General features: G+C 60.1%; 99 protein-coding genes and 4 pseudogenes (1 of these 103 running past the window's edge). 46 read left to right on the forward strand and 57 right to left on the reverse strand.

Annotated elements, in window-relative coordinates:
• Window positions 1-135 precede the first annotated feature (135 nt).
• A pseudogene (locus tag C5J26_RS33195) lies at window positions 136-903 on the reverse strand (IS110 family transposase); the annotation flags it as partial.
• Between the two features lie 105 nt (window positions 904-1008).
• Window positions 1009-1401, reverse strand: a complete 393-nt coding sequence (locus C5J26_RS09020; protein WP_105401469.1) for a helix-turn-helix domain-containing protein — start codon at window positions 1399-1401, stop codon at window positions 1009-1011.
• Between the two features lie 81 nt (window positions 1402-1482).
• Between C5J26_RS09020 and C5J26_RS09025 the strand changes: the two genes are divergently transcribed.
• Window positions 1483-2214: an SDR family NAD(P)-dependent oxidoreductase gene (locus C5J26_RS09025; RefSeq protein WP_105401470.1), complete on the forward strand. Its 732-nt coding sequence runs from the start codon at window positions 1483-1485 to the stop codon at window positions 2212-2214.
• A gap of 235 nt (window positions 2215-2449) precedes the next feature.
• On the opposite strand, the pseudogene C5J26_RS33630 reads toward C5J26_RS09025, so the two are convergent.
• The 3 genes and pseudogenes from C5J26_RS33630 to C5J26_RS09045 all read right to left on the reverse strand — a co-directional run.
• A pseudogene (locus tag C5J26_RS33630) lies at window positions 2450-2635 on the reverse strand (DNA-binding protein); the annotation flags it as partial.
• A gap of 851 nt (window positions 2636-3486) precedes the next feature.
• The gene (locus tag C5J26_RS09040) at window positions 3487-5586 is read right to left on the reverse strand and encodes an ATP-binding protein (RefSeq protein ID WP_245441129.1); all 2100 of its coding nucleotides are present in this window, start codon (window positions 5584-5586) and stop codon (window positions 3487-3489) included.
• Window positions 5587-5655: 69 nt separating this feature from the next.
• A complete protein-coding gene (locus C5J26_RS09045) occupies window positions 5656-6867 on the reverse strand; it encodes a hypothetical protein (RefSeq protein ID WP_245441130.1) in 1212 nt (403 codons plus the stop codon).
• Between the two features lie 574 nt (window positions 6868-7441).
• Here C5J26_RS09045 and C5J26_RS09050 point away from each other — a divergent pair.
• The 6 genes and pseudogenes from C5J26_RS09050 to C5J26_RS09075 form a co-directional block, all read left to right on the forward strand.
• Window positions 7442-9755: pseudogene (locus C5J26_RS09050) on the forward strand (FdhF/YdeP family oxidoreductase).
• A gap of 145 nt (window positions 9756-9900) precedes the next feature.
• On the forward strand, window positions 9901-10320 hold the full coding sequence (locus C5J26_RS09055; RefSeq protein WP_105401471.1) for a tautomerase family protein: 420 nt from the start codon (window positions 9901-9903) through the stop codon (window positions 10318-10320).
• A 41-nt stretch (window positions 10321-10361) separates the two neighbouring features.
• Window positions 10362-11555, forward strand: coding sequence for an efflux RND transporter periplasmic adaptor subunit (locus C5J26_RS09060; RefSeq protein WP_245441131.1), 1194 nt, complete (start codon window positions 10362-10364; stop codon window positions 11553-11555).
• The gene (locus C5J26_RS09065; RefSeq protein WP_105401472.1) at window positions 11552-14737 is read left to right on the forward strand and encodes an efflux RND transporter permease subunit; all 3186 of its coding nucleotides are present in this window, start codon (window positions 11552-11554) and stop codon (window positions 14735-14737) included. The genes C5J26_RS09060 and C5J26_RS09065 overlap by 4 nt, the downstream gene beginning before the upstream one ends.
• Before the next feature lie 559 nt (window positions 14738-15296).
• Window positions 15297-16820, forward strand: coding sequence for an aldehyde dehydrogenase (NADP(+)) (locus tag C5J26_RS09070; RefSeq protein WP_105401473.1), 1524 nt, complete (start codon window positions 15297-15299; stop codon window positions 16818-16820).
• 683 nt (window positions 16821-17503) lie between these two features.
• Window positions 17504-17698, forward strand: a pseudogene (locus C5J26_RS09075) (transposase); the annotation flags it as partial.
• Window positions 17699-17815: 117 nt separating this feature from the next.
• Here C5J26_RS09075 and C5J26_RS09080 read toward each other — a convergent pair.
• Together C5J26_RS09080 and C5J26_RS09085 are read right to left on the reverse strand one after the other, a co-directional pair.
• Window positions 17816-18130 (reverse strand): antibiotic biosynthesis monooxygenase, encoded by a 315-nt coding sequence (locus C5J26_RS09080; protein WP_105401474.1) that lies wholly within the window; start codon window positions 18128-18130, stop codon window positions 17816-17818.
• A gap of 300 nt (window positions 18131-18430) precedes the next feature.
• Window positions 18431-19135 (reverse strand): type 1 glutamine amidotransferase domain-containing protein, encoded by a 705-nt coding sequence (locus C5J26_RS09085; RefSeq protein ID WP_105401475.1) that lies wholly within the window; start codon window positions 19133-19135, stop codon window positions 18431-18433.
• A 378-nt stretch (window positions 19136-19513) separates the two neighbouring features.
• Between C5J26_RS09085 and C5J26_RS09090 the strand changes: the two genes are divergently transcribed.
• Both C5J26_RS09090 and C5J26_RS09095 read left to right on the forward strand, forming a co-directional pair.
• Complete coding sequence (locus C5J26_RS09090; protein ID WP_105401476.1) at window positions 19514-20542, forward strand: alpha/beta fold hydrolase; 1029 nt, start codon at window positions 19514-19516, stop codon at window positions 20540-20542.
• A 183-nt stretch (window positions 20543-20725) separates the two neighbouring features.
• Window positions 20726-21772, forward strand: a complete 1047-nt coding sequence (locus tag C5J26_RS09095; protein WP_105401856.1) for an LLM class flavin-dependent oxidoreductase — start codon at window positions 20726-20728, stop codon at window positions 21770-21772.
• A 65-nt stretch (window positions 21773-21837) separates the two neighbouring features.
• Here C5J26_RS09095 and C5J26_RS09100 read toward each other — a convergent pair whose 3' ends face one another.
• A complete protein-coding gene (locus C5J26_RS09100; protein WP_105401477.1) occupies window positions 21838-22299 on the reverse strand; it encodes a nuclear transport factor 2 family protein in 462 nt (153 codons plus the stop codon).
• Between the two features lie 433 nt (window positions 22300-22732).
• Between C5J26_RS09100 and C5J26_RS09105 the strand changes: the two genes are divergently transcribed.
• Window positions 22733-23413 carry a response regulator transcription factor gene (locus C5J26_RS09105; protein WP_105401478.1) on the forward strand — a complete coding sequence of 227 codons (681 nt, stop codon included), beginning with the start codon at window positions 22733-22735 and terminating at the stop codon, window positions 23411-23413.
• On the opposite strand, the gene C5J26_RS09110 is transcribed toward C5J26_RS09105, so the two are convergent.
• A complete protein-coding gene (locus tag C5J26_RS09110; RefSeq protein WP_105401479.1) occupies window positions 23410-24624 on the reverse strand; it encodes a YbfB/YjiJ family MFS transporter in 1215 nt (404 codons plus the stop codon). The two genes, C5J26_RS09105 and C5J26_RS09110, sit on opposite strands and share 4 nt — an antisense overlap.
• Window positions 24625-24792: 168 nt before the next feature.
• A complete protein-coding gene (locus C5J26_RS09115; protein ID WP_105401480.1) occupies window positions 24793-25881 on the reverse strand; it encodes a nitronate monooxygenase family protein in 1089 nt (362 codons plus the stop codon).
• A gap of 282 nt (window positions 25882-26163) precedes the next feature.
• On the opposite strand from C5J26_RS09115, the gene C5J26_RS09120 reads away from it, so the two are divergent.
• The 5 genes from C5J26_RS09120 (at window position 26164) to C5J26_RS09140 (ending at window position 29736) form a co-directional block, all read left to right on the forward strand.
• Entirely contained in the window at window positions 26164-26889 is a 726-nt protein-coding gene (locus C5J26_RS09120; protein ID WP_105401481.1) for an SDR family NAD(P)-dependent oxidoreductase, read from the forward strand.
• Entirely contained in the window at window positions 26883-27353 is a 471-nt protein-coding gene (locus tag C5J26_RS09125) for a RidA family protein (protein WP_105401482.1), read from the forward strand. Before C5J26_RS09120 ends, C5J26_RS09125 begins: the two co-directional genes overlap by 7 nt.
• Window positions 27354-27389: 36 nt before the next feature.
• Entirely contained in the window at window positions 27390-28379 is a 990-nt protein-coding gene (locus C5J26_RS09130; protein WP_105401857.1) for an enoyl-CoA hydratase/isomerase family protein, read from the forward strand.
• A gap of 150 nt (window positions 28380-28529) precedes the next feature.
• On the forward strand, window positions 28530-29081 hold the full coding sequence (locus C5J26_RS09135; RefSeq protein ID WP_105401483.1) for a hypothetical protein: 552 nt from the start codon (window positions 28530-28532) through the stop codon (window positions 29079-29081).
• A gap of 19 nt (window positions 29082-29100) precedes the next feature.
• On the forward strand, window positions 29101-29736 hold the full coding sequence (locus C5J26_RS09140; protein ID WP_105401858.1) for an isochorismatase family cysteine hydrolase: 636 nt from the start codon (window positions 29101-29103) through the stop codon (window positions 29734-29736).
• Window positions 29737-29848: 112 nt separating this feature from the next.
• Here the strand turns inward: C5J26_RS09140 and C5J26_RS09145 are convergent, their stop codons facing one another.
• From C5J26_RS09145 to C5J26_RS09165, 5 genes are all read right to left on the reverse strand, one after another.
• Window positions 29849-35464: an AAA family ATPase gene (locus tag C5J26_RS09145; protein WP_105401484.1), complete on the reverse strand. Its 5616-nt coding sequence runs from the start codon at window positions 35462-35464 to the stop codon at window positions 29849-29851.
• 641 nt (window positions 35465-36105) lie between these two features.
• Window positions 36106-36699: an NADPH-dependent FMN reductase gene (locus C5J26_RS09150; RefSeq protein ID WP_105401485.1), complete on the reverse strand. Its 594-nt coding sequence runs from the start codon at window positions 36697-36699 to the stop codon at window positions 36106-36108.
• Between the two features lie 47 nt (window positions 36700-36746).
• On the reverse strand, window positions 36747-37775 hold the full coding sequence (locus C5J26_RS09155) for a D-cysteine desulfhydrase family protein (RefSeq protein WP_105401486.1): 1029 nt from the start codon (window positions 37773-37775) through the stop codon (window positions 36747-36749).
• 94 nt (window positions 37776-37869) lie between these two features.
• Window positions 37870-38676 (reverse strand): SDR family oxidoreductase, encoded by an 807-nt coding sequence (locus C5J26_RS09160; RefSeq protein WP_105401487.1) that lies wholly within the window; start codon window positions 38674-38676, stop codon window positions 37870-37872.
• Window positions 38677-38714: 38 nt separating this feature from the next.
• The gene (locus C5J26_RS09165; protein WP_105401488.1) at window positions 38715-40001 is read right to left on the reverse strand and encodes an epoxide hydrolase family protein; all 1287 of its coding nucleotides are present in this window, start codon (window positions 39999-40001) and stop codon (window positions 38715-38717) included.
• 215 nt (window positions 40002-40216) lie between these two features.
• Here C5J26_RS09165 and C5J26_RS09170 point away from each other — a divergent pair, with 215 nt between their 5' ends.
• Window positions 40217-40885, forward strand: a complete 669-nt coding sequence (locus C5J26_RS09170; RefSeq protein WP_105401489.1) for a VOC family protein — start codon at window positions 40217-40219, stop codon at window positions 40883-40885.
• A 5-nt stretch (window positions 40886-40890) separates the two neighbouring features.
• Here C5J26_RS09170 and C5J26_RS09175 read toward each other — a convergent pair whose 3' ends face one another.
• From C5J26_RS09175 to C5J26_RS09185, 3 genes are all read right to left on the reverse strand, one after another.
• Window positions 40891-41148 (reverse strand): 4-oxalocrotonate tautomerase family protein, encoded by a 258-nt coding sequence (locus C5J26_RS09175; RefSeq protein WP_105401490.1) that lies wholly within the window; start codon window positions 41146-41148, stop codon window positions 40891-40893.
• A 107-nt stretch (window positions 41149-41255) separates the two neighbouring features.
• Window positions 41256-41969 (reverse strand): SDR family NAD(P)-dependent oxidoreductase, encoded by a 714-nt coding sequence (locus C5J26_RS09180; protein WP_105401491.1) that lies wholly within the window; start codon window positions 41967-41969, stop codon window positions 41256-41258.
• A 138-nt stretch (window positions 41970-42107) separates the two neighbouring features.
• Window positions 42108-43040, reverse strand: coding sequence for a LysR family transcriptional regulator (locus C5J26_RS09185; RefSeq protein WP_105401492.1), 933 nt, complete (start codon window positions 43038-43040; stop codon window positions 42108-42110).
• A gap of 170 nt (window positions 43041-43210) precedes the next feature.
• Here C5J26_RS09185 and C5J26_RS09190 point away from each other — a divergent pair, with 170 nt between their 5' ends.
• The 5 genes from C5J26_RS09190 (at window position 43211) to C5J26_RS09210 (ending at window position 49008) form a co-directional block, all read left to right on the forward strand.
• Window positions 43211-44497, forward strand: coding sequence for an epoxide hydrolase family protein (locus tag C5J26_RS09190; RefSeq protein WP_105401493.1), 1287 nt, complete (start codon window positions 43211-43213; stop codon window positions 44495-44497).
• A 610-nt stretch (window positions 44498-45107) separates the two neighbouring features.
• Window positions 45108-47507, forward strand: a complete 2400-nt coding sequence (locus tag C5J26_RS09195) for a PAS domain-containing sensor histidine kinase (RefSeq protein WP_105401494.1) — start codon at window positions 45108-45110, stop codon at window positions 47505-47507.
• Window positions 47504-47866, forward strand: coding sequence for a response regulator (locus C5J26_RS09200; protein ID WP_105401495.1), 363 nt, complete (start codon window positions 47504-47506; stop codon window positions 47864-47866). Before C5J26_RS09195 ends, C5J26_RS09200 begins: the two co-directional genes overlap by 4 nt.
• 289 nt (window positions 47867-48155) lie before the next feature.
• Window positions 48156-48680: an AraC family transcriptional regulator gene (locus C5J26_RS09205; RefSeq protein WP_172745806.1), complete on the forward strand. Its 525-nt coding sequence runs from the start codon at window positions 48156-48158 to the stop codon at window positions 48678-48680.
• A gap of 70 nt (window positions 48681-48750) precedes the next feature.
• A complete protein-coding gene (locus tag C5J26_RS09210) occupies window positions 48751-49008 on the forward strand; it encodes a hypothetical protein (protein ID WP_105401497.1) in 258 nt (85 codons plus the stop codon).
• 140 nt (window positions 49009-49148) lie between these two features.
• Here C5J26_RS09210 and C5J26_RS32610 read toward each other — a convergent pair whose 3' ends face one another.
• On the reverse strand, window positions 49149-49577 hold the full coding sequence (locus C5J26_RS32610; protein WP_172745807.1) for a hypothetical protein: 429 nt from the start codon (window positions 49575-49577) through the stop codon (window positions 49149-49151).
• A 61-nt stretch (window positions 49578-49638) separates the two neighbouring features.
• On the opposite strand from C5J26_RS32610, the gene C5J26_RS09220 reads away from it, so the two are divergent.
• Entirely contained in the window at window positions 49639-49905 is a 267-nt protein-coding gene (locus tag C5J26_RS09220; RefSeq protein ID WP_172745808.1) for a hypothetical protein, read from the forward strand.
• A gap of 1216 nt (window positions 49906-51121) precedes the next feature.
• Here C5J26_RS09220 and C5J26_RS09235 read toward each other — a convergent pair.
• The 14 genes from C5J26_RS09235 to dctP all read right to left on the reverse strand — a co-directional run bounded on the left by C5J26_RS09235 (window position 51122) and on the right by dctP (window position 64683).
• Window positions 51122-51841, reverse strand: a complete 720-nt coding sequence (locus tag C5J26_RS09235; RefSeq protein ID WP_105401500.1) for an ABC transporter ATP-binding protein — start codon at window positions 51839-51841, stop codon at window positions 51122-51124.
• The gene (locus tag C5J26_RS09240; protein ID WP_105401501.1) at window positions 51838-52587 is read right to left on the reverse strand and encodes an ABC transporter ATP-binding protein; all 750 of its coding nucleotides are present in this window, start codon (window positions 52585-52587) and stop codon (window positions 51838-51840) included. The genes C5J26_RS09235 and C5J26_RS09240 overlap by 4 nt, the downstream gene beginning before the upstream one ends.
• The gene (locus C5J26_RS09245; RefSeq protein ID WP_105401502.1) at window positions 52587-53624 is read right to left on the reverse strand and encodes a branched-chain amino acid ABC transporter permease; all 1038 of its coding nucleotides are present in this window, start codon (window positions 53622-53624) and stop codon (window positions 52587-52589) included. The genes C5J26_RS09240 and C5J26_RS09245 overlap by 1 nt, the downstream gene beginning before the upstream one ends.
• The gene (locus C5J26_RS09250; protein WP_046605043.1) at window positions 53621-54478 is read right to left on the reverse strand and encodes a branched-chain amino acid ABC transporter permease; all 858 of its coding nucleotides are present in this window, start codon (window positions 54476-54478) and stop codon (window positions 53621-53623) included. Before C5J26_RS09250 ends, C5J26_RS09245 begins: the two co-directional genes overlap by 4 nt.
• 179 nt (window positions 54479-54657) lie before the next feature.
• Entirely contained in the window at window positions 54658-55836 is a 1179-nt protein-coding gene (locus C5J26_RS09255; protein WP_046665960.1) for an ABC transporter substrate-binding protein, read from the reverse strand.
• A 286-nt stretch (window positions 55837-56122) separates the two neighbouring features.
• Window positions 56123-57334, reverse strand: a complete 1212-nt coding sequence (locus C5J26_RS09260) for a LysR family transcriptional regulator (RefSeq protein ID WP_105401503.1) — start codon at window positions 57332-57334, stop codon at window positions 56123-56125.
• An 86-nt stretch (window positions 57335-57420) separates the two neighbouring features.
• Window positions 57421-58353, reverse strand: a complete 933-nt coding sequence (locus C5J26_RS09265) for an MYG1 family protein (protein ID WP_105401504.1) — start codon at window positions 58351-58353, stop codon at window positions 57421-57423.
• Window positions 58354-58478: 125 nt separating this feature from the next.
• Complete coding sequence (greA, locus tag C5J26_RS09270; protein WP_105401505.1) at window positions 58479-58961, reverse strand: transcription elongation factor GreA; 483 nt, start codon at window positions 58959-58961, stop codon at window positions 58479-58481.
• A 182-nt stretch (window positions 58962-59143) separates the two neighbouring features.
• Window positions 59144-59533 (reverse strand): hypothetical protein, encoded by a 390-nt coding sequence (locus C5J26_RS09275; protein WP_105401506.1) that lies wholly within the window; start codon window positions 59531-59533, stop codon window positions 59144-59146.
• 163 nt (window positions 59534-59696) lie between these two features.
• Window positions 59697-60866: an ABC transporter substrate-binding protein gene (locus C5J26_RS09280; RefSeq protein ID WP_105401507.1), complete on the reverse strand. Its 1170-nt coding sequence runs from the start codon at window positions 60864-60866 to the stop codon at window positions 59697-59699.
• Window positions 60867-61339: 473 nt separating this feature from the next.
• On the reverse strand, window positions 61340-61780 hold the full coding sequence (locus C5J26_RS09285; RefSeq protein ID WP_105401508.1) for a type II 3-dehydroquinate dehydratase: 441 nt from the start codon (window positions 61778-61780) through the stop codon (window positions 61340-61342).
• Window positions 61781-61784: 4 nt separating this feature from the next.
• Entirely contained in the window at window positions 61785-63086 is a 1302-nt protein-coding gene (locus tag C5J26_RS09290) for a TRAP transporter large permease (RefSeq protein ID WP_105401509.1), read from the reverse strand.
• Entirely contained in the window at window positions 63083-63601 is a 519-nt protein-coding gene (locus tag C5J26_RS09295) for a TRAP transporter small permease (RefSeq protein ID WP_105401510.1), read from the reverse strand. The genes C5J26_RS09290 and C5J26_RS09295 overlap by 4 nt, the downstream gene beginning before the upstream one ends.
• A 98-nt stretch (window positions 63602-63699) precedes the next feature.
• Window positions 63700-64683 (reverse strand): TRAP transporter substrate-binding protein DctP, encoded by a 984-nt coding sequence (gene dctP, locus C5J26_RS09300; RefSeq protein WP_105401511.1) that lies wholly within the window; start codon window positions 64681-64683, stop codon window positions 63700-63702.
• A 239-nt stretch (window positions 64684-64922) separates the two neighbouring features.
• Here dctP and C5J26_RS09305 point away from each other — a divergent pair, with 239 nt between their 5' ends.
• The gene (locus C5J26_RS09305) at window positions 64923-65597 is read left to right on the forward strand and encodes a GntR family transcriptional regulator (RefSeq protein WP_105401512.1); all 675 of its coding nucleotides are present in this window, start codon (window positions 64923-64925) and stop codon (window positions 65595-65597) included.
• An 83-nt stretch (window positions 65598-65680) separates the two neighbouring features.
• On the opposite strand, the gene C5J26_RS09310 is transcribed toward C5J26_RS09305, so the two are convergent.
• On the reverse strand, window positions 65681-66463 hold the full coding sequence (locus tag C5J26_RS09310; RefSeq protein ID WP_105401513.1) for a helix-turn-helix domain-containing protein: 783 nt from the start codon (window positions 66461-66463) through the stop codon (window positions 65681-65683).
• Between the two features lie 119 nt (window positions 66464-66582).
• Here C5J26_RS09310 and C5J26_RS09315 point away from each other — a divergent pair, with 119 nt between their 5' ends.
• Together C5J26_RS09315 and C5J26_RS09320 are read left to right on the forward strand one after the other, a co-directional pair.
• Window positions 66583-67530, forward strand: a complete 948-nt coding sequence (locus C5J26_RS09315; RefSeq protein ID WP_046631901.1) for a DUF6282 family protein — start codon at window positions 66583-66585, stop codon at window positions 67528-67530.
• Window positions 67531-67555: 25 nt separating this feature from the next.
• Complete coding sequence (locus C5J26_RS09320; protein WP_105401514.1) at window positions 67556-68560, forward strand: NAD(P)H-quinone oxidoreductase; 1005 nt, start codon at window positions 67556-67558, stop codon at window positions 68558-68560.
• Between the two features lie 48 nt (window positions 68561-68608).
• On the opposite strand, the gene C5J26_RS09325 is transcribed toward C5J26_RS09320, so the two are convergent.
• Together C5J26_RS09325 and C5J26_RS09330 are read right to left on the reverse strand one after the other, a co-directional pair.
• Window positions 68609-69520: a hypothetical protein gene (locus tag C5J26_RS09325; RefSeq protein WP_105401515.1), complete on the reverse strand. Its 912-nt coding sequence runs from the start codon at window positions 69518-69520 to the stop codon at window positions 68609-68611.
• A 143-nt stretch (window positions 69521-69663) separates the two neighbouring features.
• Window positions 69664-70557, reverse strand: a complete 894-nt coding sequence (locus C5J26_RS09330; RefSeq protein ID WP_105401516.1) for a 3-keto-5-aminohexanoate cleavage protein — start codon at window positions 70555-70557, stop codon at window positions 69664-69666.
• Window positions 70558-70778: 221 nt separating this feature from the next.
• On the opposite strand from C5J26_RS09330, the gene C5J26_RS09335 reads away from it, so the two are divergent.
• From C5J26_RS09335 to C5J26_RS09375, 9 genes are all read left to right on the forward strand, one after another.
• Complete coding sequence (locus C5J26_RS09335; protein WP_046631892.1) at window positions 70779-71552, forward strand: HpcH/HpaI aldolase/citrate lyase family protein; 774 nt, start codon at window positions 70779-70781, stop codon at window positions 71550-71552.
• A 33-nt stretch (window positions 71553-71585) separates the two neighbouring features.
• A complete protein-coding gene (locus C5J26_RS09340) occupies window positions 71586-72347 on the forward strand; it encodes an SDR family NAD(P)-dependent oxidoreductase (RefSeq protein ID WP_105401517.1) in 762 nt (253 codons plus the stop codon).
• Between the two features lie 240 nt (window positions 72348-72587).
• Window positions 72588-73049 carry a tripartite tricarboxylate transporter TctB family protein gene (locus C5J26_RS09345; protein ID WP_105401518.1) on the forward strand — a complete coding sequence of 154 codons (462 nt, stop codon included), beginning with the start codon at window positions 72588-72590 and terminating at the stop codon, window positions 73047-73049.
• Window positions 73050-73067: 18 nt separating this feature from the next.
• Complete coding sequence (locus C5J26_RS09350; RefSeq protein ID WP_105401519.1) at window positions 73068-74573, forward strand: tripartite tricarboxylate transporter permease; 1506 nt, start codon at window positions 73068-73070, stop codon at window positions 74571-74573.
• Window positions 74574-74618: 45 nt separating this feature from the next.
• The gene (locus C5J26_RS09355) at window positions 74619-75242 is read left to right on the forward strand and encodes a nuclear transport factor 2 family protein (protein WP_105401520.1); all 624 of its coding nucleotides are present in this window, start codon (window positions 74619-74621) and stop codon (window positions 75240-75242) included.
• 134 nt (window positions 75243-75376) lie between these two features.
• Window positions 75377-76351, forward strand: a complete 975-nt coding sequence (locus tag C5J26_RS09360) for a tripartite tricarboxylate transporter substrate binding protein (protein ID WP_105401521.1) — start codon at window positions 75377-75379, stop codon at window positions 76349-76351.
• A 113-nt stretch (window positions 76352-76464) separates the two neighbouring features.
• Window positions 76465-76944 carry a (2Fe-2S)-binding protein gene (locus tag C5J26_RS09365; protein WP_105401859.1) on the forward strand — a complete coding sequence of 160 codons (480 nt, stop codon included), beginning with the start codon at window positions 76465-76467 and terminating at the stop codon, window positions 76942-76944.
• Complete coding sequence (locus tag C5J26_RS09370; RefSeq protein WP_105401522.1) at window positions 76944-79049, forward strand: molybdopterin cofactor-binding domain-containing protein; 2106 nt, start codon at window positions 76944-76946, stop codon at window positions 79047-79049. The genes C5J26_RS09365 and C5J26_RS09370 overlap by 1 nt, the downstream gene beginning before the upstream one ends.
• A 136-nt stretch (window positions 79050-79185) precedes the next feature.
• Window positions 79186-79893: a glutathione S-transferase family protein gene (locus C5J26_RS09375; protein ID WP_105401523.1), complete on the forward strand. Its 708-nt coding sequence runs from the start codon at window positions 79186-79188 to the stop codon at window positions 79891-79893.
• 7 nt (window positions 79894-79900) lie between these two features.
• On the opposite strand, the gene C5J26_RS09380 is transcribed toward C5J26_RS09375, so the two are convergent.
• From C5J26_RS09380 to C5J26_RS09420, 9 genes are all read right to left on the reverse strand, one after another.
• Window positions 79901-80338, reverse strand: a complete 438-nt coding sequence (locus tag C5J26_RS09380) for a CoxG family protein (protein ID WP_105401524.1) — start codon at window positions 80336-80338, stop codon at window positions 79901-79903.
• A 73-nt stretch (window positions 80339-80411) separates the two neighbouring features.
• Window positions 80412-81116, reverse strand: a complete 705-nt coding sequence (locus C5J26_RS09385; RefSeq protein ID WP_046629602.1) for an ABC transporter ATP-binding protein — start codon at window positions 81114-81116, stop codon at window positions 80412-80414.
• Window positions 81109-81864: an ABC transporter ATP-binding protein gene (locus C5J26_RS09390; protein WP_105401526.1), complete on the reverse strand. Its 756-nt coding sequence runs from the start codon at window positions 81862-81864 to the stop codon at window positions 81109-81111. Before C5J26_RS09390 ends, C5J26_RS09385 begins: the two co-directional genes overlap by 8 nt.
• The gene (locus tag C5J26_RS09395) at window positions 81861-82859 is read right to left on the reverse strand and encodes a branched-chain amino acid ABC transporter permease (RefSeq protein ID WP_105401527.1); all 999 of its coding nucleotides are present in this window, start codon (window positions 82857-82859) and stop codon (window positions 81861-81863) included. The genes C5J26_RS09390 and C5J26_RS09395 overlap by 4 nt, the downstream gene beginning before the upstream one ends.
• A 10-nt stretch (window positions 82860-82869) precedes the next feature.
• The gene (locus tag C5J26_RS09400; RefSeq protein ID WP_105401528.1) at window positions 82870-83745 is read right to left on the reverse strand and encodes a branched-chain amino acid ABC transporter permease; all 876 of its coding nucleotides are present in this window, start codon (window positions 83743-83745) and stop codon (window positions 82870-82872) included.
• 21 nt (window positions 83746-83766) lie between these two features.
• Window positions 83767-85017 (reverse strand): ABC transporter substrate-binding protein, encoded by a 1251-nt coding sequence (locus C5J26_RS09405; protein ID WP_105401529.1) that lies wholly within the window; start codon window positions 85015-85017, stop codon window positions 83767-83769.
• Window positions 85018-85052: 35 nt separating this feature from the next.
• On the reverse strand, window positions 85053-87422 hold the full coding sequence (locus C5J26_RS09410; protein WP_105401530.1) for a xanthine dehydrogenase family protein molybdopterin-binding subunit: 2370 nt from the start codon (window positions 87420-87422) through the stop codon (window positions 85053-85055).
• Window positions 87419-87916, reverse strand: coding sequence for a (2Fe-2S)-binding protein (locus tag C5J26_RS09415; protein WP_046631867.1), 498 nt, complete (start codon window positions 87914-87916; stop codon window positions 87419-87421). The genes C5J26_RS09410 and C5J26_RS09415 overlap by 4 nt, the downstream gene beginning before the upstream one ends.
• Window positions 87913-88773 carry a xanthine dehydrogenase family protein subunit M gene (locus C5J26_RS09420; protein ID WP_105401531.1) on the reverse strand — a complete coding sequence of 287 codons (861 nt, stop codon included), beginning with the start codon at window positions 88771-88773 and terminating at the stop codon, window positions 87913-87915. Before C5J26_RS09420 ends, C5J26_RS09415 begins: the two co-directional genes overlap by 4 nt.
• Window positions 88774-89036: 263 nt before the next feature.
• On the opposite strand from C5J26_RS09420, the gene C5J26_RS09425 reads away from it, so the two are divergent.
• A complete protein-coding gene (locus C5J26_RS09425) occupies window positions 89037-89660 on the forward strand; it encodes a TetR/AcrR family transcriptional regulator (protein WP_105401860.1) in 624 nt (207 codons plus the stop codon).
• Window positions 89661-89718: 58 nt separating this feature from the next.
• Here C5J26_RS09425 and C5J26_RS09430 read toward each other — a convergent pair whose 3' ends face one another.
• From C5J26_RS09430 to C5J26_RS09450, 5 genes are read right to left on the reverse strand one after another with little or no spacing between them, the layout of a single operon-like run.
• Window positions 89719-90450: an ABC transporter ATP-binding protein gene (locus C5J26_RS09430; RefSeq protein ID WP_206051167.1), complete on the reverse strand. Its 732-nt coding sequence runs from the start codon at window positions 90448-90450 to the stop codon at window positions 89719-89721.
• Entirely contained in the window at window positions 90443-91156 is a 714-nt protein-coding gene (locus C5J26_RS09435) for an ABC transporter ATP-binding protein (protein ID WP_105401532.1), read from the reverse strand. The genes C5J26_RS09430 and C5J26_RS09435 overlap by 8 nt, the downstream gene beginning before the upstream one ends.
• Window positions 91153-92103 carry a branched-chain amino acid ABC transporter permease gene (locus C5J26_RS09440; protein WP_105401533.1) on the reverse strand — a complete coding sequence of 317 codons (951 nt, stop codon included), beginning with the start codon at window positions 92101-92103 and terminating at the stop codon, window positions 91153-91155. Before C5J26_RS09440 ends, C5J26_RS09435 begins: the two co-directional genes overlap by 4 nt.
• On the reverse strand, window positions 92100-92978 hold the full coding sequence (locus C5J26_RS09445; RefSeq protein WP_046631859.1) for a branched-chain amino acid ABC transporter permease: 879 nt from the start codon (window positions 92976-92978) through the stop codon (window positions 92100-92102). The genes C5J26_RS09440 and C5J26_RS09445 overlap by 4 nt, the downstream gene beginning before the upstream one ends.
• A 53-nt stretch (window positions 92979-93031) precedes the next feature.
• Entirely contained in the window at window positions 93032-94300 is a 1269-nt protein-coding gene (locus C5J26_RS09450) for an amino acid ABC transporter substrate-binding protein (protein ID WP_105401534.1), read from the reverse strand.
• Between the two features lie 120 nt (window positions 94301-94420).
• Here C5J26_RS09450 and C5J26_RS09455 point away from each other — a divergent pair, with 120 nt between their 5' ends.
• The 7 genes from C5J26_RS09455 to C5J26_RS09485 all read left to right on the forward strand — a co-directional run bounded on the left by C5J26_RS09455 (window position 94421) and on the right by C5J26_RS09485 (window position 100778).
• Window positions 94421-95236: an IclR family transcriptional regulator C-terminal domain-containing protein gene (locus C5J26_RS09455; protein WP_105401535.1), complete on the forward strand. Its 816-nt coding sequence runs from the start codon at window positions 94421-94423 to the stop codon at window positions 95234-95236.
• A 136-nt stretch (window positions 95237-95372) separates the two neighbouring features.
• Window positions 95373-95948, forward strand: a complete 576-nt coding sequence (locus tag C5J26_RS09460; RefSeq protein WP_046665947.1) for an NADPH-dependent FMN reductase — start codon at window positions 95373-95375, stop codon at window positions 95946-95948.
• A gap of 21 nt (window positions 95949-95969) precedes the next feature.
• Window positions 95970-96782, forward strand: coding sequence for a citryl-CoA lyase (locus C5J26_RS09465; protein WP_105401536.1), 813 nt, complete (start codon window positions 95970-95972; stop codon window positions 96780-96782).
• Window positions 96783-96791: 9 nt separating this feature from the next.
• Window positions 96792-97976 (forward strand): CaiB/BaiF CoA-transferase family protein, encoded by a 1185-nt coding sequence (locus C5J26_RS09470; protein ID WP_105401537.1) that lies wholly within the window; start codon window positions 96792-96794, stop codon window positions 97974-97976.
• 39 nt (window positions 97977-98015) lie between these two features.
• Window positions 98016-98876 (forward strand): extradiol ring-cleavage dioxygenase, encoded by an 861-nt coding sequence (locus C5J26_RS09475; RefSeq protein WP_105401538.1) that lies wholly within the window; start codon window positions 98016-98018, stop codon window positions 98874-98876.
• Window positions 98873-99256 carry a hypothetical protein gene (locus C5J26_RS09480; RefSeq protein WP_105401539.1) on the forward strand — a complete coding sequence of 128 codons (384 nt, stop codon included), beginning with the start codon at window positions 98873-98875 and terminating at the stop codon, window positions 99254-99256. Before C5J26_RS09475 ends, C5J26_RS09480 begins: the two co-directional genes overlap by 4 nt.
• Window positions 99257-99335: 79 nt before the next feature.
• Window positions 99336-100778 carry an amidohydrolase family protein gene (locus tag C5J26_RS09485; RefSeq protein WP_105401540.1) on the forward strand — a complete coding sequence of 481 codons (1443 nt, stop codon included), beginning with the start codon at window positions 99336-99338 and terminating at the stop codon, window positions 100776-100778.
• Window positions 100779-100795: 17 nt separating this feature from the next.
• On the opposite strand, the gene C5J26_RS09490 is transcribed toward C5J26_RS09485, so the two are convergent.
• Together C5J26_RS09490 and C5J26_RS09495 are read right to left on the reverse strand one after the other, a co-directional pair.
• Entirely contained in the window at window positions 100796-102025 is a 1230-nt protein-coding gene (locus C5J26_RS09490; protein WP_105401541.1) for a flavin-dependent oxidoreductase, read from the reverse strand.
• A gap of 53 nt (window positions 102026-102078) precedes the next feature.
• Window positions 102079-103230, reverse strand: coding sequence for a DJ-1/PfpI family protein (locus C5J26_RS09495; protein ID WP_105401542.1), 1152 nt, complete (start codon window positions 103228-103230; stop codon window positions 102079-102081).
• A gap of 95 nt (window positions 103231-103325) precedes the next feature.
• Between C5J26_RS09495 and C5J26_RS09500 the strand changes: the two genes are divergently transcribed.
• Window positions 103326-104258 (forward strand): GlxA family transcriptional regulator, encoded by a 933-nt coding sequence (locus C5J26_RS09500; protein ID WP_105401543.1) that lies wholly within the window; start codon window positions 103326-103328, stop codon window positions 104256-104258.
• A 33-nt stretch (window positions 104259-104291) separates the two neighbouring features.
• Here the strand turns inward: C5J26_RS09500 and C5J26_RS09505 are convergent, their stop codons facing one another.
• Window positions 104292-106214, reverse strand: a complete 1923-nt coding sequence (locus C5J26_RS09505; RefSeq protein ID WP_105401544.1) for a methyl-accepting chemotaxis protein — start codon at window positions 106212-106214, stop codon at window positions 104292-104294.
• A gap of 347 nt (window positions 106215-106561) precedes the next feature.
• Between C5J26_RS09505 and C5J26_RS09510 the strand changes: the two genes are divergently transcribed.
• A complete protein-coding gene (locus C5J26_RS09510; RefSeq protein ID WP_046631835.1) occupies window positions 106562-107602 on the forward strand; it encodes an SMP-30/gluconolactonase/LRE family protein in 1041 nt (346 codons plus the stop codon).
• Window positions 107603-107946: 344 nt separating this feature from the next.
• The gene (locus tag C5J26_RS09515; RefSeq protein ID WP_105401545.1) at window positions 107947-109506 is read left to right on the forward strand and encodes a Fic family protein; all 1560 of its coding nucleotides are present in this window, start codon (window positions 107947-107949) and stop codon (window positions 109504-109506) included.
• 396 nt (window positions 109507-109902) lie between these two features.
• Here the strand turns inward: C5J26_RS09515 and C5J26_RS09525 are convergent, their stop codons facing one another.
• Genes C5J26_RS09525 through C5J26_RS09535 form a run of 3 tightly spaced genes read right to left on the reverse strand, consistent with a single transcriptional unit; the run spans window position 109903 to window position 113277 of the window.
• On the reverse strand, window positions 109903-110724 hold the full coding sequence (locus tag C5J26_RS09525) for a hypothetical protein (protein WP_046631831.1): 822 nt from the start codon (window positions 110722-110724) through the stop codon (window positions 109903-109905).
• 31 nt (window positions 110725-110755) lie between these two features.
• Window positions 110756-111754: a polysaccharide pyruvyl transferase family protein gene (locus tag C5J26_RS09530; protein ID WP_105401546.1), complete on the reverse strand. Its 999-nt coding sequence runs from the start codon at window positions 111752-111754 to the stop codon at window positions 110756-110758.
• Between the two features lie 41 nt (window positions 111755-111795).
• Window positions 111796-113277, reverse strand: a complete 1482-nt coding sequence (locus tag C5J26_RS09535) for a lipopolysaccharide biosynthesis protein (RefSeq protein ID WP_105401547.1) — start codon at window positions 113275-113277, stop codon at window positions 111796-111798.
• 523 nt (window positions 113278-113800) lie between these two features.
• Here C5J26_RS09535 and C5J26_RS09540 point away from each other — a divergent pair.
• On the forward strand, window positions 113801-114754 hold the full coding sequence (locus tag C5J26_RS09540) for a formylglycine-generating enzyme family protein (protein ID WP_105401548.1): 954 nt from the start codon (window positions 113801-113803) through the stop codon (window positions 114752-114754).
• A gap of 74 nt (window positions 114755-114828) precedes the next feature.
• Here C5J26_RS09540 and C5J26_RS09545 read toward each other — a convergent pair whose 3' ends face one another.
• Window positions 114829-115343: the 3' portion of a glycoside hydrolase family 3 protein gene (locus C5J26_RS09545; protein ID WP_105401549.1), read on the reverse strand. The gene runs 1147 nt beyond the window's last position; only the last 515 of its 1662 coding nucleotides appear in the window; its start codon lies beyond the right edge, outside the window; the stop codon is at window positions 114829-114831.

Consider the following 115343-nt stretch of genomic DNA (forward strand, 5'->3'; position numbering starts at 1 on the left):
GACACAATTTTCGCCCACTGCCCATCGCTCAGTTCATAACGCTTAGCCGCCATAACGACCCCCGTGGTTCAACACGGTGTCCTATGAATCAGCGATCAGGTGATTTGGGAATCCTGAATGTCGATCCGACCTAGAGTTTTGTTTCGGGACTAAGCCAATCCAGGCACTCAGATCACGACCGGAACGAAAGACGCTGGGATCGGGAATACTGGCAGCCAGTGCTGTTGCCACCAATGGACCAACACCTGGAATTCCTTCGAGCTTACGACTGAGTTCGTGAGCGCGGTGCCACCTCATGATTTGCCGATCCATTTCCAGTATACGCTGCTTCAAGAGGTCGACTTGGTCCGCTAAAGCGGCAAGACATAAACATGCCTCCGCCGGTATCTCAGGTTTCTCGCCCTTCCGAATGAGATGGAGAAGCTCAAGCAGTCCATTGCGACCGATCCCCGCAACAATGCCGAACTCGGCGAGATGGGCGCGAACAGCATTGATGGTCATAGTCCGCTGGCGAATGAACAGCATGCGGGTCCGATGAAGCATCAGGATCGATTGCTAATCGGCTGTCTTGATCGGCACAAACCGCATGTTCGGCCGTGTCACCGCCTCGCATATTGCCTCTGCATCCGCCGCATCGTTCTTGTTGCGTTTGACGTAAGGCTTCACATAGCGCGGCGGCATCAGCCGGACCTCGTGCCCGACATTTGCCAGCTCTCGACCCCAATGATGCGCGGTTGCGCAGGCTTCTATGCCCACGAGGCAGGGTTTGAGGCTCGCGAAGAACTGAAGAACAAAGCGGCGCTTCAACTGTCGGCGGATGACGACCGTGCCGGTCGCGGAAATGGCGTGCACCTGGAACACCGACTTAGCAATGTCGAGTCCAATCGTGGTAATCTCTTCTATGGATGGCTCCTCCCATGCGGTTCCTGAACAACACCGCAAATATGGCACATCGCGATGCCGGCGGAGGAGCCGTCCACAGCATCAGAAGCGGACGCAGCGACGCCGTCAACGACGATTTCCCGTGTTGTCATAGCGTAGCGTGGCTGCCTCGACCTTATCGCCGTTAGCCGCTGCCCACGCGCACAATGCCTCAAACGGCTGCCGCAGAGAATGGCCCAGGGGAGTGATTGCATATTCGACGCCAATCGGCTGCGTCGGGAGTACGGTTCTCGTCACAAGGCCGTTCCGCTCAAGCCTCTTCAATGCGTCGGCCAGAGCCTTGTGCGTGATTCCGTCGAGACGCCGCTTGATTTCGTTGAAGCGCGCGGGTTGTGGACAGATGACCGTCAGTATCAGGATCGTCCATTTGTCAGCGATCTTGTCGAGCACCGGACGAACCTGCGCCATGTCGCAAAGCGCGCGATGAGAGAGGGCTTCCAGGTCGGTATACTCGTCCATATCTAGTCTATTCCAGGTGCGTAATTGATATCAGATATCCAACGTATATCATCTCGAGACCATTCAGTGAAAGGATTTACGATGGCTCGAATGATTAACAAGGTGGCTTTAGTCGTCGGTGGCGCGAAGGGTATCGGCCTGGCTATTGCGGAACGACTTTCTGCCGAAGGCGCACATGTCTTCATCACCAGTCGTAGAGGTGAAGATGCTGAAATCGCGGCCAAAGGCATCGGCAATGGCGCGGTCGCTATTACCGCTGACGCGAGCTCTCCGGAAGACATGGTAATTGCTGTCGAAAAAGTGCGCAAAGCATACGGTCGTATCGACGCGCTTGTTTTGAATGCAGGTCTTTCCGAGCCTTCGCAGATCGCCGAGATCACGCCGGAGCACTTCGACCGCCACTTCGACGTCAACGTTCGAGGGATGGTGTTCGGCCTCCAGGCAGTTCTTCCCGCAATGACAGAAGGCGGCTCGGTCGTCCTCGTCGGGTCCATAGCCGGGAACGCCGGCTACTCGGGTTACGGAACCTACTGCGCAACCAAAGCGGCCGTTCGATCCTACGCCAGAACCTGGACGGCAGAACTCGCACCCAAAGGTATTCGGGTCAATGTCGTTGCACCCGGCCCCACCGATACGGACATGATGGCAGCTGTCGCGGAAGACACTCGCGCGGCAATTGTTGCTCCCATTCCGATGGGTCGCATGGCACGGCCTTCAGAAATGGCTGCGGCCGCCTTGTTCTTATTGAGCGATGACGCGAGCTACATCGCCGGTGCTGAACTCTGCGTCGACGGCGGCTTGCGGCAAGTCTAGGGAGCCGCCGAAACGGTGTACCCGATCTCGAATGGTCGGGTACAGCAAAATGCGCTCGATGACAGAACGACTTCAAATTGAAACAGTTGACATCGAAAAAGGTCACTGAACACCGACCGTAATCATGTTAGCGCCTCGGTTCTTGGCGAGCCCGACCACCTGTCGTGAAACGTCCGCTTCGGGCCGAACCCGGTCTTCCGACGCATTCAAACTATGCCGAGCTTTCAATCCTGGATTACCGGAAATCTCGGGCTTTGGGGAATGGGCTCGGCATAGTATCCGGCTCGGGATAAGTGCCCTTATGCCGAACTCGGCATAACTGGATGAAGATGTCCCTCGCCTGCGGCACCGGCTTCGGCCTCTCGCGCCAGTCCGGACTTCCTGACGATCCGTGGGCGAATTCGTCTCCCCTGCCCGTCGGCAGTTTCAAGTCGACGTCGCCGATCCATGAGCTTAAGAAAAATAGCGTCCTCGCGGGCCTGGAGTTCGTTCGGATTCAGGTCTTTGAACATTCTAGTATCCTTCCTTGGAGTGCTAACCCATAAAGCAATGCTCCGCCGAAAGAACTCACGGCGTCAACTATACCCTCGACGAAGAGGTCATAGATAAGGAAGCGTTTCATACCGATCCGAGTTCCCGATGCGGCAGGTCAGCCGCGAAAACGAAGAACGAAGGGCGTCCACCAGAACCGAAGATGCGGACAAAGGTTGTCGCCTGCTGGGATCGTAGAGAGGGTAGCCCGCGAACGGAGGGCGCCACTCCTCCAAGACGCGCACGAGAGTTCCCACTGCGACATGATCGCCGACATGGTTCCATGACGAACCCCAGACCGAAGCCGTCAAGTGCGGCCCTGATGATCATGTGGTGTGGTTGAACGCGAGCTGACCGGTGACGCGGACACGGAGCTCGACCGCATCCTTCTCTAGCTCCCAGGGATAGGGGCGACCCCCGCCGAGCATCCGAAGGTTGATGCCTCGGTGAGCCGCAATATCCTGAGGCGTCGCCGGCGCAGGACGTGTGGCCAGATACTCGGGCGATCCTACGACCGCCATGCAGATCCCGACCGATCCGCATGGCAAACCATGCCCTTTGCCAGCGCCTCCCCGAGTCGCACTCCCGCGTCGATCCGCTCGGAGACTATCCTGTCAGGCTTGAATCCGTGACCAGCTCGACGTTGACCTCCGGATATTCCGGACTCTGGACGGCCGGCTTGATCAAGATGTTAATAACGCGAGGGCAACGAACGACCCATGATCCTATCGAACTAGAATCTCATTGGGATGAGCGCCGAAGAGGTATCGAAAACGAGACGGTCGCGCCCGGCCCGTCGTTCGGCTCTGCCCACATTATGCCACCGTGGTTTTCGATGATCGAGCGGCTGATAGCGAGACCGATTCCCATGCCGTCCTGCTTTGTGGTGAAGAAAGCTTCGAACATCCTGTCAGCATCCTCCAGCGGAAATCCAATGCCCACATCGGTAATCGACAAGACTGCCGAATCTTCGGTGTCCAGGTGGGTGCTCACGGTCAGGCTTCTTGGTCGGATTTCGATGTCGCCCATAGCGTCCCTTGCGTTCAACAGCATGTTTAAGATGACTTGCTGCAATTGGACGCGATCCCCCATGACCTGAAGTGGTTTGGTCTCTAGGTGAGCGATCACACTGATCGATTTCTGATGCAGGTCTCTCGCGCACAACACGATGACCTCGCGTGCAAGTTCGTTCAGGTCGGTATGCTCCATTGTAGATGGTTGGCGCGCGAACATTCCCCGGAGGCGCTTGATTACCTCCGTAGCGCGCAACGTATCACGAATGGTTCTTCGCGCAGTTTCGGAGACGGCTTCGATATTCGGGGGGCTGAGGGCTAGTAGGCGCAGACATGCATTGGCGTTGGTAAGAATGCCAGCCAGTGGCTGGCTGACCTCATGTGCAATCGATGCTGTTAGCGCGCTTATTGTCATGACGCGCGAGACGTAGGCCAAGTCTTCGCGGGCTCTAATTAGAGCTTCCTCTCCGCGCTGAAGTGCTTCCTGTGCGTTTTTGAAATCAGTGATGTCCTGAACGGTACCGACCAAAACCGGATTATCCCCGACATGATAGGAAACTTGTGCCAGCCCTCTTAGAAATTTGAGAGAGGCGTGTGAAGTCATGATCCTGAATGTGACATCAATGCTTTGCCCTGAAAGCGCGCGCTGAAATTCCGCGTCGAACTTTTCGAGATCGTCGCGATAGACTCGCTTCCGGAGGTCGTAGATGTCGGGTTCAAGGGACGGGTCGATATCGAATATCCGGTATAGTTCTTCAGAACACATGTATTCGTTGTTCCGGATGTCAAACGTGAAGCTTCCTGTCGAGCTGATGCGTTGGGCAGCAACAAGCTGAGCTTGGCTCCTGCGAACCTGTGTCTCCCGCCTCACCAGAGCTTCTTCGTGACGGGTTCTATCAATCGAGATACTGATGATGTTTATCGCTCGATCGACCACCTGTTGCTCAAATAGTGAGAAGGCGGCATGTCGCTGGCGGTAGATAGTGAAGACACCGGCCGTGTTTCCATACGGAGAAAGTATCGGGTTGGCCTGGCAGACATTGAAGCCGTTGAGAAGCATGAGCCTCCCCTCGGCCGTTCCTGCCAGCGCGTCAGAAGCACTGTCGAGAACTTCGACGGGACGCCGGCTGGTTGCAGCGAGGCCGCAAGGTCCGAGTCCGGCGGCGACCTCACTTCGGTCGAAAGCATCCTTGAATCCGCCCGGCAGCCTAGGTGCTGCACCAAAACGGAAGTGTCTGCGATCCAGAGACAACTCCAGAATACAGCAAAAGCAATCGTCGATTAGTTCCTCGACGAGACGGCAGACCTTGTCGAAAACCTCTGCTGTCGCCGTGCCTCTCGCGACCATTTCGAGTATTTCCGTCTCACGGTGAATGAGATGGCTGGCCTGCCATGAATCCGCAACTCTCTGAACGAAATTGGCGTCAGCACGCTTGTTGCGCTTGACAGCAACCCAACAGTATTCAATGGCGGCACCGTCGCCCCAGGGTGAGGACGACAATGCAAACCAGCAATACTCACCGCTCATCCGTCGAAGTCGCACATCGGCAATGAGGTCCAATCCTTCTCTACGAGCGTTCCGGATTTTAACAGGCAGTGTGATCGCATCATCTGGATGCAACGCGTTAAGCCCATCGGTTCCTTGACCTTCTAAGCCGAAATAGGCTCTGAAGCGGCTGTTGCCATAAATAGTTGAGCCCGCCTCGTCCGTTGTCCAAACGATCGCAGGAATTCGCTCGCATATCTCTGACAAGCTTAGCGTCGACAGAAATGCTGCCCCGTTGATGAAAATTACCGCCTTTAAGTTGCCTCGCCTGAATAAATGCACTCCACCATTCAAGATCCGGCAAAAGTACATATCATTCCGGCCACAAAGGCTGAAGAGTTTTTTGCTCTCTTAGTTCTCGTTGTGGTGACTACGAGGCATGTCCGGCGCGGCTGGATCAACGAGGAGTTTTGACCCGCGAACGCCACGAAAACCCGAGATCAAAAGCCGCGTCAAGAGGCCTAACACGGCAGATGCGAGAAGAGCGGTGGCGATGTTCAAAGTAATGGCGATCGATGTCCAACCGATTAGTGCAGAGATAAGTATCGTTGCAGCCGAGGTTGCAGTCTTAAGAAGCGAAAATACCTCAGGTCTCATCTCAGCTGTCACCCGATTTCCGATCTCGAACGAACAGTAAGCAACGAGCGGTACTCCGGCTGCTCCAACAATCGCGGAACCGAGCAATGATGCTGCCAAGGAGTGATTGACCGTAACCAGCGCTGCACCCGCGGTCGCCAAACTAAGCATAATGAGAACATGATACGCAGGATATTGCCGGTTGCGCATGCTCATCCAGGTGGATCCGACAAGAGATGCCACGCAAAGGGTACCCGTAATGACAGCGCCATGCTCTGGCCTCAAGCCTAACCCGAGCGCGATCGAAACAGCGCCGATTTCTATCGCACTAACAGCAGCGGCGTTGACACAGGCGCATGCAAGCCAGACCTCCACGCCCCGCGGGATCACCCCTTTGCCCGATAAAGCTATCGGTGGGGTCGCCTGATCTATGTAGGGCAGAACGATAGCCGGTGTAGAACCTATTATCGCTATCGCTCCTATGGCGAGAGCGGCGGATATGCTGCCAAGAGCCGCTGAGAATATGGGCGTGATAAGGAACGTGACTTCGGCGGCGATCACTCCAAACCCGAGGGTCTTAACCATCCGGGACGGTTCAACGAGTTGGTTGGCGGCGTCTCGTAGATAGCCAAAAGCGGCTCCCTGGACGAGACCTGCTACGGCGGCGGAACCAATCAATATATGAATGGACGCGTGCGCCGCGCAGGCTACGGCGCATGCGAGCATTGCAGCCATGCGAATTGCAATCAAGATTCTAAAGAATGAACTCTTGTCTATATGACGGCCCAGCCTTGCAATTGGAATTGCGCCGAGAAGTTGGGCGGTCGTCATGGCGGCAAGGACTTTTGCTCCGTCAGCGGCGTCTCCTGTCGAGGTCAATGCCGCCAATGCGAACGCAATCGGAGCACCTGCACGGGGCACAGAAAAGAGCCCATAACAAGCAGCCCAACGCAAGCTATTGCAATCTTTTGAAACGCCCCAATCCATTCTTGGCGCCAAAACCCATCGAGGCCTTCGTCAATGACGATAGCCAGGGAATCTCCCTCGCATGCTATGCAAATCCAACTTTTCATTTCTTAGTTTCCTCGCGAAGCTGCTCCAAGGCAACTATACCTAGGTATCGGTACCGTTGAACGGCTTGAAGTCAGGCTGCTCGTCCCGTGGAACTTTCGCGGTTCAATGGGGAAAGGGCATTCCAGCGGCACCACAGGCCTGGCCGCAGCCTACGCTTGCCTCGGCGACGCTTGCTGCTGCCGAGACTGACCGGTCCCTCACGCTCTTCTTCACGCTCGGGGGAGAGAGCGGCGATCGACTTGAAACACGGCGGCAGATTCGATCGCAAGGACTGGCGCAGATCAACAGCATTCTCCGCGACTCGCGGAATCTGGGAGGTCTATCTCGAATCCTTGTTGCGCCACGATTCAGGTGAGCTTTGCCCTCGAAGCCCAACAATTGCTCAGCATGACGACGTGTAGAGAGCAACAAGGCCGATACTCCAGTATAATGCCGCCAGCGAATTTCTGCTGATACCATCCTGCTGCTGCGATAGAAGGTGGACCAGATGCAAGAGAAGCGACCTGATGGCATCGGAATTTACACGAGTCCAGCCGGTGGGTGGGGTGCACTAAAGGCCGTGGCACTGACTTTGAAGCATCAGCAGATAGTCGCACAGGGGGCCGACCACCCTTCTCAAGGCGAACCAGCCAGAGGGTTTTGATTGTCCTGGATGCGCATGGCCGGACCCGAAACATACTTCGTCGTTCGAATTCTGCGAAAACGGTGCCAAGGCTATCACTTGGGAGTCAACCTCGAAGCGCGTAGAGTCGAGTTTCTTCGCCGAGTATCCCGTCTCGGAACTCTGGACCTGGACCGACCACAAGCTCGAGGACCAGGGCCGCCTCACCCACCCACTTATCTACGACCACGAAACCGATCGATACAAATCGATCGAGTGGCCCGAAGCCTTCTCCATCATTGGTGTCGAGCTGAATCGGATCGGGGATCCAAACCGTGCGGAATTTTACACGTCGGGGCGGGCGTCCAATGAAGCAGCGTTTCTCTTCCAACTTTTCGTCCGTGCCTACGGCACCAATAATTTTCCCGATTGCTCAAACATGTGCCACGAGGCCACAAGCGTTGGTCTGCCTAAGTCGATCGGCATCGGCAAGGGAACCGTTACCTTGGAAGACTTCGATCATTGCGACGCTATCTTCAGCTTCGGACACAATCCAGGCACCAATCATCCACGCATGATGACGACGCTGCATGAGGCTTCACGACGCGGTGTCCCGATCGTGGTCTTCAACCCGCTCAAGGAGCGCGCGCTCGAAAAGTTCGCAGCGCCACAAAACCCAATAGAGATGGCGACGCTTTCCTCGAGACCGATCGCTTCCGAGTACCACCAAGTCAGGATCGGCGGCGACATAGCGGCGTTGAAGGGACTGATGAAGCGGGTCTTCGAGCGCGACGCGGAGGATCTTGCCGGCGGCGGGGGCGGCTTTCTCGATAGAATATTCATTGCAGAGCACACCACCGGCATCGACGATCTCAGGAGGGATCTCGAAGCGACAAGCTGGAGTGAAATCGTCAAGAGTTCTGGCTTGTCCAAGGACGCCCTCTTTCAGGCGGCAGAAACGTATATCCGGGCAAAGAAGGTGATCCTCTGCTATGGCATGGGCATCACCCAACACAGCCGCGGAACGCTCGCCGTCCAGCAGATCGCCAACCTCCTTATGCTTCGAGGCAACATCGGCCGCGAGGGCGCCGGCATCTGCCCTCTCCGTGGACATTCAAACGTTCAGGGAGACCGCACGGTTGGCATCACTGAAGCTCCCGACAAAGCCCTGATCGACGGGATCGAGCGGGCCTTCGGGTTTCGGCCGCCGGAGGAAAAGGGGCACAACGCGATCGAGGCGATTGAGGCAATTAGGTCCGGACGGTCCAAGGCACTGGTGTGCCTCGGAGGAAATCTTGCCGTGGCCATCTCCGACCCCGAACTGGTATTTGACGGAATGAAGAAGCTCGACCTCGCGGTCCATATCGCCACCAAGCTGAACCGTTCCCATCTCTTAGTGGCGAGGACGTCAATCATCCTACCTTGCCTGGGACGCACGGATCTCGACGCTCAATCGTCGGGACCACAATCAGTTACCGTGGAGGATTCCATGTCGATGGTCCACGCCTCCCGCGGCTTCCTAAATCCGCCGAGCGCGCTCCTGAAATCGGAGCCCGCGATCATTGGAGAGATCGCGAAGGCAACGCTCAGGGGTAAATACCACATCGACTGGGACGGCATGGTCTCTGACTACGACCGCATCCGGGACAAGATCGAAGAAGTCTTTCCGATTTTTTATGACTTCAACAAGCGCGTCCGGGTGAAGGGTGGCTTCAGGCTCGATATTCCCCCCTCTTACAGAAGATGGAACACCGCCACAGGCAAAGCGACCTTTCTGGTTGCAGAGGGTCTCAACGAGGATCCGCTGTTCAACCACCCGGATATGCTGATGTTGACGACAATTCGTAGCCACGACCAATACAACACTACCATCTATGGACTCGACGACCGCTACCGGGGCGTCTGGGGTCGCCGCGACGTCATCTTCATGAACAAGGAGGACCTAGCCATGCGTGGCCTCTCCGACGGAGACAGGATCGACATTGCATCCAACGTCAAGGGGAAAGGTCCCACCCGGTCAGTGAGGGGGTTCACGGCTGTCGCCTACAACATTCCGGTGGGATCGGTTGCGGGATATTATCCAGAGATGAACGCTGTCATTCCGCTCGGACATTTCGATCCACTGTCGGGTACTCCCGCCTTCAAGGGGATACCAATCACCATCGCAGCGGCCGGGGCTGACATATCTCCCGCTCGATAACCGAGAATGCACGGTGACATCATGATGTCTCCCATCGGGGGCGCAGAAGAAAACGATCGTATCAAACAATAAGCCCGGATCAGCCAAAGTTACTGTCGACACTCAATCCATAGGCGCGTGAAGCGCGGCGGTTGGGAGTGAGACAATGCCGATCATAAGGCTGGATGTTGTCAGAGGGCGTTCTCCGGATGAGATCACCGAGCTTCTCGATACTGCGCATGCAGCGGTCGTGGAGTCGCTCGGTGTGCCAGTGTCCGACCGTTACCAGATCCTCAGCGAACACGGACAGGCCGAGATCGCGGCATTGGACACAGGCCTCGGCTTTCAACGGAGCCGGGAAATTGTCATCATCCAGATCACGACGCGCCCTAGATCCGACAGCGAAAAGAAGACCCTCTACAAACGACTTGCAGAGATGCTTGAGGAGCGCTGCGGCTTGCGGCCGTCAGACCTTGTCGTGTCCCTGGTCGAGAATACCGACGCCGACTGGTCCTTCGGCGGCGGCGAGGCCCAATTCCTGACCGGCGCCCTACCTGCGAAACCACCGTCCGATTCCGGAGGCTAGGTCACCCAATCCCACCGACGCGATGACACGAGGAAAACCTCATGCAATTCCACCGCATGCTATTGTACCGCCCCCTACTCTTGCTCGGCACTCTGTCAGCCTCCGTCGTCCATGGCCAGGATGGGTCATTGCCGCCGCAGGTTGCTGTGGCAAAGCCGCTGGTCAGAGAGGTCGTCGACAGGGACCACTTTATCGGCCGCTTCGAAGCGTCCGAATATGTCTCAATTCGCTCACGCGTCGGCGGCTACCTTAAAACCATTGGATTCAAGGACGGCCAGATGGTCAAGGAGGGCGATCAGCTTTTCGAAATTGACCCGCGGCCGTTCGTCGCGGCGCTGGATGAAGCGAACGCGAAGTTGGGCGTAGCTCAATCGAGCCTCACCTATGCGCAGGCCGACTTCGACCGTGTCCACGCGCTTGTAAAGTCGGGCAGCTCGACGGTTTCCACGCTCGACGACCGTCGCAAGGAGTTCGAGTCTGCGCAAGCAGATCTGCAGGGCGCGCAGGCAAGCGTCGACCGCGCCAAACTCGATCTCCTGTACAGCAAAATCACCGCACCACTTGGCGGCAGGATCGATCGTCATCTCATGTCGGTTGGAAATGTCGTGCAGGCTGATCAGACTGAGCTTACGACGATCGTCGCCACCGATCCAATCGACTTCTACTTCGATATTGATGAGCGACGCCTCCTCAATTATGCCGAAACGGCTCGCAGCATGGGTACTTTTTTGCAGGAAGGTGCCGGTGGGCTGAAGGTCGCCGTGCGGCTGGCAGACGATCGGCAGACCACCTATTCGGGGACAGTGGATTTCGCTGAGAACCGAATAGACTCAGCCACGGGAACGCTGCGATTGAGAGCACGGTTCGCTAACCCGAGCCAAACCCTCCAGCCGGGCTTGTTCGGTCATGTGGAAGTAGAAGGTTCGACCCCGTACACGGCGGTGCTCCTTCCCGACGACGCTATCGCGGCCGACCAGAACGAGCGCGTGGTCTATGCGCTCAATCCTGACAACACCGTCAGAACCGTGCCGATTCAACCGGGTCCAAAGGTTTACGGTTACCGGGTTGTGCGGACAGGCCTCAAGGGTGACGAACGCATCGTCGTCAAAGGCATCGTGCGCGTCCGGCCCGGAACCAAGGTCGATCCCGTCGAAACGGTGTTGAATACGGAGAACAAATCAGACGTTCCCGCAACGGCCCAGGAAGCGGCCGTCGCGACTGGAGCCGTCAGATGAGGTTCGCCCACTTCTTCGTCGACCGCCCGATCTTCGCTTCGGTCATCTCCCTGGTGCTGATCATCGTGGGAGCGGTTGCGTATTTCCTGCTTCCCGTCGCCCAGTATCCGGAGATCGCACCGCCCACGATCGTGATTCGGACCTCCTATCCAGGTGCGGATCCCCAGACGATCGCCGACTCGGTCTCGAATCCTATCGAACAGCAGGTCAACGGCGTCGAGGACATGCTCTACATGTCGTCGTACTCAAGCGCCGATGGCAACATGGCGCTTACGGTTACCTTCAAGCTAGGGACGGATCTCGATAAGGCTCAGGTGCTCGTTCAGAACAGGGTGGCGGTGGCCCTGCCTCGCCTGCCCCAGGAGGTCCAGCGTCTGGGAGTTACGACCGCCAAGAGTTCGCCCGACCTGATGATGGTCATCCACATCCTGTCTCCAAGGGGGCGCTATGACCAGCTCTATGCATCAAACTATGCTCGTAACCGCATCCGTGACGTCCTCGTCCGTTTGGAGGGGGTTGGCGACGTGCAGGTTTTCGGGGAGCGACAATATTCTATGCGCATCTGGCTCGACCCGCAGAGGCTCTCTGCTTACGGCATGACGGCTACCGACGTGGTAGGTGCTCTTCGCGACCAGAACGTTCAAGTTTCTGGCGGGTCGATCGGAGCGCCACCTGCAGAAACTGGCAACTCCTTCCAGTATGCGATACGCACCGAAGGCCGATTCGCAGATACAGAGCAGTTTCGCTCCGTCATCGTAAAGGCAACTTCCGAAGGTCGTCTGGTCAAGCTCGAAGACGTCGCACGCGTCGAACTTGGCGCCCAGGATTATGTGACGAACAGCTACCTCGACAACGATCCGGCGATCGGGCTTGGCATCTTCGCAAGGCCTGGAACGAACGCTCTCGATACGGCTAGCCAAGTCAAGGCCATCATGTCGGACCTATCGAAGGATTTTCCACCCGGACTCGAATACCGCGTCGTCTACGATACGACCGAGTTCGTTTCCGCGTCCATCGCCGACGTCTATCGGACGATCGGCGAAGCAGTGGTGCTGGTCGCGCTCGTCGTATTCGTGTTCCTGCAGTCGTGGCGCACCGCCATCATCCCGATCGTTGCCATCCCAGTGTCACTTATCGGCACCTTTGCCTTCCTTGCTACCTTCGGCATGTCACTCAATATGCTCACTCTGTTCGGCCTGGTGCTCGCGATCGGCATCGTGGTGGACGATGCGATCGTCGTCGTTGAGAACGTCGAGCGAAATCTGGCCAACGGCATGCCCCCGCGTCAAGCTGCACATGTTACGATGAATGAGGTCGGGTCGGCGGTCGTAGCAATCTCGCTTGTACTGATCGCGGTCTTCGCGCCGACAGCGTTCATCCCTGGCATCTCCGGGCAGTTCTACAAACAGTTTGCCGTCACCATATCGATCGCGACGGCGATATCTGCCCTGAACTCGCTCACCTTATCTCCGGCGCTCGCCGCCATCGTGCTGAAGAAGCATGAACACCTCAGGGAGCGGACGAACATCTTCGCGAAGATCGGGGATCGCGCGGCGGGCGGTTTCAACCGAAGCTTCGATGCTATCAGTCACGGCTATTCGTCCTCCATCCGCTCGATTGTCCGTTCCTGGATACGTGTCGGCTGCGCGATGATTGTCTTCGTCGGTCTGCTCGGCGCCACCTGGTTCATGAGCACCAAGGTACCCAGCGGGTTTATTCCGGTGTTGGATCAAGGCTATGCGATCGTGGTTGTACAGCTTCCGGAAGGTTCCTCGCTCGATAGGACCGACGCGGTAGTTCGGAAGGTCGCTGACATCGCGAAAAGGGTCCCAGGCGTCGGCAACGCTGTAGAGTTCGCCGGCTTTAGCGGCGCCACCTTCACGAACGCTTCGAACGCTGGTGTCGTCTTCACCCCATTCAAGCCATTCGAGGAAAGGCTAGATGCTGGAGATACAGCCGACAAGATCATAGGGACGCTTTATAGGAATCTTCAAAGTGTCGATGAAGCATTCATCATCGCCATACCTCCGCCGCCGGTCCAAGGCATTGGCAATTCCGGCGGCTTCAAGATGCAGGTCATGGACCAGGAGGGCTCCACCATGACCCGTGCGCTTGGCCTCGCACGCCAGCTTGCGGCGGCTGCTAACCAGACGTCGGAACTCGCTGGTGTTTTCACAACCTTTTCGGAATCGACCCCGGAATTCTTCATTGATGTTGACCGTGACAAAGCTGAATATCTCAACGTTTCGATCCCGAGCATCTTCGACACGCTTTCGACCAATCTTGGCATCTCCTACGTGAACGACTTCAACGCCTTCGGGCACGTCTATCAGGTGCGAGCGCAGGCGGGCGAGCAATTTCGGATGGAAAAGGAAGACATGCTGGACCTCAAGGTGAGGTCAGCGACAGGGGCGCTGGTTCCGCTCGGCACGCTGGCGAATATCCGCGAAACAAGTGGCCCATCTCTCGTGCAGCGTTACAACATGTACGTATCTGTGCCTTTGCAGGGCAACGCCGCGCCGGGCATTTCAACCGGCGAGGCCATCCAGAAGATGGAGGCGCTTGCAGTAAAGGTACTTCCACCTGGCACGACTTTCGAATGGACTGAACTTGCCTATCAGCAGACGCATGCCGGCGGCGGCAGTGTAACGTGGATTCTCGCTTTGTCCGTCGTCTTCGTCTTCCTGGCGCTCTCGGCTCAATACGAAAGCTGGGTGCTGCCGCTGGCGATCATCCTGATCGTGCCATTGGCGGTGCTCGGCGCCTTGATCGGCATTTATGTCCGCGGGATGGACAACAACGTGCTCACCCAAATCGGCTTCGTCGTGCTGATCGGTCTGGCGGCGAAGAACGCGATCCTGATCGTTGAATTTGCTCGTCAGGCCCAAGAAGAAGGCAAGACGGCGGTCGATGCCGCAATAGAGGCGAGCCGACTGCGCCTCCGGCCAATCCTGATGACCGCCTTCGCATTCATCTTTGGCGTCCTCCCGATGATGATCGCGGAAGGCCCCGGTGCTGAGATGCGCCAGTCTCTAGGCACTGCCGTCTTCAGCGGCATGCTGGGGGTAACGATCTTCGGCCTGTTTTTAACGCCGGTCTTCTACGTGCTCTTGCGAGCCAGCTATAAGCCGCGCGTACACGAGAGTGAAAGCAAAACGCCTCTCCCGCAGGCAGCGGATTGAATACGGGATGACAGGGCCCTAGGAGCTTGAATGGCTGAAGTGCGATCACCGCGGCCTTCGCGGATGATTACTGGGAGCGTTTGAACTTGCCGCTTCAGGCCCTCTGCAGTCAGCGGGACCGGTGGCTTCCGTCGCTCGCCTCAGCATACCCCATGCTCGCGGTGTCCGTCTCTCGTCACCGAGGACTGCCTCACTCATCGAGGGAGCAAGCCGCACGCACCGCCGATGCCGACCGATACCTATGTGCAATTATACAAATCCGCTCAACGATTTAAGCTCTGAATGTCGCCTCCTCCTCCACAGAGCGACAGCTCAAGTAGCGACAGCGCTCCCGCGTCCTCCCCTCCGCTGGAGCGCGCGGACCTCATGGTCCGCGAAGGCCGTTTCCATCCTCCTGGAGACGGCCTTCCTTTTTTGTGCTGCAGGTTATGCGAAAGCGATCGTTCCGCCAACGTCCTCAACCATCGGCGGGCACCGCTCGATGGAGAGTAGGCGGCAGTAGTGACACGAGCCGGCGGGCTTCCTATATCGAGGTCTGCGATCTGAAAGGAAATCTACCATGACCCTCAACGGAAACCTGCTAATCGCGGGATCGGAAAAACGCGGCTCGAATGGCGAATTCCACGGTATCGACGCGGCGACCGGAAACTCGCTTGCCGTTTCGTTCGGCGGAGCGTCTGTGGAGGACGTCGAGCGAGCCGCTGGGCACGCTTGGGAAGCCTTCAACTCCTACCGTGAAACTGATCTTGAGACCCGAGCTGGTTTCCTCGAAAGGATCGCCCAGGAGATCGAGGCGATCGGCGATGAACTCATCGTGCGCGCGATGGCGGAAACGGGCCTTGCTCGCGGAAGACTGGAAGGAGAACGTGCACGAACGACCGGGCAGCTCCGTCTATTCGCTCGGGAAGTTCGGGATGGGCGCTTCCAAGAGCTTCGTTTCGATCCGGGTGATCCTTCCCGCACGCCGGTCCCCAAACCGGATCTCAAGTTGAGAAACGTTCCGATCGGTCCGGTCGCGGTGTTTGGAGCATCCAACTTTCCCCTCGCCTTCTCGGTCGCAGGCGGCGATACGGCTTCGGCCCTCGCCGCCGGCTGTCCGGTGGTTGTGAAAGCACATTCTGCGCATCCCGGTACCTCCGAACTGGTCGGCCGAGCGGTGCAGCGCGCTGTATCCGGCGCAGGTCTTCATACGGGTGTTTTCGCGCTTCTGTTCGACGCCGGCTTTGAGGTCGGGCAGAAGCTCGTGGCCGACTCCAGGATACGGGCGGTGGGCTTCACTGGCTCCCGCAGAGGCGGCACCGCGCTGATGGAGATCGCATCCCGGCGCAAGCAGCCCATCCCGGTCTATGCCGAGATGAGCAGCATCAATCCCGTCATTCTGTTTCCCCACGCCCTGGAGACTCGGGCTACCGACATTGCCTCCTCATTCGTGGCATCTCTAGTCCTTGGCGCTGGTCAATTCTGCACGAATCCCGGCCTCATCCTTGCCGTAGACGGCAAGGGACTTGACGTCTTCATCGCGAAGGCGGGCGAGCTGCTGCCAGACGTCGATGCTCAGGCGATGCTGACGCCATCGATCGCGAAGGCTTACGGCGAAGGGATCGCCAGGCTCCGGCAGCATCCGGAGGTCCGCGTGGTGGCCTCAGGCAAGGCCGGAAGCACGTTCCAAGGTTCGGCCGCACTTTTCGAAACGTCGGCGCGGGCGTTTCTCGCTCACAACGAGCTTCAGGACGAAGTGTTCGGAGCTGCCGGACTGATTGTCCGTTGCGAGGACCTTTCTCAGCTCGAGAGCGTGATCGATAATCTCGAGGGGCAGCTCACGGTAGCGCTTCACGTCACGGATGAAGACGAAGTTGAAGCGCGCCGTCTGGTGCCAAAGCTTGAGATGCTTGCCGGCCGACTTCTGGTGAATGGTTTCGGAACCGGCGTCGAGGTGTCGCCTGCGATGGTTCATGGCGGCCCCTATCCGGCGACCGCAGACGGTAGGTCCACCTCGGTCGGAACACTTGCGATCTACAGGTTTTTGAGGCCCGTATCATACCAAGATTTTCCGAGCGCTCTTCTACCAGCAGCGCTCCGATAGCAGTCTGGATGTCGGTCGCTCCAATCGACCGAGCGAACCATTCTCGTTTTGCGGATGGAGACGTCGCACGAGTCTTGGCGAGCGCGGCCCGGCCGTGAATCCGTTGGACAAGGTACCGCCCCTGATCGTTGAGCTTAGCTCCTCGGCCTGGCATCCGAGACTTCTCGATCTCCAGAGATCGTGGAACCTCGGCGACCCAGTGATCGCTCGCCTTGACTAAACTGTAGCAGCATCGATTTTCGCCGGAATGCTTTTCTCAGACTGGCCCTACGAAATGGCAATCTACCCGGAGCAGAGCGCCTTTCGCCCGCGCCCTATGCTCCTCCGACCCGAATTCTCCTGGATCCGCGGGGAAACAGACGCGGGTTGCAGGCACAGGCCGCGTCCCTAGGACAAGTGCTATCAGCAGAACCGCGATTGCCAATATGATTGCGATGCTCGGAAACCCGGAACCTGATCGCCTGTCGTCATGGAACATCGTCTTCTTCTCCGGTTTCGGCCACGCCGGGACGGCGGGGGTGGAGACGAGTATGTCGATCGCCTGCTAGGATGGCAGTTGAACCTAGGTATCGGCCATACCTAAGTAGGACCGATATCACCTCATGTCGCGAGACAAGTTTGCGCGATGGGCGGAGGTATATGTCTCAGGGCACAGACGAAATCCGACGCTCGCCGATGGTGAAATAGTCCGAAAGCCGAAGGATCAGGTCGGCTTCGCTGTTCATCCAAAGCGGTGGGTCGTTGAACACTTCTTCGCTTGGATCAGTCGCAACCGCCGGCTCTGGAAGGATCTGGAATCGACCATCAAGTCAGCAAAGGCTTTCCTTTATGCCGCATCCATCATGACGCTTGTCCGACGCATCGCGCGCCACTCATGAATACCCGGCAGACTCTTCGGGATCAACTACGGTTCCGGCGAGTCGCACAGCCTCAGCCCAAGCCGACAATGGCGCTGCCGTCAGATAATCGTTTCATCGTGTGAAAAGATAGGACTGCTATACGGAAGGAGAGAACGCACGCTCGACACGGTACATACCGGGCTCAAATGTGGAGAAACCCAGTGCTTCCTTGAGGTAGGGCAACGGCCTAGGGTCGGCACGCATGGCCTCATAGTCGGCGGCGCTTCTCCACCTCGCATACATGGCGACTTTGGTACCGTCGACACTTTTGTGCAGTGCTGCTGAAATGAAGCCAGGCGCTTGATCCACCACGCCGCTCGTTGCGGATGTCAAAAGGTCCACAAGCCTATCTTGATCGTCCGGGCTGACGGTAAAGACGTTGATCATTACGATGCCTTGGTCGTCGGTCATTCGTATATCGCTTTCGTTTATTTTGTGATTATCGGCCGCTCGTTGACGGCTGATTCCGCACACATGGGGATAAATAGTTTCGAAGACAATCCACTAGAGGCCCGTAGAGCGTCAGTGAGCAGCGTCATGCCTCACCTGCTACGCTTGCCATGCCCAACACGATCACGCGTCCGTGACGCTCTGGCCGCAGACATCTTCGCGGAATCATTATCGACCCGATCGCTCAGCCCTATTCTGGGACAGACTCTTAGGCCGCAAATATGTCTTTGCGGCCCCACTCCACTCTGTTCTACTCCGGGGTCAGGCGGCGCTCGTGACGCTCGCCTTCATCTCGTTGAGCAACTTGATCAACGCCTGGGCGCCGGCGGTCGAAGATGCTGGATTCTGTCCGGTGATCAGCCTGCCGTCTGTAATGGCGAGGCTTTCCCAATTCGGCTTCTTCTCGTAAAGGCCGCCGAGCCGTTTGAGCTCGTCCTCCACGAGGAACGGTACGACCTTCGTCAATTGGACCTCTTCCTCCTCAGTGTTGGTAAAGCCCGTCACCCTCTTGCCCTTGACGATCGAAGCACCCTGATAGGTCACGCGATGCAACACGGCAGGTGCGTGGCAGACCGCCGCGACCGGTTTTCCGGAGTTGTAGAAGGACTCGATGAGCTTGATCGATTCGGGATTGTCCACGAGGTCCCACATCGGACCATGGCCGCCAGGATAAAATACTGCATCGAAATCGTCGGAGCGCACTTCGCTCAACATCTTGGTGGTCGCGAATACTTTTTGCGCAGCCCTATCCTCCTTGAATCTTGCCATGGCAGCGGTCTGGTTCTCCGGCAGATCGCTTTTTGGATCGATCGGGGGTTGACCGCCCTTTGGTGACACGAGTGTCAAATCGGCACCCGCATCGCGAAAGACATAATAGGGCGCGGCGCCCTCCTCGAGCCAGAAGCCCGTTTTGCGCCCAGTGCTTCCGAGGATGTCATGCGAGGTAAATACCATGAGGATTTTCATCGTTCGGTTCCTTCCAATCCTGTTCCACAGCGAGACGGCTGCACTCCAGCAACTAACGAAGACGGAAGTATATTGCAGTTGCACCTTGGTATCGCCGAGACCTTAGTGTCGGTCGGAAAGGTGGTGTTGATGCAACGACACTCCACGCGGGTGACAATAGCCGCCATTGCACTTAGGTATCGCCAGCCGTCCCAAGATTACTATAGTCAACGGCAGCAAAAGCGATTCTGCGCATAGGCGTTGGGCCATACGTTGGTATACCCGAGACCTTCGTCCACTATCGAGCATGCCCCGCTTATCCCAAGCTCCGAGAGCGTACCTTCCTCCGAACAGAACTTCGGAAGGCGCTATCAACGTTCATCATCGGAGAAAGCAGTCATGCCAAATCTCAAGCCGACCAACCTCACACGCAGGTCCTTCAGCGGAGTTGCACTCGGACTGACGGGGGCGGCAATCCTTGCGAGACGGGCCAAGGGTGCAGACAAGACTGCTAACGCCCCGCGGCCTGGACTCAGTGCCGACAGACATATCGACGCCGGAGACCTCAATGTCGGATATGTCGAGCTTGGGCCAAGCGACGGGTCGCCGATTCTCCTCTTCCATGGCTGGCCATACGACATCAACAGCTTCGCCGAAGTGGCCCCATTGCTGGCAAACCAGGGTTATCGTGTGATCGTGCCGCACCTGCGCGGATACGGAAGCACCAAGTTCCTGTCGAAGGATACAATGCGCAATGGGCAGCAGTCGGCGCTTGCGGTGGACGCTATCAAATTGATGGACGCTCTGAGCATCGACAAGGCTACGGTCGCCGGCTTCGACTGGGGCGCGCGAACGGCCGATATCGTTGCCGCGCTCTGGCCTCAACGATGCAAGGGTCTGGTGTCAGTCAGCGGCTATCTGATCGGGAACCAAGCCGCCGGAAAGGCGCCGTTGCCGCCGTCCGCCGAACTCCAGTGGTGGTATCAGTACTACTTCGCGACGGACCGGGGGCGAGACGGGTACGAGAAATATACCAACGACTTTGCAAAGCTGATCTGGCAACTCGCTTCTCCAAGTTGGAGATTTGACAATGCGATTTTTGAACGAAGCGCTGCAGCATTTTCCAACCCAGACCACGTCGCCATCGTCGTGCACAACTATCGTTGGCGGCTGGGACTGACAGAAGGAGAGAAGCGGTTCGACGAGTTCGAAACCAAACTGGCGGCCGGTCCCGACATCCTGGTGCCGGCAATCACGATGGAAGGCGACGCCAACGGCGCGCCTCATCCCGATCCGAAGGCCTACGCTGGAAAGTTCAAAGCGAAGTACCAGCACCGCTTGGTATCGGGTGGGATCGGCCACAATCTTCCTCAAGAAGCCCCGAAGGCTTTCGCCGAAGCGGTACGGGACGTCGATTCCTGGGCGTGACGAAGACGTGGGCGGCGGGTTGACGTAGACGCCAATCACCAATCACCTATCGAATATCTCGATGGCTTTAATCGCAAAGTATAGGCTAGCGCGACGCTCGCCCGCTGTGTGATGAGAGGCGCGCTTGCCGCCGAAGAGGTTGCGGAGCTGTGGCGGCAACCACACCTTGAAAGGACTTCATCATTGGAGATCGGTATCGATAGTTTTGCGATGCTGCTGACCGACCCTGCAACGGGCCGATTGCAGTCAGCCGTCGATCGCATGGAGAGTGTACTTGTCGAGGTTGAACTGGCGGATCAAGTAGGCTTGGACGTTTTCGGAATAGGCGAGCATCATCGTGCGAACGCCCTTGATTCAGCGCCTGCTCTGATCCTGTCGGCTGCCGCCGCACGTACGAAGTCGATCAGACTGACAAGCGCTGTCGCTGTCCTCAGCGCCGCCGATCCCGTGCGCGTTTTTCAGGAGTTTTCGACCCTGGACCTCATATCCCGCGGACGAGCGGAAATTGTCGTGGGCCGCGGATCGTCCGTGGAGGCCTATCCGCTTTTCGGCTTCGACTTGCGGGACTATGAAGCGCTTTTTGTCGAAAAACTCGACCTGCTGCTGAAAATCAGAGAGCAACCCAGTTTCAAGTGGCAAGGCCGCTTTCGTCCTTCACTCAACGGCGAGGGTATCTTCCCTCGCCCGCACCAAACCACGTTGCCGATCTGGCTGGGCGTCGGCGGGACGCCCACATCTTTCGTGCGCGCTGGAACGCTCGGGTTGCCGCTAATGGTGGCCATCATCGGCGGGAGCTTTGAGCGCTTTCTGCCACTGGTCGAACTCTATCGCCGCGCGTGGCTTGCCGCCGGCCATCCGCCTGAGAATCAGACGATCGGCGTACATGCTCTCGGCTTCGTCGCTGATACCGATGAGTCTGCCAAAGAAGCGTTCTTCCCCGGCTGGTTTCAAATGTTTACGGAAGCAGCAAAAGAACGGGGCTGGTCGGCGCCGACACGCGCGCAGTTCGAACATATGTGCGGCCCAGATGGCGCGTTCCTGGTCGGTAGCCCACAAACGGTCACGGCGAAGATGCTGCATGTTGACAGGATACTGGGAGGGGTTTCTCGCATCACTCTCCAGATGAGCACTGCCGCGCTGGAGGTTGAAGCGATGCGCCGATCAATCGACCTGCTCGGCACAGCGGTTGCCCCAATCATTCGCCACAAATACGGCCTTACCTCGGAATGAGGTCAAGGGGGATCTCGATCAAGGGTTGGGAGAGCGCCGACGTATATCGGTGCTCCCGTCTTTTTCTATCCAAAGATCAATCTTCTGTAATCCGCTAGCATCTTGGGGTCCTCTACAGACCCGTGATGATGAAGCTGTCGCCAAGAGCCGTCCTTCCGCACGAACCAGCGCGTAGTACGGAAGGCGACGTCGAGCGCCTCCTTTGGCGTCCTGCACGCTCCACGTTCGCGGCCGACGAAGAGATGCCAGTCGTCAGCGCCCTGGCTCGTGAAGTCGTGGAAGGCGACCTGGACCTTCGCCTGCCCTTCGAAGAGTTTTGAATAGCCTTCAGCGATCTGCTCCCACCCGCGGCGAATCCCACCTATCGGGTTGTCCATGCTGGGCTCCGCCCCTCCGAGCCACACGGCTCTCAGCCCCGCGAGATCAGCTGCATTGAAGGCCCGGTAGAACTCGATCAGCGCGTCCAACGGGCCACCATCCCCCCGCTTCGTCTCGTCTCCGTCAACCTCTGTCAGATGCCAGTTCATCGGCAGTCTCCTCGTGTGTTCAATGAAGCCCCCGCAGTGACCGCGCGGCTGCCGCCGATGCTGGGGGTTCCGGTGACCATTCGTCGGTCGTGCGCCATGCTTCGGGGCCCACGACATAGAGCCAAGATGGCCGAGAATACCGGGCTGATCCATTGTACCAAGGTGTCATCAGGTCGCTGAAAATCTGCGGCAATCGGGGCTTATGCTTTTGCGGGAGTTCTGTCGGCGGATATCATGGGTATGGCGGTGTCTGGGCAGAAGCCCAGGTCGAGCCGTCGATACCATTGTACAATGGACTTTCGGGAAATGCGGTGCAATCTCGCTCGGTGGATCGCCGAAGATCTGGGTGTAGAGGCGTTGTCGTCGACGTCGCGTTTTGGTGGAGTACCTCCCCTGGACGACCACTTTGGCGCCTTCTTCGCGGAGGAAGCACATGTATCGGATGATCTCAGCAATGATTGATGCTACTCCCACATCTCTCGACGCAATCGGGTTGCCGACCGTCTTCGTAGTCGATGACGATATCTCAGTCAGAGAGTCTCTTGAGCTGTTGATCACATCAGCAGGGTGGCAGCCGCTTCTGTTCGAATCCGCGCAGGCCTTTCTTGAAGCGCCTCCGACATCGGCGCCGAGTTGCCTCGTTCTTGATGTCAATATGCCCGGTTTGAATGGTCTGGACCTCCAGAGCATGATCAGTGTCAGCGGCAAGAGGATGCCCATAATATTCGTTTCCGGGTTCGGGGACGTTCCCATGACCGTCAGAGCTCTTAAAGGCGGCGCCTTGGACTTTCTCACGAAGCCGATCGACTCCGCCGCGCTTCTGGACGCGATACAGTCCGCGCTGTCACGAAGCGAGGTGCTTTTGCGCGAAAGCGAAGAGTTGCTTCGACTGCAACGTTGTTACGACGCTCTCACGCGGCGCGAGCGCGAGGTGATGGTACGCGTGGTCAAGGGTCTTTTGAACAAACAAGTCGCCTTCGAACTCAATATCAGCGAGATTACGGTCAAGGCGCATCGTGGCCAGGTGATGCGAAAGATGGCCGCTCGGTCCCTTCCTGAGCTTGTCAACATGGCAGCGACACTTCGCCTCGAGAATGACTCCGAAATCAGCTAGCGGATTTCATGTCTACGGCGGTTTCCTTCTGCTGGGAACAGTATGATCATCAATACGAATATTCCTGCGCCGACGACGAGGGTGATACTGGCGATACCTAGTGCCAAAGCAAATCCGGCCTCGACGCTGGTCTCATGGCTCAAGATCGAGCCGACGGCGGGAGGTCCCATGATCTGCCCGATTGCAAACAGGGCCGTCAGCAATCCCATGTATTGCGCGTGATGAGCGGATCGGATCCTCCTCACCTCGTTCATCGCAAAGAAGCTTATCGCCGTAAAAGGGAGGCCTACGAGGGCGCTGCTCACAGCGAACCCCAAGGCGCCCTGCCAAACAACGGACAAGGCGACGCCAGCAGCCTGTACCAGATAGGAGCCGATGAGGTAGAGCCGGGCATCGGTGCTCTTCCTCACGCGCGCCGCCAATAGCGAGCCGGCCACCGCGAAAAGACCGAACAGGGGCCAGAAGACGGTAAGAAGAGGCGAACCCGGAACGGCGTTCTTTGCTATCACAGGAAGGTAGGTTGCGGTGATTATGTATCCAAATCCGGCCAATCCATAGGCGACCGCGAACAACGGCATTTCAGCGCGGGGAACTCTACCCGATGAGACCCGCGCAGATCCCAGGTTGTAGGGTTCGATCGTCTTGATCTTGTCTCCGAAGATTCCCCAGATGATGGCGCTTACGATGGCCGACATCGCCGCGAACATCACCCAGCTCGATTGGGCGCTGAACCCAGCGGCACCCATGATACTCGCTGCCACGCCGGACAGCGCGATACCGGCGCCAGGCCCTGTATAAATTGCGCTACCAATGGAGCCGGAAGTTTCGGACAGCTCCGCCAAGCACCAGCCAGACGTGAACACGAATCCCACTGCCGACGCGACGCCGGCCAGGAACCTGAGTGCGGTCCAGATGGAGGGCACGGGCAACGCCATGAGAGCCGTGAGAATGACCGTCATGGCGAGCGCTACCCTTATAACAGGCGTGTGGCCCCACTTCTTTGGCACCATCATCGCGGCAAGAGCACCAATCAGATATCCGATGTAGTTGGCCGTCGCGAGCTTGCCCGCAACTTGAAGGTCCAGAACACCGTCGTGCAGCATAATTGGCAGGATCGGTGTAAAGGCGAACCTGCCAACCCCCATCGCGATTGCGAGCGACGCCGATCCGGCAAGTACAATGACGAGGGGCTTTTTGATGCGATGGGACATGGTTCGACCTCCGGTCCGAACGAATCTGAGTTTACGTTGAGGCGGTTCCCGCCCCGCCGGCAGCCTTATCCGTCGAAAGGGATCGCCACCGATACCTTCTCAGATGGGTTGGAGCACCCGCCGCATACGTTCATCGACAGGGAAACTACCTGCCGCGAAGCGTTGCCATCAGGAGGCTCCGGAGCGCGCGCTGAAAACGGTCAACGCGTCATCGAACAGCGCCCGAGTCAGCTCGTGTGCAGGCAAGCGCTTTGCCAGTCGCGCGGCCTGCCCCGACCATAAGTTGGTAAAATCGTCCCTTTCAGCGGCTTCCGCTTTCACCCGAATGGATGCGAGCGCAGCGCCCGCTGTCGGAAACGGCGGTACACTCGCGGAAAGTGGCCCGAGCTCACGCATGATCCGATTCATGATGCCCCGCGCTGGCCGTCCCGTGAAGACGTTCGTGATGGCGGTATTGTCGTCGGTGGCCGACGCGAGTGCTCGCGCATGAACGGCCGGAATTTTCGCCTCCGGACAGAGCAGGTAAGCGGTTCCTACCTGAGCCGCGGCAGCGCCTAGCATCAAGGCCGCCGCTACGCCCCTGCCATCCGAAATTCCACCGGCCGCGATGACCGGAACCCTCACCGCATCGACGACCTGCGGGACCAGAGCGATCGTGCCCACCTGCGTGGACATGTCCTGGGTGAGAAAGTTGCCGCGATGGCCACCGGCCTCGAATCCCATGGCAACTATCGCATCCACTTCATTTGCCTCGAGCCAGGCGGCTTCCTCAACGGTCGTCGCCGAAGAAACGACCTTCGCGCCGGTGGCCTTCACGCGATCGACCAGATGCCGTACCGGAAGCCCAAAGTGGAAGCTGACGACCTTCGGGCGGAACTCTTCGACCACCTCGCAGAAGGTGCTGTCGAAGGGGGCACGTCCGGCACCGGCAACTGGCTCGGAAGGATCGAGACCGTGCTCCACGTAATAGGGTGCAAGCATCGAACGCCACCGAATCTGTGCCACAGGATCCTGGGTCGGCGTCACGTGGCTGAAGAAATTGATGTTGATTGGAGCGGACGTCCTGCTCTTGATGCGACAGAGAGCTTCGCGCAATTGCTCGACCGAATATTGTGCACTCGGAAGCGAACCTAGACCGCCAGAGTTGGATACCGCCACCACCATTTCGACGGTTGTCGCTCCCGCCATCGGCGCCTGGATGATTGGCAGATCAATTCCGAAGAGGTCGAGGATTCGGCGGTCGTTCCAGCGTGCCATAGGGAGCTCCAGTCGTATGCCATCGGAGGAATACTCTCCCGCCGCCGCCGACATCTATTGCACCTTGGTATCCCTGGGCGTTGTCACCCGATCCGAAGGTATCGAGGACACCTTCGTACAATAGCGTCCCAGTCCCATTTGGCGTGAAGGTCTCGGAAGAGCGTTGGAGACTTTCCGCACCGCTCCCGCATGATGGCCGGCTTAGCGATGGCGAAACCGGTGGGCGCCGCCGCTGACGGCGGCGAACCGAAAGAATGTCGCGTCGTGCAACGGAGGTAGAGGATGAGCATTCGCAAGACAGTGGTGATAACTGGAGCCTCCCAAGGCATCGGCGCGGGGCTCGTGAGGACGTTCCTCGACAAGGGCTGGAACGTTGTCGGCACATCGAGGCGCATTGCCGGCACGGACGTATTTGAGCGCTCGGACCGCCTTGAGCTTCTCGCTGGTGACGTCGGCGATCCCAATACGGCCGAGCGGGTGACGCAGCGGGCTATTCAACAGTTCGGATCGGTGGACGCGCTCGTCAACAACGCGGGGCTTTTCGTTACTAAGCCGTTCCTTGAATACACCATGGACGATTTCCGGCGCCTGTCCGCGACGAATATCGATGGATTCATTTATTTCACAAAGCACGCCATCAGGCAGATGCTCCGCCAGTCATCGGGAGGAAGTATCGTCAACATCACGACGTCGCTGACGGACCACCCGATTGCCGGCGTGACAGCATCCCTCGCCATGATCACCAAGGGCGGCCTAAATGCGGCCACGAAGAGCCTCGCGATGGAGTTTTCCAAGGATAAAATCCGAGTGAACGCCGTTTCCCCCGGCATCGTCGACACGCCGATGCATGAACACGATTCCAAAGATTTCCTGAAATCCCTTTCTCCGATGGGAACGATCACATCCGTCCAGGAGATCGTCGACGGCGTGATCTACCTGACCGAAGCCGCAAATATCACCGGGGAGGTGCTGCACGTCGACAACGGCGCACATCTGGGAAAATGGTAGCCGTGGATGCGGAGTCCCGCCTGCAGGAGCTGTCTCTTGTACTTCCGGCTCCTCCGACGCCGTTCGGCGCCTACGTGGAAACGGTCCAGTGCGGCCCACTTCTCTTCCTCAGCGGGATGCTGCCCGTCGTCGACCACAAGCCAATCTACCTGGGACTTGTCGGTCGGAACCTTTCGGTCTCGGAGGGTTACGACGCCGCGCGCGCAGCTTGCCTGAGTGGGCTCGCAGCTGCGCGTGTCCACCTTGGATCTCTGAACCGGGTACGACGCGTAGCCAAGCTTGGCGTGTACATCGCCGCACCAGACGATTTCCGGGAACATCCAAAGGTCGCCGACGGCGCCTCCGAGCTGCTTCTCGGCGTCTTCGGACAAGAGCGAATCCCGCCCCGCATCGTTCTCGGCGTCTCCAGTGTGCCACTAGGGATGCCGGTCGAAATCGAGCTCGTCTTCGAGATCGAAAACTGACGAATGCTCTTCTTTAAACCCAAAACGGAGGCTTTCATGAAGATCCCACCGCCCAGGCCAATAGACGTTGCCGCCGGGAAAGTTAAGTTCCTAGCAGCGGTTACACTTCTGTTATTTGCCGCGCCCGCCTATTCCGATCAGGCCGTGATCGCCGGAAAAGCAGATCAGCCGCCCAATAGTAGATCGTGGCCCACAAGCGAACGGCCGCAGATCAGGGTCGAAAAGCGTACTCCCGCCTACTGGCGCGTCTCGTTCGACAACCCTCCCTTCAACATCTTCGGCCCGGAAACAATTCCTCAGATGGAAAAGGTCGTTGCCGAGATCGAGAGCGATCCGGACGTCAGAGTCGTCGTTTTCGACAGCGCCGTGCCAGGCTTCTTCCTCACGCACTACAACTTCACGCCGCCGCTTGCAGAATCGACCAGCCTTCCCGCCGGCCGAACGGGTCTGCACCCCTTGCCCGACATGTTGGTTCGCATCAGCAAGGCGCCGGTGGTCTCGATCGCGTTGATCCGCGGACGGGCCACGGGCGTCGGCAGCGAACTTGCCCTTGCCAGCGACATGCGGTTTGCCAGCCGGGAAAAGGCGATCCTTTCGCAATGGGAAGTCGGAGCCGGGTTCGTTCCGGGCGGCGGACCGATGGCTCGCCTTCCAAGGCTTATGGGACGCGGGCGCGCACTGGAAGTCCTTCTCGGCTCAGACGACGTGAATGGCGACCTCGCGGAAAAATACGGCTACGTCAACCGCTCGTTCGATGACGACAAACTTGATCCATTCGTTGACGCTCTCGCCGCAAGGATCTCCGGTTTTGACCGTCACGCGATCGCCGACACGAAACGGCTGGTCGATTTCGCAAGCCTGCCGACCGATCCTGAGATCGGAGCTGGTTGGGATGCGTTCATCTCTTCGGTACAGCGCCCCGTAGCGCAGAAGAATATTGGCCGGCTAATGGAGATGGGGCTGCAGACAGATCCCGACGTCGAAGCCCGGCTCGGTCACTACACGGAGACGTTGGCCGAGAAGTAGGCAAAGCCGTATCCCTAGACGGCATCGCATCCGCGCAGATCACCTGAGCTGCCTGCAACTTGACGCATCGCGATTGCACACCCGCTCTTACCCAAAGAAGCCGCTGGATCGGTCGCATTCCATTACCCAAACAAGCCATGGAGACCTCACATGCACAGCATCGAAAACCAGATCGTCGACTCGAGTTTTTCCGCAATCATCAACGCTCCCATCGAATACATCGACATTCCGACGTGGTGCTTCGGCTTACCGGAGAAGGAATATCAGGGCTGCTCGCCGGCGCACATCGCGGCGGGGTCCACCACTGCGCCCGACGGCAGACGGATGTCGATCAATGTCGAGACGATCGGCGGAAGCCTGATGGTCCAGCATTATATCGAGACCCTAGGCGACAAGGACCATTTGATCCTCGACTCGGACTCCGACGTTTTTACTCCGACTGGTCGGACCACAATCCATGTCACCTGGGAACTCAGCGTCAAGAAACTCGATGAGACACGGTGTGAATTCACAAACCGAGTCCGATCCTATGCGACAGCAGAAATGCTCGCTTTTCTCGATCGACAGGGTATCCCGTTCGACATCTTCCGAACCCAACGCCAGCCGATGTCAATCGCGCACAACAAGGGGGAAACGCCGCTCTTCGCAGCAAGTATCGAGCGCGCCACGCTTCGCAGCATTTCGTCCACTAAGGCGGCCTGACAGGTGAATGGAGCTTTTCATGACACAACTATCCTATGACCGAAGCAACACCGGGCTGCTTGTTGTCGATCCGTACAACGACTTCATCTCGGAAGGTGGGAAGATCTGGCCTCGAATCAAGGAAGTAGCCGAGGCAAACGGCTGCGTACCCCATATGCTACAGGTCCTCGACACGGCCCGCGCCGCCAAATTACGAGTCTTCTTCGCCATGCATCACCGCTACCGTGTCGGCGACTATGAAAACTGGAAGTTCGTGGCGCCCATCCAGCGGGCGGCATGGCATCGAAAGAGCTTCGAATTTGGCACCTGGGGCGGCGAGTTCCGGGCCGAATTCGTTCCCCTGCCGGGCGAGGTCGTCGCGTCCGAACACTGGTGCTCGAGCGGCTTTGCAAACACTGATCTCGATCTGGAGCTCAAGAGGCACGGAATCCAGAGGCTCATCGTGATTGGTCTTGTAGCTCACACTTGCATCGAAGCTACGGTCCGCTACGCGGCGGAGCTCGGCTACGACGTCACCGTGGTAAAGGATGCGGTCGCTGATTATTCCGAAGAAATGATGCACGCTGCCTTGGAGATCAATATGCCGAGCTACGCCAGCGCCATTGTCGAAACCAAGGACATAATCGTGGCATTATCCTCGCTGGAACCGGCTTAAGCATGCCGAGCGGCGGCCGAAGAAAGCAAACCACATGCCGAGGTCATTTGGACCTTGGCGCCCCGGCAAATGTCGCAGGGTCGTCCCCTTGCCGCCACGAGACTTACCCCTACTAGTTGGTCCGAATATTTTCGTCGTCCAGTTCGTGCTGACGATAGGCCTGTAGGGGTATTTCGGAGCCGTCGGAGGATGCGTTGCGGTCAATCGCGCCAGCGGCCTCGCGAAGAACCGTGGGGATGCAAAAGCTGAAAGTAGCGCCCGGCCGATCTTCGGTCGCCACCCAGAGCCGCCCTTCGAGATTTTCGATGATGGAGCGACATATGGACAACCCAACGCCCATCCCGTTCACCTTGGTTGTGTAGAAGGCATCGAACAGCCGGTCCATAGCTTCAGGCGGCACGCCCATTCCTGAATCCTGGACATCGAGCCTCACTGTGGCGCCGTCGTAGAGGTAGGTCCGAAGCGTGATTGTTCTGGCGCGATCCTGGACATCCGCCACGGCTTCGATTGCGTTCAGAACCAAATTGAGGATCACTTGCTGCAATTGAACTCTATCGGCCCGGACGAATGGCAACTGTTCGGCGAATTCCGTCCTCAGGATCGCCCTGCTCCTCTGAACCTCGCCCGCTGACAGCGCTATCACTTCCTGCGCAGCCTCATTCAGATCGACCATCTCCAACGTCGGCGCTTGCTTTTGGAACATCGCCCTCAACCGCTTGATCACATCCGATGCGCGATTGGCGTCACGGATCGTCCTGCGGATCGTTTCGGCGAGGCTAATGAGATCGGGCGGATTCGCTGCCAGTAGCCGGGCGCCGGTATTGGCGTTCGTCAGTATGCCTGACAGGGGCTGGCTCACCTCGTGCGCAATCGAAGCCGTCATCGCGTTGAGCGCGGTCACCCTCGCCACGTGGGCGAGTTCACTTTGCGCCTCACGCAATCTCTCCTCGGTCCGCACTCGTTCAGTAACGTCGCGAACGGAGGTCACGAAATCGAGATTTTCAGCACGAACGGCTCGCCCGGTAGTATGAATGTGTTTGATCCGGCCATCCGGCATCGAAAGCCGGTACTCGCTGTCAAAGTCCTTCCCCTCCGTCATCGCATCGTCAAGGCACGCTCGAAACCGCCTCCGGTCGTCAGGGTGTATCCGCTCTATTGCGCGATCCGCAGAGGGAACGACCGACTGATCGTATTCCAGGATGGCGTAGAGTTCCTCGGACCAGAAAAAATGCCCCCTTCTGGAACTCCAGCCGAAACTACCGGTATGACTTATCTTCTCCCCTTGGGTCAGGAAAGTTTCGCTGCGTTGCAAGTCGGTGTAGAGGCCGGCATTCTCCAGCGAAACCGCCGCCTGCGATGCCAGCAGTTCAAGAACGTCGACGCGTTCCTTAGTGAAGGCGCCTGGCATCAGGCCGTTTTCCAGATAGAGCGCCCCGACAAGCTTCGTTTGCCTGACAATGAGCAGGCAGAGAACCGATCTCGAGTGCTTCAACCGAAGATAGTCATCATCGAAATACACCGGGGTTGAGGAAGCGTCGTCCAGAAGAACGCGCTGGTGCGTCCGCAGAGCGTATTGCAAAACGGATTGGGGCAAATCAGACGGGGTGATGGGCGAACTACGGGCCGCAACCTCGATTTCGCCGAACTCGGTGACGGCCTCAGCCTCGATCTGCGGCTGCCCATCGCGGACCATGACCAACACCCCACGCTCGGCCCCCGCGTGCTCGACCATGATGCGCATCAGCTTCTCGATAAGCTGGGGCAGAAGCATTTCGCCTGAAAGCGCCAGCGAGGCCTTCACGACGGCGGCAACGTCGAATTGCTGATCCGAGGGCGGCGTCGATATGTTGTCGTTAATCGCACCTGCAGTTGCTATCTTTGGGTCGCTGGCGGACAGTCGCTGCAATGCGCCTTGCGCGCCCCAGGTCTGATAGGCGTCCCGAGCTTTCGACAGATACATCTCTGCGATATCCTCGAAACCGCGAACCGCATATGAACGGGCGGCCTTTTCGCAAGCAATGGCCTCGACGTTCAAGAAGCCGTTGGCTCGAGCGGATCGAATTGCCTGAGCATATAACAGTTCGCCCTCCCGCTCACGTCCCTCCGAACGTGCAAGCTCGGCTCCGACCAGCGCCGCTCGACTTTCGAAATTCACCGGGCGATTATCTGCCCAGTCGCGGAGTTGCCGATGGTGTGCCCTAAGAGCCTCCAGATGTAGGAGCGTTTGCTCAGGCATGTAGGAGGGATCGGCGTCGAGTGATCCGGCGTGGGCCAAGGCAGCATAAAAATGATAGTCGGCGCCTTCTAGGTTTGGCAACGGTTGCAAAAATAGCGTTTGTAGCCGGGCTGCGGCTTCAAGCGCTGCCGCATAATCTCCCATGAATACGTGTGCCTGCATTCTTCGGCTCCAATAAAGATCGGCGACAATCGCGGGGTTTGGAGCCTCCCCCAGTCTACGTTCGAAGGTTTCCTCCTCAAATTCGTTACCGTCGAAGGTTCTGAAGTCACACGGCAATCCGCGGAGCGATCGGATCAGTCGAAGTTGGCCGATGATGTAGGAGGCGGCGATGCGGGACCCCGAGCGGCGCGCAAAATCAAGACCCTCGGTGGCCACGTAATCGACGTCGGTGAGTGTATCGCCCGACGAGATCATGTTCCCAACGATATTGCTGTGACAGTAACCAATGTACGCCAGATCGCCATTCTTGGTCGCCTCATCCAGGGCTCGTTCAATAAAGGAGCGCCCAAGTCGCAGATGCTGAGCCCAAGAGCTGATCCCCGTTCCGAAGCTGAAATAAACGCGCCCTTTGAACGCCTCGAATCCTGGTTTATCTACGAGATCAAGGCTAAGCTGGCCGAAGCGCAGGGCCGACGAATAATCTCCGAAATCATGGATCAGCACCCGGCCAAGTGAGACGTATCCGACGGACGAAGCCGCACTATTGCCGTGCTCTATGCTGACGTTGACCATGAGCGCAATAAGCAGTTTATGCAGCCTCGGATCTTGATACACCGCGGAGAGTACGAGCCTGTTCAGAACATCGATTGCGGCACGCATGTTCGGGTTTTTCATTTCAGGGAGGTCGCCCAGATCCTCAATCGGGCGAGTTCCGAGCTGCTTCCAGATTCGCTGATATTGCTCTTCGACCTCAACGTCGGCAGGGTGTGGGGAAAGCTCAAAACCGACTTTTTTCAGAAATTCTAGGCCAACCTCGAAAGCGTGCGCAGGTCGACCAAGAATGATGTAAAGATCCACGAGAAGGCATGCCACCGCAGCCTGATCCACAAGGTTGGCGGCACGGCTGGCAAGCTTGGAAAGCCGATCTTCCGCACCCAACAATTCACCGGTCAAGAATTCGCATTCGGCGTGCTGCAGTTCTATCCCGAAGACAAGGGAGTACTGCCGGTTCCAACACTCTTTCGTCAGCAAAGCGCGGGCCGCGGAGAGGAACGACAATGCCGATGCGTAGGCCGCAGCATTTTTCGAGCGCCTTGCCGCCAGCAGATTGAGCTGCGCCACTTCCGCACGCTCGCCCGAGGAAGAGAGCAAAGTTGAACTCTGATTGAACTGGCTGACAATTTGGAAAATTACTCCGTCACGCTCCTCGGGCGGTGTTTGTGCCAGGAGAAGCCGTCCAATCCGAATGTGAATCTCCGCCCGCGCATCGTCATCAAGCAGCGAATAGGCTGCCTCCTGAATACGGTCGTGCTGAAACGCGTAGACTTCGTCTGAATACATCAGCATTCCCGCCCTGACCGCTTCGCGTAAAGCTTCACGAACGTCCTCAGGCGACGTCTGGCAGACTTCCGCCAGAAACCCGACGTTAGCGGCGGTACCAAAGCAGGCAAGATGACAAAGCATCAGCAAGCTTTGGCTGGCGAGGCGATTGAGGCTGGCAACCATGAGGTTGACCACATTGTCACTATAACCTTTCGCGCGGATACCGGCCGCGTCCCACGCCCAGCTCAGATTCGCGTGATCAAAAAACAACAGTCCTTCATCTTCCAATGCCTGGAGAAATTGGACCGCGAAGAACGGGTTTCCGCCGGTTTTATCGTGGATGAGCTCGGCGAGCGGGTATGCGTGTTCCTGGTCGCACCGTAGGGCGTCACCAATAATCCGGCCGAGATCGGCGTCTCTCAGAGGCCCTAGCGAGATAGTTTCTACGCTCGCTCCCGCTGCATGCAGCGAGGCGAGCTTTGGTACGAGCCGGTGCGTAGCATCGACCTCGTTGTGGCGATAGGCGCCGATCAACAACAGATCCCGAACGTCCCCTTGTGTCATCAGATCTTCAAGCAGGTCGAGTGTTGCGGTATCGACCCACTGCAAGTCGTCGAGAAAAATAACCAGCGGTTGCCGCGGACGTGCGAAGGCGCTTATGAAGCGTCGAACCACTGTTCGGAACCGGAGCTGGGCTTCTTTGGGTGACAGACCGGAGACCTGCGGCTGTTTTCCGACAATAAGCTCGAGTTCTGGAACCAGGTCCGCCAGCAACGCTCCATTCGCCCCCAGCGCCGCATTAAAGGCCTCCTGCCATTCCAGTAGTTCGGTTCCTTGTTTGCTCAAGACGTGGCTGACGAGACTTTGGAAGGCCTGCGCCAGAGTCGTGTAAGGAATATCGCGCATGTACTGGTCGAACTTGCCCGCCGCAAAAAGGCCTCGAGGCGGAGCAAGCGTCCCGAACGTTTCATGGACGAGGGAAGATTTCCCAATACCTGAGTAACCCGAAATAAGGATGAGTTCCGGTTTACCTCCCTCGACGACACGATCGAAAGGCGCCAGCAACCCGTTTCTTTCGGAAGCGCGCCCATATAACTTCTCGGGTATGAGCAAATGGCCCGGCACGTCGTTTTCGCCAGGGGAGAACATTTCAACGCGGCCATGAGCGTCCCACTCCTGGAGACATCGCCTCAAATCCCGCTCTAGGCCCGCTGCAGTCTGAAATCGCTCCTCTGCAGATTTTGCTAGTAGCTTCATGATAATGGCCGACACTGTCTCAGGGATATCTGGACGTCGCTCGCTCGGAGGTTTCGGCAGCCTTGCGATCTGGCAATGCACCCACTCCATTGGCTCGGATGCGTTGAAGGGCAACGTGCCCGTCAGCAATTCGTACAGGGTAACGCCCAGTGAATAGAGATCGCTTCGAGAATCGATATTGCGATTCACCCGTCCCGTTTGTTCCGGCGCCATGTAGGCGAGTGTTCCGGCGATAGTTTCCGGCGGGCGCGGTGTTTGACGTTCGCGAGGCAGTTGGGAGGCAATGCCAAACCCGATAAGCCACACGCGATCAAAGCGGTCTACAAGTGCATTCGCCGGCTTGACGTCCTTATGAATGAGCCCCTGCCGATGGGCTCCCCCCAGCGCCGCAGCCATGCCGATCGCGATGCGCAGGAAACGACCCAAATCTATAGCGGCTTCCTGATGCTGCTCGATGATCCAATCCAGGGGTTCTCCTCCCGGATCTTCAAGAACAAGGATCGGCTGGCCTTCATGACGTACAAGGTCAATGGGTTGAACCGCCCAAGCTGAGTCGAGCTTATCCGCAAGCAGGTATTCCTGCTTGAGCCTATCGAGGTTATGGGCGGATCGTCGCCCAGAGACTGCGACGCCGAGGACCTTTTTCTGGCTGCCAACCTCCTTGCCACGATAGAGGGCATAGTCCCTGCCCTGACGGAACGGCTGCGCCTCGAAGCCGAAACTATCTGCGGCTGACAGACCTCGTGTCATCAAGCGACCCGTTACGACAGGAGAGGGAAAAGGCTCTCCACCCTTTGATACGCGCTATGTGCCGGCTTCGTTGCCCGAAAGGCGTGGAATTTCGTTCCTCGCCTCGTCATGGAGATGTGCACCCGTGACCTGACGATTGATAAGAATTTTACTAACGCAGAAGTACTTTGCAATACTATAAAGCTGTCCCCCAGCTTCAAGGAGGACATCGCGCTGCCACCTCCTCCCACCAGAGACCGATTTTTATCAGCGTCCACCTGTCTAAAAGCCAAGCTATGTCCAGCTTCTCGACCGATAGCGCATCGAACGGGAGCGCTGGGCCGCCTACCGGCCGGCCGCGTTGTGCTGAAGGCTGAGCTATCTTTGGAATGGGAAGCAAATTGAGCGAAAGAAATTGCGCTGAGGGAAACGTAGAAATTTGACTATCACCGCAACCTTTTCATCCAGAGAGGTTTGGATCTTGTCGCGGCAGCGCGTCTGCACAGTCCCGTCGGCCGAGGGCCAGACAGCTGGGTTACAGCACCTCTGGCAAGACGGCTTCCGCTCGCCAGAGGCTTTGCCCTTCAGAGCCGGCTGAGATTCCCCAACAAGTGACAATTCGAAAGCGCCAAGTATATCCTGGATAGCAGCGTCTCCACCACTCAGATTTCTGCTGCTTTAGCCGCCATGGTTGCCTTCGCCCACCAGACCAATTCATCCAGGGCAGTTTTGGCTGAAGGCAAAAGATTCGCTTCGATCTCTTCAATTGCCTTATTCCCTCCCATCGGAGAGATCGCGAAGAAGTCCCCGCCGCCGATATGAACAGCGGCATGAGTCGAGACCATCTGCAGTTCCACGCCGATCCCGCGCAGGTGTTCGAGCGCACGGGATCCACCGGCGCTGCCGTAGGCGATGGCGGTAAAAGGTTTGCGGCCCCATTCCGTGTAAGACTGATCGAGGGCGTTCTTCAGCACTCCGGTGACGGAGCGATTGTATTCTGCCACGACGAAGATGTAGCCATCATAGCGGCCTACGGTCTGCTGCCAGCGCACCGCTTCCGGGTTCTGGCTGGGCGCCCAGGCATTCGAGGCCACCTCGTCGAAGAAAGGCAGTGGATGGTCGCGCAGGTCGACCAGTTCGGCTTCCATATCATCGCGCGCCCGCGCCTGTTTCAATATCCACTGCGCTGGTCTGTCGGCGAAGCGGGTCGGACGGGTCGAGCCGACGATGACTGCGATCTTTGGTTTCAGAGCCATTTTTATCCTCATGTTGTTGTTTGTGTTCCTGACCCCCGTTCTAAGGATCAATTGCTGTTCAGGGCATCCGCGTACGCAAAGAGCCCAGGGGAACCTCCGGTCATGACAAACAGGACATTTGTTCCTGGCGAGATGGTGCCGTTCTGGATGTCGGAAAGCAGACCGGCGAACGCCTTCCCCCCATAGACAGGGTCAAGAAGCAGGCCTTCCGACCGACCCACAATGGCGACTGCCTCGACCATGTCCGGCGTTGGAGCGCCATACCCATCACCGAGTTGGGTGCCGCTGATTTCCAAATCCTTCGGGCCTACTCGCTCGCTCTTCGAAAGAAGCGCGAGGACGACATTGGTCTTGTCGACCGTTGCCAGGAGGGACGCATTTTCGGCCGAAAGGACGGTGTACGCCCTTATCCGGGAAGGATCCTTGCCGGCGACCACCATTCCGGCAGCGAGGCCTGCGTGCATCCCGCCACTGCCGTTCGGAATGATTATCTGATCGAAGTCCAATCCCAACTCGGCTGACTGCAACGCAATCTCAAAAGCGCAATCGACATAGCCAAGACATCCGGTCGGAGTCGAACCTCCGAGGGTAGCCATAAATGCCTTTCTCCCAGCCGCGGCGATCTCGGACGCTATATCAGTGGCGAACTTTGAAGCGTCTTCGCCCTTGGCAAGGATATGGACACGTGCGCCAAACAACCGATCCAGGAGGACATTGCCGTTGCCCTGATAAATCGAGCTGTCGCGGGGGACCATTTGCGCAAGAACCAACTCGCATGCCAACCCGGTCTTCGCGCAGGCCGCGGCGGCTAACCGAGCGAAATTCGACTGAACCCCGCCGATAGCAATCACCGTGTCGCACCCTTCGAATTTGGCCTGTCCAACCAGGAACTCAAGCTTCCGGAGCTTGTTGCCACCGCCGCCCAACTCCATGAAGTCGTCTCGCTTTGCCCAGATCGAGACGCCTGCTCGTCGATCTCCAAGCAGTTGTTCGAGACGATCCAATCGTTGGATCGGCGTCGGTCCCGCTATCAGGCGCACCCGAGGAAACCGGCTAAGCAGATCAGGCTGACTCATTGTTTTCGCTTCCCATTGCCTGTTGATAGGGATCGGCGTCGCAGGTGGGTACAGGCGACAGGCGAGATGCCAGGTGGTCGCGCCGAACTGTCCGCTACGCTGGCGCCGGCGTCCGATACCGCGGCGCCGGAATGTTCCGGGAAAGGTTAGGCATCAGCTTCTGCCTGGCGGCCTCGTAGGTGTCCCAGTCGTTTGCGTCCGGCACGGACGGGAGGGTGATCAGCTCGCCCATGTCGAGACCAGCCAAAGCGGCGTCGACCGCGTCCTCCGCCTTCATGACCATCTGGCTGGGAAGACGATCGAGAGAGCCCCCAGAGGCTTCCCAGAAGGGAGTCTCGACGGCACCCGGAAGAATCGCCTGGATTCGAACGTTCTTATCCGCCAGTTCCTTCTGAAGGGAGAACGTCAGAGCGATGACGAATGCTTTCGTCGCGCCGTAGACGCCGTTGAGAATTTCTGGTGCGATGCCCAGAGCGGAGGCCATGTTGACGATAGTCCCGTGCCCTCGCGCGACAAAGGATGGCGCCGCGGCGTAAACCAACCGGGTCAGGGCCGTGACGTTGACTTTGATCATTCGTTCCATGTCCTCAACGTCGGACATCAGGAGCGGCTCGACCGCTCCGACGCCAGCATTGTTGACAAGCATCGTGATCGACGGGTCGCGTCGAAGGATTCCCTCGATTTTCAGGAGATCCTCCCGCTGACCTAGATCCGCCCGCACCGTGGTCACGCTTCGCCCGGTCGCATTTGCAATCACCTTGCTTACCCTGGTGAGCGAATCCTGGCTTCGCGCAACGAGTATGAGGTCGTATCCGCGACGTGCCAGCCTGTCGGCATAGAGCGCCCCGATGCCCGACGATGCGCCGGTGATCAGCGCAGTACCTTTTGGGAAGTTGTTCATGTGTTTACTCCTTGCTGATGCAGCAACCGCAGAGATGGTCAACGCAGCGTCCTGAAGGCCGCACGCAGTTCCGAAGTGAAGAGGCTCGGCTCTTCCCAGGCGGCGAAGTGGCCGCCTTTGTCGACTTTGTTGTAGTAGATGAGATTGTGGTAAGCCTTCTCGGCCCAGCTTTTCGGCGCCTGGTAGATTTCGCCGGGGAAAACCGTGATCGCCGCCGGGATCGAGATGTCGACCGCGTTGAAGTTGTTGGCGTTGTTTTCCCAATAGAGGCGCGCGCCGGACGTCGCGGTTCCGGTGAACCAATAGAGCGAGATGTCGTCCAGCATCTCGTCCCTCGTCAGGGATTTCTCCGGATCGCCGCCACTGTAGGTCCAATCCGCGAACTTGTCATAGTACCAGGCGGCGAGACCGACGGGAGAATCCGTCAATGCGTAGCCCAAGGTCTGCGGTCGCGTGACCATCATGAGAGCGTAGCCCGCTCCCTTCGTATAGAGCGCGTTCATCTGCTCATAGGCAGCCTTCTCGTCTGCAGACAGGCCGGCCGGGGCCGGTTCGCCATTGGCAAGCGCCTTGGCGATATCGGGCGGAACGGTCGCCGGCATGTTCGTGTGTATGCCAAGCAGTCCTTCCGGCGCCTGGGCGGCCATCTTGTCGGACACCACGGCGCCCCAGTCGCCGCCCTGCGAGACGTAGCGGTTGTAGCCGAGCCGCTTCATAAGAACATGCCAAGCCCGCCCTATGCGGTCAGGACCCCATCCGGTCTCAGTCGGGACCTCGGAAAATCCGTATCCAGGCATGGAGGGGATCACGACATGGAAGGCCTCATCGGCGGTGCCGCCGTGAGCCGTCGGATCGGTGAGAGGCCCGATCGTCTTGATCAGCTCAAGCACGGAACCCGGCCACCCATGAGTTATGACCAGCGGTAGCGCGTTTTCGTGCTTCGACTTTACATGGATGAAGTGGATATCGAGGCCGTCGATCTTCGTCATGAACTGCGGGTAGGAGTTCAGCTTCTTCTCACCCTTGCGCCAGTCGTATTCAGTCCCCCAGTATTCGATGAGCGGTTTCAGCTTGTGAAGTTGAGCTCCCTGCGACCGATCTGCGACGGTTTCCTTCCCCGGCCAGCGAGTGGCGCGTACGCGGCGACGAAGTTCGTCGACCTCCTTTTGGGGAATGGCGGCCTTGAAGGGCCGAACTGTATCGCCGGCGTCAGCAGCGCGCACCTTCCGAGGCAAAAGACTAAGGGCGGCTGTCGCGGCGGTGGCGGCGACGAATTCCCGCCGGGTCGGCGACGGGGCTGTTGTCACTGTTACTTCGTCTGACATGACGTTCTCCGTTAGGATCAAGTTGATCTGGATGTGCCATAGGGATCGTCCTGCACCGGCTCGGACGCTATTGCACGATGGTATCGGCGATACCTTTGGGTGAATGGCGACCATGCCTCGGCTAACCGACACCTTTGCACAATGGACTGAGGCCCTGCGCAGTCACATCGTCGGGCGAACACCCAGACGATGGTTCAGCCAAGAGAGAGCGAAAAATGACTGTCCAGGAAACCAAACATCCCAAGGTCGCCGTACTGCATGATATCGACATGAAGCTCGAAGTTGTGGTCATTCCTGTCTCCGATGTAGATCGAGCAAAATCCTTCTACACCGGGCTCGGATGGCGGCTCGACGCTGACGTCTCCGGCACGGATGACTTCCGCGTCGTGCAGGTGACGCCGCCCGGCTCGCCCTGCTCCGTCATCTTCGGGAAGAACATCACGTCAGCCGCGCCGGGCTCGGCACAAGGGCTCCATCTCATCGTATCGGACATCGAGGCTGCCCATGGCGCGCTCACCGGGCGCGGAGCCGAGATAAGCAGCATCTTCCACGATGTCGGCGGTGTCTTTCACCACAACGGCCAAGAAGGGCGGTCCGCCGGCCCTCATCCCACCCGTGCTAGCTACGGCTCGTTCGCATCCTTTAGCGATCCGGACGGAAACGGCTGGATCTTTCAGGAAGTCACCACACGGCTACCTGGCCGCATAGACGCTGACGGTGCTACCTTCGCTTCAGCGAACGATCTCGCCGCGGCCCTTCGACGGGCTGCCTCAGCCCATGGAGAGCATGAAAAGCGAACGGGTGGCGACCACAGTCAGACCTGGCCCGACTGGTATGCGGAATACATGGTCGCCGAGCAGTCCGGGAGCGCGCTGCCATCCTGAGCCAGTCATTTGGCTGAGCGGGTCCCATTACCCGAGGCCTTGGAGAGAAGCTTCCGATATTCCGCCGTGGGAAGGCCGCCCCATCCCCAGTTCTCGAGCTCAACCTCCTCGATTACGACATAGGTCGACTCAAGCGGCTTGTTCAGGACGTCGAGCATGACGTTGCTGACGCCTGCGATGATAGCGGCCTTTTCTTCGGCAGACACGGATGAACGGCCGGGCGTCGTCCCCTCCCGCGTAACCTGTACGGTGACAATTGGCATGATCTTTCCTTTCTTTCGGTTGACGGTGCGGATGTCGGCTTCGCCGGTGGCCTGCGACCGCAGTGTGTGAAAGGTGCCGGTCGGATCAGACCGGCGCCCCGACCTTGCTACCAGCGACCAGCGCTCTGCCCGCCGTCAACATGAAGGATTTCGCCGGTAATGAAGTTTGCGCCTTCGAGGTAGATCACTGCGTCCACGATATCGCGTATGTCACCCATACGTCCGACCGGGTGGAGCGCCGACATCGCCTCGTATGTTTCCGGCGGGTTCATCGGAGTCTTGATGATCCCCGGCGAGACAGCGTTTACTCGGACGCCGGATTTTGCGAATTCGATCGCCAGTTCTTTCGTGACGGCACTGAGGCCACCCTTGGTGAGCGACGCAAGGGCCGCGGGTACGCCAGCAATCGGCTGGTTCACGAGACTCGTGGTGATGTTGACGATGTGGCCGGAACCCTGCGCAAGCATGGTTTTGGCGGCGCGTTGGGTGATGTGGAAAAAGCCGGAGATGTTGACCCCGAAATTGTGGTCGAAGTCCTCCTGCGTGAAATCGACGAACGGCTTCGCAACGAACACGCCGGCATTATTCACTAGTGTGTCGATACGGCCGAAGCGATCAATCGCCTCGCGTACGACGCGCTCTGCGGTCTCCGATCTGGCGATGTCGCCGGGGACCGCACCTACCCCGAGGTCGGATCCTTGCCTGATCGACCTGGAGGTGGCGACCACCCTATAGCCCCGATCCCGATAGGCGTGTACCAGCGCTTCTCCGATGCCCTGCGAGGCACCGGTGATGATGGCGACCTTCTGTTGATTGCTCATGATTAGCATCCTTTCAAGTGCACCGGCCACCGTTCGGGCCGTGTCCGCGCCTTTGCGTCGGTAGACCTGATTTAGATGCTTCCGCTGATCGGGAGAATTCTCAAAATCCGCACGATACTCCACCGCCAAGCGGCACAATCATCGTAGAGAACCACTCTGCATTGCGATGCGTGCCAGTTCTACTCGCAGCCGGGGCACAGCAAAGTCGAGAAAGGCTCGTACTTTCGGAACGGCATTTCGTCCACGCGGCGCCAGGAGGTGGACCGGAAGTGCGGCGGGTTCGTCCGCCGCAAGTACGACCTGTAGCCGACCATCTCGAACCAGGTCCGCCACATGATAGGAATAGAGCCGGGTAACGCCCATGCCCCCCGCCGCGGACGACGCCGCTGCCCGCACATTGTTGACCACATAGCGTGGCAAGAAGTGCACGGTTCTCGGAATCGACGATCCTCGAGCGGGTGTGAAGCTCCAGGAATCAAGGCCGAAATTGGAGAAAGCGATGATCTGATGTTTGGACAGGTCGGACGGCTCGTCGATCACCGGATTGCTTGAAAGATATCCCGGAGAGGCGACCACGACCCGCCTGACATCCCCTCCGATGCGGGTCGAGATATGTGTCGAATCGGTCAGATCGCCGATGCGCAAAGCGACATCGACTCCTTCATCGACCATGTTGACGAACCGGTCCAGCATCAGAAGCCGAACTGAAACACTCGGATGCTCCCGAAGAAAATTATCGAGGATCGGCCGAAGAACCTCCTCCCCAAGGATCGGCGGAGCTGAGACGGTCAGATTACCTCGAGGTGAGGACCGTTCCGCTCCGGCGATGATGTCAGCCTCCTCCAGATCAATAAGCACCCGCCGGCACGCTTCAAAATATCGCTGACCGGCTTCGCTCAGCTTCAGGTTCCTCGTGGTGCGGTGTAACAATTCGACGCCGACATGCTGCTCGAGCAGGCTCACGGCCCTGCTGACCGCCGTCGGGGATCTCTTCAGCCTGCGCGCGGCGGCGGCAAGGCTCCCCTCGTCGACGGCCGTGACGAAGACCCTCATTGCGTCGATCCGATCCATTCCCCTGCTCCACGGCTTTCTATCGGCGGATAAACTCATCCAAGGCTTTGCCCGCCAAGTAAATATACAAGAACGGATCCAATGGTGTCGGCGACACCTTGGTGCAATAGATCGATCGACGATCCAGTGGAAGGCTCCGACGCGTCTAGGTTCACACGAAGGAGCGCGCCATGTCACCAATCTCACCATCAGTCACCCGTCGAACTCTGTTGCTCACCGCCGCTGCTGCTGGAGCGCTCGGCGCCGGACAACGAGCGGTCGCCATGGCCAAGGGCGACGGTGGCGAAATCCACCCTTTCACGTTCAAGGCGACTGACGCCCAGCTCGACGAGCTCCGCCGCCGCATCAGGTCTACGCGGTTCCCGGAACGCGAGATCGTCGATGACAGCTCGCAGGGCGTCCAATCTTCCACAATCAAAAAACTGGCCAAGTACTGGGCGGAGAACCACGACTGGAGAAAGGTCGAGGCCAGACTTAACGCGCTACCCCAGTTCACCACGAGGATCGACGGCGTCGATGTCCACTTCATTCATGTCAAATCGAGACACGACGGTGCCCTGCCGATCATTGTGACTCACGGCTGGCCTGGATCAACCATCGAGCAGATGAAGATCATCGAGCCGCTGACCAACCCTACGGCACACGGCGGCTCGGCTTCCGATGCCTTCGACGTAGTGATCCCCTCCATCCCCGGCTACGGATTCTCCGGAAAGCCCGAAGAAAAGGGGTGGGATCCCATCCGCATCGCGCAGGCGTGGATCGAGCTGATGAACCGCCTGGGCTATGCGAGATACGTGGCGCAGGGCGGAGACTGGGGCGACGCCGTGACGGAGCAGATGGCATTGATAGCGCCCCCGCAGCTGCTCGGCATCCATGTCAACATGCCAGCCACCGTTCCAGACGACATCGCTGTCGCGCTCCGTCCGGGTGGCACGAAACCCGCTGATCTGTCTCCTGACGAGGATCATGCCTTCAATCAGCTCGACGACTTCTACAAGCACGGTTTGGGTTATGCGATCGAGATGGCGAACCGGCCCCAGACCCTTGTCGGGATCGCGGACTCTCCCGTCGGGCTTGCGGCATGGATGATCGACCATGACATCCGGAGCTACGAGTTGATAGCGCGCGTGTTCGACGGCAAGTCCGAAGGGCTGACACGGGACGACATCCTCGACAACGTCACGCTGTACTGGCTGACGAACACTGCCGTCTCATCCGCTCGTCTCTACTGGGAGAACAAGCTCGATTTCTTTGCGGTCAAGAACGTCAAGATACCGGTCGCCGTCAGCGTCTTTCCAGACGAGATATACGCGGCGCCGAAAAGTTGGACGGAGCGGGCATATCCGAAGCTGATCCATTTCAACAAGCTCGCCAAGGGCGGGCACTTCGCCGCCTGGGAACAGACGAAGGTATTCTGCGAAGAGCTGCGTAGTGCGTTTCGCTCCGTCCGCGGATAAAGCGTGGATAGGTTCTTGGGTGTCGAAGTGGAACTGCTCTGCATATCACGCAAGTAGCGAGGCGGTTTCATGAGCCGCCGACGCGGGCTTCTCTAAAGCGACACCAACACCATAGTACAATAGGCCGACCGCCGCGCATGGTACATGATCGTGCGCGACGGGCCTTCGCGCCCAACGCGTGGCGATGGATGATCAGCAGTTATACTCCAACAAATTGGGTAGTCCTTGTCGAGATGGTACTTCATAACGAACGAGCGATCTGAAACCATCCACTTGACGGGTTCGCAACTGAGACGTCCCAGATACGTCCGCGGGCGCTATCGAAATGTGCTTCCGCCAATCAGTCCCACCCCATATCGACCCCATCGGTCTCGCCCTGATTGCGACAGGGTTGGCACGGATTCAACGCTCGAAACTGGTCTGCTCGACTTCAAAGCCACGATCACGTTTGGCGGTAAAACTGCTCCAGTGGTCACAGGGACGCGGCCGCTCGTGGCCGCTGGCCACATAGTACCGGAAAATCGGTTTCACATTCGACCGGCTCAATTGGTGAATTGGTTGCGCAACAGGCGTACTTCAAAGGGGCGGCAGCCGGAAGCTGCTGGCTGACATGTCCGACTTGCTTAAAGCGGCGTCGGAGAACGACACACTCCGACGCTGCATGGAAAATTTGCTGACGATCACAACTCTTCCGGAAACCGGGACAGGGGAGAGCGCCGCTGACATCGGCAATTCCCTCCTGAACGCCTTGGCCGAGATACTTGATGTTGATTTTCTGTTCCTAAGAATAACACCAGGGAACGGCCAGCCGACCGTCGAGATCGCTCGGATCCCCGCCGGCGAAGGCTTCAGCCATGCTGCGGAACTGAGCGCCTTTCTCTCCCAAGGATTGGGCGACGTGGGCTCCGAGTGGCCGCAGTTTGCCAATCTACGGAGTGACAACGCCGAATACGTTACCGTACAGCAGTACCTCGGCATCCATCGTTCCATCGGCGTGCTCGTGGCGGGGTCGCGACAGACCTCCTTTCCGAGCGAGCAGGACAGACTCGTACTTCATGTAGCCGCCAATCAGGTCGCCGGCGTTCTGAGCGAAGTACTTCGGCTTGGTTTGGATGCTTCAGGAGCGGCCGTAAAGGCTCACAACAGGATTGTCGACGCTATCCCGGTAATGGCGTGGTCCACTCTTCCAGATGGCACCGCAGATTTTTTCAATGGGCATTTCCTGTCATACCTCGGAGTGACGACCGAGCAGGCTTCCGGATGGGGATGGGCCGCTGCCCTTCACCCCGATGACGCGGAAAGTCTGAAGGCGGTATGGATCGAAATGTTGGCATCGGGACGAGCAGGCGAGGCCGAGGCCCGCCTACGCCGATGGGACGGGGAGTACAGGTGGTTCCTCTTTCGAGCGAACCCTCTCTTCGCGGACGACGCTTCAATTGCTCGGTGGTACGGAACCAATACCGACATTGACGATCGCAAGCGTGCCGAAGAGGGCTTGCGGCGCAGCGCCGCGTTTCTGGCACAGGGCCAACGGCTGACAGAAACAGGAAGCGTATGGTGGAGGCCAGCGACAGAGGAAATTGTCTGGTCCGACGAGGCCTATCGTGTTGCCGGCTATCCCACCACACAAATTCCCACCGTTGATTTGATGCTCGGCCGTTGCCATCCAGAAGATCTGCCGCAGGTAAGCAGTCTGGTCATGCGGGCCATGCAAGATGGCGAGGACATGGAACTTGAGCATCGGCTGCTCATGCCCGACGGGAAAGTTAAATACGTCTACGTCGTTCTGCAAAACATCGGATCGGATCCGAGCGATCCGGAGTTCATCGGCGCCGTTTCCGACATAACGGACCGGAAGATCGCCGAGGAGCGGCTCCGACGAAGCGAGGTCCTGTTGGCGGAAGGGCAGAGGATCAGTCGAACAGGGACGTTTTCCTGGAAAGTCGATACGGACGAAATTACCTTCTCCAAGGAACTCAACAGGATCTTTGGCTTCGAGCCGGAGACAGTGGTGGACTTCAACAAAATTACCGAAAGGGTCTTTGAAGAGGATCTTCCCCTACTCGCCAAAAAGATGGCCGACGTTCGGCAGGGAGGAGACAACCCGGACTATGAAATCCGGCTGTTTGTAGGCGGCCAAGTAAAACATGTCAGAGTGGTCGGCCGGATTGTTCGGCTTTTCGACGACACCACGGAGTGTGTCGGAGCCATCCAAGACGTCTCGGCACAGCGTGTGGCCGAGCTTGCGCGGGACAAGCTGCGCACGGAACTCGCGCAAGTCGCCAGAGTCATGAGCCTAGGAAGGATGGCGGCATCCATTGCGCACGAGGTCAACCAGCCACTGTCCGGAATCATTACCAATGCCAACACGTCTCTTCGGATGTTGTCTGCGACTCCGCCCAATATCCAAGGAGCGATTGAAACGGCGAGACGAACAATTCGCGATGCTAACCGTGCCGCTGAAGTGATTGCGAGGCTAAGGAGATTGTTCAAACGGGGCGTTACCGTCGTCGAACCGGTTGACCTCAACGAAGCGGCTCGGGAGGTCATCAGCCTTCTTTCGAACGATATGCAACGCGGGCGGATCTCTGTCGATGTTGAACTTTCGGCGGCGTTGCCCCTTGTCGCAGGAGATCGCGTACAACTTCAGCAGGTCATAATGAACTTCCTACGCAATTCGATCGATGCCATGGCCGGCGTCTCTCCGGGATCGCGAAACATCGCCGTGCGCACGGCGCCTGTGGGCACCAAAGAGGTGCACCTGACCGTGGAGGACACTGGTGCAGGTCTCGGAACAACTGACATCGCAAGGTTGTTCGACGAGTTCCATACGACCAAACTCGACGGTACTGGGATCGGCCTCTCCGTCAGCCGTTCGATCATTGAGGGGCATGGTGGGGCAATCTGGGCCGAGCGGAATCCTGCAGGTGGCGCAATTTTCGGTTTTTCATTGCCGATTCAAGCCTCAAGCGATGACCCCGCCGCCGGTGCCGAGGCCGATCATCCATGAAAAAAGCACTCATTTCGGTCGTTGATGACGACGAGTCTGTCAGAGAAGCGCTCCCTGACTTGATACGGATATTTGGCTTTGAGGTACGAGCTTTCGCTTCGGCCATCGAGTTCCTGGGATCCGAGTGGATGTCAAAAACCGATTGCCTGATCCTCGACATAGCAATGCCGGGAATGTCTGGACCCGAACTCCAGGAAGAGCTGCTTCGACGCGGTGAAACGATTCCAATCATATTCATCACGGCGCATAAGGATGAAAATGAACGACCGCCGCTTCTTGAAGGCGGAGCGGTTGCCTGCCTATTCAAGCCATTCAGCGATGTGGCGCTTCAGGAAGCGTTGGAGAAAGTGTTCAGCTAGAGCCTTTCTGCCTGCTCTGCGGGCATCCGGCGACATCGTCGGCTTCATCCTAGCCAACATCCTTGGCACTAAACAAAAACATTCGCCGGAGTGCGTGCTCGGTGGACCGTCAGGCGTCGGCGTGGCCTTCGGCGCGTGAGCTACTTCTGCCTGATTAGGCGCGGAGTGCTCTGCCATTGCCCGACTCCTGGCGGACACCTACCCAATGGTATGGGGGACACGGTCGTATAATAGAAAACCGCCCGTGTCGGTGAGAGCCTCAGCGCATTCCAAATCAGGAGACCGCGCCATGTCATCTCTTTCACTCTCGGGAACACGTCGAAATTGGACCTTGCCACGCACGGTCAATACAGCCGGGCTGCAAAAGACCTCCCCCGTCATACCTTTCATCGACGGAATTCGTCCGCTCACGACAGTTGCGGAACCCAGACTCGTCAAAGGAGGGCTCGCACCTTGGCAGTTCCGGAACGTCATCGCATATGTCGAGTTGAATATTTCGAGTCAGATCAAGGTCGAAGCACTCGCTGGCATCTGCCGCCTGAGCGGTAGCCATTTCGCACGCTCGTTCAAGGCGAGTTTCGGAGAAACTCCATACAACTACATCCTGAGCAAGCGCATCGAGATGTCCCAGATACTGATGCTGCAGTCGAATGACGCCTTGGCCCAGATTTCGCTGAGCTGCGGCTTCGCCGATCAAGCGCACTTCTGCAACTTGTTTCGGCGCTTCATGGGATGCACTCCCACGGAGTGGCGCAGCCTCCACCGATCCGCCGACCAGATTGCCTGCAGCGACATCCTTCACCTCCGCAACTGAGCACCGGCATCCGAGGGGGCTTAGGGTTGCGCTGCAGCCTCATTCACTCTTCTCGAAAGGGAGAAGGACCATGAAACTACGCGTCTTTGCCGCCCTGATCGGGTCGGCGATTGCAAGCTTGGCCCATCCTGCAGGAGCGCTCGAACCGATCCCAGGCAGCATCACCTACGGGGGCCAACCGAGGACTAAATTGGTAAAGGCTCCCATCGGAAGCACCGTCACGCATCAGTTTTATAACGACGCAGGGCAAGAGGTGCACGAGGTCTACCGGCTCGACGAAAACCGAAACCTACAACTGATAGGACGCCGAGTCAGCGATACGGACTAATGGGGAGCCGATCAAACGCCGGTGGCAACCACAGCCAAAATGCCACGAGCGGCCTCACATACCAACCCATAGTACATGATCGAAAGTACCCACATCTTCCAAGAATTATATTTTAGCGAGCAAAGAAACAGTTGAATTGTTCAATAGCTTCTTTTTGTTCCGCATAAACTACTAACGTTACTCAAAAAACCGACACTCGTCTGCGATTTTACTTCAATCGGCAGCAGATGGTTAGAAACCAAATGCGGTCCCACGTCCAGGCGAACCCGCAGAAATCGAGCTTCGTCAACCAAAGAAGGAAAAAGATCATGACCCTCCGCAAAATCGCTCTGGTACTCGCGCTGGTAACCACCACACCGTCTTTCAGCTCTGCGACCGAAAATGGAGCGGAACACCACCAAGCGCCTGCCACACACGACACGATACTCGTTGACGAGATCCCCACCAGCATCAACTCCACGGCGCATACAAATCCCGTAATGGAGCATCCGCGCCAGCCGACTACCCGTGACAATCGCGAAATCAGCGACGATGAGCGGTAGGTCCGGTTTGATCAATTGCCAGTTCATTCAAAACATCGATCGGCAAGGTCGCGCTTAAATCCGATCAGTCGAGCAAAGGAATCCAAATATGAAAAGCCTAATGATTTCTGTAGTGGCCTTGGCCACGTTGACCCTCCTCCCCACCGGTACCTTCGCCGAAGATGGCGAGTATTACGAAGGAATCCTACCGCCCGACGCTGGCGAACGGTGGGGATCAACCGATCGGCTGCATACCGGCTCTACGACGCGTTACGGTATGCCCTCGCCCTTCGATCATCATCCGACGCTCAACACCACGACGCACGGGCTCATTAACAGTGGTGACTACTATGAGGGTGCGGAACGTCCGGACTAAAAGTCACAATCGATTGACAAGAAAAACGCAACGAGATGCGCGAAATGGAGCAACAACGTCAGAAAGCCCATCGATCTTTCGGGGGCGTTCGCCTTCATAAGGACTGGACAGGGAGAGGCATCTCGGTTCCGCGCGACGCGGCCTCACTCCTGGCTTCGCGCCGAAGTAGAACCGAGAACTGACCGTAAAAACGATCAGCGCATGCCTCTCGAACACGGGCGGATAAAGCAGCATATCGAATCGTGGATGATGGCGCCGCGACCTCGATCTGCGGCGCAGTAGGATCTAAAACGGGTCGGCCTAGTGATCTGCACTCCCTATGCGGCGCTGGAGCCTAAACAGGCGCTCTTCCCGCCTCCGCAAAGGACAAACATTCGATCCGCTCGTACGATCTCGTATTGATCCAACATCTCGTGGGGGACGCCCATCAGCCGCTCCAAACGACCGCTCCTTTACGTGCGCCCGTCCGCAGGGCGGTTCTGCGGGCAATGAGTTGATGGGACCAGGGGACCTAGGGCCCGGCGACAGAGAGCGCTACAGCGGTTCCGATACCGGATCACTCCCGCGTGATGGCACAACTCGATCCGGATCCCTGACAAGCAAGTCCGGCTGCCCCAAGAGCTGAAAAAACGGCACCCCTCCTGCACCGCCTGAAGGACTCGCTCGGTCCTTGACCGTTATTTGGCTCGCGTGCCTTCGCTGAATCCTTGCTCTAATTGTTGACAACGCTTTTCAAATGAAGCCACGCTCGAATTCATGGATTCGACATCGGATATTATGAATGCGTTGCGCGCCGCACGGGCGCTGTTGGACCTCAGCCAGGAAGAGCTCGCGGTGGCTGCAGTCGTTGGAAATCGCTAAATCACCGCCCGGCGTCCTTCGCCCGGCGAGCCAAGGGACTGATAATGAAGTCCTTTCGCCGATTCCGGGCGGATTTGCGCAACGACGGCGCCAGATGTCGCCCTTGCAGAGGCGAAAATGGTGGGCCCGGAGGGACTCGAACCCCCAACAAAGCGGTTATGAGCCGAGGGATTTCCCTCTCTACTGCCAACGCCTCGCCTTCTTCCCCGAGGTACCGGAGCATGAGACGGTCGCGGAGCTGCTCCTGCCGTTGAAATAATACCGCCGGACGCCGGCCTGTCCCTTTTGATCGCCAGAAGCGGACAGGCCGTTGTCCGCCCCGATCTCGGTCATTCCACCTTTATAAGCGCGCGGCCTAATGCGGTGCACCCCTTTCCACGGTCAGATGCTTTCCGAGGATATCCTCGTTGGCGAGCAGGTCGGCGCTGGTACCCTGGTAAACGATCGCTCCGCGATCGAGGATGACGGCGTCGTCGGAAAGCGGCAGGACCTTGCGGGCCTTCTGCTCGATGATGATGGCCGACATGCCCTCGCCCTGGGTGATGCGCTGGATCGCCGAAAGCAGTTCGTCGACGATGATGGGCGCAAGGCCTTCGGTCGGCTCGTCGAGGAGAAGCAGTTTCGGATTGACCATCAGCGCCCGCCCGACCGCCAGCATCTGCTGTTCGCCACCAGAGAGCTGGTTGCCGAGGTTCTTGCGGCGCTCCTTGAGGCGCGGAAACATCGTATAGACCCGTTCCAGCGTCCAGACGCCCGGGCGCGCGATCGCCGTCATGTTCTCCTCGACGGTCAGCGACTTGAAGATATTGCGCTCCTGCGGCACCCAGCCGATGCCTGCCGCGGCACGCCGGTCGGCGCGCAGTTTCGTCACGTCGCGTCCCATCAGGTGGATCGAGCCCGAATGATGGGTGGTGACGCCGGCGAGCGTATTGACGAAAGTGGTCTTGCCGGTGCCGTTGCGGCCGAGCAACGCCAGCGTCTTGCCCTCTTCGATCGTCAGGCTGATGCCGGCAAGCACGCTTGCCTCGCCATAACCCGCGACCAGTTTTTCGGTGACCAGAACCGGGGGACTCATGCGTTTTCTCCAAGATAAACGGCCTTGACGCGCGGATCGCTGGAGATTTCCGCAACCGTTCCTTCGACAAAGACCGCGCCCGCCACCAGAACCGAAATCCGGTTGGCGAACGAGAAGACCAGGTCCATGTCGTGCTCGATCAGCAGCACGGTGACGTCGGCGGGAAGGTCCGAGACGATCTGCAGCACTTCGTGCCGCTCGTCCTCCGGCACGCCGGCGGCTGGTTCGTCGAGCAGCAGGACGCGCGGCTTCGACGCAAAGGCCAGCGCGATCTCGAGCAGGCGCTGCTTGCCGTAGGGCAGGATCACCGTGCGCTCGCCCATCACGGAGGCAAGGCCGAAGCGCGCCAGCAGGTCTGCCGCCTCGTCGACGACCTTGCCGTAACCGGCGACCGACCGCCACAGATTGTGACCGACGCCTTCGCGCTCGGCGATCGCCAGCGTCACGGTTTCGAGCGGGGTGAACTCGTTGAACAACTGGTTGATCTGGAAGGTGCGAGTGAGCCCGCGCTTGACCCGCCGGAACGAAGCCATCGAGGTGATGTCCTCGCCTTCGAGGAAAACCTGGCCTTCCGACGGCGGCAAGACGCCGGTCAGAAGGTTGATCAGCGTCGTCTTGCCGGCGCCGTTCGGGCCGATCAGCGCATGGCGAGCGCCACGTTCCACCTTCAGGCTAACGTCATTGGTGGCGAGGAAGGCACCGAAGCGGCGCACCAGGTGCCTGGTTTCGAGAACGATCTCGCTCATCAGCGGTCCTCCTTCTTCGAGAGGCGCTCGGGCAGGTATTCGACCCAGCGCGACAGCCGGTCACGGCCGATCAGCACCAGGATGACGAGCAGCAGGCCAATATAGAACATCCAGTATTGCGGCGTGATCACCGACAGCCAGTCCTTGACCAGCGTGAACAGGATCGCGCCGAAGATGCCGCCATAGAGATAACCCGTGCCGCCGATGACGAGCACGAGCAGAACGTCGGCCGAGCGATGGAAGGCGAGCACGTCGGGCGAAACGAAGGCGGTCGTCTGGGTGAGCAGCGCCCCGGCCATGCCGGCAAACACCGCCGCGATCGTATAGGCGGTGACGATGCGCTTGCGGCCAGGCACGGCGACCATGGCAGAGCGCATCGAATTGCCCTTGATCGCCTTCAGCGACAGGCCGAAGGGCGAAAAGGCAATGCGGCGCATGATCATCGTGCCGATGAAGAGAACACCAACGCAATAGAGATAACCGACCTTGCCGAACAGGTCGAACTCGAACATGCCGAGGATCGGGCCCGGCGAAAAACCGGAAAGCCCGTCGGCGCCGCCGGTCAGCCATGCCATCTGGTTGGCGACTTCCGCCATCATCAGGCCGATGCCGAGCGTGGTCATCAGGCGGGTGAGGTCGGAGCCGCGCAGGATGAGGAAGCTGGTGAGCAGGCCAAGCACGCCGGAGGCGACGCCCGCGACGATCAGCCCGGTCACCGGTTCGGCGAAATAATGCTGGGCCACCAGGCCCGCCACATAGGCGCCGAGGCCGAAGAAGGCGGTGTGGCCGAGCGAGACGATGCCGGCAAACCCGAGCACCAGGTCGAGCGACACCGCAAACAGGGCCAGGATGGCGATCTCGGTGAGGATCAGCATCTTCGACGGCAGCAGGAAGTAAGCGGCGATCGCGGCGATCCAGACGATGATCTCGTAGAAGCGGATGCGGCTTCTGCGCTTCATCAGCTTCGCAGCGCGGGCCTCGGCTGCAGCAGTGGAGGAATTTGCGGACACGGTGGTTTCCTGCGGAAGAACGCTCATCGGCCGCCCCTTGAGAACAGGCCGTTCGGCCGTACGATCAGCATGACGATCATCAGCGCGTAGATGACGAAGGGACCGATCGCCGGCACGTAATATTTGCCTGCCACGTCGGCAATGCCGAGCAGCAGGGCGGCAAGGAACGGGCCGGAGACGGTGGACGTGCCGCCGACCGAGACGACGATGAGGAAGTAGATCATGAATTTCAGCGGGAAGTTCGGATCGAGCCCAAGGATTTCCGCGCCCATCGCCCCGCCGAGACCGGCAAGGCCCGAACCGAAGGCGAAGGTCAGCGCAAAGACCAGCGGCACGTTGATGCCTAGGCCCATGGCGACGCGCCGGTCGTCGACCGCGGCGCGCAGCCGGCTGCCGAACCGGGTCTTCGAGAGGATGAGCTGCAGCGCGAGCGCAAGCGCCGCGCAGACGATGATGGTGAAGAGCCGGTAGCGGCCGACGCCGACGCCGAATACGTCCATGCGGCCGGAGAGTTCCGGCGGCAGGTTGATCAGCTGCTGCTGGCCGCCCATGAAATAGTCGGTCGCTGCAATCGCCATGAAGACGATGCCGATCGAGAAGAGCACCTGGTCCAGATGCGGCGCCTGGTAGAGCCACTGGTAGAGCGTCCGCTCCAGCACGAGCCCGATCAGCGCCGAAACGATAAAGGCCGCCGGCAGGCACCAATAGAAGGAGATGCCGTAGCGGTTCATCATCACCACGGTCACGTAGCCGCCGGCCATGGCAAACGCGCCATGCGCCAGGTTGATGAAGTTCATCAACCCGAGCGTCACTGTCAGCCCGCAGGCCAGAATGAAAAGCAGCATGCCGTAGGCGATGCCGTCGAACAGGATTGTAAGCATTTGGCTCTTCTTTGAGAGCGACCGCCGGCGTGTTTCCACCCGCGACCGCGCGCCCGTTTACCGATCAACAGATCCTAACATTCCCACTCGGGAGACCGCGGTCAAGAACAAGGATGCCAGGATATTTTCGCACCGAAAGCGGCGGAAGCAGTCTCCCGCCGTCCGTTTGCAAAGCGACTTTACTTGGCGTCTGCCTTTTCCGGATCCTTGAGATCCTTGAACGTCTGGAACTCGACGTTCTGCAGCTCGCCGTTCACGTCCTTGACCTCGCGCATGTAGATGTTCTGGATGATGTCGCGGGTTTCCGGATCGATCGAGACGGGACCACGCGGGCTCGTCCAGGAGAGGCCCTTGACGGCTGCCATGAAGGCCGGGCCGGTGACATCGCCCTTGGTCTTTTCGAGCGCTGCATAGATCAGCGCCATGCCGTCGTAACCGCCGACCGACATGAAGTTCGGGCGCATATCGGCATTGGCCTTCTTGAAGGCGGCGACATAGGCCTTGTTTTCCGGGCTGTCATGCGCGGTGGCATAAAAATGGCCGGTGATGGTGCCGATTGCCGGCTTGCCCATCGAGTTGAGGATATCGTCGTCGGTCACGTCGCCGGTCGCGATCAGCTTGATGCCGGCATCGGCGAGGCCACGGTCGGCGAACTGCTTCATGAACAGCGAACCGGCACCCGACGGCAGGAAGACGAAGACGGCATCGGGCTTGGCGTCACGGACGCGCTGCAGGAAGGGCGCGAAATCGGGGTTGGCGAGCGGTACGCGGACGGCTTCGACGATCTCGCCGCCCTTGGCCTTGAATTCCTTGGTGAACCATTTTTCGGCATCGATGCCCGGACCATAGTCGGAAACCAGCGTCACGACCTTCTTGATCTTGTTGGCGGCAGCCCAGGTGCCGACCGGCAGCGAATACTGCGGCAGGGTGCCCGAGGTGCGGGTGATGTATTCCGATGCCTTGGTGATGGAGGCCGTGCCGGCTGCCATGACCACCGACGGGATCTTCGCCTGGGTCGCGACCGGCGCGACCGCCATGGCGAGCGGTGTCAGGCCGAAGCCCGCAAGAACCTTGGCGCCGTCGTTGACCACCAGTTCCTGGGCGATGCGGCGGGTCTGGTCGGCCGTGCCGGCGTCGTCGCGAATGACGAGCTCGATCTTCTTGCCGGCGACGGTGTCGCCCTTCATCGCCATGAAGGTCTTGACGCCGGCCGAAACCTGACGACCGGTCGACGCAAACGGACCGGTCATCGGCAGGATGAGGCCGATCTTGATGGTTTCCTGGGCGGCTGCCGGAATGGCAGCAAGGCAGCTGAGCGCTACGCCCGCCGCTGCCATGAGCATTCTTCTGTTCAGCATGTAATTTCCTCCTCCGAGTGCAGAATTTTCTTATGGAGGCCTTGCCGGACGTCAGCCCAGGCCCGCCAAAAACCGGTAGCCTATATCGTTGACTGCCGATATGTCAGTCAACGGGGCGAGATACTTCGACGTCCCACCATTTTCAACTTTTCGTCAACCTCCATGGGCCTCGACACGACGACCCCCGTGCCAACACCAGTCTCTCCACCTGCCTGGCACATTTGCACCTTAGCCCGGCCACGTCGCCACGCTCAATCAGTTCATCTGCCGGACTCATAAGTTATGGTTATAGCGGCCGATCGGACCAGGTGGGCAGAAGCTCCAGGAACGCCTGCTGCGCGGCCGTCGGCAGCCAGTCCCTTCTCGTCGTCACTCCAATCGGCCGCGATGTGTGGCTGAGGTCGAAAGGCAGCGCCCGCATCAGCCCGCGGGCGATCTCCGCTTCCGCCTGGAGACGGGATGTGCAGCCGAGATGATCGCTGGAATCCAGGAGCTCGCGCATCAGGATCAGTGAGCCGGTCTCGACGATGCTCTTCGGCGGCCCGCTTGGCGAACCGGCAAAGACGCTGTCGAAATACCGGCGCATCGGCGTGCCGCTCTGGTTGACGACCCAGGGGAAGGCGGCAAGCTCCTCGACCGTCAGCGCCTCACGGCCGGCTAGCGGATGCGCCTGCCCTGAAACCATGACCACCGTGTCGTGAAACAGCACCTTCTGCTCCACATCGCCGATCGGCGCCGGCACCCGAAGTGCGCCGAGCATGAAATCCACTTCGCCACGGCGGAGAGCGCCCAGCAGGTCCGGGTAGGGCCCCTCCTGGATCTGGATCGGCAGGTTCGGCCGGATCTTGCGGAAACCGGCGATCGCCTTCGGCAGCACATAGGATTTGGCAAGCGGTGTGGCACCGATGACGATCTGGCCGACCTCGGCCGCCGTCAGTTCCGCAAGATCGGCATTCGCCTGTTCGAGCTCGACGAAGGCGAGCCTTGCCGCCTGAGCGAGCGCATGGGCCGCACGCGTGGCGACGATGCCGTAGGATGTCCGTTCGAACAGCGGACGCGCAGCCTCCTCCTCGAGCTGACTGACGGCGCGATAGACCGCCGGCTGGCTGAGACCCAGCCGGCTCGCCGCCAGCGTAAAATTCTCGGTTTCCCGAACCGCGATCAGCGACTTAAGCTGCGCGGTCGTCGCCGTCACCCGCAGTCTCGGCGACAGTTCCGACAAGGCGGGATCAAGGTATCCGAAGGCGCGCTTGATGCGCAGCGCCAGGATCTCGCCGGCACCATTGGCAAAAATCCGCTGCGGCGTGCGGGAAAACAGCGGCAGGCCGGCGGTCTTTTCGATCTTCGACAGCGCCTGGGTGACGGCCGGCTGGGAGACGAAGCAGAGCTCCGCCGCCCTGGTCACAGAGCCGGTATCGACGACCGCGAGGAACGCCCTCAGATGCCTGAGGCTATGATGCAGGATGGTGGATGAGGAAGCGGACCGCGAGGAACTCATGATGGGTTCTTCTAGCACATCTGTTTGGCGCCGGAAGCGGAAGCCCGGCCCAACAGGTCTCCCTCGGCTGCCGCCCCTTCTCGCGTTTACTTGACCCCGTTGGCGACGGCTTCCCGGACCGCCAACTCCGCCATCGCGAGCGCCGCGTCGCGGGTCCTGGCGGCGGCGATGAACCGGCCATTATGACAGAAGCTGGCGCCTTCGACGCCGCAGACTGCCTCGAGATCACGGTCGGTCAGGCCGGCCCAGGCCGCCGGCAGATCGGCGCGCACCTCGAAACCTTCGTCCGCTCGGCGGATGGTCGTAAGGCACCAGTCCTTGTCGCGCGGATGAACGACGAACAACAGATGATCGGCGCCGGCCTTGACGATCGCCGGGCGGAACGGCATTCCCGTCGGCAATTCCAGAATACGCCCCTCGCCCGCATCGACGATCGCCTGATGCACGAGTGCCTCGGCCCGCAGTTTGGCAGCGCTCTGGGCAATCCTTGCTTCGACAAAACTGCGGGCAATGGCGAGTGCCGTGTGAAAGCTGCGGTTTTCTGCTTCCGGGTCCTTTTCGTCGAACACCGGTTTCAGGGTTTCCAGGAGGGATGGCAGAGTGAGCCCGGCCAGCGGCCCCGCAATCGAGGGGCTGAGCGCACCATTGTCCATCAGATCGACCGGAAGCACGAAGCTCGTATCGAAAGAGGCGTGCAAAGTCTCGATATGAGCCCCGGGAAGGGCCAGGGCGGCGAGGTAGTCACGGCCATAGTGCTTCCAGACCAGTCCGAACGAGCTGTAGGGCTGGCCATCGTCGCGCAGCGGCGCGCCGCGCTGGTGATGATCGAAGATCTGGGCCACAGCGTCATAGGCGCCGCCGACATCGTAGATAATGCGGTCGGCACCGGGCGTGATCCATTCGGGCGCCCGGCTGCGAACGATCCGAGCCTTTGGGAAAAGCCGGGTCAGGACGACGCTCGACAGCAGTTCGTCGGCATGGAAGCCACCCGAATGGGTGACGAGAAAATCTGGGGTCATGCCGGGATGCGCCTTGTGGTTCGCTGAAGGTCGGTTTGCAGTCAGCACCTGATAACCATTGCCGGACGCCTGCTCAACCCACCATCCGCCCGTTTGAACACGTATACAGTGGCTATATGAGCACTTCAGGAGATTGCGAGAATCTCCAGTTGCCGACCGCCGGCTTCGACGACATCTCCGACAGCCCTGCCCATCAGCAGCCTTGCGACCGGCGAAACGAAGGAAATCGATCCGGTCTTGGGGTCCGCTTCATCCTCTCCGACGATCCGATAGGTCTGCACGCGCCCATCGTCGCGGCTGAAGGTCACCGTGCTGCCAAAGGCGACATTCTCGAACGACGTCGGATCTGGAACAAGCTGGGCCGTGTGAACTCTCGCTGCAAAATAGCGCGCATCGCGCAGCGGATTGGCCTGCTGGCGCCGCCGTTCATTGACGTCCTCGATCGCGCTCGCCGCGCCATAGGCCTCGCGCGCCCGCCGGAGTTGCAATTCCAAGGCCTTCAGTCCCGCTTCCGTCACGAGGTTCGGATGCGGCGAAATCGGACGATCCGGCAGCAGGGTTTCCGAAGCAGTTTCGGAACTCTCTTCCTTGGTGAAGGCAACACTCAATCTCAAACTCCGTCTGGTAGGGCGCACCCGCGACGCATGGAGCACCCTGGCCCGCCATTTGTCGGACCCATGCATACGACAACAACGGAAGAACCGCCAATCTCGATCCATCGGTACCGATCCATCTTCTACGATGTTTTCTGGTTCCTACGGTGGCTGGATGACCTTGTAAGCCGCACAGATTATGCGGACGGCAATTCAAGGCCGTTCGGGAGTGAAATCCAGATGACAGTTTGCGCCTCTGGAGAATGGCGTGACAGATGCCCCTTGCCGTATGTGTCTTCCACCAACACGAAACTACCCGCCTGAACGTGACGCACCTCTCCGTCGCTCGTCTCGTATTCGACCGAACCATCCAGCCTGACCGTAAGCACAGGCTCTGGGACCGTATGCCAGGCAACCTCTCGCATGCCTGCCGGGATATGGGTGAGGCGGACCCGGGACGCCGGATAACTGGCCGTCACGTCGAAAGGCACGGCATCGGGGTGCACCGACCTCTTGGTTGTCGGCAGTTCAATTTCGTCGAAATGGGATTCACCATCGGGGGTGGCATAGATCCGCAAGCACTTCATTACGGCTATTTCCCTTCCGGTGCGCGATGCTGAAAACCAAGCATGGCTAGCATGAACAAGCCGGGCAACGCCACGACAGTCCAGTATCGGGCCGTTAGCAGACTCGATACCAAAAATGGCGGACCTCGGTCCGCCATTCACATGTCGAAAGTTCCATTCCGCCTTACTTGGCGTTCGGGTCCTTGATCTTCGGGAAGGTCGCAAATTCGACGTTGTAGAGTTCGCCGTTCACTTCCTTGACTTCGCGCATGTAGATGTCCTGGACGATATCACGGGTGGCCGGATCGATGGTGATCGGGCCGCGCGGGCTTACCCAGGTGGCACCCTTCATGGCTTCGATGAGCTTGGTGCCGTCGGTATCGCCATTGGTCTTCTTGAGCGCCAGATAGGCGAGCGTCATGGCATCATAACCCCCGACGCCCATGAAGTTCGGGCGCATGTTCTTGGCGGCCTTCTTCACCTGGGCGACAAAAGCCTTGTTTTCCGGGCTGTCGTGCAGGGCCGAGTAGAAATGGCCGGTGATGACGCCCTTGGCGACCGCACCCATGCCGTTCAGCAGGTCGTCGTCGGTGACGTCGCCGGTGGCAATCAGCTTGATGCCGGCGTCGGCAAGGCCGCGGTCGACATACTGCTTCATGAACTGCGCACCGATGCCGGCCGGCACGAAAACGAAGACCGCGTCGGGCTTGGCGTCACGGACGCGCTGCAGGAAGGGGGCGAAATCCGGGTTCGCCAGCGGAACGCGGATCGCCTCGACGATCGTGCCGCCGTCTTTCTTGAACTGGTTGGTGAAACCCTGCTCAATATCGATCCCCGGACCGTAGTCGGAGACCAGCGTCACGACCTTCTTCAGGTTGTTCTGCACTGCCCAGGTGGCCACCGGAACGGCGGACTGCGGGCCGCCCATCGAGGTGCGGACGTAATACTGCGACTGCGGCATGATCGCCGAGGTCGTGGCCGAGGTGATGATCGCCGGGATCTTCGCCTGGTTGAGAACCGGCGCCACCGACATGGCGAGAGGCGTCAGGCCGAAGCCCATCAGCATCTTGGCGCCGTCATTGACGACGAGCTCCTGGGCGATGCGGCGGGTCTGGTCGGCGACACCGCCGTCGTCGCGCAGCACGACTTCGATCTTCTTGCCGGCGACGGTATCGCCGTTCAGCGCCATATAGGCCTTCACACCCGCCTCGACCTGACGGCCGGTGGACGCGAACGGACCGGTCATCGGCAGGATAAGGCCGATCTTGACCGTTTCCTGCGCGGATGCCGGAATTGCAACGAGGCCGCCCATGGCGAGACCGGCCGCAGCCATCAATGTTCTTCTGGTAATCATTCTCTTTCCTCCTCAAAGACGAACTGTTCTCAAAGCTCCTGGTGACAGACCGCGTCCTCCTTGCGGCGTCCGGCCCATCACAGCCTGTCGGATATATCGGAGACATCGCGATCAACAGTCAACGGGCGCGACAGTTTGGCGCCCGACTATTTTCCGCGTTCGTCAGCCGGCTGAACGTGGCTAGGCGTTTCCCGAGAGCTGGGCCTGGATTTCACAAATCCGTGTATACAAACCCGCCTCTTACGTCGCGTTTTGCCAAAAACCGCTCCCGCAAACGACCAACTTCGAGCCAGACATCCAAACCGCAAGAAAAACCGGGATAAAAAAGGCATGCCCTGCACTGCCAAGAAAACCGCCGGCCTGCCGCTCCCCCTCCACGCCGTTATACCAGCAATAAGTCTGTATACATTGCCTGTCAATATTAGCCTTTGGGCCGAGAGCGTTATTTACCCGAACGCGAGCCGCTCGACCGGTTATCGTCTCTTTTCTTCGATCAGCTGTTCCAGGGCCTTTACCGCCAGCGGATAACCTGTCGCCCCGAGGCCGGCCATCACCGTCGTCGCCGTCATGGAGACATAGGAGTTGTGATAGATCTGTTCACGGCGATGGACGTTGCTGATGTGAAACTCGATGATCGGCCCCTCGAACATCTTCAACGCATCGAGGAGCGCCAGCGACGTGAAGGTGAAGGCGGCAGGGTTGATGATGATCCCCGCACCCTCGTCGATCGCCTCATGCACCCAGTCAATCAGCTTTTCCTCGCTGTTGGTCTGGCGGAATTCGACCGGGCGTTCGCCCGCCGCCTCCCGGCACCACGCCTCCACTTCGCCAAGCGTCGTGGTGCCGTAGATTTCCGGCTCGCGTTTCCCGAGCCGATTGAGGTTCGGACCGTTGAGAATATAGATCGGTTTCATCGGTTCACCCCTGATAACCCATTAGGCGCGGAAGCCAGAGGACGACGTCCGGCACGAAAGTGATGATGATCAGGCTGACCACCATCCAGAAAATGAAGGGTGCCGCGTCCTTGATGATGTCCTTCACCGGCACACCGGAAATGTTCGTCATGATGAAGAGCAGCAGCCCGTAAGGCGGCGTGACAAGGCCGAGCATGATGTTGACGACCACCACGACTCCGAAATGCACCATATCGATGCCGAGTGCCTGGGCGGTCGGAATGAAGACCGGCACGATGATCAGGAGGATCGCCGTGCCTTCCAGCACGCAGCCGAGCAGAAGCAGCAGGACGTTGACGAGGATGAGAAAGCCGGTGGGCGTCAGGTCCCAACTGGTCAACAGCACCCGCAGCGTGTCCGGGATATTTTCGATCGTCACGACATAGTTGAAGACGAGGGAACCGGCGATCAACATGCCGATCGACGCCGTCGACTTGGCGCTGAGCAACAGCGAATCGTAGAAAGCTCCGAAGCTGATGCTCCGATAGATGACCAGCGAGATGACCAGCGCATAGGCGGCGGCGAGCGCGGCGGCTTCGGTCGGGGTCGTAATACCTGAATAGATGCAGCCGAGCAGCACGACCGGCATCATCAAGGCCGGGAAGGCCCGCCAGGTGATGCGGGGAATATCCCGCAGCGGCACCGGATCTTCGACCGGGAAATTTTTGCGCCGCGCGGTGATCGCCACCTGCATCATCTGCAGGCCGGCCATCAGCAGGCCAGGCACCATCCCTGCAAGGAAAAGGTAGCCGATCGAGGCATCCGACACGAGCGCATAGATGACCATCGGGATCGAGGGTGGAATGATCGGACCGATGACGGAGGTGACGGCCGTCAGCGCCGCGGCGTAGCTTGGCGTATAACGCCCGTCCCGCGTCATCATGTTCTGCATCATCCGGCCGCTGCCGGCGGCATCGGCGATCGCCGACCCGGACATGCCGGCAAAGATGATGCTCTGGACGATGTTGATATGCGCCAGTCCGCCACGGAAACGGCCGACCAGCACGTTGCAGAACGCCAGCAGCCGTTCGGTCATCGAACCGATATTCATGAACTCCGCGGCCAGCACGAAGAGCGGCACCGAAAGGATGAGGTAGTTCGAATACATGCCGTTCAGGAACTGCTCGGCCACCGTGCCCATGTCCGCTCCGGCAAGAAGCAGGTAGAGGATCGAGCCGCACATCATGGAAAGGCCGATCGGCAGGCCAAGGAAGGCGAGCGCCGTGATGACGACGAGCGCGATCGAAAAGGGGCTGGTGAAGTTCATACGCCCGAGCCCGCCTTGGTGGGATCAAAGGTTTCGGGCGCCCTGCCGCGAACCGCGAGCACCCCAAGCCAGATGTAACGCACGATCATTGCGACAGCGAAGACGATGTAGATGGAATAGAGGTAATCGAAGCGGATCTTCAAATAGGCGGTGCTTTCCACCTTCATGAAGGTCACGTAGTCGATCACCGCCGGCAGGGATATGCCGAACAGGACGACGAGCGCCATGGCGCAGATGATCTGCATCACCCGCCGCGCCCTGTCGCCGGCGCCAGCCCAGAAGAAGTCGAAGCGGATCTCCTCCACTTCCCGCACCACGAAGGCAGCGCCGAACAGCACGATCCAGATCCACAACACGACGCTGATCTCGTTGGTCCAGCCAACCGACAGGTTCAGGATGTAGCGGAAGACGATCTGCAGAACGAAGGCGACAAACATCCCGAGCAGCATCAGTGCCAGGAGATTTTCGGCGCGGCGCCGCAGCCAGCCGCCGGCAGCGATAAGTTTCGAATTCATTTACCCCCTCCCCCGGAGGTTCGGCCACCAGGCCGGGCGTTTAACCGCTCCGGCCTGCCGCCGCATTTGTGAGGAGCCCGCCCATGGGCGGGCTATTTTCAGATTGCCGCAACCTTTTCGAGGACGCCTTTCGGCCAGGACTTGGCAAGATCGGAGGCCAGGTATTTCTCCTGGGCAAATTTGCGGAAGGCGGCGATGTCCGGCTCGGAAATATTGAGGCCGGCCTTCTTAAATTCGTCGACCAGCGTCTTCTCCTGCGCAAGGTGCTGGTCCTCGCTCCACTTCATCGCCTTGTCGGCGGCTGCCTGGAAGGACTTCTGCTGATCGGCGCTCATGCCTTTCCAGATCTTGCTGGAAATGGTGAGCAGATCGTAGCCGATGAGGTGCGAAGTCATGACGATCTGCGACATGACTTCATAGAACTTCATGTTCTTGACGTTCGGCAGCGGATTGTCCTGGCCGTCGATCGCGCCGGTCTGCAGACCGGTATAGACTTCGGCATAGGCCATCGGCGTGGGGTTGGCCCCGAGCGCGGCGCCGAGGAACTGCCATGCATCGCCACCCGGCATGCGCAGCTTGATCCCCGCCATGTCCGCGGGCGTGGTGATCTTCTTGTTCGGCTTCAAACCGATCTGTCGGGCGCCGAAATAGGTCGGGCCGAGAATATGAACGCCGAGTTTCTCGTCGGCCATCTTCTTGAATTCCGCGCCGGCCTCGCTCTGGAAGAACTTGGTCACATGCTGCGCGTCGCGGAACAGGTAGGCCGAGGTGAGCACCGACCATTCCGGGATCTGGTTGGAAATATCCTGCGGAGCGATATTGCCCATCTGCAGATTGCCGCGCTGGATGGCGACGAGCTCGGTGCCCTGCTTGAAGAGGGTGCCGCCGTAATAAGGCTCCAGCTTGTACGAGCCGGCGATCGCCTCGGCGAACATCTTGGTCATCTGGGCGCGAATATCCTGTTCGGAAAATACCGCGGAAAACTTCAGGACCGGCTTGTCCTGTGCCAGCGCCGGCACGGACAGGGCGGCGGTTGCCAATGTGGCGCCGAGAAAGTGTCGGCGGGTCAGATCGAATGTCATGGGCTGGTTCCTCCTCCTCACGGCGCGCCGCTTACCTGCGACGAAGCCTCCCTTGTGCAAGCCATTCCTCCCGAGAACGCCGCACCTTCGTATTGTACGAAATAGTTCGTATAAGTCAATTCTCTCTTTGCCTGACTTCCCGGTCTTTCAGGATGAAATCGCAAATCATCATATTAAAGGCGTTCTGCCCTGTATTTTCTTCTTCATCAGCTATATACGATCAGCTCAAAGGGGGAAACATGCTGAAATCAGGAAAAGAGGCAGCCGAGACGATCGGCGAGACCGTGTTTCGGCGGATACGCCAGGATATCATTTCCGGCGCCCTGCCCCCTGGTTCCAAAATCAGGCTGGAGCAGACCAAGGAGCGTTATTCCGTCAGCGTCTCGACGCTCAGGGAAATATTGAGCCGGCTCACCACGGAGAACCTCGTTATCGCCGAAGGGCAGCGCGGGTTCGAAGTGAGCCCTGCGTCCCGGCAGGAACTCCTGGAACTGGCCGACCTTCGCATCCTGCTCGAAAGCCATGCGATCGGCCTCTCCTTCGCAACGGGAGATCTCGACTGGGAAGCGCGGATCGTCGCGGCGCATCACAAGCTTTCGGCGATCGAGCGGCAGCTTCTCGAAGGCGACGCCTCACGCACCGTCGATTGGGTACGTTACGATTGGGAATTTCATCAGGCTCTCGTCTCGGCCTGCAATTCCGAGACGCTGATGGCGTCGCTCTCATCCGTCTTCGACCGCTTCCTGCGTTACCATCTGCTGGCCGAAAGTTTTCGCGGCAAACCGGTGGTGGACGACCACCGGCGGCTTTTCGAGCTTGCCATGAAACGGGATGTCGGCGGCGCTCAGGATATACTGACGCGGCATGTCCGCAACGGCACCGAACATGTCCTGAAAAGCGGCCGTATCCGCTGATATGACCGCCAATTGACAACAGGTCTTGCCGAGACGGTTCAGCATGTCCTTTCGGTCGCGGTCCGGCAGACGACGCTAGCGGATCAGGTGGCAAAACTGTTGGAGAGGCGGTCCAGATCTTCCGAGATTGCAGCTGCGGCCGACTGCAGGATCGGAGCGTAGCGTTCGCAAGCTTCCCGTTCCGAGCCGAAGGCCGACTTGAAGTAGGTCAGTCCTATGCTCGCCAGGACCCGCCCACCATGGCCGAGGATTGGAACGCCGATGGTATTGGAGTTCTTTGGCTCCACGAGAGACGACCGGGTGGCATAGCCGTCTCGATGGACCTTGCTGACGACCCGCTTCAGTTCGGCCGGATGATGACTGAGCGCGTTCTCCGGATCGTCCGACCTTTTCAGCACGTCGATGATCAGGTCGAATTCATCCTTGTCGAGGAAGGCAAGGTAAGCGAGGCCCAGTCCGCGCGTAAGCAGACAGAGACGCTTGTTGACCGTACTGTGAAACGGCGAAATAAAGCTGTCCGGCACCGTGCTGAAGCGCACCACCATCCCGTCATAGTCCGGCAGGGCTATCGCTATCGGCCATTTGTGTTTGCGGGTCATTGCGATGGCCCAAGCACGCCCTGCTTCCACCACCAGCGGTCCCTTGTGAAAGCCGGAGCTCAAGGACGTCACCAGCCCGCTGACCTGATAGCCGCCCTGCCTTGTATCATTTTCCACATATCCGGCTTCCTCGAGCGTCCGCAGGATACGAACGAGAGTAGGTTTCGGAAGCTTTGTCCGGGCATGCAGTTGGGCAATTGTATTGATTGGGTGAAGGTTCAGCTCTTGCAGAACATTCATCGCGCGTTCGATTGCTCGAATGCCCATGGATCCTCCTCCCGTAGAATCTAGATGGCTATTTCGACTAGCGAAATGCCGGGGATGATAGGTTGTCGCGGTCTGGAGTCAAGCTTTAGGGAGGTCCAGGATGTAAGTAGGAGATTGCCATGGCTTCGGCAGACGATGTGAACCGCAATAGACAGGAAGTCAGAAAGCTTATCGCCGGTGTTGACGATGAATTGGCCAGCCGCTTGCTGCGTGGCGCAGTCGATCTTCACGTTCACTCCGGCCCCTCGACGATGCCCCGAAAACTCGACCACATGGAGGCCGCCGAAGAGGCAGCGGCGGCGGGTATGCGCGGGCTTCTGTTCAAGGACCATCATTATTCGGTCGCGCCGGTGATCCCGATGATGGAGCGGCTGCTTGGAGACCGTGGCCTGTCGATGTTCAGCGGCCTCGTGCTCAATAATTCGACAGGGGGATTGAACCCGTTCGTCGTCGATGCCCAACTGAAAATGGGCGCGAAGCTGATCTGGATGCCAACTGCACAGGCAGCCAATCACATCCGCAGCGCGCATCGCAAGACGCGGCTTGCTTCGAATGTCCAGCTTAGACATTCGCCGGCGCTGACGCCTCTCGATGCCTATGGGAATATTTTGGACGAGGTGAAGCAGATCCTCGACATGATTGCGGAATTCGATGCCATCCTGTCCTCCGGACATCTGCATGTCTGGGAGATCTGGAAGCTCTTCGATGAAGCGCGGGCTCGCGGCGTCAAGCGCCTGCTCGTCAATCATCCGATGTACGGGCTCCACTTCACCCCCGACGACGTTCGCGAACTGGCTCAACTGGGCGCCCTCATCGAACAGTCCGCCGGCCTCTATGTCGATTCCCGCTTCAACACCTATACGCCGGAGGAATTCAGGGAGCACATCCTGGCTGCAGGCGTCGAACATTCCTCGATCGGCTCGGATCTCGGGCAGATCGACAACCCCACGCCGGTGGAAGGCATGCGCCAGGCGATCAAGCTCTGCCTGGCATTGGGTTTCAGCGAAACGGAGGTGCGGACCATGGTTGCAGACAATCCGGCCAAGCTGGTCGGATTGCCGACGTGACCATTCCATTCCGCTGACCCAGCACATGCAAGTCATCGAGATCGAACGCCCGGGCGGGCCTGAAGTTCTTCGGATCATTGAACGACCGCGGCCGCGGCCGCAGGCCGGGGAAGTGCTGATCCGTGTCGTCGCGGCCGGGGTCAACCGGCCGGATGTCCAGCAGCGGCGCGGTCTTTATCCGCCGCCGCCAGGCACCTCCGAAATTCCCGGTCTCGACGTTGCCGGGGTCATCGACGACGTCGGTGAAGGCGTAGACGGGCTTCGGGCAGGAGACCTGGTCTGCGCACTCGTCAACGGCGGCGGTTATGCGGAGTTCTGCGTGGCGCCGGCCGTGCAATGCATGCCGATCCCGAAAGGCCTGAGCTTCATAGAGGCTGCTTCGCTTCCGGAAGTCTTCTTCACGGCCTGGAACAACCTGATCTGGTTGGCGCGACTGGAATACGGGGAGACCCTGCTGATCCAGGGCGGCACCAGCGGGGTTGGGATGGCCGGCATCCAGATCGCCACGCAGCTTCGGCACGCAACCGTTTTTGCAACCGCCGGCACCGACGAGAAGAGGGCGGTCTGCAAGGCCGTTGGCGCGCAAGCCGCGGTCGACTATCGCGGTGCCTGGGATGAACAGATCCGCGACCTGACCGGCGGTGAAGGGGTCGATGTCATCCTGGACGGGCAAGCCGGAACCGAGACGCAGCGCCAGCTGGACCTCTTGAAGGACGACGGCCGGCTCGTCTTCATCGCCAGCCATCAAGGCAGCATGGCGCAGGTGAACATCCGCACGCTGGTTCGCCGACGGCTGACGATCACCGGATCAACGCTGAGACCAAGGCCACCCTCCTACAAGGGACGGCTTGCAAAAGACCTGGTCGACCACGTTTGGCCGCTGCTCGAGGACGGCCGCATTGTCACCCGCATTCATCAGGTCGTCCCGTTCGGGCAAGTGCGGGAGGCTCATCGCATTCTCGACGAAAACCGCCAGATCGGCAAAGTTGTCCTTGCCGTCGATCCGGCGCTTGCCCATACCGTTCCATAGCCGCCGCCGACACCTGAGACCCGGAGCCGACGGCGGGCCGATGGACGGTTAGACCTGGGGCATCGGGTAATCGTCCGCGTTGAGGACCCAGCCCGGCTTTTGCGAAAAATCCATCCGCGGCGGCGCGAAGATGTCCACCAGTTGATTGACGCCGGCGGATTCAGCGGTTGTCGTGTGGATCGCGGGCGGTGGGATAACGCAGATCGACGGCGACTCGCAGTAGAGGTGTTCGTCCTCCCGCCAGATGTTCATGTTCGTAGTCCAGGGCCAGCGCAGATGGTGCGTAAAGGAACCGCTTAACGCCAGCGAGCATTGCTCGAAATCATCGTGATGGTGCGGGGACACCTTGTCCCGCTCGCGAGGGCCGATGCGCGGCGATAGATAGTTGATCATGAACGTGGTGCAACGGTAGATGCGCCCGAACCGGGACGGATCGTCCGGAACCTCCAGCGTATACCACTTCAACGTCAGCCCGCCGGGCGGCTCGGGCCAGGCTTCGAAGGGGGGAACATTGGGATGCGCGCCGAGGAAGGCATCCGCGTTCGAAGCGGCGCGCGCCAGATCCCCCGACTTCGGTGTAAAAAGGCGAACGACGCTGCCGCCCGTCGACACCCGGATGGAGCTGTCGCCCGGCGGCACGAAGGCGACGGAATAGCCCGGAACCACGGTGGTTCCCTCCGCGGTGGTGATTTCGACCGAAGTCTCCTTGTCGGGAATGATCAAGGCATATTCATCGGGCTGCGACCGGCGTGAGAAGATGCCGCCCTCTTTCGCGTTGCTGTATGCGACGACGAAGTTCTGTCCACGGCTGATCCATGTGTCGCCGTTGGCATCGGCGATCTGGGGCGCGGTTTCGTAGAACAGGGCAAGCTGCGAGCCGAAATAGCTGTTGTGCACCTTCGTGCCGCTTGGTTTCGCAGCATTGGACAGATTGGATCGTGGGTCACTCTGAACGTACATTGGCATCTCCGCTTTTCTGCCAGAAATAGCTGGCCGTAGTCGAAATCGTCTGGCCCCGTGCCAGGAGACCGGATGGCATTGAGGCAGGGCTGCGGCCCGCGTTCCGGCGGAGCCGGCCGAGCGACATGCACCGCCGCCAGGATCTAGCGTGGCTTCGGCAGCTGCTTCTTCAGCCCTAGAATTTCTCGCGCCTCGCCGGCGGTCGCGATGGTGCCTCCCAGCTCTCTTAAAATGCGCACGGCTTTCTCCACGAGCACGGTGTTGCTCGCGGCGAGGACACCTTTTTCCAGATAGATGTTATCCTCCAGGCCGACCCGAACGTGGCCGCCCAGAAGCCAGGCCTGCGCCAGCATCGGAAATTCCCAACGCCCCACGCCAAAGGCCGCCCAATGAGCGCCTGCCGGCAGAAGCGACTTCATGTACATCAGCGTTTCCGGCGTGGCGATTGCCCCGTAACGCACTCCGAGCACGATCTGGAATAGCGCCGGCTCCGCCAGCCTCCCCTCCCGAAGGAACTGATTGGCGAGCTGGATGTCTCCCGTATCGAATACTTCGATCTCCGGCAGTACGCCCGCATTGCGAATGATGTCCGCCATGACTGCGAGATTGCGGGGCGTATTGATGACGACGGAAGAACCGGAATACATCGTGTTGAAATCGAGGCTGCAGATCTCCGGCCGCAGGGAAGCGATATGTTCGACCCGATGCTCCGGTCGCATCAGCGTGGTCCCGGGCGCTGAAATCCGCGGTTCGTCTTCGCTGGGGACGAACCGTCCGCCGGGGCCGGTCGTCAGGTTGATGATCACGTCCTCGTCCGCTGCCCGCAGGCGCTCGACAACCTCGCGGTAGTGCTGCAACTCCATGCTGGGCCTGCCGTCCGGATGCCTCACATGGATATGAACGATCGCAGCGCCCGCCCGCGCAGCATCGATGCAGGCAGCGGCGATCTGCTCCGGAGTGACCGGCAGATAGGGGGTCTGGTCGATCGTCGTGATATTGCCTGTGACGGCGCAGCTTATAATGGTCGGATTGGCCAAGGCTTTTGTGTTCCTCGTTGAGCGTCACGCGCGAATGAAGTCGCGCTGTCCTGAGACATTGGCTCGCACCAGAAGCTGCGGATCACAATCGTTATCGTCGGCCGTTTCGCGAGAAGAAACGCCATCCGGGTGGGGAATGTTTCGCAGGGAGAAACGGGACCGCAATTGCCTTCGTTCCTGACAAGGGAATGGCTAGGGATCGGTATCGAAAGGTGGCCCCGATGACAGAACAGCGTCCCGATTTTACCGCATTCCGTGAACGACTGCTGACGCGCCAACGGATGCTCGGCACATTCCTCAAGCTTCCCACGACGCAGGTGGTCGAGATATTAGGGGCGATCGGCTATGATTTCGTGGTTATCGACCAGGAGCATGCCGCGCTCGGGCGCGACATAACCGACCTGATGATCTTTGCCGCTCGTGCATCGAATATCGCGCCCGTGGTGCGCATCGCCGAATTCAGCGAAGCAAACATCCTGTCGGCGCTCGATTCGGGCGCGATGGGGATCATGGTCCCGCATGTCAGCACGGTCGAAAAGGCTCGGGCAATTGCACGCAGCTGCCGATATACGGGAGGTAGCCGAGGTTTTGCCGGGCTGACGCGCGCCAGCAACTGGGGAAGTATCGACGCGGTGCATCATATGTCGCTGCAGGACAGCCGGGTCGCCTGCATCGCCATGATCGAGGATTTTGAAGCCGTTGACCGGACGGCGGATATCGCCAGGGTAGACGGCATAGACGCTTTGTTCATCGGCCGGGGAGATCTGACGGCAGCACATCGAGACGATCCGCAGGCCGGCGCCAAGGTGGCAGAAATCAGCAGGCAGGTCGCGGCGGCGGCACGAGAGGCCGATATTCCGCTCATGATGCTGCCGACCAGCAAGGCCGACTTCAATTTTGCGGCCGAACTCGGCGCGAGTGCGATGTTGGTATCGAGCGACCATGGCTTCATCCGATCGGCCGCCGCCGCCGCTCTCAAGGAATACTCGGCTTAAAATTATTGTCGGCAGGTCTTTTCGGGAGGAAAAATGCCATTGATCGAAGTTCCGGAACTGGCAGTTCCAAGAGTTGCGCTCGTGACCGGTGGAAACAGCGGGATCGGGCGCGCGATCGCCGCGCGGCTCGCCCGGATGGGCACCACCATCGTCGTCGGCTACAACAGCCGCCCGGAGATAGCTGATGACGTCGTCAAAAGCCTTCATGGCAGCGGCCACAGCGCCCTGCGCATCGCGATCGACGATCCGGCATCCGTCGCCGAGGCAGCCGTCGCCGTCGGCGAAAAATTCGACAGCCTCGATGCCCTGATCAACTGCGGGGGTGCGACAACCCCGGTCGCGGCAAACGACCTCGACGTGCTCACCGACGACATATTCGATCGCGCGGTAGCGATAAACCTCAGAGGCCCCTTCGCAATGGTTCGGGCGTTCCGCCCGATGCTGGAACAAGGCAACAACGCCGCCATCGTCAATATCTCCTCCATCGCGGCCCGGACCGGCGTGGGAAGCAGCCTGGCCTATATTGCGGCGAAGGGCGGATTGGATGCGCTGACAATTGCGCTGGCCAAGGTGCTGGCACCCAAAGTTCGCGTTTTCTCCGTTTCGCCCGCCGGCGTGGATACGGATTTTGTTCCTCACCGTACCCGGGACCAACTGCAAAAAGTCGCGGAACGCCTTCCTCTGGCCAGGATCACCGCTCCCGACGATGTCGCGCGGGCAGTGACCGCCTGCATCGTCAACCTCACCAGTTCGACGGGAATCGTCATACCGGTCGACGAAGGCCGCCATCTCTAGCCGCTGAAGCCGCAGATATTTTCACAGGCGGCGCCTTCGGGGGGGCCCTGCCTTCCCGCTGTTTCCGCATCATTGGTCAATCGTCTGGCGAAACAGGTTGCCTGCGACATTGCCAGCTTGAGCCGGCTTTGTATTGTGAACACCTGCGACGTGGCGAGGGGTATTGGTCCGCTTGTTGGACAGACAAATGAGCGCGCATAGTTGCAAATCGACTGAACAACATTTGGATGGGAGCCTCGGATGAAGCTGAGCCAAGACGTTCTACTGGGACTCTTTTTCGTTGTTTTCGGCGTCGTGTCCGTTTCAGTTGCGATGAGTTACCCCTTCGGCACATCAGGTCGGATGGGGCCGGGTTATTTTCCTGTCATCATTTCGAGCTTGCTGGTGTTGACGGGCCTCCTCGTCCTCTTTCGTTCGCAATTCGTCCGGCCGGAAATGCTGCCGGCCATTCGGTGGAAGCCGCTCTTTTTGATCCCCGGCGCGGTCGTGATTTTCGGGCTGGCGGTCGAGACCCTCGGGTTGCCGCTGGCCGTTCTCCTGCTGACGATCCTGACCGCGGCGACGAGCATCAAGTTTCAGATCGGATGGAAGGCCGTCGCAGGGTCTCTCGCCTTTGCCGCGCTCTGCTCCGTCGTCTTCATCGAACTCCTCGGCCTACCCATCCCCATCGTGGGAAGCTGGCTACGGGTTCTCGGTTTCTAATCGCTTTGCAGGATTGACATGGACATTTTCAATGGACTTCTCCTGGGGTTTTCGACGGCAACGACGCTGTCCAATTTCGCCTATTGTTTTGCGGGAGTGCTTCTTGGCACCGCGGTGGGTGTCCTGCCCGGCCTCGGGCCGATCGCGACCATTTCCATGCTCCTGCCGTTCACGTTCGGTCTGCCGGTCGACACAGCGCTGATCATGCTGGCGGGCATCTTCTACGGATCGCAATATGGAGGCTCGACGACTGCGATCCTGATGAATCTTCCAGGAGAGGCTTCATCCGTCGTCACCACGCTCGACGGGCACCAGATGGCAAAACAGGGCAAAGCCGGGCGCGCCTTGGCGGCGGCCGCAATCGGCAGCTTCTTCGCCGGCACGGTGGGAACACTTTTCATCGTGATAGCAGCGCCACTGCTGGCAAGCCTTGCCCTCACCTTCGGGCCTGCGGAATATTTCTCATTGATCATGCTCGGCCTCATCACCTCGATGGTGCTGACCAGCGGATCGCTGCTGACAGCCTTCGGCATGGCGCTGTTCGGCATCATCCTGGGAATGATCGGAACCGACATCAATACAGGGGCCGCGCGGTATACGTTCGGCTCGCCCTACCTGCTCGACGGGCTGGATTTCGTCGTCGTCGCCACGGGCATATTCGGTCTGGGCGACGTCCTCATGAACCTGGAAAACGAACGTTTGCGGGTGGTGGGGGTCGCGCCCGTCAGCAGCCTGTTCCCGACGGCGGAGGACTGGCGCCGGATGTCCGCGCCGATCCTGCGCGGCACCGGTATCGGGGTTCTGCTCGGAGTATTGCCCGGCGCGGGCGTCCTGCTCGCGTCCTTCTCGGCATATGCTCTTGAGAAAAAGATCTCGAAACATCCCGAGCAATTCGGCAAGGGTGCGATCGAGGGGGTAGCCGCACCAGAGGCCGCCAACAACGCCGCAGCGCAAACCTGTTTCATACCAATGCTGACGCTCGGCCTTCCGGGAACCGCGACCATGGCTCTGATGATCGGAGCGCTGGTCGTTCAGGGCGTTCAGCCCGGGCCGGAAATCCTGTCTCAGCAGCCTGCCCTGTTCTGGGGCCTGGTCGTGTCGATGTGGCTTGGCAACCTGATGTTGCTTTTCCTGAACCTTCCGCTGGTGGGCATGTGGGCAAAGCTGATTTCGGTGCCATACCATTTTCTGTTCCCGACGATCTGCGTCTTCATGGCAATCGGCGTCTACAGCATCAACAACAGCGTTTTCGACGTGTACATGATGGCGCTGTTCGGCGTGCTCGGATATTTCTTCAAGAGGATGGGAGCAGAGCCCGCGCCGCTCATCCTCGCCATGATCCTTGGTCCCATGGCGGAAGAATATCTGCGCCGGACGCTTTTGATCTCCCACGGGGATGCAAGCGTCTTCTTCACGAGCCCCCTCAGTCTCGGAACATTGGTCGTCGCCGCCCTGCTGCTCCTGTCGATCGTGTCGCCGCGCTTTCGCAAAGTGCGCGAGGAAGGGCTGCAGGAAGCCGACTGATCGGCACCCACGACCGACATACGCACCAACTTCCAGGAGTTCCCTATGCAACAGGACGACGGCACGCGCCTAAAGGCCCTCCTAGACAGGGAGGAGCTCTTCGATCTCGTGCGCCGCGAACGCTTTGCCCGTGACCAGCGCCGTTTTGACGTGATGAGCGCATGCTTCCACCGCGACGCCTATATCCGGACAAGCTGGTACGAGGGACGCGGTGGCCAGGCCTATGTGGACGCGACGCGCGAGTGGATGAAGGCGACCGGCAACAGCAAACACTGGGTGTTTCCCGCCTTTGCGCAAGTGACCGGGGACCGGGCAACGGTGGAAAGCCCGGCGATGATCTTCAACCGCGCGAGGCCTGACGGCGTCGAGATCGATCTTCATGTCTTCTGCCGGTTCTTCTCCCGTGCCGTGCGAGAGGGCGGGATCTGGAAGCTCCTCACCTTCGAAGTCCTGTTCGAGAGGGATATCGTCAAGCCCGTCAACCCGGCGGAGACACTTCCCATCGACTGGTCCGTCCTGTCGACGATGCGTCCCTCCTACAAGTTCCTGGCATATATCCAGCACACGCGCGGGGTCACGGTAAAATCCGATCTGCTGGGCGACGATCAGCCGGACCAACTCAGCGCTTTTCATGAGGGCGAGGAACGCTGGCTTGCTGGCACGGGCTGACGGCCATCAAGGCTTGCGGTCGAGCGGGCCATTCCAAGCAGCGGAATGGTCTCAGTCAGAGGTTCGCGGTGGCAATCCGGCACGATAGTGTTGCGCCTATAGAACTCGATTCAACGGGTGGGAGGAGACTTGCAATGAACAGGCGGGAATTTATCGTATTGGGCGGCACAGCTGCCATGCTGGCGTCCAGAGGAATTGCGCTGGCCGACAGTTGGCCGAGCAAACCGGTAGTGGTGATCTCGGCCTATCCCCCGGGTGGCACCAGTGACATTATAGCCCGGCTGGTCGCGGATGCCTTGACGGCCAAATACGGCCAGCAATTCGTCATCGAGAACCATGCTGGCGCAGCCGGGGCCCTGGCCGGCGGCAGGCTCGCGCGCGCCGCGCCCGACGGCTACACGATCATGATCAGCGGCAGCGCGCCGATCGCGGCCAACAAGGTGGTGCAAAAGAACCTCGCCTACGATCCGCAGGTGGACTTCACGCCGATCTCGATTGTCGCAGAAAGCCCGGCGCTGCTCAGTGCAAGCGCTTCGGCTCCGGCGAAATCGGTCCAGGAACTGATCGCCTATGCGAGGGCAAACCCTGGAAAGCTGAATATCGGAAATCCGGGCGCGGGGACCAAGGGGCACATAGCCGCTGCCATCATCGGCCAGATGGCCGGCGTCCAGATCAACCATATTCCCTACAAGGGGTCGCCGCCGTTGCTGGCCGATCTGCTGGGCGGACACATCCACTTCGCGCTCGACGCGCCGTCCAACTATCTCCCCCATATCCGCGACGCGAAAATCCGCGGGCTTGCGGTCACCTCGGCCAAGCGAATTCCGGAACTGCCCGAGGTGCAGACCGTCGCAGAACAGGGTCTCAACGGCTACGAGCAGACCCTCTGGTTCGGCGCTGTCGGCCCAAAGGGGATGCCCAAGGAGATCGTGAGCAAGATCCATACCGCCATCAAGGAGTGGAGCGACACGCCGGCAGCGCAGAAGAAGTTTGCGTCGCTCGGACTGACCCCCGTCGTCAATACGCCTGACGAAATGGCCGGCTCGATCGAACGCGAGATCCGGTCGATCGAGCCGCTGGTCAAGGCCGGGCTTGTCGAGCCGACCTAAGCCGCTCGTCGCGGGCGCAGTAGGGCCTTATCGGTGTCGCGGCCGCAATCACTCGGCCGCGACGCCTCTCGGCGGGACTTGGAGTTGCTGGCTCAGGGATGGAATTGAACTGGATGAACGAATGCCTCACTCTCAATGTCAATGGGCAGGTGCATGAGCTGGACGTGCCTTCGACGGCACCGCTTCTGGACGTGCTGCGCAATCACCTGGGCCTGAAAGGCAGCCGGTATGGCTGCGGGTTGGAGCAATGCGGCGCCTGCATGGTTCTGATCGACGGCGTTGCCGCCTATTCCTGCAGCCGGGAGATCGGCACGCTTTCCGGCCGCACGATCACGACGGTCGAAGGCTTGGGCTCGGCGGATGCATTGCACCCGCTGCAGCAGGCATTCCTCGACGAGCAGGCGGGACAATGCGGTTATTGCCTATCGGGCATTCTCATCGCGGCGAAGGCTTTCCTCGATCGCAATCCCGACCCGACGCGGGCCGAAATCGCCGCAGCGCTCGACGCAAATCTCTGCCGCTGCGGTTCGCACCCCCGCATTTTGCGCGCCGTGCTCAAGGCGGCAGCCGACTTGCGTGAGAAGGTAGCCTGATGACCGCGCTTAGCTTCAGCCTGAGGGACAATCCCCGGCTCGACCGCTGGCTTCGCTTCCAGGACGACCACACGGTGCGGATCGGCACCGGCAAGGTGGAACTCGGCCAGGGCGTGCTGACAGCGCTTGCGCAGATCGCGGCCGAGGAACTGGATCTTCGCATTGACCAGGTGCGGATGATGTCCGGCAACAGCGTCGAGGGTCCGGGCGAAGGTTATACCGCCTCGAGCTGGTCCATCGAGCATTCCGGTGCTGCGATCCGGCTTGTCGCAGCGGAAGTCCGTGCACTTGCCCTGGCGCGGGCGGCGCTGCGATTGAACGCGGCACCCGACGAGCTGACCGTCGCGGACGGCGCCTTCTTGAAGAACGGTGCGCCGAGCGGCATCGACTATTGGAGCATTGCCGGAGAACTCGACCTTTCCGCCGAAGCCACCGGCGCGGTTGCGCCAAAACCCCAAAGCGCTCACCGCCTCGTCGGCAGATCTGTCCCGCGGCTGGACCTGCCGGCAAAACTCACCGGATCCGGCTTCATCCAGGACATGATGCTTGCGGGAATGCTGCACGCGCGGACATTGCGCCAGCCCGGGCCGGGCGCGGTGCTTCTGCAACTGGATGAGACGATCATCCGGCGCAGAGCGGGAGGCGACGTCCGCATCGTTCGCCTCGACAATTTCGTGGCATTCGTCGGCACCGACGAGACCGCGGTCCGCGCTGCCGCCATGGCTGCAACCGAATGCGCCGTCTGGGACAATGCCCTCAGTCTCTCACCCGAACAGGCGACGCCGGACTGGGTCGCCTCCCAGCCCTCGGACGACCGTCTCATGGGCGCTCCTTCGCCGGAAAAGGCGACGGACCGTGTCTCCGCGCGCTTCACTCGCCCGTTCCTTTCGCACGGCTCCATCGCACCCTCCTGCGCGATCGCGCTCTACCGTGACGGCATCCTTACCGTCTGGTCCCATGCACAGGGCATGCACCCGCTGCGGGAGAATATCGCAAGGACGCTCGGATTTTCCCTCGAAGCGGTTGCCTGCCATCATGTCCAGGGTGCCGGCTGTTATGGCCATAACGGTGCCGACGACGCCGCCCTGGACGCTGCCCTCGTGGCACGCACGCTGCCCGACCAACCGATCCGCCTCATGTGGCGGCGCGAAGAGGAATTCGGCTACGAGCCACTCTCCTCAGCCATGACCGTCGCCGTCCATGCAGAACTGGACGCGGCCGGCCGGCCCGTCGACTGGACCACGGAAATCTGGAGTGCCACCCATGGCCAGCGGCCCGGTGTCGGCGGCGCCAGCCTGCTTGCCGCCCACGCCATGAAGACACGGCCACCTGCCCGCAAGCCCTTCGACATTCCGCTTGAACGCGGCGGTGGAGCTGCCCGCAACGGCATTCCTCTTTACGATATCGGCCCGAAGCGGATCGAATTGCATCTGATCCACGACGTGCCGGTACGGACCTCGTCGCTGCGTGGCCTCGGCGCGACGCTGAACGTCTTCGCCATCGAAGGCCTGCTCGATGATCTGGCTGGGCGCGCAGGCGAAGATCCGGTTGCATACCGGCTGGCCATTCTTTCCGACCCTCGCGCCCGTCGCGTCCTCGAGAAAGCGGCCGCGATGGCGAACTGGTCATCCCGCGATGCCGGAGGCGCCGGAAGCGGTCTGGGTATCGGCCTCGCCCGCTACAAGAATTCTTCGGCCTATGCGGCGGTCGTCGCCGCCGTCGACGTGGATGAGGCAGTGCGAGTCACGGATATCTGGTGCGCCGTCGATGCCGGGCTCGCCATCAATCCCGACGGAATTCTCAACCAGATCGAAGGCAATATCGTCCAGGCCATCAGCTGGACGCTGATCGAGGAGGTCCGCTTCGGCCCGCAGGGCATCGCGACGCTCGACTGGGAAAGTTATCCGGTCATCCGCTTTTCGCAAATACCCGAGATTCGCGTCGAGCTTGTCGAGGCCAGCGAATACCCGCCGCTCGGCGTCGGTGAATGCGCAGGTGGTCCAACGGCAGCCGCCATCGGCAATGCGGTCGCGCATGCCTTGGGCACACGCATCCATCATATGCCGATGACCCGCGACCGGATCATGGCGGCCCTGATGGCATGACGAGACGGCCGGCGACGACGGTTGGATGCGCGACGGCGGATCCATCGTGTTCGGATTGGGATCTCACTTCATCGACCTTTGGATCGCGCGTCCGGGGAACGCTTCTGATCGCATCAAACAAGAAGGGTAATGGAAAATGACGGATCCATCTGCAGCATCTGGCAGGATATCGAACCCGACGGGCAAATTGATTCTGTTTTACAGTCCCGGAGCCTGTTCGCTGGCATCGCATATCGCCCTGGAGGAGACCGGCAGGCCGTTCAGACCGGTGAGGACGCTGCTCTCGGAAAACCAGCATCTGACCCCGGAATATCTGGCAATCAATCCCCGCGCCAAAGTGCCGGCACTCATCGCGCCGGATGGCAGGGTGATCACCGAGAACACCGCGATATTGACGTATATCGCCTTGACCAGTCCGGACGCCGGCCTGTTTCCGGCCGATATTCTCGACCAGACGCTGTGCATCTCCCAGATGGCCTGGTTTTCGAACACGCCGCATATCTTCCAGAGAGCCAAGTTCAGGCCTTATAGATTCGTCGAAAGAAAGGAAATTTATGACGATGTCCGCAGCAAGGCAGTGTCCTCCTATTGGGAGAGCATGCAGGAGATAGATGGGCTGATTGCCGGCAACGAGTGGATCATGGGCGACCGGTATACGGTCGTGGATCCCTACGCCCTCGTCTTCTATGGCTGGGGACGGAGCAACGGGCTGCCAATGGACACCTTGAAAAGTTTCACGCGGCATCACAACCAGATGCGCGAGCGGGCGGCCGTAAGGGCGGTGCTGGAGCGGGAGGATAACCCCCACTTCAAGTCAGGTGCATCTCCGTTTCAAGCGACGTAAGCCCGCGTTATCCCTCGCGCGATGAGAATGAGACAAAGAACTGGTCGGCGAGCTTCTTCGATGTCGCCTGCACCAGTCTGCCGCCCAATGCTGCAATCTTTCCACCGATATCCACATTGGCGCTGTAGGTCAGGAAGGTGGCATTGCCATCCTGCGCAAGCCTGACAACGCAGTCTCCCTTGGCGAAACCGGCGATGCCGCCATTTCCCTTGCCGATGATGCGGCAGCTCTCCGGCGCCTCGATATCGATGATCTCGACGGTGGCTGCAAAGGTTGCGGAAACCGGACCTATCTTGAGCACGACCTTCGCGTCGAAACTGTTCTCGGCCGTCTGCGTCAGTTCCTTGCACCCAGGAATGCAACGGCGCAGGACATCGGCATCGAAGAGCCTCACCCACACGTCGTCGCGTGGCTCTTCCAGCCGGTACTCTCCAGTGATTTCCATAAAAATATCGCTCTTCGCCGCGCAAGCGACGAAGCCCTTTGTTCGATGATGATCGGGTCGGTGGATTGCGGGCTCAGACCGCGCAGTATCGCTCCTGAATGTCCTTGTCCGCCAGAAGTGTTGCCGCATCGCTGCGGTAGACGATCTCGCCCTGGTCGACGATAACCGCCCGGTCCGCAAGGTTCAGCGCCCATTCGACATTCTGCTCGACGAGGAGCAGCGTCGTCCCCTCCTCCCGCAGCCGCCTGAACAGTGCGCCCATCTCCTCGACCAGCACGGGCATGATGCCTTCCGACGGCTCGTCGAGCAGGATCATCTTCGGCCGGGCGATCATGGCGCGGGCTATCGCCAACATCTGCTGCTCGCCGCCCGACATGGTTACACCTTCCTGGTGCAAACGCTCCTTCAAGCGCGGGAAACTGCGGGCGATCTCGTCGATCGCAGCCGCCTCGTCGATCCGCTTGCGGTCGGCGACAAGCCCCAGCTGCAGGTTTTCCAGCACCGTCAGCCCCCGCACGATACGGCGTTCTTCCGGAACATAGGCGAGGCCGCGGACATAGCGGTCATGGGCCTTTAGCCGGGATATGTCTTCGCCGTTGAACCGGATGGCGCCGGTGGTGCGCGGCATGAGCCCCATGATCGAACGGATGATGCTCGTCTTGCCGGCGCCGTTGCGGCCGACAAGCGCAACGATCTCGCCCGGTTCCACCGCGAACGACACCCCGTGAAGCACATGGCTCGCGCCATACCAGCCGTTCAGGCCTTCGATTTCAAGCATAGCCATCATTTTGTCCCAGGTAGACGCGACGAACCTCGGAGTTCGCCTGGATTTCCTTCGGTGTCCCGTCGGCCAGCAACTGGCCATGGTGAAGGACGAGCACGCGGTCGCTGAGGCCGAGGATCATCTTCATCTTGTGCTCGACGAGCAGGATCGTGCGTTGGGCCGCCAGCTTCTCTATCAGCGCGACCATCTCGCGCGTCTCTTCCGGCCCCATCCCCGCCGTCGGCTCGTCGAGCAGAAGAAGCGCCGGATCGGCCACCAGGGCGATGGCGATTTCCAGCGCTCGCTGCTGTCCATGCGCCAGGAATTTGGCCGGTGTCGCCGCCCGCGCCGACAACCCGACAGATGCGAGCATTGCCGAGGCCCTGTCCTCGCTATCCCTATCGGCACTGCGGTTTGCCCAGATGTTCATCCGGGACCGGAAAGCCTGTGCCGCGACGCGGACGTTCTCGAGGACGGAAAGGTTGGGGAAGATGTTGGTGATCTGGTAGGAGCGGGCGATGCCGCGGTGCACATAATCGTGCTGTGGCACGCCCGCCATATCCGTGCCACGAAACCTGAGCGTACCGCTCGAGGGTTTCAGGGCGCCGGACAGGATGTTGAAGAACGTGCTCTTGCCGGCGCCGTTCGGCCCGATGATGGCGGTGATCTTGCCTTCCTGGAAATCGGCCGTCACATCCTTCAACGCGACCAGTCCGCCGAACTGCTTGCCGATATTGGTGACGCTCATGATAGGTGCGCTCATCGGCTTTTGCCCCAGGCTATCAAGGTGCCCCAGATGCCCTTGGGCAGATAGAGGACGAAGAGGATGAAAATCACGCCGACAATCAGCTGCCAGTTGGATGTCCAGAGCGAGAAAATGTCCTCCATCGAAAGAAACGCCAGCGCGCCGATAAAGGGACCGAAGAAGCTGCCGGCGCCGCCGAGCAGCGTCATCATCACGATCAGGCCAGACGTATGGTAATGGAGCGAATCCAGGGGCACGATCGAAAGATGCATCGCCGATAGCGTGCCTGCGAGCCCACAGAGAATGCCTGAAAGGATGAAGGACAACAGCTTGGTTCGCTCGACATCATAGCCGCAGGCGCGCGCCCGTGTCTCGTTTTCGCGGATCGCCTCGATCACCGCGCCGAAAGGCGAATTCAGGACCCTCGACACGAACCAGAGCGCCGCCGCGACCACGATCATGATCGCGTAGTATTTCACGAGAGGATCGAGGAAATTTACCGAGAAACCGGGAAGGTGCAGCGTGCTGACCGTAAAGCCGCGCAGACCGTTTTCGCCGCCGGTCCAGGAGGAGGCTTGCAGCGCCGCATAATAGACGAGCTGTGCCAGCGCGAGCGTCACCATCGAGAAGTAGATGCCACGCGTGCGGATGGCGAGCACCCCCATGACCGTCGCAAGCAGGCCCGAAACCAGCACGCCGATCAACATCGCAATGAACCAGTGGATCCCGAAAGCACCGATCGCGATACCCGTCGCATAGGCTCCGGCGCCGAAGAAGGCCGCGTGACCGAAGGAGAGCAGGCCGGTGTAACCAAAGAGCAGGTTGTAACCGACCGCGACAAGGCCGTAGATCAACACGTTGACGGCCAGCGCCTGCGAGGGCAGCACCCAGGGCAGGATGCAGAGCGCCAGGATTGAAAGCGGCACCCGCCAGCGGCTGACATTGGAAAACCGTGTCGCGAAGCTGCGTCGGGCGGGCGCCGGGACAAGTTCCGCATTTCTGATGACGGACATGGCGGTCTCCCTACAGGCCAGGTGCGGCGCGGCCATAAAGGCCGTTCGGGCGCACCAGCAGAATGAGCGCCATCAGCGCGAACATGACGATCGTCGCCATTTCCGGGGCGAAGAGCGATGTCATGCTGACCGAGACGCCGACGATGAGGCCGGCAATGACGGCGCCGGGAAGCGAGCCCATGCCGCCGATCACCGTCACCACGAAGGCTTCGGCCAGCACAAGCGTGCCCATTTCCGGGCTGACATTGCGCATCGGTGCAGCAAGCACACCGCCGAGTGCGGTGATGCCGACCCCGATACCGAACACGATCAACCACAATCTGCTGATATCGACGCCCAGCACCCGCATGATCAGCGGATCGGCGGAACCCGCCCTGACGATCAGGCCGAATTTCGTCTTTTCGAGGCCGATCCACAGCAGCAACAGGACGGCGACAACCACGCCGATGACGAAAAGCCGGTAGAGCGGGAAAAAGCCGATGCCGAGGTTCACCACGCCGCGAAGGGCTGCCGGCGTCGAGAACGGAATGCCGTCGGTGCCGAAGAATATGCGCACCGCCTCGACCAGCACGTAACCAAGACCGAAGGTGAGAAGCAGCGGATCGTCCGGCGAGCGGCCATAGAGAGGACGGATGAGGAAACGCTCGATCAGCATGCCGAACAGGCCGATCATGACCGGCGCGATCAGGAGAGCCCACCAGAAGCTCCCCGTCAGGCCGGCCACGTAGAGCCCCGCATAGGCTCCCACCATGAACAGCGCACCATGCGCGAAATTCACGATGCCGAGCATGCCGAAGATGATCGACAGGCCGAGCGCAACCATGATCAGGACCGCGCCCAGCGCGAGGCCCGAAAACAGCTGCATTGCAATCAATTGGACAGTCATGACCTCATCCGTCCCAGGGTATCAGCTCTTGAAGCCGAGTTCGGAGCAGGTTCGCAAAACGCTCTCCGATGCAGGTTCCGCGGCGACGATCTTGAAAAGATCGGCATCCGATTTCATCGCGCTTTTCGCCTTGGATTCCAGGACGAGTACCGATTGCATCGACTGGTGGTCGCACTTGCGGTAGGACTGCTCTCCCTTGGCGATATCATATTTCAGCGCTTCCAGAGCCGCGATGACCTTCTGTGGCTCCGTCCCGCCTGCCTTTTCGATGGCCATCAACAGCGAAGCGACGCCGGTATAACCGTAGGCTCCGTAGTCGGTCGGGATCGTGCCCTTGTACATGGCCCTGAAGGCGTCGTTGAACGCCTTTGCGGAAGGCACCGTTTCTTCCAGGCCCCAGTAATAGTTCGCGCCGCCGATGACACCTTCGAAGACTTCGGGATCGACCGCAAGCCGCTGGTTGTGCAGCAGCACCGGCACGACGATCTTCATCTGGTCCTTCACGCCGAAATCCACCGCCTGCTTGATGGAATTGGCCTGGTCGCGGCCGAAATTGCAGATGCAGAGGATGTCTGCGCCTGATGCCAGGATGGTCGGGATGAAGGTCGAATAGTCCGCCGCGCCGAACGGGTGCAGGATTTCGCTGACCGTCTGCGCACCGATTTCCTTGGCTGCCCGCCTGAAACCGCGCAGCATCTCGTGGCCGTAGGCATAGTCGGCAACAAGATAGGCGACCTTCGAACCCTTCTTGAAACTGTGCTTGGCGACAACCGCGGTCGTCATCGTCGGATTGAGCGCCTCATGGAACGTATAGGGGCTGAAATCCTTGGTCTCGTTGATGGTGTCCGACTGGCTGATCGAGATGTACAGCATGTTGCGGGCACGGGTCACCTCGTTGACCGCAAGCTGTACGGCGCTCGAAAGTGCGCCGACCACCGCATGGACCTTGTCCTTTTCGATCAGTTCGAGCGTGCGGGTGGCGGCTTCGCCGGCATTCAGCTTGTCGTCGCGCACCAGGAGCTCGACCTTGCGGCCGGCAATTCCACCCTTGTCGTTGGCGAGCTTTACCGCCAGCTGGGCGCTGCGGACCTGGTCGTTGGCCTCGGCGGCGAACGGGCCGGTCAAAGGCGTCGGAAACCCGATGCGGATGGTTTCCGCCTGCGCCCGGGCTATCCATGGCATCGAAAGTGTTCCAGCCACGCCGGCCAACCCGATAAGGGCTGCACGGCGGCCGATCGGCCTCAAAGCCGGCTTCTCAATTCCGTTTGTCATCCTGTCCTCCTCCTGACATCGGATCGTTGTTGCATTCAGATCGTGCCGAGCGCCCTCAATATGCGCGTCGGCGTCATCGGTATCTGCGTCAGCACCGCGCCGTGACCCACAAGCGCATCGTTGACGGCATTCATCGCAGCGGCGGATGCCGCCGCCGTCCCTGCTTCGCCGCAGCCCTTTGCACCGAGTTCGGTGTCCCGGGTCGGCGTTTCGACGTGGGAAATCTCGATATCCGGCATCTCGCAGGCCATCGGCACGAGGTAATCGGCAAGCGAGCCGTTGGTGAGCTGACCTTCCTCGTTGTAGAGGCATTCCTCGAAAAAGGCCGCGCCCAGTCCCTGCACCACGCCGCCCCGCACCTGTTCGTCCACCAGCAGCGGATTGATGATGCGGCCGCAGTCCTCGACCACCCAATGCTTGAGAATCTTCACGAAGCCGGTCTCCGCATCCACTTCGACCAGGCAGCCCTGGGCTCCGTTCGTGAATGCGAACGGATAACCCTGCGGCGCATAGTGATGCACAACGGAAAGCTGCGCCTGGGTTTCGGGCGGCAGCGTGTCCGACCGGAAGAAGGCGATGCGCGCGACTTCCGAGAGGCTAACGCGCTGCTGGCCCGTGACCGCCTCGACGATCCAGTCGGCGCGGATATCAAGCTCGCCCGGTTGCGCCTGCAGGATGAGACCCGCAACGGCGAGCAGATTTGCCTTCAGCTTGCGCGCCGCCTGCAGCGCCGTTTCGCCGCCGATGCCCGCTCCACGACAGGCCCAGGTGGCACCCCCATGGGGTGTCGTATCGGTGTCGCCGGTCATCACCCGGACTTTTTCCCGATCGATGCCGAGCTGGTCCGCGACGATCTGACCGATGATGGTCTCCGTCCCCTGCCCCTGTTCGGTCACGGAAATCGAACAATGCACCTCGCCGGACGGCGTGAGCTTGAGGATGGCGCCGTCCTGCGCGGAAATCCGCGCGCCACCGACCCCATAAAAAGCCGGGCTCGGGTTGGTGATCTCCACGAAAAGGGCGATACCGATGCCGCGCAGGATGCCGTTCTGCCGCTGATCGGCCTGCTCCGCACGAAGAGCGTCGTAGTTCATGATCGACTTCAGCCGCGCGAGACAGACCTGGTGGGAGAGCTTTTCGAACTGGTACCCGGTCGGCGATGTGCGGGGATAGCTGCTGTCGGGAATGAGATTGCGCTCGCGGATTTCAAACGGATCGAGGCCGAGTTCGCGCGCCGCGGCATCGACCAGGCATTCCGTCACCGCGCAGGCAATCGGATGCCCGACGGCGCGGTACTGGCTGGTCTGCACCTTGTTCTGGAACACGACCGAAAGATTGGCGCGATAAGAAGAGAAGTCATAAGGGGCACCCATCAGGCGGATGACCTGGTTTCCCTCGACCGCGCTGGTGCGCGGGTAGCTCGAAAAGGCACCGATCGCGGTTAGGTCGTCTACATCCATGGCGGTGATGCGACCGTCCCTGTCGAGGGCAAGACGCCCGGTTATCCGGTGATCGCGGGCATGAATATCCGAGACGAAGGATTCCATCCGGTCGGCGACGTATTTGATGGGGCGACCGAGCCGGATCGACGCGCCGACGACCGCCATCTCCTCGTGATAGACATGCAGTTTCATTCCGAACGAACCGCCGATATCCGGCGCGATGACGCGGACATTGGCTTCCGGAATGCCGTAGTGGCGGGAATAGACATCCTGGAACTGATAGGGTGTCTGGGTCGCGTGGTGGGCAGTCAGCCGGTTCTCGCTCGGATCGTAATCGGCAACGATGGCGCGCGGTTCGAGTGTCACCGCCGTGTGCCGGCCGAAAACGAAGCTCTGCTCGACCGTCGTGTCCGCTGCATCGAATGCCTCCTCGACGCCGCCGCTGTCGAGTTTCGTGGCAAAGCAGATATTGTCGGCGAGCTCTTGCGACATCGCCGGGGCAGACATGGCCTCGACCGGGTCCGCCAGTGCCGGGAGCTCCTCGATATCGACGATCACCAGCTCGGCGGCATCTTCGGCGATTGCCCTGCTGTCGGCGACGATGAGAACGACCGGCTGCCCTGACCACATCACCTTTTCAAGAGGTAGCGGCACTTGCGGCGGAGACTTCATGTTGCTGAAATGCTCGAGCGTTCCGGTCCAGGGCGCGCAGATCGATGCCAGGTCCTCACCCGTGAAGACGGCGCGAACGCCGGAGAGGGCCTTTGCCTCATCGATATCGATCGAAACAATGTTTCCATGCGCATAAGGGCTGCGGACGAAAGCCGCATGCAACATGCGCGGCAGCACGAGGTCGGTCACGTACCGCCCCCGGCCTTCGAGCAGACGCTTGGCATTCGGTCGCGATACCGAGCGGCCGATATAGGAGTTAGGCCTGTCGATGGAGCCGGCGAACGCGTTCATGCCTTCTCCTCCTCCATATGCTGCCGGCGCTGTCTCGCCGTCGTTTCGATCGCATCGACGATCGCTTCGTAACCGGTACAGCGACAGTAGTTTCCGGAGAGCGCGTCACGGATGCCGTCGCGATCGGGCTCGTCGCCGGACGCCAGAATCCCGTAGGCGCTCACCAGCATGCCCGGAGTGCAGAAGCCGCATTGCAAGGCATTGCGCTCATGAAACGCCTTCTGGAGGTCGTCGATCGCTCTGCGATGGGTCAGGCCCTCGATCGTCTCGACGGCGCAGCCATCGGCCTGCACCGCAAACATCAGGCAGGCATGCACCGGTCGGTCGTCCAGCAGTACCAGGCAGGCGCCGCAGACGCCCATTTCGCAGCCCGTATGGGTGCCGGTGAGCTGGATGTCCTGCCGCAGGAAATCGGCAAGCGTGGTGCGCGGCGCAACCAGCGCCTCGATTGTCTCGCCGTTCACGGCCAGCGAAATCGCCACCTTGCCGCTCATCGGCTTGCCTCCAGCCGGCCGAGCAGCCTTCCGAGCAGCACCCTTGCAAGATGCCGGCGCATCTCCGGAGGCGTATGCTCGTCGCCGACCGGATCAAGCTCCGTGCCGAGTACGTCCTGTGCCTGCCGGATCGCCTCCGGCGTCAACTGCCGCCCGGTCAGCGCGGCTTCGACCGCACGCACCCTGACCGGCGTCGAGCCCACCGAAAGGAAGGCAATCCGCATGCGTTCGACAAAACCGCCCTGCATCTGCGCATCGATGCCCGCCCCGACGATTGCATAATCGCCGCGCCGACGGGCCAGTTCGTCAAAGGCCGTCCGGGTTTTCGCGGTTGCCAAGGGTACGTATACCGCGGTGACGATCTCGCCCGGCTGAAGCGCCGTTTCATAGAGATCGATGAAGAAATCCCCGGCACCAACGCGGCGGCTGCCTTCAACGGAGGCAATTTCAATGAAAGCATCAAGCGCCAGCGCCATGGCGGGAAATTCCGATGCGGGATCGGCAAGCGCCAGGCTGCCGCCGAATGTGCCCTTGTTGCGGATCGCCGGGTGCGCCACGAAAGGAGCCGCCTTTGCAAGCAGCGGCGCATGTTCCCGCACGAGATCCGAGTCGAGAATTTCGCAGTGGCGGGTGGTTGCGCCGATGCGCAGATGACCGCCGGCGATGGAAAGACCGCGCAGTTCGTCCAGGCGAGCGATATCGATGAGAAGGCCGGGGGCCTGCAGCCGAAGTGCCAGCGCCGGAACGAGACTCTGCCCTCCCGCAATATAGCTCGCATCACCATCCGCGCTGACGAAAGCTTCCAATGCTTCCTGCACGCATTTCGGGCGCATGTAATCGAAAGCTCTCGCCTTCACCGGCTCCTCCCACGTGGCCTTCCGGATTTGTGACCACTTGGTTACAATATTTCGCACGTCGATCCGCTGGTCAAGAAAAATAACCAACTGGTCTCAAATAAAATTACCACTTGGTCTCAAACGCCCGCCGCGCTATCGCTATGGGAAATGGGTTGCCGGTGACTCGGTGACGGGCATGGCAGATCAGGGCAGGCATGACGGATCAGCAGAAGAGCCTTGAACGCGAAGGTGGCGGAGAAAAACCGCGGCGTCCCAAGCAATACATGCGGGCGAACGAGCGCGAACAGTTCATCTTGGACGAGGCGGTCCGCTTCTTCGCCGAGCATGGCTTCGAGGGCCAGACCCGCGAACTCGCCAAGCGCATCGGCATCACCCATTCGGCGATCTATCGGCATTTTCCCAGCAAGGAAGCCTTGATCGAGCGGGTCTACGAACATGTCTATCTCAGCCGCTGGGACGATAGCTGGGCCGGCCTCATCATCGACCGCAGCCGGTCATTGGAAAGCCGGCTGACGGAATTTTATCTGCGATATGTGGAACGCGTCTTCCACTACGACTGGGTCAGGATCTTCGTCTTTTCCGGCCTCAAAACCTTCGACATCACGACGCGCTATCTCGACATCGTGCGCCGGCAGATCATCGAGCCTGCCTGCCTGGAACTCCGCCACGAACTGGGCCTGCCAGGCCCGGACGAGGCGCCGCTTTCCGAGCGGGAGACCGAATTGTTCTGGGGTCTCCACGGCCGCATCTTCTATCTGGCGATCCGTCGGTTCGTCTATGCGACGCCCACCCCGGAATCTCTGGACGAGATCGTCCGCGACGGCGTCAGAAGCTTCATGCTGGGTGGCCCCGCAATCGCAAAGGCAATCGTTCAACGGAAACCCTAGCGCGCGTCCGCCTGAATGCCGCCGGGCCGATGATCTCGGCGGTTCCGCCGTGCCGCCCCTAATGGGCGCCCAGCATGGCGCGGCGGATCTCGTCATGGGCGATCTCGCCGTCAGAACGCTTGAACTCCCGTTGAATGCTGCCATGGGAAAGCACATAGGCGCGCGACGACACGTCGATCGCCTGGAAGAAGCTCTGCTCCGCCATCAGGATCGTCATATTGCTCTTCTCGCGCAGCTGGGTGATGGCATTCAGCACGTCACGCACGACGATCGGCGCCAGGCCCACCGAGGGTTCATCGATGATGATGATCTTCGGCGCCGTCATCAGCGAACGGGCGATCGCCAGCAATTGCTGCTGCCCGCCGCTCATGGTCGAGGCGATCTGCCTGCGGCGCTCCAGAAGCAGCGGAAAGGTTTCGAAACAATAGGCGAGGTTCTGCTTCATCCGGTCGCGGACCCCGGGGTTGCTGCCCGCGAGCTTGAGATTGTCCTCGACCGAGATGTTCGGCACGAGGCGGCGACCTTCCGGGACGATCGACAGGCCGAGGCGGACGATCTCGTGCGGTTGAAGTTTCGTGAGGTCCGTGTTCTTGCCGTTCCATTCGAGCACGATCCGACCCGCGCTTGCCCGCACGAAACCGAGGATGCAGTTGAGCAGCGTGCTCTTGCCGTTGCCGTTCATGCCGAGCAGCGCGACCATCTCGCTCTCGTTCAGTTCCAGCGAGACCTTTCGCAGAACCGAGACGGCGCCGTAACCGGCCGACAGGTTTTCAATAATCAGCCTATTCACCGAAATACACCTTCTGAACGAGCGGGTTTTCGGCGATCTCGGACGAGGTTCCCGCCGCGATCAGGCGGCCGGTCTCGAAGCAGACGACCCGCTGCGAAAAGCGCATGACCGCATGCATGATGTGTTCGATCATGATCACCGCGACGCCTGACCGGTTGAGCGCGAAAAGGATCGCCAGCACTTCATCAATCTCTTCCTCCGACAGGCCCGCCATCGCCTCGTCGGCGATCAGGACCTTCGGATTGCCGACAAGCGCGCGGGCCAGTTCCAGCTTGCGCAATTCGAGCTGGGTCAGCCTTTCGGACGGATCCGAGAGGCGGCCCGACAGCCCGACGCTCGCAAGCACCGACCTTGCCCGGTCATGCTTGCTGCCCTCGACATGGCAGTAGTCGAGTGGAACGAGCAGGTTTTCAAACACGGTCATGCCGGTGAATGGCCGTGGGATCTGAAAACTGCGGGCGATGCCCATCCGGGCTCGCTTATGGGCCTGGAGATGCGAGATGTCCCGGCTCTCGAAAAACACCGATCCGCTGTCGGGGCGGTAGACGCCGGTGATGCAGTTGATGAGCGTCGTCTTGCCGGAACCGTTGGGGCCGATGATGCCGAGCCGCTCGCCGGCGCCGACATCGAGATCGACGGGACCGAGCGCGCGGAACGATCCGAACCGTTTTTCGACGCCCCTGAGGGAGAGAACCGGCTCCGTCATGGTCTTGCCCTGCCTTTATTGCGGCCGAAGAGATCGGAAATGCCGCCGGGAGCAAAGGCCACGAAGGCGATCAGGACCGCGCCGACGAAGAGAATGTTGAGTTCGGAGGATATGGTGACCGTGGCGATCTGCTGCACCGAGGCGAGCAGAAGAGCGCCGATCACCGGGCCGACCCAGGTTCGGGTGCCGCCGATCAGCGGCATGGCGATGGCGTTCAATCCGATGATCAGGCTGAAGGCGGTGACCGGTTCGACAAACGACGTGTAGAACGGATAGGGCGCACCGGCCGCGGCAAGCACCGCGCCGCTCAGGGCGCAGGCGACCAGCTTGAGGCGAAGCGTCGGCACGCCGGAGCATTCCGCGGCGTCCTCGCTTGCCCGCACGGCCCTCAGGCCACGACCGATCCAGGAAATCTCCACCCAGCGGGCGAGCGCAACGCTGGCGACGGCGATCACCACCATGACGGTGAAATTGTATTGCGATGGCCCGGGACTCCAGGCAGGCGGCCGCGGGGCGTAGACGGCCATGCCGCTCGCCCCGCCGAGCCCGGAGATATTGTGCACGATGGTTTCGAGGACGACGACGAGGCCGAGCGTGGCGATGGCGAAATAGACTCCCTGGATACGCAATGTCAGGTAGCCCATCAGCACGCCGAGAACGGCGCCGACAATCGCCGCGGCCAGGATGCAGAGCGGCAGCGGCAGGCCGAATGTGGTGAACAGGAATGCCGACAGATAGACGCCGGCGCCGAAGAAACCGGCCGCGCCGAAATTGATGTAGCCGGCATAACCGCCGAGAATGTTCCAGCCTGTGGCGATCGTCACATATTGAAGGACCACGTAGCCGGCAAAGAAATAGAACGGGTTCCTGAGCAGCCACGGCATCAGGAAGCCTAACGTAAGCACGATGATGGCGCCCGCGAGGAACAGGAGGGAATTCTTTTTCATCGCGCAGCTCCGAACAGGCCCTGCGGGCGGAGGGCGAGGCCCAGCAGCAGGATCGCAAAGGCGACGCCGGGGGACCAGGAAGGGTTGAGGTAGCTGGAGACCAGCGCTTCGGCGATGCCGATGATGATGGCGATCACCAGGCTGCCGGGAATGGACCCCATGCCGGCGAGCACCACGATCGCGAAGACGCGGCCGATCTGGTAGCGCCCGGCAAAGGGTTCGATCGGGCCGACCATGATCAGGGCGGCTCCGGCGATGACGGCGGTCGCGGTGGCAATGCCGAACGCGTGCCGCTTGACCGAGGCCGGGTTGAGCCCGGCGATCGAAAGCGCCCGCTCCTCATGGGCAACGGCGCGGATTGCCGTGCCGGAACTGGTGCGGCTGAGATAAAGCCACACGGCAGCGATCGTCACGGGGGCGAAAAGCGCGGGGATCAGCAGCCGGTAGGGAACGGTGAGAACGCCGAGCTTGAAGCTCGAGCCGATATAGGAAACGCTGACGGACTTGAGCTCGGAACCGAAGCCGAGCGACAACAGGATCTCGATCACCAGCGAAAGGCCGAAGAACAGCGTCAGGCTCTGCAGCACGTTGGCGCCGCCCTTGCGTTCGAAAACCGCCGAGTAGAAGGCGTAGAGCACGACCCCGAGCAGATAGAAGGGCACAAGGCCGATCACCGCCGCGACGATCGGATCGAGCCCCCATTGGGCCAGCGTGTAGACGAAGAACGCGCCGGCGACGACGAGCGTCGGATGGGCGATATTGGGGATGTGGAGAATGCCGAAGGTGATCCCGAGCCCCAGGGCGAGCGATGCATATACGCTCCCCAGCAGAATGCCCGTCACGATGGCGTTCAGCAGAATGTCGATCGATAGCATTGATAGGGGCCCTTGAGCCGGCCTTGCGCCGGCTCTCTGGATCGGTTGAAGGATTAGCTGGCGCGCGCCTTGTTATAAGGCGCGGCAAGATCGCCCGTCTTCAGGGATGGCGGGTCGAGAATGACCTGGTGACCCGGATTGCGGAACTGTTCGAGATCGTTGCCCTTGATGCCGCGCAACTGCACCATCAGGACGCGGCGTTCCTTCCAGTCGCCGATCTCGGTAAAGGCGATCTTGCCGGCGATGGTCTCGACGGCGTTGGCATGCAGGAAAGCTGCCATCTTAGCCGGGTCGACGGAATTCGAACCCTTGATCGCAGCCGCCGCCAGCTGGCCGGCGACATAATAGAAGGGCGGAATGTAAAACCCGAGCGGATCGACGCCCTGCTTGACGGCAATCGGCGTATACCGGTCGAAAAAGCTCTTGATCGCCGGTGTCTGCATGGTGGGCTCCGGAACGAAGGTATGCGAATTCACCAGCCCGTTGAGTTCGGGACCGAGCGAACGGAGCAGCGCCCCGTATTGCGGGCCGATCATGGCACCGCCGAAGAGTTTCACCTTGTCGGAAATGCCGATTTCCTTGACGCCGCGGATGATCGCCGTGCTATCGGCCGGATAGGAGGCGATGAAGATCGCCTCCGGGTCCCCCGCATTGATGTTGCGGATCATCGAAGAGAAGTCGGACGTGTTCGGGGGGTAGCTCTGATTGAACACCACCTCCATGCCGTATTCCTTGGCGACTTCCGCGCCGCCTTTCGCGGCATTTTTCGAAAATTCTAGATCGGCATTGATGATGGCGATCTTCTTGACCCCTTGCGCCTTGGCAAGGTCGAAGAAGCCGCGGGCCCAATCCCGGCCGGAGTTCGGCCCCCACGGGCCGCTGTGGAAGAACTTGTCGTGCTTGGCGACATCGTTGCCGGCAAGGCCGAACATGCCGATCATGAACAGGTCGCGCTGCTTGATGAAGGGCATGACCGGCGCAGAAAGGTTGGCACCGTAGGGCGAAAACAACACGTCGCAGGCGTCCACGTCGACGAGCTTCGAATAGATCGCCGGCACGTTGGCGGCACTGCTCTGGTCGTCGTAGATGACCAGTTCGACCTTGCGGCCGAGAAGCCCGCCTGCCGCGTTGACGTCGTCTCGCCAGAGCTCGTACCCGATCTGGCCATTCTTGGTGCTCGCCAGCGGACCGGTCAGCGACACGCTGGCGCCGACCCGGATCGGCTTGTCCTGCGCAAATACCTTGCTCCCCAGGATTGCCGGCGCGGCAAGACTCGCAGCCGTTACCGCCATGAGCTTGTGAAACTGACGCCTTGTCTTCATAGCTTTTCCCTCCCAAGAAAATTCGCTAGACGAATAAATATTCGCATAACGATAGGCAGCAGGTCTTGCGCTTGTCAATCCCGTGTGCGAACGAAATGCCGTGCAGCAGGAGAAATTCCGATGATTGACAGCAATTCGCCCGAGTTCGTCGAGGCGTTGGCACGGGGATTGTCGGTCCTGGAGGCTTTCGACGCCAAGGATCCGGAAATGACGCTGGCCGAGCTTTCCCGCAAGGTCGGCATGTCGATCGCCACCGTCCGGCGGAATGTCCTCACGCTCGAAGCGCTCGGGTTCATTCGCCGGCACAACAAGCATTTTCTCCTGGCTCCCCGCATCCTCACCCTCGGCTCCGCCTACCTGAACGCCTTCAATGTCGAAGAAGCGGTCACGCCTGAACTGCACCGGATCACGTCGCTTTTCGGCGATGCCGCCAACATGGCGGTGCTCGACGGGACGAACGTGCTCTACATTGCCCATCTTTCCGAAAGCCGCGGCGTGCGACGCAATGCCAGCCTCGGCGTCACCTATCCGGCTTACGCCACCTCGATGGGCAGGGTATTGATGGCAGCTCTTGCGGAAGAGGAGATCGACCGGTTTTTTGAGGCCTATACGCCGGTAAGGCTGACCGACTACACGGTGACCGACGAGGCGGAGCTCCGGGAAATCCTCGTCGAGACCCGCACAAAGGGTTATTCGATCACTGTCGACCAGCTCGATTACGGCATCACCGCGCTTGCCGTGCCGGTCAAGGACAATACCGGACGGGTCGTCTGCGCGATCAACAGTTCCGGCTACACGCCCCGGCTGACGCCGGAGGAACTGGTCGAACAGCGCCTGCCGGAACTGCGGCTGGCGGCCAACCGGCTCTCTCAGCTGTTCAGCCGTTTTCCGGCGCTCGTGCATTCACTGGCGCCGGCCAACCCCGCCACCCGCTGATCCCTCACAACCAACTCCTCCTCTGAAATTTTTCAAAGCCCTTGCGTCAGGGCTTGACACTCCGCGCCATCGAAATTCATTATACGAATATAAATTCGCCACGCGAATACTTTTGAGAATGGCATGGGAGGGATTCATGGCGCGATTGCAAATCGCAGTCATCGTCGGAAGCGCACGGCAAGCGTCGCTCAACAGACTGCTCGCCCTTGCCCTGACGCGGCTCGCAAAGCCCGACGTCGAGTTCGAATGGGTGACGATCCGTGACCTGCCGATCTTCGACCAGGAAGTGCTGGATGCCGGCACACCCCCGCAGGTCGAGCGGCTGAAGGCTGAGATCAGGCGAGCCGATGCGCTGCTTTTCGTCACGCCGGAGCACAACCGCTCGATCTCGGCGATGCTGAAGAATGCCATCGACTGGGCTTCGCGGCCCAGGGATACCAGCGCCTGGGCCGGCAAGCCGGCGGCGATCACCGGCGCTTCCTACGGACGGATCGGCACCGCGGCGGCGCAGCAGCACCTGCGTGCCATTCTCGGCTGCCTCGACGTTGCCGTGATGGGGCTGCCAGAAGCGTTCATCCATCTGCCGCCCGGCCTCATCACCCCCGAAGGCGATGTGACCAATGAGGAAACCCGCCTCTTCCTGCAGCAGTTCATGGATCAGTTCGACCGATGGGCCAGCCGCTTCGCGGGCAAGGCGAGCGTTGCAGCCTAATCATTTTCCAAGGACATCAGCATGAAAATCGGCAAGCAATCCGCGCCCTACCAGGCGATCTGCACCTCTAATCCGGAGACGATCATCGTGCGGGGCCACGACCTCGTCGACACCCTGATCGGTTCGATCTCGTTTACGGAATATACCTGGCTGCTGGTCGCCGGCTCTCTGCCGGACGAAAAACAGCGCCGCATGCTCGACGCGACGCTGGTGGCGATCGCCGAACATGGCCTGGTGCCGAGCGTGCAGGTTGCCCGCATGACGCTCGCCGCCTCTCCGGAAGCGGTCCAGGGCGCCGTCGCCGCCGGCCTTCTCGGCTGCGGTTCGGTCATCCTCGGCGCGTCCGAAACCTCGGGGGCCTTCTTCCGCGATATCCGCGAAGAGGCGCAGACGAGCGGCCGATCGGTGGAAGCCGCCGCCGAAAAGCTGTTGCGCGGCTACAGGGAACAGAAGAAACCGGTGCCCGGCTACGGTCATCCCCTTCACAAGGGGCATGATCCGCGCGCCGAGCGCCTGCTTGCGATCGCCCGCGAACTCGACGTCGCCGGCATTCATTGCGAGATCGCCAAGACGGTCGAAAGGCTCATCCCCGAGATCATCGGCAGGCCGCTGGTCATGAATGTGTCGAGCGCCATTCCCTGCGTGCTGCTCGATGCCGGTTACCCGCTGCTCGCCCTGAAGGGTGTGCCGCTTCTTGCCCGCACCGCCGGGCTTATCGGTCACCTGCTCGAGGAACAGACAAGACCGATCGGCTTCGTCATGTCCGCCGCCGCCGCCAGCGCCATCGAATACGACGGCCCCGCGCCTGACGGCTTCGTGGCAAACGAGAACTAGGACCCGGACATGCTGAAAGCTCTGGACCAAATCCGCATCGTCGAACAGGGCACGTTCATTACCGGCCCCTGCGCCGGCATGATGCTCGCCGATCTCGGCGCCGATGTCATCAAGATCGAGTCGGCCGGCAATGGCGATCCCTATCGCAGCTTCAAGACAGGTTTCTACAGCGCCCATTTCCAGGCCTATAACCGCAACAAGCGGGCGATCGGGCTGGATCTCAAAAGCGAACAGGACCGCGAGGTCTTCTACCAGCTGATCGCCCAGGCCGATATTTACATCCAGAATTTCCGCCCCGGCGCGGCAGGCCGCATCGGCGCCGACTACGAGACGCTGTCGAAGATCAATCCCAGGCTGATCTACTGCTCGATCAGCGGGTTTGGCCCGGACGGTCCCTATGCGCAGCGGCCGGTCTACGATTCCGTCGCGCAGGCCGTCAGCGGGTTTCTCAGCGTCTCGATCGACCCCGAACAACCGCGCTTCATCGGCCCGGCGCTCGCCGATGCGATCACCGGCATCTATGCCTCGCTCGGCATTTCCGCAGCGCTGATCGAACGCGGCCGCACCGGCAAGGGCAAGCGCATCGACATTTCCATGGTCGAGGCCATGATGCATTTCGCGGTCGAACCCTTCATGGGCTATTTCGCCCTTGGCGAAGAACCGAGCGGTGTCGATCGTCCGCGCCTCGCGCAGGCCTTCATCGTCCGCTGCAAGGACGACAAGCTGTTCGCCTTCCACCTGTCCTCGCTCGACAAGTTCTGGGATGCGCTGGTCGAGGCGATCGAGGGTGAGGCGCTGGCCAGGGACGAACGGTTCTCGCAGCGGCTGAAGCGCATCGACAACTACGATGCGCTGAACGCCGAGCTCAACGCGATCTTCGCCACCAGGACCCGGGCGGAATGGGTGGAGCGCTTCTCGAAGTTCGACGTGCCCTTCGCGCCGATCAACTCCATCCCGGATGTGGTGAACGATCCGCAGGCGCAGCATCTGGAAATGTTCGTGCCGGTCGCCGGCCGGATCGAAGGTGCCGAGCAGACGGTTCGGCCCGCCTATTCGTTCGATGGAGAACACGCAAAGACGGTGCGGGCCGCGCCGGTCGTCAACCAGCACGGGGACGAGATCCGCTCGGCGCTGCAAGGCAATCCGACGGCCTGGCCGGCGCTGGAAACGGAGACGGCGGCTGTGGCGGGTTAGGAATTCGGTCTAATAGACAGGACAAGTTCGGAGGAGAAGATGGCAACCCTGGCAGCGGTCCTTGCGACCACCCACCACCCTTTTTACCTGAAGGCGACAACCATGCCGCCGGAACAGCAGATGCCGCAGGCGGCGGAATGGAAACGCAAGGTCGAGGCCTATCGCGAGACCCTGACCCGCGCCAAGCCGGATATCCTGGTCATGGTCGGCGCCGACCATTTCCACCAGTTCTTCCTCGACAACTATCCGACCTTCCTGATCGGCAAGGCGCCGCGCTACGACGCGACCTTCTATAATGAAGAGCGCGAGTTCGGCATTCCGAAATATGTGCTGGAAGGCCATGAGGAACTGTCGAACTTCATGCATCAGGGCCTGATGGACCGCGGTTTCGACTTCGCCTTCAGCCATGAACTGAAGCTCGACCATTCGATCATCTGCCCGATCATCACCACGCGCCCCGATGCCGACCTGCCGGTCGTGCCGATCTACACCAATATCTTCGCGCCGCCGCTGCCTTCGCCGAAGCGCTTCTGGGATCTCGGCCGCGCCATCCGCGAGATCATCGACGAGTTCCCGTCCGACAAGCGCATCGCCGCCGTCGGCAGCGGACATCTGTCGCTCGAACTCGGCGGACCGCGCCAGTTCAAGGAAACCGGCCCGGATCCGGAATTCGACCGCAAGGCGATCGAATGGCTGTCGACCGGCAATATCGAGGAAATCCTCGCCAACGTGACCCATGAAAGCATGGCGAAAAGCGGCAACGCAACCCATGGTTTCATGGATCTGATCCTGATGATGGGCATCGCCGGGCCTATCCCGACCGCCTATCATGACAATCTGGACCTCTTCCACACGATGGAAGCATACTTCACGTGGTATCCGGAAGGAGCAGCGGCATGAGCAAGTATTATGTGAACAAGTTCCTCTTCACCGTCGACCGCGACCCGGAACTGCTTCGCCGCTACAAGGAAGACCCGCGCTCGCTCGTCGCCAGCTGGGAACAGTCGATCGGCCCGCGGCTGAACGATGCGGAAATCTCGACCGTCAACTCGCTCACGGACGCGGAACGCGAGGCGCTCGTCAACCACGATTATGTGGCGCTGTTCGAGATGGGCGCACATTTCTTCCTGTCGCTGACGATCTTCATCGCGATCTATGACGAGGATTACATGGCCAAGCTCGGTCCCCTCTCCTTCCAGCGCGAATTCGCGGAGAAGCTCAAGCACTGGAACGGCAAGGATTACCCGTCGATAGCGCTGTGGCAGGCAGCCGCTCGCTGAGAGACGCGTCGTAGCAGAGTCCTCCGATGCCGCATCGGCGACGGAGGGCATCATCAGGTCAGGCCGGGAGGGGAAGACCATGTGCAGATTCTGCAATAACCGGATGCATGCGCCGGCGGAACTCGGTAGCGGCTCCGGCAAGATCATTGCCGCGCCGGCCAGCATGCCTGCCGGCGTTGGCGATCCCGATCGCCTGACCCTGATCCGCGGCGGCGCCGTGCTCTCGATGGACAGCGGCGTCGGCAATTTTTCCAAAGGCGACGTGCTGATCCGCGGATCGCGGATCGTCGAGGTTGCTGCGTCGATCAACGTGCCTGAGGCCGCAATTATCGATGCTTCCGGCATGGTCGTCATGCCGGGTTTCGTCGATACGCATCACCACCAGTTCGAGACCGCGCTTAGAAGCCTGCTTGCCGACGCGATCCTGATCAATGACGGGCGGCCGGAAAGTGCCGCCAACTATTACGAATGGATGCTCCAGAAGTTCTCGGTGCTCTACCGGCCGCAGGATGTCTACATTTCGGAATTGTTCGGCGGCCTGTCCCAGATCGATGCCGGCGTGACGACTGTCATGGACGTCAGCCAGATCCACCATTCGCCGGAACATTCCGATGCGGCGATCACCGCGCTTCGCGATGCCGGGCGGCGCGGCGTCTTCGGGTATTTCGAGGGCTGGGGCGACGCAGCGAAATATCCGGGCGATGCCCGACGCATCAAGGCCGAGCATTTTGCGAGCGACGACCAGTTGCTGACCATGGTCATGGGCGGCGAAATCTACCTACCGTTTCATGAGGAGGCCTGGGCGCTAGGACGCGAACTCGGCATCCCGGTTGCGCTGCATGTGGTCGGCACTTTCGGCATGCAGGCGGTCTTCGACCAGCTGGCGGAGGCGGGCCGTTTCGGGCCGGACAATATCTTCATCCACATGACCGGCATGAGCGACATGGCCTGGAAGCGTGTCGCGGACGCGGGCTCGCATATATCGCTCTCGGTACCGATCGAGATGCAGATGCGGCACGGCAACCCGCCGCTGCAACAGGCGCTCGATCTCGGCCTTCAGCCGTCCCTGTCGACGGATGTGGAATGCACCATGACCGCCGACATGTTCACCCAGATGCGCTCGGCGATCACGCTGCAGCGAATGCTGGCGAACGACAAGGCGTTGCGCGGCGAGGAATACCCGAGGCTGCTGTCGGCGATCGACGTCATCCGCTTCGCGACGATCGAAGGCGCGCGGGGCCTCAAGCTCGATCACAAGACCGGCACGCTGACACCGGGAAAGGAAGCCGATATCATCCTGCTCGATGCGAATGCCATCAACGTCGCCCCGCTGAACCACGTCCCTGGCGCCGTCGTGACGCTGATGGAGCGGTCGAACGTCTCAACGGTGTTTTGCGCCGGCAAGATCCGCAAATGGCAAGGCACGCTGCTTGGCCATGACATCGCCAGGCTAAGGTCGGAACTGGAGGCCAGCCGCGACTTCCTGCTGGACGCCGCCGGGATCAGGCCGGATCTGTTCTGAGTGATCCGCCGCCATGCTCACCGGTTCCGTCCACGCGCGAGCGAAGCGTAGCCGCGGACGACCGCCTTGCGTTCTTCGAACGAGGCCACCGTGTCGATGTCGTCGAAACCGTCGGGCGCACGGGCCTCGACCATGTCGATGACACCCTCCGGTCCGCCGCGGCGGTTCGCCAGGACGATTTCCGATGTGGCAGGGCGGCGCTCCGCGTCGTAGCGGGAAAGGGCGGCCTCGATTTCATCCTGCGTCCGAAGATGTCCGGCAAGGCATCGGGCGTCGAGGATCGACTGGCTCGCGCCGTTGGAGCCGACCGGATACATGGCATGGGCCGCATCCCCGAGCAGGGTGACCCGCCCGAACGACCAGCGGGGCAAAGGCTCCCGGTCGCAATTCGGATATTCGTAGAAATTTTCGGTCGCCTGGATGATGGAGGCGGGGTCGACGAAATCGAGGTGAAAACGGTCGCGCACGAAGGGCAACACCTCGTCCGGAATACCGGACCGGCTCCAATCCTCGCGGCGAAGCGGCGTAGCACCCGCCTCCCCCACCTTGGCCATCACGGCCCAGTTCGTCAGCCGCATGCCAGGCTCCGTGGGATAGGCTTCGATCGGATAATAGACGAATTTCGCGAAATTGCCGCCAGCGATCGCCATCGTCCGGCCATCGCGCCAGATCGGCCAGGGCGTGGCGCCGCGCCATAACATGATCCCGCTCCAGATCGGCGGACCTTCATCGGGATAGAGCTGCGCCCGGATCGCGGAATGGATGCCGTCGGCGCCAACCAGCAAATCCCCCCGGGCCGTGCCGCGCCATCCGTCCGTTCCGCTGAAATGAACCGCGACCCCATCTTCCGTCTGTTCGAAGCCCTCAACCCGGCAACCGGTCCTGATGACGTCGGGTCCGAGACGGGCGATCACCGCCCTATGGATCACGCCGAGCAGCTTGCCGCGATGGATGCTGACCTGCGGCGCCTCTTGACCAGCATCCAGGCCGCGCAATTCCTGCCACACGACCTGACCGAAACGGTTCGTATAAATCAGTTCCCGCATACGGATCCCTGCAGCGTCGAGACCGGCCTGCAGCCCGAGATCGGCCAGCACGGCCACGGCATGCGGCAGCATGTTGATGCCAACCCCGAGTTCACGAACCTCGCCGACGCGTTCGAAGATCTCGACCTCGATCCCGGCCTCGTGAAGTTGAAGCGCGGTCGTCAATCCGCCGATGCCGGCGCCTGCGATGAGTACCTTCATGACTGGTTCCTTCCTCCCGTCTCGCAACGCGCAAAACCGTAGACCGCAACCATCTACTGCGGCGTCACTCGTCCCCTGTATTCGAGCTGCATGGCGACGAAATTGGCCGTGTTTTCCCGATAGCGCTCGGCGATGGCCTTCAGCGTCTCATCCAGCGCATCCGCCGGTTTGCGGCCAAGCGGCGCTCCGGGCACGCGCACCGCTGACGCGCTTGCGGTCACCTCGTCGGGAATGATGCGGATACCGCTGCGGCTCTCCACCGCATCCGCACCGGCTGCGAAGGTCACCACGCGCGAGCGATAAGTGCGCGACCATGCATCCGCGACGAGAGCGAGCGAAACTTCGTCCACGCCGTGAGACAGTTCGATGCCGAGCGTTTCCCGGCTCCAGAAGGCGAGCGAGTTGCCGATTGCCGTCAATGCGAAGGGCCGCGTGAAGGCGAAGGCGCCGCTATCATGTCGCGCATCCCAATCCGCGACGCCCAGATCGGCCGCGACAGCCTGAGCTTTCTGACGCCCGGCGATCGCCTCGATCAATGTCAGCGACATCGGCATGGAGGCGCTGATGCCGGTCGTCGTCGCAACGCGACCGTCGACGAGGAAGCGGCGGTCGGCAACGTGGCGGATGCTCGGATGTTCCTCCAGCATGGCGTCCAGCGAATACCAGTGGGTCGTGGCTTTTCGGCCGTCGAGAAGGCCGGTGGCCGCAACCACCTTGGCACCGACGCAGACGCCGATGATCATCGCGCCTTTGTCGGCCTGGCTCCTGATCCAGCCCAACGCTGCCGGATCATCCTCGCGCGCCATGGCCGGGACGATGACGTAATCGGCGCCCTCCGGATGCTGCCTGTCGAACTCCGAGATCGTTGCCTGCGGTTCGACCTTCAACGCCGGATAGAGCACCATCGGCCCGGGCTGCGTCGCCAATGCCACCACGTCGGCCACATCGGCGCGGCGCAGGATGCCGTAGGGCATCAGGTAGTCGGTGATCTCCGTCCCGTCGTTGATGCCGACGATGGCGATCACGGGACGGTCGCGTTTTGGCGGCCTCAAGGCCTCGACCGTGGCGCGTGTCTCCTCGCCGGGAATAGATTTGAGGACCCCGGCTGAAGAAGCAGACGGCAGAGAGACTATCCAGCCCCCGGCGACCACCAGGAAGACCGCCGCAAGCCCCAGCCCGCTAGCAAGAACAAAGCGCCACTTCATGATAGTTTCGCCGATCGATCGGTTGCCTCTGTTTGCAGGCAAAGTTACCGCTGCTATCGTCTGACTGAAATGACATTAATCGGGCAAAAACTGCCATGGCTCGCACAATTGCTCTCGTGGTGCATCCGGGTTTCCAGCTTCTCGATGCGGCCGGGCCGACATCGGCTTTCGAGATGGCGGAGCGATTCCGGCCGGGCAGTTACGACCTGGTGCTGATGGCGCCGGGCGGCGGCGAAATCGAGAGCTCGTCAGGCCTCAAACTGTCGGCTGCCCCACTCCAGGACGGGCCGTTCGACACGGTGATGATCTCGGGCGGCGAGATCATCCGCTCCATGGAGGCCGTGCACGACATTCTCGAATGGCTGAAACGTACGGATGCAAGGCGCGTGACAAGCGTTTGTTCCGGGGCCTATCTACTCGCCGAAGCCGGGCTGCTCGACGGGCGCCGCGCCACTACCCATTGGAACAGTTCGCACGACTTTTCCCGCCGCTACCCCAAGATAGAGATGCACGCCGAACGCATCTATGTCCAGGACGGTCACGTCTGGACTTCTGCCGGCATTTCCGCCGGTATCGACCTGGCGCTTGCTCTCATAGAAGATGACCTGGGGCCGGACATTGCACGCAGGGCGGCACAGCAACTCGTCGTTCATCAGCGCCGGCCCGGTGGCCAGTCGCAGTTTTCAGCGCTCGTCGACCTTGGAGGCCACACGGGCAGGTTCTCGGCTTTGATCGGCTGGATGCGCGAGCATCTGGCCGAGCGGCTGACCGTCGAGCGCCTCGCCGATCAGGCGGCGATGAGCCCGCGCAACTTTGCCAGGGCGTTTGCAGCCGAAACCGGCACGACACCCGCCAAGGCCGTGGAACGCCTGCGGCTCGAAACGGCGCGGATGGCGGTCGAAACCAGCCACGCGCCGCTCGAACATATTGCCGAGGCCGCCGGTTTCGGCGACGCCGGGCGAATGCGGCGGGCGTTCCTCAGAAGCCTGGGACAGCCCCCGCAGGCGCTCAGGCGCGGCTACAAATAGCGCCCGGACGCAGATAGCCGGTCAAAGACGCGCCTAAAACTCCTGCCAATCGTTGCTGACCGCAGCGGCCGAGGAGCCGCCGGAGAAGGCAGTGGCAACCCTGCGGGCCAGATTGCGGGCCGGCGAGGCAGCCGGCGTGTCGCGGCGATCGGCCGGACGCGGAACGTGGCGCTGGCCGGGCAGCTTGAACTGGGACAGCAGCTCGTTGAGCGATGCCGCATCCCTGGCGAGACCATGGCTTGCGGCGGTCGACTCCTCGACCATCGCGGCATTCTTCTGGGTATCCTGGTCCATCTGGTTGACGGCCGTGTTGATCTGCTGAAGGCCCGAAGACTGTTCCTGGGCCGACTCGACGATCGCGTTGACGTGCCGGTTGATTTCCTGCACTTCCGAAACGATCGTTACCAGCGCCTGTCCGGTCTGGCCCACCAGCTGCACCCCGGCGTTGACCTGCTCGTTCGACGTCGTGATCAGCGCCTTGATCTCCTTGGCGGCCTTGGCGGAACGCTGGGCGAGTTCGCGCACTTCCTGGGCGACGACGGCAAAACCCTTGCCGGCATCGCCTGCACGGGCCGCTTCGACGCCGGCGTTCAATGCCAGAAGATTGGTCTGGAAGGCGATATCGTCGATGACGCCAATGATGTTGGAAATCTCGCCCGATGACCTCTCGATCTGTTCCATCGCCTTGACGGCGCGCTGGACGACCTCGCCGGAATTTTCAGCACCGCTGCGGGTGCGGGCAACCAGCGCGCCGGCCTCCTGAGCGCGCTTCGTGGCGTCCTTGACGGTGGTGGTGATTTCCTCGAGAGCCGCGGCGGTTTCCTCGACGGAAGCTGCCTGCTGCTCGGTGCGCTTGGCCAGATCGTCGGCGGCCGCCTTGATCTCCGCCGAACCGGCCTGGATGCTGCGGGCATTCTCCGCCACCTGCTCCAGGGCCGTCTGCAGCTTGGTCGCCGAGGCGTTGAAATCGTTGCGGACACCGTCCAGCGTCGCGGTGAACTGCTTTTCGATGCGATAGGACACATTGCCGTCGGACAGATGGCTCAGGCCTTCCGCCAGATTGTCGACGGCGAACTTGATCTCGGCGGCTTCGCGCGTCTTCTGGGTTTCGCGCTCTATGCGCTCGCGCTCGGACAGGCCGCGATTGTCTTCGGCTTCCCGTTCCAGGCGGGCACGCTCCAGCGCGTTGTCGCGGAAGATCGCGACGGCCTTGGCCATCTCGCCGATTTCGTCCTTGCGGTCGAGGCCGTCGACGGCAGCTTCCGTCTGACTGGCGGCCAGCGAAGCCATACGCTCACGCAGGCGGGCCATCGGCGCGGTGATGCCCTTATGGGCGATGGTCATCGACAGGACGGCGGCGATCGCGATGCCGAAAAGCATGCCGCAGATCGCATAGGTGATCGTGCTGGAGACCGACTGGCTCAGCGTTTTGGCGCCGTTGTTGAGGATTTCGGCCATGGCGCCGTTATTGGCGCCGAATTTCGGAGAGAGATCGACGATTGCCTGATCGAGCTTGGCGGAAAGCGTACGGACTTTTTCCTTGTCGCCTGCGGTATGGGCCTTGAGAAGATCGTCGCCGACTGCCTTCAGCGCGTCCGCACCGGCAAGCAGTTCGTCGATCGCGGCCTTGCGGCTCGGCACCAGCGCCGGGATCTGGCTCAACCGGTCGCGGGCGCCGGCAAATTCCTTGGAAAACCGGCCGGAAAGATCCTGGAACGCCGCGCTTGCCGGCTCCTGGGCCAGCGCGCGGCTCAGCCATGTCGTCGCGGTCCACATGCCGGCAGCGCCGCGGGGTCCGAAGGTCGCAGCGTTACTTTCCTTCTGCAGGAAGCCGGAATAAGCCTCGTTGGCGGCGCTGAACCTGCTGGTGACGTACATCAGCCCTGCGAGGGAAATGACCGCGAGGATGGCAATCGCCATGAGGAATTTTGTTTTAATCTTTAAATTCTTGAGCATCAGATACCTCGAAAAACGCTGAAAGAGCGACAGTGCATCGAAAAGTGAAAATGCCGGAGCCGTGCCGGACGGTGCACATCATGCGCAGGGTGATCGAACTTGATCCTCCGTTTTTCATAAGGGCTTTTTCATAATAAAATCTTACTCTTGCCGCAGCGCATCAACGACACGTCCGGACCTCAAAGGTGGCTTTCACCACTGCTTAACCAAAGGCGGCAGAAGGCAATCTTGTTTGTTGCGACGCACAATGGACTGCCATTAATTGGGTCGCGGGACCATCGTCTCGGTTCCCGGTCAAACCGGCAAATTGATATGAAATCAACTATCCATAATCAAAGGACTTCAACGTGAATTTCTCACGCCGCAACATCATGACGCTTTCAGCGGCCGCCCTGGCAACCACCTTCCCGAAAATGGCATCCGCGCAGGCGATCGGCTTTACGCCGAGCCCGATCTATCCCGACCCGGCCATCCAGATCCTCGATCCGAGCTTTGCGAAATATCGCATCGCCAGCAGCTCGCTCGAACAGGTCGCAACCGGCGCTCGCTGGCTGGAAGGTCCGGTCTGGTTCGGCGACGGGCGTTATTTGCTCGTCAGCGACATTCCGAACAATCGGGTCATGCGCTATGACGAAGCCAACGAGAGCTGGAGCGTCTACAACCCCAGCTCCAACTATGCCAACGGCCACGCCCGCGACCGCCAGGGCCGCTTGCTTTCCTGCGAACATCTGACACGCCGGGTCACCCGCACCGAATATGACGGGTCGATCACCGTGCTCGCAGACAACTACAACGGCAAGAAGCTTAACTCCCCGAACGATATCGTCTGCAAATCGGACGGCTCCATCTGGTTCACCGACCCGCCCTTCGGCATCGCCGGCGAGTGGGAGGGCGAGAAGGGCACGGCGGAGCTGCCGCACTCCGTCTATCGCATATCGCCGGACGGCAAGCTTGGCCTCGTCACCGACGAGCTGAAGGGCCCGAACGGGCTCGCATTTTCGCCGGATGAAAAGAAGCTCTACATCGTCGAAGGCCGCGCATCGCCATTCCGTATCATCTGGAGCTACGACCTCGGCGCAGATGGCGTGAAGCTGTCGAACAAGACGGCATTGGTGACGGCCGACGACAACGGCGCTCTCGATGGCCTTAAGATCGATATCGATGGCAATCTCTGGTGCGGCTGGGGATCGAACGGCGCTGCAGGCGCCAGGCCCGAGGATCTGAACGGCGTCAAGATATTCAACCCGTCCGGCAAGGCGATCGGCTTCATCAAGCTTCCGGAGCGCTGCCCGAACCTCGTCTTCGGCGGCCCAAAAAAGAACCGCCTCTATATGGCGAGCAGCCACTCGGTCTACGCGATCTACGTGGAAACCCGCGGCGCCGTTTAATCACCGCGATCAAATCCGGAGCGGCCGGCCGTCAGGTCCGGCCGCTTTCGCCGTGACCATCGAAGCGCCACGCTTCCCCGGCAATTTGCATCGCCGGGCCGTAGCCTTGCGATACCCGTCAGCGGCGCCGAGCTAGAGCGGGCGCCGCGATATCTACTCCGTCTTTCCGGCGGAAAGCCCAGTGAGGAAGACCCCGATTAACTGCCAAACGACACTCCACCAATGTCACGTCGGAATCAATATTCGTGAAGGCTGCCTCCCTGTTATTGAAATTCATTGCTTATCATCGAATTTCATGAGAGCTTCGATCTGGAACCATTTTTCAGAGACGAGTATCCGGATTCATGGAACAGGGCCAGAGAAAGCCATTTTCAGAAGCTGTCAGTATATTTCACGACCGCTCGATGCCGGAAGCCGCCCTCCCGGTCGGCTATGCAGCCCTGATCGATGCCTTTGAATTACCCGTACCTGTGCCAATCATCCTCTCAGCGATCGGTCCTCGCCACAAAGTCTATCAGGCCGAAGGATGGAACGTTTTCACGCCGCGCCACCAACCGGACGACAATCTTACCGGACACCTAACCTTTGCCCTACGCTATGAAGGACTGGATCTTGCTGTTCTGAAAGCCCTGTTCCGGGCAACAGGTCCTGAGCCGATCACCAACATGGTGCGCGCGGCGCCCACTGGCGCCTATGCTCGACGGCTGTGGTTTCTCTACGAATGGCTGCTGAATACACGGCTTGATCTGCCCAACGCGGCACAGGGCACCTATGCCGTTGTCGTCGATCCAGACCGGCAATTCTCGGTGGGTGGAACGAGTTCAACAAGACATCGCGTGAAGAATAACTTGCCCGGCACACCAGCTTTCTGCCCGATGATCTTCCGCACGCCCGCACTCGAAGCATTCGTTGCACGTGGACTTGGCAACGAAGCGCGCCAGTTGATCGACGAGGTGCCGGCGGACCTGCTTGCACGCACCGCTGCATTCCTGCTGCTCAAGGATTCGCGCTCGAGCTTTCAGATCGAGGGAGAAGATCCGCCGCCAGATCGCATCCAGCGCTGGGCCCAGGTTATCGGTGAAGCCGGGCGTCGACCGATAGACCGCGCCGAATTGGAGCGGCTGCAGCGCATCGTCATCGGCGACGCGCGCTTCGTTCATCTTGGCTTACGCGTTGAGGGTGGCTTCATCGGCGAGCGTGATCGCCTGACGGGCGCGCCAATCCCCAATCATGTCAGCGCCCGACATGAAGATCTGCCCTCTCTGATCGACGGCCTGACTTCTTTCGACCGAGGCGCGGCACAGCAGCTCGATCCTGTTCTCGCCGCCGCGGCTCTCGCCTTCGGCTTCGTCTATATCCACCCTTTCGAGGATGGAAATGGCCGACTGCACCGCTATCTAGTCCATCATGTTCTCGCCGAGCACGGGTTCAATCCTCCCGGACTCGTCTTTCCGGTCTCGTCGGTCATCCTGGACCGCATCGATGCCTATCGAACCGTACTGGAAAGCTATTCACGCCGCCTGTTGCCGGTTGTTCATTGGCAGTCGACGGATCGTGGTAACGTCACGGTGCTGAACGACACAGCCGACTTCTACCGCTACTTCGATGCGACGCCTCAGGCCGAATTCCTGTTCGAGTGTGTAGCCCGAACCATTGATGTGGACCTGCCAGCCGAGACAGCATTCCTACGCATTTATGACGCGTTTAAGATCGAGGTCCAGCAGATCATCGATATGCCCGATCGCCTGCTGGACCTCCTGTTCCGCTTCCTGCGCCAGAACGACGGGCGACTGTCGAAGCGGGCTCGTGAAAGGGAGTTTTCGGCGCTCACCGACGCAGAGGCGGCACGCATCGAGGCCATCTATGCTGATATTCAAGGTGCGGTGAGGTCGTTTCGCAGTTAAACATGAGAGGGCATTGTAAACTTAACGTTCACGAGGCAATCGTAGGCCGCTTGCACCATGGCGGTTCAGGCGCGAGCGATTTTTGCCCAGAGGTTCATTGCCTCCGAACGCAGTTCGCGACACACAGCCTGACCTATGATCTCGGCAGGGGAACGGTGGGCGGCACAGCGGGTCACGGTCACTGCGTTAAGTTGACGAAGCCGTCGCATCGCCGCCGCTCTGCTCCTGCACTCACATTCATCGTGCCCGCGCCATGGCGCATTGGAAAATAGTGACGGGTGCCATTGCCTGATCTCAGGCAGCAGTGCGGTCGTTCGTTCGCCGCTCGACAATGTGACAACTCCTCAGCGTGAAATGGTAGTGTGATCGGTGCCTGTCGACCGGGCGCCGCGATATCTACTCCGTCTTTCCGGCGGAAAGCCCAAAAAACTCTTTTCTGTACCCCGCCGACAGCGGTCGGAGCTTCGTCAAATTCTTGAGAATCCGGACAGGCTGTTTGAGAACGTTCCTGTTCAGGAAATACATATGGATCAGGCTGGGTGCCTTGCTGTGCGACCCCTTGTGGGCAACGCGGTAGACCGCACCCCGGAACGGCAGCGCGTTCAAGGGCGTACCGCGTTCGGCCAGAATCGATTCTATGCGGACATGGCTGCCGAGCATGTCCTTGATCCATGGGAGAGAAACGTCTTCCGCCTTTGACGGCAGTCCGTAGAGGTCCGAACGAATGATCAGCGACGTTCCGCAATAGTGGTTGAACTGGTCGCGGCACAACAGAATGCTGCCGCCATCGTCCCAGATGTAACCCTTGTCGATCGTCCAGCCGTTCTCGTTCTGGTGGCGGGCAGCATATTCGGTAATTCGGGCGCTGACGAAATCGTCGTCGTCGACGATCATGAAAAAGCGACAATCGCGGGCCGTCAGCATCCCCGCAAGCACGCGGCGGCCTTTGTCGGCGCGGAATGAATCGAGAAAATCCTCTTCCGTCGCATCGCCCCGCTCGTGAATGTCGTTCGGCGGAAAGTCCACCCACGCCACCGAGAACTTCTCCGGCAGGACAGGAAGATCGGCACCCCTGTTGGCGACGATCACGCCCCGCCAGTCAGGATTGGTCTGGTTCGCGATGGATGCCACGGTCTGCGTCAGGTTTCGCTTCAGGATGCTCCAGTCGCGCGCGTTGTCCTGATGTCGTACAGGGATGATGAAGGTCACAACACTCATGACAGCCTCCGGTCGTTGATCTCAGGCAGCATCATGCCGCGACACCTGCCTGTTCTTTTGCCCATCTGATGCCGTCGTCGAGCGAAGTCGCCTTGTAGGAGAGATCGGTGCCTCCGGAAAAGGCGTTCATGAAGCGGCGGATTTTTCCATAATTATTGTCGAGCACGGCATGGCTGCGTCCGATGAGAAGCGAGCAGATATGCACATGCAGACGGTCCGTCACGATGGCCTTGCCGCGGGAAATCTGGCTTATGCCACGCTGGAAGCGGTTGTTGGCCGCGGCATCCAGTTTGCGCAGCCGCATTTCGGAAGGGTTGAGGTGCAGCAGTGCCGAGGCCGCCCCAAACGCTTTTGCAACGCGCACCTTCGATCGGCTCTCGGTAATCCAGTCCTCCTTGGGGATGTCCGGATAGGCGGAAAAGTCGACGGTTCCAACCTGTTCCTTGTCTTGCCGGAGCATTGCGAGGACCGGGAATTGCGGCGCGGCGGGCTCTATCTTGCCGATGCAGAAGGCCATGTCCGGGCACAGATAGACCTGGCAATCAAAATTTTCCTTGGCGAACTGAAACGACTCCTCGTCGCGCACCAGGAGCACGAAGTTCTTGTGCCTGCCGATCGCGCGCTTGCTCTGCTCCAGCCGTTCCGCGGACTTGTAATGGATCGATTGCGGAAACTGGACGATCTGCCGGTCGGGAAACAGCTCCATGACGCGCTCCCGGAAATCCTGATGAAACACCCATATATCGCCGAAATTGCCACCCCCATGGATGAAGATCGGGCCATTCGGGGCAGAGATCTTGAGGTCATCCGGTGAAAAATCGTCGGTCGTGCAAACGTAGGAAGGCCGCTTTGCGTATCGCTGCTTCAAATAGGCCATCTCTCCGAGCCAGATCGCGGAATCTCCGCAATTCCGGATGTCGGGAAAGTCCAGTATCGCTATCGGTTCATCAGGCCGGATGAACTCTTTAAGGCAATCGTGGGTCCTGTCCTGAAGCTTGGTGATAAGTTCGGATTGCTGAGCACCTGACATTATGCCTCTCTTTCAAACGTTTAGAAGAACAAGCCCCGCGATCAGGCGTGACTGACTTTGGACAAGACCTTGGCGGCGATCTTTCTGACTTCAGTCTCCGGACCGTTTGGACGATCCATGACCAGCCAGAGAAAGATGCTGGAGCCGCAATAAAGAACGCCTCCAAGGCAGATAAGGGCGGCCAGTTGTAGGACCAGCCCGGTATGCGTGGTTTCTACTCCCATGTAGCGATCGGCAAGCGAGACGCCGGCCGCCATGACGGCCGAACTGGCAAGCGCTCTGAAATTTGCCCATAGCTGTGCGGAGACAGAAACGCTGATGAAGCGCTTGACGATGATCATGTTCACGAAAGCGCTGAAGAGGCCGGTGAGCACACGGCTGAATATCAACCCCGGAAGGCCCCAGAACACCAGGCCGATCGTAATCACGGGGATCCGGACGAGAAGCATCTGCGCGTCGCGGATGAACAGGGTCCGGGTTTGCCCCAGCGCCATGCCGAGAGGCTGATTGAGAGATCCCAATGTCTGCAGCGCATAAACGGACGCCAGCGCCTGGATGATGAAAATTACCGGAAGCCACTTTTCACCGAGCACGAGCCTGACCAGGGGATCCGCGATGACCGCCATCCCGATCCCGGCAGGCAACGCCACCGCCGTCAGCAATGCCTGGGTTCGCTGATAGGCTGCGGCCAGACGCGCGGGATCGTGGCGGACATTGGCAAAAGCGGGATAGATGGTGGCGGTCAGCGGCGCGGTCGCTTCGCGCGTCGGCGTCATCGCGAGCTGCCCGCCCAGCGAATAATATCCCAGAGCGGAGCCGGTCAGCAGCTTGCCGATCAGCAGATAGTCGAAACGCCAATTGAGCGTATTGACGATCTGCCCGGCGGTAATCCAGATCGAAAACGAAAAGAATTCCCGCATATGGGAGAAGGTGATCCGGGGGCGGAACGGCAGGATGAAATAGGACGCCACGACATTGGTGATCTGCATCACCAATGTGCCGACCACCAGCGCCCAATAGGTCTGATAGATGACGGCGATGGCGACGGTCGCCACAAATCCGGCAATCTTCTGGGCCACGTTCAGCACGAACTCCTGCCGGAAGATCAGCTCCCGCTGGAGCATGATCCTTCGCGGATTGGCAAACCCGTTGATGAGGAGGCTGAGGCTCAGGACAAGCAGCACGCCGAAAAGGCGCGGGTCGTCGTAGATGAGGGCAGCCGGATAGGCGAACGCGGCGAATAAGGCGCATAATATCAGGCCGCGGGTCGCAGCCAGTGTCCATGCGGCGCTGAAATGGGATTCTTCCGGGGCTTCGTGACGGATAAGCGCTTCGTTCAACGAAAGCTCGGTGATCGTCGTCACGATGGCGAGCATGGTCGTCGCAAGCGCTACGAGGCCAAAATCCGACGGCAGGAGATACCAGGCCAGGATGATGGTACTGAGGGTCGACAACCCATTGACGATGACCCTCGAGAGGGAGACCCAGAGACTTCCGGTTACCAGGCGGTCAGCGATACTCATGACCGACCTCTTCGCGACAAATACCGATCGTACGTGAGCGACATCATTCCGTAGCTACCCCTTTTCGCGGAGTTTCGGCTCCTTTTCAAGCCGCTGGTTCCGCGCCCATGATGCGTGAGATCTTCTTGCCGCATTAAAATGGGCGGGCTATCTGCTGGACACTTCGGTCATCGATCTCTCCATGCAATTTTCCCCTGGTGGCTTAAGCGCATTCTCAGTGACCGGACGAGTCGATCGTCTCGTCGGACGGCGTGATCCGGCAGCCCTGGCCGGGGCTGCAGACCGCCGACGGTCTAGTTGGCCGGAAATGATGTTGGTTTTGTGGTGCCCTTCGCAAGTGCGAAAGAGCAGGTGCACAACGCCGCAAGATGGGCGTGTTTCCGGCATTGATCGTCCGATTGCTTTTGGCATTCCCGCGATCGGGCGTTTATACCTTTGCCAAGGCGAAGCCGTCGATGCGGACGATCAGGAGGCTGACGGCCGGAAAGTCCGTAAAAGAATAAACGCATATCAGGAAGAAGCGATGAGTGGATGCTGTTCAGGATCGAGACGGGAAACGGAGCAGGGAACATTCGACACACCTGCAAACACGATCTCTCGCGGCATCCGGGGGGAAACGATTGCCGTCAAGGGTGGCGAGACGTTCGTCGGAACCCATGCTCCGGTGATTTCCGCCGATGGCGAGGGGCCGGAGCGCAAGGTCTCGCTGCAGGATTATCACCTCGAAGCCGAGACGGTCACGGTTCGTCGGTTTGCCGAATTCGTCGAAGCGACCGGGTATGTGACGGAATCGGAACGCTTCGGCTCTTCCGCCGTGTTCGCGCCGCTGCTCGGTGACATCAGCCTTGCAACGGGTGGTGTCGTCGGCACCCCGTGGTGGACGCGCGTCGACAATGCCACATGGCGGCAGCCGGAAGGCCGCGGCAGTTCGATCGACGATCGGCTTGACCATCCGGTCACCCACGTCTCCTGGAACGATGCGCTCGCGTTCGCGCAATGGGTCGGCGGCCGCCTGCCGACGGAAGCGGAATGGGAACACGCCGCACGCGGCGGCAACCGCCGCCGGCGGTATCCCTGGGGCGAGGAAGAGCCGACCGACGAAGCGATCTTCTGCAATATCTGGCAGGGCCGCTTTCCCGACACCAACACGCTGCAGGACGGATATTTCGGCACCGCGCCGGCGCGCAGCTTCGCCCCGAATGAGGCCGGTTTCTACAATCTCGCCGGCAATGTCTGGGAATGGACCGCCGACCCTTTCAAGGTCCGCTCGCTGTCGAAACAGGCGAAGACGCGGAACGAGCATGCCAAGCGCTTTTCCGACAAGGTGCTGAAGGGCGGCTCGTTCCTCTGCCACAAAAGTTACTGCTATCGGTACCGGATCGCGGCGCGAATGGGCCTTTCCCCCGACAGCGCCTCGAGCAATACGGGCTTCCGGATCGCCTATGACATCGTAGCCGGAAAGGACAATGGCCCTTGATCGCAGGTGGCGTCGCGGTCTGGTCGATCGGTGAGCCCCACATGCCCTTCATCCGGCGTGCATGCCGGAGGCGATCAGTACCGGGCGTCAGGCGCTCCGGCGAAGGGATCAACGGGACTGTTGCGATTCCACGGCCTCCGCCCCATCAGCGCCTCCACCACGGCGGCCTGCATCGCCTCGTGGGTGGAATAGGCGTTTATATAGGTCGGCACCCGGGGGGCGTCGTAGAGACAATAGGGAAAACCGAAGGAAATCATCACGGTCGGCAGTCTCGTCCACGGCCGTCTCATGGCGGCCCTGAAATCCCCGTGAAGTGCCCGCCAATCCAGAAAAATGCGCCCGCGCGTCAGAAGCGTCTCTTCGCCGAACAGATAGAGGACGAGATCCTGCCCATCCGTATCGAGCGGCGTGCCATAGGGATGGAGGGTCATTTCGAAGCCCTCCGCAGCCAGCATGTCCGGCAGCTTGAAATCCAGCCTCGCATTCTGCATCGGTTCGACGATCCCGCCGGAAACGACGAGGATGCGGCGATGCTTTTCAGGGTCGAGCGGCAGCGTACCGTTCCTGTCCTTCACCAGTGTGGGCGCGC

The organism is Neorhizobium sp. T7_12, from assembly GCF_002968535.1.
GTDB lineage: Bacteria > Pseudomonadota > Alphaproteobacteria > Rhizobiales > Rhizobiaceae > Neorhizobium > Neorhizobium tomejilense.

Excerpts from the sequence above, each read along its gene's own strand:
- C5J26_RS09410 (WP_105401530.1), bottom strand. The coding sequence starts at position 87,422 with ATGAACGCGTTCGCCGGCTCCATCGACAGGCCTAACTCCTATATCGGC.
- C5J26_RS09455 (WP_105401535.1), top strand. The coding sequence starts at position 94,421 with ATGATTGACAGCAATTCGCCCGAGTTCGTCGAGGCGTTGGCACGGGGA.
- C5J26_RS09210 (WP_105401497.1), top strand. The coding sequence starts at position 48,751 with ATGAAACTACGCGTCTTTGCCGCCCTGATCGGGTCGGCGATTGCAAGC.
- C5J26_RS09320 (WP_105401514.1), top strand. The coding sequence starts at position 67,556 with ATGCAAGTCATCGAGATCGAACGCCCGGGCGGGCCTGAAGTTCTTCGG.
- C5J26_RS09295 (WP_105401510.1), bottom strand. The coding sequence starts at position 63,601 with ATGAATTCGAAACTTATCGCTGCCGGCGGCTGGCTGCGGCGCCGCGCC.
- C5J26_RS09515 (WP_105401545.1), top strand. The coding sequence starts at position 107,947 with ATGGAACAGGGCCAGAGAAAGCCATTTTCAGAAGCTGTCAGTATATTT.
- C5J26_RS09155 (WP_105401486.1), bottom strand. The coding sequence starts at position 37,775 with ATGAGTCAGCCTGATCTGCTTAGCCGGTTTCCTCGGGTGCGCCTGATA.
- C5J26_RS09175 (WP_105401490.1), bottom strand. The coding sequence starts at position 41,148 with ATGCCAATTGTCACCGTACAGGTTACGCGGGAGGGGACGACGCCCGGC.
- C5J26_RS09415 (WP_046631867.1), bottom strand. The coding sequence starts at position 87,916 with ATGAGCGGCAAGGTGGCGATTTCGCTGGCCGTGAACGGCGAGACAATC.
- C5J26_RS09375 (WP_105401523.1), top strand. The coding sequence starts at position 79,186 with ATGACGGATCCATCTGCAGCATCTGGCAGGATATCGAACCCGACGGGC.
- C5J26_RS09245 (WP_105401502.1), bottom strand. The coding sequence starts at position 53,624 with ATGAGCGTTCTTCCGCAGGAAACCACCGTGTCCGCAAATTCCTCCACT.
- C5J26_RS09205 (WP_172745806.1), top strand. The coding sequence starts at position 48,156 with ATGTCATCTCTTTCACTCTCGGGAACACGTCGAAATTGGACCTTGCCA.
- C5J26_RS09365 (WP_105401859.1), top strand. The coding sequence starts at position 76,465 with ATGAACGAATGCCTCACTCTCAATGTCAATGGGCAGGTGCATGAGCTG.
- dctP (WP_105401511.1), bottom strand. The coding sequence starts at position 64,683 with ATGACATTCGATCTGACCCGCCGACACTTTCTCGGCGCCACATTGGCA.
- C5J26_RS09160 (WP_105401487.1), bottom strand. The coding sequence starts at position 38,676 with ATGAACAACTTCCCAAAAGGTACTGCGCTGATCACCGGCGCATCGTCG.
- C5J26_RS09495 (WP_105401542.1), bottom strand. The coding sequence starts at position 103,230 with ATGAAGTGGCGCTTTGTTCTTGCTAGCGGGCTGGGGCTTGCGGCGGTC.
- C5J26_RS09480 (WP_105401539.1), top strand. The coding sequence starts at position 98,873 with ATGAGCAAGTATTATGTGAACAAGTTCCTCTTCACCGTCGACCGCGAC.
- C5J26_RS09345 (WP_105401518.1), top strand. The coding sequence starts at position 72,588 with ATGAAGCTGAGCCAAGACGTTCTACTGGGACTCTTTTTCGTTGTTTTC.
- C5J26_RS09500 (WP_105401543.1), top strand. The coding sequence starts at position 103,326 with ATGGCTCGCACAATTGCTCTCGTGGTGCATCCGGGTTTCCAGCTTCTC.
- C5J26_RS09390 (WP_105401526.1), bottom strand. The coding sequence starts at position 81,864 with ATGAGCGCACCTATCATGAGCGTCACCAATATCGGCAAGCAGTTCGGC.
- C5J26_RS09250 (WP_046605043.1), bottom strand. The coding sequence starts at position 54,478 with ATGCTTACAATCCTGTTCGACGGCATCGCCTACGGCATGCTGCTTTTC.
- C5J26_RS09185 (WP_105401492.1), bottom strand. The coding sequence starts at position 43,040 with ATGGATCGGATCGACGCAATGAGGGTCTTCGTCACGGCCGTCGACGAG.
- C5J26_RS09170 (WP_105401489.1), top strand. The coding sequence starts at position 40,217 with ATGACTGTCCAGGAAACCAAACATCCCAAGGTCGCCGTACTGCATGAT.
- C5J26_RS09400 (WP_105401528.1), bottom strand. The coding sequence starts at position 83,745 with ATGACTGTCCAATTGATTGCAATGCAGCTGTTTTCGGGCCTCGCGCTG.
- C5J26_RS09115 (WP_105401480.1), bottom strand. The coding sequence starts at position 25,881 with ATGGCACGCTGGAACGACCGCCGAATCCTCGACCTCTTCGGAATTGAT.
- C5J26_RS09315 (WP_046631901.1), top strand. The coding sequence starts at position 66,583 with ATGGCTTCGGCAGACGATGTGAACCGCAATAGACAGGAAGTCAGAAAG.
- C5J26_RS09385 (WP_046629602.1), bottom strand. The coding sequence starts at position 81,116 with ATGCTTGAAATCGAAGGCCTGAACGGCTGGTATGGCGCGAGCCATGTG.
- C5J26_RS09350 (WP_105401519.1), top strand. The coding sequence starts at position 73,068 with ATGGACATTTTCAATGGACTTCTCCTGGGGTTTTCGACGGCAACGACG.
- C5J26_RS09165 (WP_105401488.1), bottom strand. The coding sequence starts at position 40,001 with ATGTCAGACGAAGTAACAGTGACAACAGCCCCGTCGCCGACCCGGCGG.
- C5J26_RS09405 (WP_105401529.1), bottom strand. The coding sequence starts at position 85,017 with ATGACAAACGGAATTGAGAAGCCGGCTTTGAGGCCGATCGGCCGCCGT.
- C5J26_RS09100 (WP_105401477.1), bottom strand. The coding sequence starts at position 22,299 with ATGAACTGGCATCTGACAGAGGTTGACGGAGACGAGACGAAGCGGGGG.
- C5J26_RS09055 (WP_105401471.1), top strand. The coding sequence starts at position 9,901 with ATGCCGATCATAAGGCTGGATGTTGTCAGAGGGCGTTCTCCGGATGAG.
- C5J26_RS09255 (WP_046665960.1), bottom strand. The coding sequence starts at position 55,836 with ATGCTGAACAGAAGAATGCTCATGGCAGCGGCGGGCGTAGCGCTCAGC.
- C5J26_RS09360 (WP_105401521.1), top strand. The coding sequence starts at position 75,377 with ATGAACAGGCGGGAATTTATCGTATTGGGCGGCACAGCTGCCATGCTG.
- C5J26_RS09310 (WP_105401513.1), bottom strand. The coding sequence starts at position 66,463 with ATGGGCATTCGAGCAATCGAACGCGCGATGAATGTTCTGCAAGAGCTG.
- C5J26_RS09060 (WP_245441131.1), top strand. The coding sequence starts at position 10,362 with ATGCAATTCCACCGCATGCTATTGTACCGCCCCCTACTCTTGCTCGGC.
- C5J26_RS09340 (WP_105401517.1), top strand. The coding sequence starts at position 71,586 with ATGCCATTGATCGAAGTTCCGGAACTGGCAGTTCCAAGAGTTGCGCTC.
- C5J26_RS09305 (WP_105401512.1), top strand. The coding sequence starts at position 64,923 with ATGCTGAAATCAGGAAAAGAGGCAGCCGAGACGATCGGCGAGACCGTG.
- C5J26_RS09425 (WP_105401860.1), top strand. The coding sequence starts at position 89,037 with ATGCGGGCGAACGAGCGCGAACAGTTCATCTTGGACGAGGCGGTCCGC.
- C5J26_RS09070 (WP_105401473.1), top strand. The coding sequence starts at position 15,297 with ATGACCCTCAACGGAAACCTGCTAATCGCGGGATCGGAAAAACGCGGC.
- C5J26_RS09140 (WP_105401858.1), top strand. The coding sequence starts at position 29,101 with ATGACACAACTATCCTATGACCGAAGCAACACCGGGCTGCTTGTTGTC.
- C5J26_RS09445 (WP_046631859.1), bottom strand. The coding sequence starts at position 92,978 with ATGCTATCGATCGACATTCTGCTGAACGCCATCGTGACGGGCATTCTG.
- C5J26_RS09335 (WP_046631892.1), top strand. The coding sequence starts at position 70,779 with ATGACAGAACAGCGTCCCGATTTTACCGCATTCCGTGAACGACTGCTG.
- C5J26_RS09540 (WP_105401548.1), top strand. The coding sequence starts at position 113,801 with ATGAGTGGATGCTGTTCAGGATCGAGACGGGAAACGGAGCAGGGAACA.
- C5J26_RS09465 (WP_105401536.1), top strand. The coding sequence starts at position 95,970 with ATGAAAATCGGCAAGCAATCCGCGCCCTACCAGGCGATCTGCACCTCT.
- C5J26_RS09235 (WP_105401500.1), bottom strand. The coding sequence starts at position 51,841 with ATGAGTCCCCCGGTTCTGGTCACCGAAAAACTGGTCGCGGGTTATGGC.
- C5J26_RS09485 (WP_105401540.1), top strand. The coding sequence starts at position 99,336 with ATGTGCAGATTCTGCAATAACCGGATGCATGCGCCGGCGGAACTCGGT.
- C5J26_RS09020 (WP_105401469.1), bottom strand. The coding sequence starts at position 1,401 with ATGGACGAGTATACCGACCTGGAAGCCCTCTCTCATCGCGCGCTTTGC.
- C5J26_RS09200 (WP_105401495.1), top strand. The coding sequence starts at position 47,504 with ATGAAAAAAGCACTCATTTCGGTCGTTGATGACGACGAGTCTGTCAGA.
- C5J26_RS09220 (WP_172745808.1), top strand. The coding sequence starts at position 49,639 with ATGAAAAGCCTAATGATTTCTGTAGTGGCCTTGGCCACGTTGACCCTC.
- C5J26_RS09080 (WP_105401474.1), bottom strand. The coding sequence starts at position 18,130 with ATGACCGACGACCAAGGCATCGTAATGATCAACGTCTTTACCGTCAGC.
- C5J26_RS09435 (WP_105401532.1), bottom strand. The coding sequence starts at position 91,156 with ATGACGGAGCCGGTTCTCTCCCTCAGGGGCGTCGAAAAACGGTTCGGA.
- C5J26_RS09065 (WP_105401472.1), top strand. The coding sequence starts at position 11,552 with ATGAGGTTCGCCCACTTCTTCGTCGACCGCCCGATCTTCGCTTCGGTC.
- C5J26_RS09125 (WP_105401482.1), top strand. The coding sequence starts at position 26,883 with ATGGTAGCCGTGGATGCGGAGTCCCGCCTGCAGGAGCTGTCTCTTGTA.
- C5J26_RS09460 (WP_046665947.1), top strand. The coding sequence starts at position 95,373 with ATGGCGCGATTGCAAATCGCAGTCATCGTCGGAAGCGCACGGCAAGCG.
- C5J26_RS09105 (WP_105401478.1), top strand. The coding sequence starts at position 22,733 with ATGTATCGGATGATCTCAGCAATGATTGATGCTACTCCCACATCTCTC.
- C5J26_RS09490 (WP_105401541.1), bottom strand. The coding sequence starts at position 102,025 with ATGAAGGTACTCATCGCAGGCGCCGGCATCGGCGGATTGACGACCGCG.
- C5J26_RS09290 (WP_105401509.1), bottom strand. The coding sequence starts at position 63,086 with ATGAACTTCACCAGCCCCTTTTCGATCGCGCTCGTCGTCATCACGGCG.
- C5J26_RS09135 (WP_105401483.1), top strand. The coding sequence starts at position 28,530 with ATGCACAGCATCGAAAACCAGATCGTCGACTCGAGTTTTTCCGCAATC.
- C5J26_RS09045 (WP_245441130.1), bottom strand. The coding sequence starts at position 6,867 with ATGGATTGGGGCGTTTCAAAAGATTGCAATAGCTTGCGTTGGGCTGCT.
- C5J26_RS09145 (WP_105401484.1), bottom strand. The coding sequence starts at position 35,464 with ATGACACGAGGTCTGTCAGCCGCAGATAGTTTCGGCTTCGAGGCGCAG.
- C5J26_RS09440 (WP_105401533.1), bottom strand. The coding sequence starts at position 92,103 with ATGAAAAAGAATTCCCTCCTGTTCCTCGCGGGCGCCATCATCGTGCTT.
- C5J26_RS09450 (WP_105401534.1), bottom strand. The coding sequence starts at position 94,300 with ATGAAGACAAGGCGTCAGTTTCACAAGCTCATGGCGGTAACGGCTGCG.
- C5J26_RS09260 (WP_105401503.1), bottom strand. The coding sequence starts at position 57,334 with ATGAGTTCCTCGCGGTCCGCTTCCTCATCCACCATCCTGCATCATAGC.
- C5J26_RS09280 (WP_105401507.1), bottom strand. The coding sequence starts at position 60,866 with ATGATTACCAGAAGAACATTGATGGCTGCGGCCGGTCTCGCCATGGGC.
- C5J26_RS09475 (WP_105401538.1), top strand. The coding sequence starts at position 98,016 with ATGGCAACCCTGGCAGCGGTCCTTGCGACCACCCACCACCCTTTTTAC.
- C5J26_RS09355 (WP_105401520.1), top strand. The coding sequence starts at position 74,619 with ATGCAACAGGACGACGGCACGCGCCTAAAGGCCCTCCTAGACAGGGAG.
- C5J26_RS32610 (WP_172745807.1), bottom strand. The coding sequence starts at position 49,577 with ATGAACTGGCAATTGATCAAACCGGACCTACCGCTCATCGTCGCTGAT.
- C5J26_RS09525 (WP_046631831.1), bottom strand. The coding sequence starts at position 110,724 with ATGAGTGTTGTGACCTTCATCATCCCTGTACGACATCAGGACAACGCG.
- C5J26_RS09470 (WP_105401537.1), top strand. The coding sequence starts at position 96,792 with ATGCTGAAAGCTCTGGACCAAATCCGCATCGTCGAACAGGGCACGTTC.
- C5J26_RS09150 (WP_105401485.1), bottom strand. The coding sequence starts at position 36,699 with ATGGCTCTGAAACCAAAGATCGCAGTCATCGTCGGCTCGACCCGTCCG.
- C5J26_RS09535 (WP_105401547.1), bottom strand. The coding sequence starts at position 113,277 with ATGAGTATCGCTGACCGCCTGGTAACCGGAAGTCTCTGGGTCTCCCTC.
- C5J26_RS09190 (WP_105401493.1), top strand. The coding sequence starts at position 43,211 with ATGTCACCAATCTCACCATCAGTCACCCGTCGAACTCTGTTGCTCACC.
- C5J26_RS09370 (WP_105401522.1), top strand. The coding sequence starts at position 76,944 with ATGACCGCGCTTAGCTTCAGCCTGAGGGACAATCCCCGGCTCGACCGC.
- C5J26_RS09395 (WP_105401527.1), bottom strand. The coding sequence starts at position 82,859 with ATGTCCGTCATCAGAAATGCGGAACTTGTCCCGGCGCCCGCCCGACGC.
- C5J26_RS09025 (WP_105401470.1), top strand. The coding sequence starts at position 1,483 with ATGGCTCGAATGATTAACAAGGTGGCTTTAGTCGTCGGTGGCGCGAAG.
- C5J26_RS09130 (WP_105401857.1), top strand. The coding sequence starts at position 27,390 with ATGAAGATCCCACCGCCCAGGCCAATAGACGTTGCCGCCGGGAAAGTT.
- C5J26_RS09240 (WP_105401501.1), bottom strand. The coding sequence starts at position 52,587 with ATGAGCGAGATCGTTCTCGAAACCAGGCACCTGGTGCGCCGCTTCGGT.
- C5J26_RS09325 (WP_105401515.1), bottom strand. The coding sequence starts at position 69,520 with ATGTACGTTCAGAGTGACCCACGATCCAATCTGTCCAATGCTGCGAAA.
- C5J26_RS09285 (WP_105401508.1), bottom strand. The coding sequence starts at position 61,780 with ATGAAACCGATCTATATTCTCAACGGTCCGAACCTCAATCGGCTCGGG.
- C5J26_RS09265 (WP_105401504.1), bottom strand. The coding sequence starts at position 58,353 with ATGACCCCAGATTTTCTCGTCACCCATTCGGGTGGCTTCCATGCCGAC.
- C5J26_RS09505 (WP_105401544.1), bottom strand. The coding sequence starts at position 106,214 with ATGCTCAAGAATTTAAAGATTAAAACAAAATTCCTCATGGCGATTGCC.
- C5J26_RS09090 (WP_105401476.1), top strand. The coding sequence starts at position 19,514 with ATGCCAAATCTCAAGCCGACCAACCTCACACGCAGGTCCTTCAGCGGA.
- C5J26_RS09120 (WP_105401481.1), top strand. The coding sequence starts at position 26,164 with ATGAGCATTCGCAAGACAGTGGTGATAACTGGAGCCTCCCAAGGCATC.
- C5J26_RS09085 (WP_105401475.1), bottom strand. The coding sequence starts at position 19,135 with ATGAAAATCCTCATGGTATTTACCTCGCATGACATCCTCGGAAGCACT.
- C5J26_RS09180 (WP_105401491.1), bottom strand. The coding sequence starts at position 41,969 with ATGAGCAATCAACAGAAGGTCGCCATCATCACCGGTGCCTCGCAGGGC.
- C5J26_RS09275 (WP_105401506.1), bottom strand. The coding sequence starts at position 59,533 with ATGAAGTGCTTGCGGATCTATGCCACCCCCGATGGTGAATCCCATTTC.
- C5J26_RS09110 (WP_105401479.1), bottom strand. The coding sequence starts at position 24,624 with ATGTCCCATCGCATCAAAAAGCCCCTCGTCATTGTACTTGCCGGATCG.
- C5J26_RS09195 (WP_105401494.1), top strand. The coding sequence starts at position 45,108 with ATGTCCGACTTGCTTAAAGCGGCGTCGGAGAACGACACACTCCGACGC.
- C5J26_RS09380 (WP_105401524.1), bottom strand. The coding sequence starts at position 80,338 with ATGGAAATCACTGGAGAGTACCGGCTGGAAGAGCCACGCGACGACGTG.
- C5J26_RS09530 (WP_105401546.1), bottom strand. The coding sequence starts at position 111,754 with ATGTCAGGTGCTCAGCAATCCGAACTTATCACCAAGCTTCAGGACAGG.